Below are 93693 nucleotides of genomic sequence, written 5' to 3' on the forward strand. Positions count from 1 at the left end.
GAAAGTACCATATCGGAAATCATCGGAGCCGTGAAGAAGAGCGGTATGAATCCGAACAATATGGAAGCTCTAATGAAATTAATGATTAAGAAATAAAGGAGCGCTCGTTCTGCGAGCTCCGAAATTTTAGACTCCGCGGCAATGCGCCGCGGTTTTTTTGAGGGCACCGATCGGTGCCCTCTTCAATTTTTCGTAAAATTGCAGGGTTTATTTAGTGCTGCATAGCCTGTTCAGATTCAAAATGCTATAATATTCATCATATCAATTATGGTAAATGGGAGAGTTACACATGGATGCAATGACGAAGATGTGGTTATCGATTGCGGCGATTCTCGTAATGGGTGTATCTGTTTTTCTGGTAACCTTTGCCCGCACGAAAACGAAAGGCCTTGTGAAAGGAATTTTATCCTTGCTCGCCTTCATTATTATGCTGACCGGCTTTCTGATGGGGCTTGTATCGATAACATAGCCGTTGATTGATCAAGAGTCCAGAAAGGTACGACAGTATAACGGAGCATAGGGAAGAGGTATTTGAATGGGTATGGAAATAGGAGAGGAAGGACAAGCCCCTTTAGTCTCGGCTTTGAAAGAGCTGAGCAGCCGGCTGGGTCAGGATCAGGCTGCCTGGCTGCTGGGGGGGAGCTGCGGCTTATGGCTGCAAGGAGTTCCGCTGGAGCAGTCCCCTCGTGACATTGATGTATATTGCGACAGAATCGACGTGGAAAAGCTGCATGATCGTTTAACTTCTTTAGCGCTGGATGAGCCCGTACTGGACCAGAGCGGCAGTTACGCTTCCTTGCTCAGCCATTATCGGCTGGGTTCATTTACGATGGAGCTTGTAGGCGGTTTTGAAGTAAGGAAAGGCAGCTCCAGGTACCGTACCGAGGTGAACGGTATTTTGTCTGAACATTCAGGCCGTATTGCATTAGAGGGTTCAGCGATACGATTGATGCCTCTTGCTCATGAGCTGCTCTTTAATGTGCTGCGAGAACGGCCGGATCGTTATCATGCTATCGCTGAGGCGATCCGGCGGTCGCCGGAGCCTCATTTAAGCCTGCTGCATAAGCTGCTTGCACGGAACGAATGGGAAGCAGAAATGGTCATAAGCGTGGCGGAGCTGTTGGATGCTCCAGCAATCGCTGAAGAATGGCTGCAGGGGCCAAAGCAAGTAAAATAGGAGGAACCCGATAGTGGAGCTTAAAGTCAGATTTATGCCTCAGGACAAGTCGGTCAAAGTCCGGCCGGGGACTACCGTACTCCGGGCAGCGCGGAATGCCAGAGTTCATATCGCTACGCGCTGCGGGGGCAATGCAGGCTGTCTCATGTGCAAAGTGGAGGTTGAAGCCGAGCACAGCCAGGCCTTAAGCTCCCCGACTTCTGCGGAGCAGCGCAAACTGGGCCCGTTATTGGAGCAGGGAATTCGGCTGGCATGCCAAGCTAAAATATGTGGTTCGGCCGAGGTGCGCCTGCCGGAGGATCCGCTGAAGGCGGCTATTCGCAGGCAGCTCGAACGGCAGCAAGAGGATGATTTATGGTGAAGGAAACGAGCTTGACGTATGATATTGCAAAGGATGAAGAGCTTTGAATAAGACTACAGTTCGGTACGTAGTATGTACACTCATATTTGTCGCAGGGATATCTCTACTGTCAGGCTGCATGTATCCGGGCGGCAAGCGGCAGGAGCAGGGGGTATCCTACCGGGAAAGCGTGGAGCGAATCCAAAGCGCGATCGATGCTTTTCAGCAGGAAAAAGGGATTTTACCGATTATTACCGCGGGGGAAGAAGTGCCGAGATACGAGAAATTTCGCATCGATCTCGATAACCTGAACAAGCAAGGGTATATTGACCAAATACCGGCAACGGCCTTCGAGCAGGGGGGAAGCGCTTATTTTCTCGTCATTAATGAGGAGGTCGATCCGACGGTCAAGGTGATGGATTTAGTTACGGTGCAGAAAGTAAACGATGTTCAAAGACTTGTGGATCAGTACGGAAGATCTCATCTGGGACAGTGGCCGATATTGGGAGACGCAGAAGTGTATCCAGGTCTTCATGAGGTCGATTTGCCGAAAATCCGCGGGGAAGAGCATGCGCTTCTTAGCGTATTTTCAAGACAGCCTCTGCCCTATTTGATCGATGGAGAAGGGCGCGTATATGTCGATTATGCTTGGGATATTATGCAAGCGGTCGATAAATCCGGCATGGCGGTCGGCGAGGAGCATTCCGATCTTAGAGCCCTGTTAACGGAGCAATCCTTCTTCGTACCGGTGAAGTCCCTGCCTTATGCTTGGAAGGATGGCACGCCCGTAGCTCAAATCGAAAACTGAATTGCATAAGCGCTATAAGCCGATATTGTTATTTATGCCTTTCTATGATCCGTTCATAGGAAGGCATTTTTCATATGTCATAGGAATCAAGCAGCGAGCATACAATGGTGATATGGCGGAAGCCGTGGTGCGGCAGGTCGCAGCGGCATAGCAAAAAAAAGTAGGCTTGGACGGTATAATCCGTCATAATAGTGCATTTGCTACATATGATGTTACTAGTCCAAATGAATGTACGAGTTGTTGCAAATAGCGAAGCGGATGCTCTCAAAGCATTTTTCCTTCGGCGAATTTTGAGGAGGGGATATCATTGGTATTGGAGAAAGTGGACATTTACAAGGACATTGCCGAACGCACCGGAGGAGATATCTATCTTGGTGTGGTCGGAGCCGTCCGTACCGGAAAATCGACCTTTATTAAACGCTTCATGGAAACGGTCGTTCTGCCGAACATTTCCAGCGAAGCGGATCGGATCCGTGCAGTGGATGAACTTCCGCAAAGCGCAGCCGGCAAGACAATCATGACGACCGAGCCGAAATTCGTGCCCAATAATGCCGTGCAAATCAAAGTAGCAGAAGGGCTGGAAGTGAATGTACGGCTCGTTGATTGTGTTGGCTATGCCGTCGAAGGAGCTAAAGGCTACGAGGATGAGAATGGCCCGCGTATGATCTCTACGCCATGGTTCGAGGAGCCGATTCCTTTCCAGGAAGCAGCGGAGATCGGTACGCGCAAGGTCATTCAAGAGCATTCGACGTTAGGCGTCGTAGTGACCACTGACGGCACGATCGCGGACATTCCGCGCTATTCCTACGTTGAATCCGAAGAGCGGGTCATAGCCGAGCTGAAGGAAGTCGGCAAGCCGTTTGTTCTCGTCATTAACTCTACGCGCCCGACAAGCGAGGAAGCACAGCAGCTTCGCGGGGAACTGGCCGTCAAATATGATATTCCGGTTATTGCTTTAAGTGCCGCAACGATGACGGAGGAGGACGTAACAGGCGTCCTGCGTGAAGTGCTTTACGAATTCCCGGTACACGAAGTGAATGTGAATCTGCCTAGCTGGGTTATGGTGCTGAATGAAAACCATTGGCTGCGCAGCAATTACGAGAATTCGGTTCGCGATACGGTTAAAGATATCCGGCGCCTTCGTGACGTCGACCGGGTCGTCAGCAACTTCCTTGAATATGAATTCATTGATCGCGCCGGGCTCAGCGGCCTGAACATGGGGCAGGGCGTAGCGGAAATTGATTTATACGCGCCGGACGATCTGTATGATCAAATTCTCATGGAGGTAGTCGGCGTTGAAATCAGAGGCAAGGATCACTTGCTGCAATTGATGCAGGAGTTTACGCATGCGAAGAAGGAATATGACCGCTTCGCGGAAGCGTTGGAAATGGTCAAGACGACCGGCTACGGCATCGCTGCTCCGTCCCTTGCAGAAATGGCGCTGGATGAACCGGAACTCATCCGCCAAGGCTCCCGATTCGGGGTCCGCCTCAAAGCGACGGCTCCATCGATTCATATGATCCGGGTGGATGTGGAGTCTGAATTTGCTCCGATCATTGGCACGGAGAAGCAAAGCGAGGAATTGGTTCGTTATTTGATGCAGGACTTTGAGAATGATCCGATTAAAATTTGGGAATCCGATATTTTTGGCCGCTCCTTGCACTCCATCGTGAGGGAAGGAATTCAAGGCAAAATCGCCATGATGCCGGACAATGCCCGCTATAAACTGCAGGAGACGCTGGGCCGGATTATCAATGAAGGCTCGGGCGGATTAATCGCCATAATTTTATAGAAAAATAAACTATTCCCAACCGTGCACCAAGCTGAAAAGGCTGTGTGCGGTTTTTTATTTTAATAAAATAGTAAAAACCGATTTACATACTTGGTTTTAAGATATATATTAATTTATAAAGATTTTAAAGATACATATATCAAGGGGGAGAAACCATGAAGAAAGTCACATTTTGGCAAAAATCCTGGACGACAGCGTTAATTCTGCTGCTAGTGCTCGTCGTCAGCGCATGCGGCATCAAGAAAGAGCCCGCACCAGCGCCAGGAACAGAACCGGCATCAGCGGCTGAGCAGGGAAATGCTGTAGACGTCAGCGGGAAAGAGCTTGCAGGCAAGAAGGTAGCGCTCATCATGGAGTTCAATACAGGTACGTTCTCGCAGCAGTATGTGCAGGGCGTAACGGAGGAAGTGAAGAAGTTCGGCGGAGAACTGACCACATTCGTGGCAGAAAATGATAAAGCGAAAATGTCCTCGTTGCTCGAATCGGCGGTCAATCAAAATTTTGACATTATTTTAACCGATCACGGCGCGGCTGAGTTTTTGGAGCCAGGCATCAAGAAAGCGGTAGAGAAGGGGATTGCGGTTGTCGTATTCGATGCGCTTGTAGAAGTGCCCGGTGTGACCGTCCTATCCCAGGATGATCAAAGCATGGCGGCATTATCGCTGGAGCAGCTGAAGCAGGATTCGGGCGGCAAAGGAAATATCGTCAAGGTATGGGTTGCCGGCTTTGCGCCGATGGAGCGCCGGGACGTGGAATATAAGAAGTTTCTAGAGGAAAATCCGGAGATTAAAGAAATCGCCAGCTTTGGAACGGCATCCAATCCGGCACTCGATTCACAAACGCAAATGGAAGCTATTTTGAAGAGATATCCGAAGGGTGAAATTACGGCGGTATGGGCAGCTTGGGATGAATTTGCCAAAGGTGCGGCCAGAGCGATTCAGCTCGCCGGCCGTGACGAGATTAAAGTATACGGCATTGACTTGAGCGATGAGGATTTGCAAATCATTCAAGATCCTACCAGCCCGTGGGTCGCTTCCGCAGCCGTAGATCCGAAGGATATCGGCCGGGTGCAAGTCAGATATGCGTATCAGAAGCTGCATGGCGATGACGCGGAGGATAAGGTAGTTCTGCAGGCGGTGCTTGTTAAGCGGGATGCCTTGCCTGACGAGCAAGTATCCACGGATGACCTGTCCCAGTATGTAGAGGGCTGGGGAGGATCCAAGCAAGGCATTCAGGAGTGGATGAAAGAGTACGGCGTAGAGTAAGGAGCTAGGGCTGTAAAATGCAAAGAGCGCGCCGAGAGGCGCGCTTTTTAAGTGGGGAGTGCTGTTAAGTGGCATTAGCGGAAAAAACGACTGAACAACAATATGTGCTGGAAATGACGGGAATCACGAAGTCGTTTGCCGGTGTTCCCGCCCTTCAAAGCGTGGATTTCAGCTTAAGGAGCGGGGAGGTACATGCGCTGCTCGGGGCCAATGGGGCCGGCAAAAGCACATTGATGAAAATCCTGGCTGGAGCCTATGAGTACGATGAAGGCACGATGCTGCTCGATGGGCGTCACGTAAAGCATAAGTCGCCGGCGGATGCCAAGAAGCTCGGTATCCACTGCGTCTATCAGGAGGTCGATGCCAGCCTCGTTCCTCAGCTGACGGTCGCCGAGAACGTCATGCTGGATGCGATTGGAGCCGCGGATAGCAAGGTCTGGCTTAGCCCAAGACGCCAGGCCCAAGAGGCGGAGCAAATCCTCGCATCGCTGCAAGTGAGCATTCCAGTCAAGAAGAAGGTTGCCGACTTAAGCATCGCGGAGAAGCAGATGGTGCTGCTGGCGCGTATCGTCAGACAGGAAGCGAAGGTCATCATCTTTGACGAGCCAACGGCTCCGCTGAGCGGATCGGAGGCGGATACCTTCTTCCGTATTTTGAATGAGCTCAAGCATCGGGGGGCGGCATGCGTCTTTATTACTCACCGATTGCCTGAAGTGATGGAGCACGCTGACTATGTCACCGTCATGCGGGACGGGAAGAAGGTGCATTCGGGTACGTTAGACGCATTAAGCATGGAGGGACTTGTCGCCCAAATGCTGGGCAAGACATTTGCTGAGGAGTTTCCGAAAATTTCCACGGAGATCGGCGATATCGTTCTCAGTGTAAACGGACTGCGGCAGGGCCGGAAGGTAAAAGGTGTTGATCTGGAGGTGCGCAGCGGGCAAATCGTGGCTGTGGTCGGCTTGGTAGGAGCGGGTAAGACGGAAATCGCCAGAATGCTTGCGGGCGCGGATCGCCCGGATGGCGGGGAAATTTATATGCATGGCCGGAGAAAGCTGTTCAAACAGCCGGCAGACGCGATCCTAGGAGGCATTGTGAGTGTTCCCGAGGAGCGGCGCAAGCAGGGAATCGTTATTCAGGAGTCCGTAGAGCGAAATATCAGCTTGCCGCTGCTTGATCGCATCAGCAGCTTCAGCTTTATTTCTAGCCGTCGGGAGCGGGGCCTTGCCGAGCGAACGATTTCCGCCCTGGGCATCAAGACAGCTTCGGCGACGCAGCCAGTCAAATATTTAAGCGGTGGAAACCAGCAAAAGGTCGCCATCGGCAAGTGGCTGGAGAGGACGCGGATATATTCCTGTTCGATGAACCGACGAAGGGGGTCGATATCGGGGCTAAGAGCGATATTTTCCGCATTATAGGTCAACTGGCGGCCGCAGGCAAAGGCGTGCTGTATTTGACGAGCGAGCTGGATGAGGGGCTCGGAATCGGCGATGTAATCGCCGTATTGTACGACGGCAGCATCGCAGCCGTGATGCAGCGCAGCGAGGCTACTCTGGAGAAGATATTGTACTTTGCAAGCGGTGGACAGGAGGAAAACTTGTGAAAGATAGATTGATGAATGTGACGTTTCGGTATGGAACGATAACGGTTGTTTTGGCGGTTATTGCTTTTTTCTCGATCAGGCTCCCATACTTTTTTACCTATAGCAATCTTAGCGACATTTTAAATTCCATTGCGATTGTCACCTTCGTGGCTATTGGTGTAACACTGTCGCTGGCCGTGGATGGATTCGACTTATCCGTCGGCTCGACCGTGTCGCTGACAACGGTTGTCGCTGCATCACTGATGATTTGGTATCAGATGCCGCTTTATGTGGTCATTATATTCCCGTTGTTGATCGGGGCTCTCATCGGCCTGTTGAATGCTTTTCTGATTATCAAAATGAGAATCCCGGATTTGCTGGCGACGTTAGCCATGATGTATATCATAGCCGGAATACAGAAGACCTACGCCCAGGGTTACACGATTTACAACAATATGCAGTTCCCGGACGGCAGCAAAGCGGCGGGGAAAATGGACAAAACCTTCCTGATGCTGGGACAAGGAGAGGTGCTGGGCATTCCGATCAGCGTCATTCTGCTCCTATTCTTCGTTGTCGTTGTGCATCTATTTCTGACCAGGACGAAATATGGCCGCCAAATCTATATTACGGGGGGCAATGAGGAAGCAGCGCGCTTGTCAGGAATCAAAGTAAAAAAGGTGCGGATGTTCGCCTATATGGCGTCCGGCGTTTTTGCGGCCATCGGCGGCTTGCTTTTCGCCTCTCGGGTCGGCTCCGGTCAAATCGATGCAGGCGCCCCTCTGCTGATGGAGGCCGTTGCCGCCGCCTTCGTCGGCTTCTCCGTCTTCGGCGCGGGCAAACCGAACATTATCGGCACCTTTATCGGCTCCGTATTGATCGGAGTTCTCGTCAATGGACTGACGATGATGAACGTGCAGTATTTTGCGCATGACATCGTGAAGGGCTCGGTTTTGGTGCTTGCTTTATCTATTACTTTTTACGTGTTGAATCGATCTAGGACTTAAAAAACTTGAAATTATAGATAGGCTGTATTACTATAAGTTTGTTCCTCGCCATTGTTTATAAGGGCAAATGAACTTTTTACTGGGCAAAATTCCAGTAATAATGTAGAATAACGTATATTCTGCGGTAAAACGGAAACACAGAATATCAGAGTGATGTAATTTTTGTATGGGAGGTGAATTTTAATGAACAAATCCGATTTGGTAAATCAGGTTGCGGAAAGCACGGAGCTTTCCAAGAAAGATGCAACTAAAGCGGTTGATGCTGTATTTGAAGCTATTTCTACAGCTCTGCAAAATGGTGACAAAGTTCAATTGGTTGGTTTTGGCAACTTTGAAGTACGCGAACGTTCCGCCCGTAAAGGACGCAACCCGCAAACAGGAGAGGAAATCGAAATCCCTGCGAGCAAAATTCCTGCATTCAAACCAGGTAAAGCGCTCAAAGACGGAATTAAATAAAGATTTCTACATATCTTCTCTGATAAAAGTCCGTGGGCGATTGTTCACGGCCTTTTCTTTTAGAATGCAGAGGGAATGTAGGTCGTCAGTGTATTTATCCGATGGGAGGAATCACACAGGATGGAGCAGCACAATCAGAATGCCGGAAGCGGGGACGAGCGAAACGTAAACAACGGTGATTATTTCGTCGTCAAAGCGAAGGAGCAGGGTGTTCAGGTCATCGGGCTTACCCGCGGCAAGGACACTCGCTTCCATCATACGGAGAAGCTGGACAAGGGCGAGGTGCTTATCGCTCAATTTACCGACCATACGTCGGCGGTGAAAATTAGAGGCAAAGCTGTCGTTATGACCAAGCACGGCAGAATCGATACAGAAGAATGATTTTGATTTTGCAGGCATAGCCTGCTTTTTTTAATTGTACAATGGGGTATAGACTGTAATGGGCAGAATAAAACCAGGTCATAACCAAGGGAGAATGCCTCATGAAGCGTACCATTATTGTGCAGGCGGTATTCATTTCAATGGGCTGCGTCCTGCTGCTGGCGGCTTTATCCTGGCTTGCCGGCAGAGCAGGTGAAATTAGGCCCGTCCACGGAGCTGTATCGGAGAAGCGCGATCAGCCTGCCGAGCTGAAAAATGATAACCTTGTCGATGAGCTAATCGCTTGGGAGCTGCTTGTTCCCGTCGATAAGGTGGAGCTGAGCGGCAGCATTTTGGCCATTGATTTTAAAGTTACGGAAGGAGCAGGCGATCCCGATCGGCTCTATCAAGGACTCGCTCAGGCGATTGACCGCTCCTTTCAGAGCACGACCAACGTTCATCGGCTGCTGGTAAGGTTCATAGCGGAGGATCAGTGGCTTGGGAACAAGTATTTGCTGCTGGCTGCAGACGTCCGCCGGGGAGAGTGGCCCAATGATGCGCTGAAAGAGCTGCAAACCTGGGGAAACCGGGAATTGAACCATGAATTGAAAAGCTGGTTTAGAGTCACGGAAACGAACCTTTGGAAGACGATGATCAATAAGTAAACTGCATGCGGCCGCTGGCTTATATTTTATTGTGAAATAAGCGCTGTTCCTTGTGCGCGGCGAAATAACATATGCTATAATAGACAGGATTGTGACATCTCTTTGAATTTCAACTGAAATAAAGCAGAGATTGTCAGTATTAGCGGCTCGGAGGCAGAGGATGAAACCTTATCGCATAACTGAAATGGCACATAAGTATGTCGGATACGACATGATTACCAACCACACGGCGCTTCCGGATTATCCGGTTGCCCGTGTTCGTTTGCTTTATATGTTTTTAAACATCCGTGACAACGGCAAAATACGGGCGTATGAGACATCGGCGTTAGCAGCGTTTCTCGTTCAGCTTGGACTCGATACGCATGATATGATCGATGTGGATTCGACCTGCAAAGAGGAGCGAAGCATGCGCTCCCGTCAGCTAAAGGTTCTGGCGGGCGACTATTTTAGCAGCCTGTTCTATCAGCTGCTTGCGAAGGCGGGACAGATTGAAATGGTGTCCTCCATGAGCTCGGCAATTTGTGAAGTCAATCGGCTGAAGGTAGGCCTGTATAACAAGCTGAAGAAGCTCTTGCCTACGGAGGAGTATTTGAAGGATTGCACGCATATCAAGATGGGATTGTTCCAATCGTTCTCCCATTTGCTGGACAAGCCGCTGCAAAACCTGTGGAGATTGCTGTTGGCTGAGCTTAGCCGCTGCGAGGTCGTGCTGGGCGAAATGAAGGCGAGCAGCATGCTGCCGGAGGAACGACAGGGCTACGCCTATCTTCGCATTATGGAGACGGGAACGGTCGAGGACAAGGAAGTGCTATCGCGGCGGAAAGTCGATAAGCGCGAATGGTCTTCGCTTCTCGTGAAATATCATGTGAACGAGCAGCTTGTTCATAAGCTGCATCAGTCCGTGGAACGGGTTCAGGCACTGGTACAGGAGCTGAAGGGCGATAAGGAGCAGTCCGAGCTGACCGCCATTGTTGAACCATTTCGTGCCGCGCTGGCCATGCAGCGACGTGCAATGCAGGAAGGGTAAGGTGATTGACAATTATGAGTAATTCTACTTCTGAGCCGAAGGAACAGTTCGTCCATTCGGTATTCGAGAGCATCGCTCCAAAGTATGACAGGATGAACGATATTATCAGCTTCCGTCGGCATAAAGCCTGGCGCAAATTTACAATGGCCAAGATGAAGATGTCTCCGGAGGATACGGCGATTGACCTTTGCTGCGGTACTTGCGATTGGACGATCAGCATGGCTCAAACCAGCGGCGGACACATTACCGGCCTGGATTTCAGCGAGAACATGCTGCAGTTCGGCAGCCGCAAGGTGAATGAGCTCGGGCTGGGGGATCGGATTTCGCTCGTACAGGGAAATGCGATGGCGCTTCCTTTCGAGGACAATACTTTTCACTATGCCACAATCGGCTTCGGTCTTCGCAACGTGCCCGACCTGCATCAGGTGCTTCGCGAAATGCAGCGGGTAGTCAAGCCTGGGGGGATGGTCGTCTGTCTGGAATTGTCCAAGCCGACCTGGCAGCCGTTTAAGGGAATTTATTATTTTTATTTCAAGAAGGTACTGCCGCTGCTTGGCAAACTGTTTGCTAAACGCTATGAGCAGTATAAATGGCTTCCCGATTCGCTCTCCGCGTTCCCGGGCAGGGAGGAGCTGGCGCAAATCTTCCGTGATATCGGACTTAAGAAGGTCGAAGCGTATCCTTTAACGGGTGGAGTCGTCGCCTTACATATCGGAACGAAGGAGACGCCTTATGCTTAGAAAAGCCGTTATTTTTTTGCAGATGATCAAATTTGAACATACCGTATTTGCCCTGCCCTTTGCCTTTATGGGCTCGCTGCTCGGCTCGGTGATGATTCACCAGACGCTGCCGTCCTGGGAGCAGATCGGCTGGGTGCTGCTGGCGATGTTCGGTGCCAGAAGCGCTGCCATGGGGCTGAACCGCCTCATTGACCGGGTGAGCGATAAGAAGAACCCTCGTACAGCGAACCGGGCAATACCGGCCGGGCTGCTGAAGATCGGGGAAGTCATCGTGTTTATCATCCTATCGTTTGCTCTGCTGTTCTGGGCTGCGGCCGAGTTGGATCCCCTGGCGATGAAGCTGCTGCCGATTGCTGTCGTGATGCTCGTTCTGTACTCGTACACCAAGCGTTTTACCTGGCTCTGCCATGTCGTGCTGGGCTTGACGATAGCGCTAGCTCCGCTCGGAGGCTGGGTGGCGGTGACGGGCAAGGTGGATCTTACAGCGATGATTCTGTTTGCTACCGTGACGTTTTGGGTAGCCGGTTTCGATATCGTCTACGCTTGCCAGGACGTGGAGTTCGATAAGAAGGAAGGACTGTACTCCATCCCGGTGCGTTTCGGGGTTGCGGCCTCTTTGAAAATAGCCCAAGCCTTCCACATCATAACCGCTATCGGCTTTATCGCTCTGCTGCTGCTTAGCGATCTGGGCTGGTGGTATATCGCCGGAATGATTATCGCTTATCTCATCTTATTTTATGAGCATTATATCGTATCGCCGGGCGATCTTAGCCGCCTGCAGACCTCCTTCTTCCTGATGAATGGCGTACTTAGCATCGTGGTATTCTCGTTTACATTGATAGATTTGGTGGTGCGTCACTCTTGATGGAAAACAGCTCAGATAGACGAAGAGGGATGGTTGTAGGAATCACGGGTGCCAGCGGCTCGATCTACGGCGTGAAGCTGATCCAGTCTTTGCTGCAGCTGGGCTTCGACGTGCATCTCGTCATAACGAATGCGGGCTGGAGAGTGATCAAGGAGGAGCTGGGCTGGAAAACGTCAGATCGCGAAGCCGTGCTTCGCGAGCACTTTGCAGACTTCCCGGGGCAGTATATCTATCACCCGATTGCCGATATCGGCGCTTCGATTGCAAGCGGCTCGTATCTCATCGATAGTATGATAGTCATGCCGTGCTCCATGGGAACCCTGTCTGGAATTGCTCACGGCGCATCGAATAATCTGCTGACCCGCGCAGCGGACGTGATGCTGAAGGAAGGACGTCCGCTCGTCTTAGTTCCGCGCGAAACGCCTTTGCATGCGATCCATTTGGAGAATATGCTGAAGCTGGCCAGGCTTGGAGTACGTATCGTTCCGGCCATGCCGGCATTTTATTTCGGGCCGCAGAATATCGATGACCTGATCTCTTTCTTGGTTGGTAAAGTACTCGACAGCTTAAGAATAGAACATAACCTGTTTACCAGATGGGGGGAGCAAAGTGAAGAGCAGGGACAATGACGACGTGTTGATTGGACGAATAAAATATAGTAATGTCTGGCCGATATTTCATTATTTTAATACGGAGAGTCTGCCCGGCAGCCCTCGCCTCGTGACGGAGGTTCCCTCGCTGCTGAACCGGGGAATGCTGAGCGGCGAGCTCGACCTTGCACCGGTATCCTCATTTTCCTTCGGATTGGGCTGGGAGCAGTTCTTGCTGCTGCCGGGCTTGTCCGTAAGCTCGGACGGCCCGGTGAATTCCATTCTGTTATTTTCCCGGAAGCCGCCGGAGGAGATTGGCAGCGGAGTAATCGCCTTGACCAACACATCAGCGACCTCCGTTAATCTGCTTAAGATTATTATGGAGAAGGCCTATGGCGGGAAACCGACGTACTGGGACAGCGAACCGAATCTGGAAGCCATGATGGAGGACAGCGACGCGGCTTTGCTCATTGGCGATCATGCGATTGAAGCCTCATGGCGGGATCATGATTATATCGTGACGGATTTAGGGGAAGTCTGGAAGAGGTGGACAGGCTACGGAATGACCTTTGCGGTATGGGCCGTGCAGAAATCTTTCGCGGAGGAGAATCCTGTCTTTCTATCGCGTGTATGCTCCGCATTTGAAGATAGCAAACGCCGGAGCTTGAACGACTTAGGCCCGCTAGTGGAGCAGGCATGCCGCCTGATCGGCGGGACACCCCAATATTGGCGCCATTATTTTAACAATTTATGTTATGATTTTAACGATGAACAGCAGAATGGATTAGCATTATACTTCTCTTATGCTCGTGAGCTGGGACTTCTGGAACACGAGGTAAGAATGAATATATGGAGTGACAATACGTTGATACGGGTGAAAGAATGAAACTAATGGATATTTTCGGTACATTGAAGAAAGATATGGACTTCATCGAACGGCAGTTGTACCGGAGCATCGAAGGCGATGAGGAGCTGCTGAATGAAACCTCGCTCCATCTTTTGAAAGCGGGAGGCAAACGGCTGCGTCCGATTTTCGTGCTGCTGGGCGGCAAATTCGGCACGTATGATTTAAATCGGCTGCAGTACGTGGCTGTACCGCTTGAGCTGATTCACTCGGCATCGCTCGTTCACGACGATGTAATCGATGATGCCGGAACGCGGCGGGGCAAGCCGACGGTTAAGGCAAAATGGGACAATAAAATTGCGATGTATACGGGGGACTATATTTATGCCAAAGCTTTAATGCTGGCCACTCAGCTGCCCGATCCGGAGGTACACCAAATTTTGTCCAAGGCGCTCGTGCAAATGTCGATCGGCGAAATGGAGCAGATTCGCGATTTCTTCAATACCGATCAGTCGGTTCGCCATTATCTATTGCGGATCCGCCGCAAGACCGCCCTGTTGATCGCGATCAGCTGCCAGCTCGGAGCGGTTGTGGCGGGGGCCTCTCCTCAAATCAGCTCGCTTCTGTATCGATATGGCTACAATATCGGCATGGCTTTCCAGATCCGCGATGATCTGCTCGACCTGTGCGGTACGGAGAAGAGCATCGGCAAGCCGCCGGGAAGTGATATGCGTCAAGGAAATATTACTATTCCAGTTATTTATACGCTTGAACGCCCGGAGCTAAAGAAGTCTTTGCTTGAGGCGATCGGCGGGATACGCAGCGGGGCCGGCGCAGACCACATTTCGGAAGCGATAAATATTATCAAATCGGGCCCCGGCATAGCGCAAGCGGAGCAGTTGGCAGAGACTTTTACCGATAAGGCTTTAGCAGCTTTGGAGCAGCTTCCGGAGAGCAAGGCAAGAACTCATTTGAAGGAGATTGCTCTATTCGTGAATAAACGTTCCTACTAGGAGGAAGCTCCTTGAGAACGTGAATTTTGTGGTACCCTCGTTACCTTTTTTCTGGTAAAATACGCTGTAGTCATTGCATAAAGGATGTAATAATTAGTCGAAGTATTCATTGTGACAACATTATGGGAGGTAAACCATGGAACGGACATTTTTAATGGTTAAGCCGGATGGGGTTCAGCGTGGGTTGGTAGGAAGAATCGTTAGCCGCTTTGAAGACAAGGGACTGAAGCTGATTGCCGGCAAGCTTGTGCACGTTACGGAAGAGCAGGCTAAACGTCATTATGCCGAGCATGAAGGCAAGCCCTTCTTTGAAAGCTTGGTACGCTTCATTACGTCTGGTCCGGTGTTTGCAATGGTGTGGCAGGGGGATGATGTCATTACATTATCTCGGATGGTGATCGGCAAAACTCAGGTTACGGATGCCTTGCCAGGCACGATTCGTGGTGATTTCGCGGCTCATACGCCATTTAATCTCATTCATGGCTCGGACGGCTTGGAGAGCGCAGAACGGGAAATCGCCAACTTCTTCGAGCCTCACGAAATACTTAATTACTCCAGAAGCATAGATCCATGGATATGAGAGAGTTGACATCTGATCCGGTTCGCTTGAACCAGGATGGCGCACCTGATCCGGACTACTTAGGTTTCATCCGTAATATTAAACAGCAAACAGGGATAGATTTGGCGCAGTACAAAGAGGCTCAAATGAAACGGCGCTTAACGACGCTTCGTAATAAGAATGGGTTTTCGACCTTCTCGGCATTTCACTCGGCGATGACGACAGATAAGACGCTATTCTACGAGTTTTTGGATAAAATGACGATCAATGTGTCGGAGTTCTGGAGAAATCCGAATCGGTGGGAGACGCTGAGAGATACTGTCTTGCCCGGGCTGACGGCCGGAAAATCTCGGCTGCGGGTATGGAGCGCGGCTTGCTCGACTGGAGAAGAACCGTATACGCTGGCGATGATCCTGAACGACCATGGTCTTCTGCAGAATACATATTTGCTGGCAACCGATATCGATGATGGTGCGCTTGGGAAGGCAGCAGAGGGTTTATACTTGGAGCGCTCGCTCAAGGATGTCCCGCCCGATGTAGCGAAACGGTATTTTACGCCGGAGGGCATGATGTACCGTTTTGATAACAAGCTGAAGAAGGCGGTTACATTCAAGAAGCAAAATATGCTGCTTGATGATTTTGAAGAAGGCTTTGATCTCATCGTATGCCGCAACGTCATGATCTATTTCACGGAGGAAGCCAAGCAGCGGCTGTATCACCGATTTGCCAAGGCGCTTCGTCCAGGCGGCATATTGTTTGTTGGCAGTACGGAGCAAATATTCTCTCCCGGCATTTATGGCTTGGAGGCTTCGGAAACTTTTTTCTACCGCAAGAAAGAATGATGTATATTCGTGCGAGTCTTGCCCGATACTTGGAATATCCAATGTCGTGGAGGGTTAGTCGTGGATAAGAGAAAAGTGATCGATGCTTATCGGAGGGGCTTCCTGACGCCTCAGGAATGCGCACAAGTGCTTGGCGTGGAACGGGGCCAGTTAAACGGACTGCTTGACTTGCCGGCTGATTCGCTGCGAATTGTCGCTGCTTCAACGAATAACCGTCCGGCTTCCAGCTAGTTCGGTCATAGAAACGCAATCCAACGCACCGCAGTTACTGTTAGGACAGTAGCTGCGGTGCGTTTTTATTAAGCGGGGGAGTTCGCCGATTGCCCCGAACCCCCGCGAGGGCTTCCTTGTCAAAAGGAAAGGACGTATACTATAATTAGCAAAGATATGTTCGGATTTTAGCTCTTTACCGTTTAGAAGTTTAAAGGGGGAACGCATCATGAGCTTAAGATGCTTGACGGCAGGAGAGACGCATGGCCCTCAGCTTACAGCCATTATCGAAGGTATGCCAAGCAATCTTGTACTGGATTTCGAAGCGCTTAATTTTGAGCTTGCCCGTCGCCAGAAAGGGTACGGGAGAGGTCGGCGAATGCAGATCGAGAAGGATACGGCTCAAATTGTAGGCGGGGTACGCCATGGCTATACAACGGGGGCGCCTATCGCTCTCGTCGTAGAGAATAATGACTGGAAGCATTGGAAAAGCATTATGAACATTGAGCCGATAGAAGGCACGGACGAGGAGAAGCGGCGTGTACATCGTCCCCGTCCCGGACATGCGGATTTGAATGGCGGGTTGAAATACGGTCATAAGGATCTGCGCAACGTTCTGGAGCGTTCCAGTGCGCGCGAGACGGCGATTCGCGTAGCATGCGGAGCTGTAGCCAAGCAGCTGCTTGGACATTTCGGGATCAAAATCGCCGGCCAAGTTATCCGCATTGGAGAGATCGAAGCGCCGGCCCACAGCCTGCCGATCGATGAATTGATCCGAGTCACCGAAGCGTCGACCGTACGTGTTGCCGATCTGGAGACCGAGAAGAGGATGGAGGCTTACATTGATCGGATCAAAGCGGACGGCGATTCGATCGGCGGCGTAGTAGAATGTATCGTAGAGGGCGTCCCTGTGGGCCTCGGCAGCCATGTACAGTATGATCGCAAGCTGGATGGCAGAATCGCTCAGGCCGTTATGTCGATCAATGCTTTCAAAGGGGTTGAAATCGGCATCGGCTTTGAAGCGGGAAGACTTCCTGGGTCTCAGGTTCATGATGAAATCCTGTACACTCCCGAACGCGGGTATCACCGGGCCAGCAACCGCCTTGGCGGTTTTGAAGGCGGAATGACGAACGGAATGCCTATTGTGGTTCGTGGCGTGATGAAGCCCATTCCTACGCTGTATAAGCCGCTGCAAAGCGTGGATATCGATACGAAGGAACCGTTTACGGCGCAGGTAGAGCGTTCCGATGCATGTGCAGTTCCAGCGGCAAGCGTCGTGATGGAGCATGTTGTGGCCTGGGAAGTGGCTAAGGCGTTCCTTGAGAAGTTCGGCGGGGACTCTATGGAAGAGATCGAACGCAATGTGCAAAACTACAAAAAACAGTTGGAGAGTTATTAATGAGAACGTTAACGGTAGATTTGGGGGATCGATCATATCCCATTTATATTGGCGAGGGTTTGCTTCATAAGTCCGGGGAATATTTTCAGCAGCACCGATTGACGACGAAAAGTCCTATATTGATCGTGTCCGATGAGAATATCGCTCCGAAATATTTGCATGTGGTCGAGAGTTCGCTGCAGGCCAGCGGGTACCACACTGTCAGTTCCGTGGTTAAAGCCGGGGAGAAATCAAAGTCGCTGGACGTGTTTGAAGAGGTAATGACCGCGGCGATTGAGGGGGGGCTTGACCGCAAATCAACCGTCGTCGCTTTGGGTGGCGGAGTAGTCGGCGATTTGGCGGGCTTTGTAGCGGCGTCCTTTATGCGCGGCGTGCATTTCGTGCAGATGCCGACCACGATACTGGCACATGACAGCAGCGTTGGCGGCAAAGTGGCGGTCAATCATCGCCTCGCCAAAAATATGATCGGCGCATTCCATCAGCCTACGATGGTGCTATACGATGTAGATACGCTGCTGAGCTTGCCGGAACGCGATGTTCGCTCGGGCTTGTCCGAAATGGTCAAGCACGGCTTGATTTGGGATGAGCAATTCGCCTATTGGTGCCGAGATAACGCAGAACGATTGCTGGCGCTGGATCGGGAAGCGCTTATTTACGGATTGACGGAGGGCTGCTCCATTAAAGCCAAGGTTGTGTCCTCCGATGAAACGGAGCAGGGTCTCCGGGCGATTCTGAACTTGGGCCATACGATCGGGCATGCGCTTGAGGCCATCGGCGGATATGGCGAGTTCCTGCATGGCGAGGCGATATCGATCGGAATGGCTGCTTCGGCGCTTCTCGCCGTCAATCGAGGCAGAGATCGTTCCATTTACACGGAGACGACAGCTCTGTTAAGTAAATTCGGCTTGCCGACCACGATGCCCCGCCATCTGAACGATGATGATATCATTTCGGCGATGCTACACGATAAGAAATTCAAAGAAAATAAGATCGTCTTCGTACTGCCTGTCCGCATCGGAGAGGTAGAAATCGTATCTGATATGACATTGGATGAAGTGCGTAAAGTGATTACTCAATTGAAGGAGGAAGGGCAGCATGTATAATCGGGGGATTCGGGGAGCTACGACAGTTACCCGTAATGAGGAAAAGGAAATTTTGCAGGAAACAGCCGTTCTCCTGAAGGATATTGTCGCTCGAAACGAGATTGAGCCGGAGGACATCTGCAGCGTATGGATTACAGTAACGGCCGATTTGGATGCGACCTTTCCCGCCCGCGCAATTCGCGTGCTAAAGGGGTGGGAACTCGTTCCCTTAATGTGTTCTACTGAAATTCCGGTCAAAGGCAGCTTGCCGATGTGCATTCGCCTGCTGATTCAAGTGAACACGAACAAGAGCCAGCGCGAGATGAAGCATGTGTACTTGAATGAGGCGAAGAGCTTGCGCCCGGATTTGGCAGCGTCAGGCTCCTAGAATTTTTTAGCACCAAACGGTTGCCAATGAACGAGGAATCATGTATATTTAATACAGAATTTAGTCTTGCTAGTGTGTTATGAGCTGAGTAGAGTTGTAGATGAGCAGAGCAGAGTAGAGCTGAGTTGCAGTATTCTTGAACGAAGATACGAGAACATAAGTCATGGATTTCGAACGATTTCGGACGCCGTGTATGATGGGCTGGCCATGCGCCTGTGTACTATCATAAACTGGGGTGCCGCTTTCGTTTCTGGCTTGTTGCTTCTTGTACGATTCAAAATATCTGCGTAGCCGTACATGATTTGCGAATCTATCCAAACCTCTACCTCGGTAGAGGTTTTTTTATTTTACGACAACGAGATCACATCGCAGCTTGAGGCATCATAAATGTTGAGGAGAAGGAAGTGAAGGACATGACAACCGCGCATGTAGAAGAGGTAATCAAACTGGCTAAGCAATACAATCTAATTCCGATCGTACGTCCGCTGCTGGCTGATATGGAGACGCCAATCCGCATTTTCCGCCGGGTTGCTCAGCGGGAGCAGGCATTTTTGCTGGAGAGTGTAGAGGGAGGAATTCAGTGGGCCAGATATTCCTTCATCGGAACGGATCCTTTCATGATGGTCAAGGCGAAAAAGGGCAAGGTGGTCATTGAGCAGGCGGGCGAGCAGACGGAGCTTCCCGGCAAGCCGCTGGAGGAGCTGAAAGCAATCCTGCGGAAATACCGCAGCCCGAAGCTGCCGGAATTGCCGCCGTTTACGGGCGGGGCGATCGGATTTTTCGGTTACGATTTGCTGCAGTATTATGAGAATCTGCCGGCCCATGAAGTCGATGATATGAATTTGCAGGACATTCAGTTTATGTTCTGCGACCGGGTGATCGTGTTCGACCACGTCAAGCAGCACATTCTGCTCGTAGCCAACGTTCACGTCCAGGAGGGCGATAGCGATGAAGATATCCGCCGCACCTATGCCAATGCGCAGCAGGCGCTGGATGAAATGGCGGATTTGCTGCTGGATGAAGGGCCGGGCGAGAGACTCAACCGCAGACCGGTTCCCGTCGACATAGAATTGGGTGAGATTCAATCGAACATGACCAAGCAGCAATATCTCGATATGGTGGAGAGAGGCAAAGAATATATTCGGGCAGGCGACATTTTTCAGGTGGTGCTGTCCCAGCGCTTCCACATTGAGACGGAGGTCGATCCGCTTCATGTCTACCGCGTTCTGCGTACGATGAATCCGTCCCCCTATATGTATTATTTGAAAATGGGCGAGGAGATCATCGTCGGCACTTCCCCCGAAGCGCTCGTTAAGGTGGAAGGCGACCGCGTCGAGACGCGGCCCATCGCTGGAACGCGGCCGAGAGGAGCGACGACGGAGGAAGACTTGGCGCTAGAGGCGGATTTGCTGCAGGACGAGAAGGAGCGTGCCGAGCATGTGATGCTGGTCGATCTCGGACGGAACGATCTGGGGCGCGTATCCGAATTTGGAACGGTAAAATGCGAGAACTACATGGATATCGAGCGTTACTCCCATGTCATGCATATGGTGTCCAAGGTATCCGGCAAACTGCGGGGCGACAAGGACTTTTTCGATGCCTTCATCTCCTGCCTTCCGGCAGGCACTGTGTCAGGGGCACCGAAGCTGCGGGCGATGGAGATCATCGCCGAGCTGGAGCGCGAAGCTCGCGGCACTTATGCCGGAGCGATCGGCTACCTCGGTTTCTCCGGAAATATGGACTCCTGCATTACAATTCGGACGATCGTCTTTAAGAACGGCAAGGCCTATGTGCAGGCCGGAGGCGGAGTCGTATGGGATTCGCTGCCGGAGAATGAATATCAGGAATCGATGAATAAGGCGAAGGCGCTGCTTAAGGCAATTCGGACCGCCGAAGCGATGTTCCCGTCCGAATCGGGCGATGGAGCGGTCATTAACCAAGATTATTTGTATGAATATACCCCTTAAAGGGATGAGGAGGAAGAGTGATGAGCGGACAGCAAATGCTGCAATCGGTACTTAACCGTTTAATACAAGGTCAGAATTTAGAACGGGAAGAAGCGCGTGGCGTAATGGAAATGTTGATGAACGGTGAAATGACGCACGCCCAGATTGGCGGGCTCCTGACAGCTCTTCGTATAAAAGGTGAGACCGTCGACGAAATAGCCGGATTTGCCGAGGTGATGCGCAATCACGCGAACCGGCTGAACACGGAAACGAAACAACTGCTGGATACATGCGGTACCGGGGGCTCCGGGATTCACAAATTCAATATTTCTACGACATCGGCCATCGTCGCTTCATCGGTATCCGTACGGGTCGCCAAGCATGGCAATCGCTCGGCATCGGGCCGCGCCGGAAGCGCAGATGTGCTGGAAGCACTCGGCGTTAATATTCACCTTAGCGCAGATCAGGCGAAAAATTGCTTGGACGATATCGGCATCTGCTTCCTCTTCGCCCAGCTCTATCATCCGTCCATGAAATATGCCGCGGCTCCGCGCAAAGAGCTGGGCGTGCGCACGGTATTCAATATGCTTGGCCCGTTAACGAATCCAGCTGGAGCGGATCGCCAGGTACTGGGCATTTATGATCGGGATAAAACGGAAATTGTAGCTGAAGTATTAAGGGAGCTGGGACTGAAGCGTGCGCTGGTCGTGACGAGTCACGAGGGATTGGATGAGATCAGTATTTCTTCAGCGACGCGTATTTCGGAATTGAGAAACGGAGCCGTAACGACCTATGAACTGCATCCAACCGATCTTGGCCTTGGAACTTACCCGCTTAGCGAGATGATGGGCGGCGATCCGGCTGCGAATGCGGACATTATTCGGCGGGTGCTGCAAGGAGAGAAAGGCGCCTACCGCGATGTAGTACTGGCCAATGCAGGGGCGTGCATTTATGTCTCCGGTCTGGCGGACAGCATTCGTGAAGGAGTCGTCATCGCTGGGGAATCGATCGATTCTGGCAAAGCGTACAGCAAACTGGAGCAGCTAATTCAAACAACGGAGGCACTCAGCTATGTATCTTGATAAAATCGTGGAAACGAAGCGGCGGGAAGTCGCTGCACTGGCAGAACAATTCTCGCAAAAGGAAGCCGAGCGCCTTATTGCCGGCATGGGCCCGACCCGGGGGTTTCACCGGGCATTGACAGAAGGTCGGAAGCGGGAGCTTGGCTTAATTGCCGAAGTAAAGAAGGCATCCCCTTCCAAAGGCTTGATTCGCCCGGATTTCCATCCGGTGGAGATTGCCCGAAGCTATGAGGTGGCCGGGGCGGATTGTATTTCCGTCCTCACGGATGAAGCATATTTCCAGGGCAGCGGCGAATATTTGCAGGCCATCCGCGACGCGGTTCAGCTTCCGCTGCTGCGGAAGGATTTTATTATCGATGAACGGCAAATTTATGAGGCAAGATTGCTCGGCGCGGATGCCGTGCTGCTTATTGCGGCTATTTTGGATGATGCTCAGCTGCGGGATTATTTGCAAATCGCGGCTTCGCTCGGACTCGACTCTTTGGTGGAAGTCCATGATGATACCGAACTGGAGCGTGTACTCGGCCTAGGAACGGCGAAGCTGATCGGCATTAATAATCGCAATTTGAAGACGTTTGAGACGACGCTGCAAGTGACGGCGGATTTAGCGAAGCAGGTGCCTGCAGGAATTACGCTCATTAGCGAGAGCGGCATTCAATCGTCGAAGGATATTCAATTTTTAGCAGACTGCGGCGCTAAAGGCGTTCTCATCGGCGAGACATTCATGCGTAAACTGGATGTAGAGCAGGCTGTTCATGAGGTTATGGGAGCATATAGCAATGCAGGACAATAAATTTACGAATGAAGGGAGTCCGCTTGAAAATGAGCAGCACAGCGGTAAAAATTTGTGGACTTCAATCCGTTGAAGTGCTAAAATCTATGATACACTTACCTATAGATTACATTGGCTTTGTGTTCGCCAAGAGCAAGCGCCAGGTAAGCGGTGCTCAGGCTGCTGAATTAATTCCTATACTACAGGAATGGATCGTAGGAACCGCACCAGCAAGCGTTGGCGTGTTCGTTAATCCGACTTTACCGGAGCTTTCGCAAATTTTAGCGGAGGCTCCTCTCGATATAATACAGCTGCATGGCACGGAGACGCCTGATTTTTGCCGGGAAGTGAAGCAAGCGTTCGGGGTGAAGATTTTTAAAGCCCTGTCGGTGAAGGATGACGGATCGATTCATCATGAACGCCCGTTGGCCGGCTATGAAGGCGTGATTGACGGTTTGCTGCTGGATACGTATGACCCCCTCTATGGCGGGGGATCGGGAAAGACCTTTGCCTGGGAACGGGCGGAGCCTTACAAAGCATGGGCCAGCCAGCATCAGATTGAGTTTCTGGCCGCAGGCGGACTTCATCCCGGCAATGTGGAGGAGCTGATCAGCTGCCTTTCGCCAGATGGGGTAGACGTGTCCAGCGGCGTAGAAACGGACGGAGTAAAGGATATTACTAAGGTTACAGCATTCGTGGAGAGGGTGAAGGGGAAATGACGCAAGTACCTGACGAACAGGGGCGCTTTGGTCCCTTTGGCGGACGATACGTACCGGAAACATTAATGAACGCGCTCATTGAATTGGAGGAATCATACCGTAAATACGAGGATGATCCTGAATTTTTAGGGGACATCCGCTATTTGCTGAAGCAATATTCGGGCAGGGAAACACCGCTCTATTATGCCGAGCGTCTGACGGAGCATTTGGGCGGTGCCAAAATATATTTGAAGCGCGAAGATCTGAACCATACGGGCGCTCATAAAATCAATAACGCGATCGGGCAAGCCTTGCTGGCCAAGCGGATGGGCAAGAACAAGGTGATTGCGGAGACCGGTGCTGGACAGCATGGCGTAGCGACAGCAACGGTAGCCGCATTGCTCGGATTGGAGTGCAAGGTGTTCATGGGCGAAGAGGATACGAAGCGCCAGCAGCTTAACGTATTTCGAATGAAGCTGCTAGGAGCCGAGGTAGTGCCTGTCATGTCCGGTACGCGGACATTGAAGGATGCTTGCAACGAAGCGCTCCGCTACTGGGTGAGCAACGTTCAGGATACGTTTTACATTCTTGGATCGGCAACAGGGCCGCATCCTTATCCGATGATGGTGCGCAATTTCCAGCGGATTATCGGGGATGAGACGCGCCGGCAAATGATCGAAGCGGAAGGGCGGCTGCCCGATATGCTCGTTGCAGCGGTAGGTGGAGGCAGCAACGCTATCGGCATGTTTTATCCATTCGTCCAGGATACGTCCGTTCAATTGATCGGTGTGGAAGCAGCCGGAAGAGGGGTTGACACCGAATATCACGCGGCCACGATGACAAAGGGGACAAAAGGGGTATTCCAAGGCTCGATGAGCTATTTGCTTCAGGATGATCATGGGCAAGTGCTGCCTGCACATTCCATATCGGCAGGGCTTGACTACCCTGGTGTCGGTCCGGAGCATTCGTATTTAAAGGATATCAAGCGAGCTAAGTATGTACCGATTACGGACGCCGAAGCTTTGGACGCGCTTGGACTGCTAAGCCGCACTGAGGGTATCATTCCCGCACTCGAGTCCGCGCATGCCGTGGCTCAGGTCACGAAGCTGGCCCCCGAGATGAGCAAGGATGAAATTATCGTCATCTGCTTGTCCGGACGCGGGGATAAAGATGTCGAGTCGATCATGGCTTATACGGAAGGAGCGGAGCACTCATGAATGCAGCGGCATTAAACAGTTTGGATTTGACTTTTGAGCGGCTTCAGGCCGAGGGCAGAACAGCACTTATGCCGTTTATTACCGTCGGAGACCCGGATCCCGAGACGACCGTAGATATACTCGTGGCTCTTCAGGAAGCCGGGGCCGACATTGTGGAGCTCGGCGTTCCATATTCTGATCCGCTAGCCGATGGGCCTGTTATTCAACGCGCATCCGAGCGGGCTCTTGTACGCGAAATTACGATTGAGACTTGTCTAAATGTCGCGCGCAAGGCCAAAGAACGTGGAGTGACGATGCCATTCGTCCTTTTTACTTACTATAATCCCGCGATGCAAATTGGACTTGAGCGTTTCTTCACCATGCTGCAGGAGGCAGAAATCAGCGGACTCATCATTCCTGATTTGCCTTATGAAGAGTCGAAGGAGGTGCTTGCATTTGCGGATGCGGCCAATATCAGGCTCGTACCCCTCGTTGCGCCGACCTCGAACGACCGAATCGCCCGGATTATGTCTTCGGCCAGAGGCTTTATCTACTGCGTCTCGTCCCTTGGCGTTACCGGGGAAAGAACCTCGTTCTTCGAGGGTGTAGAGCATTTCATACGTAGCGTCAGAGCCCAAACGGATTTGCCCGTGGCGATCGGCTTCGGGATTTCAAGTAGGGAGCAGGTGCGCCGCTTCTCGGAAATTTGCGACGGCGTCGTGATCGGCAGTGCGATCGTGCGCAAAATCGAGGAATCCATTCCTCTTTTGCAAAATAAAGAAACAAAGTCACAGGGCTTATTGCAAATCCGTGATTTTGTGGCACAATTAAAATCATAGTTTTTTATTGAAGGAGGAACTTCTGATGCTTCCAAAATCCCGAATAGTCAATCTTCCTGTTTATCAGCCAGGTAAGCCTGCTGAGGAAGTCAAAAAGGAATTAGGCTTGGATGAAGTTATAAAACTGGCCTCCAACGAAAATCCATATGGCTGCTCTCCCCGTGCACGCGCGGCAATTGAAGCAGAATTTGTCAACATCACGCAATATCCTGACGGCAGCTCCGCAGAATTAACAGAGGTGCTTGCAGCCCATCTGGGCGTGAAGCGGGAACAAATCCTCTTTGGCTGCGGCTCGGATGAAGTGATCGCTTTAATCTGCCGTGCATTTTTGCTGCCTGGGGACGAAACGGTCATGGCTGATCAGACCTTTTCCGTTTACGCTACAAATTCACAGATCGAAGGAGCGACGATTATAGAAGTCCCGCTGCAGGACGGCACGCATGATCTAGAGGGAATGCTCGCTAAAGTCGGCGAGAAGACAAAGATCGTATGGATTTGCAATCCAAACAATCCGACAGGCACCATTGTTTCGGACAATGCTTTGAAATCTTTCCTTGACCGCGTTCCGGGTCATGTACTCGTTGTGCTCGATGAGGCTTACACGGAATTCGTCACCGACGGATCCTATACAAATGGCATCAGTCTGCTCGACAAATATCCAAATGTAATCGTGCTGCGCACGTTCTCCAAAATTTATGGCCTTGCTTCCTTGCGGATCGGTTATGGCGTTGGACAGCCGGAGGTTATTCAGTTAATTAACCGGGTTCGCGAACCGTTTAATACGTCCCGCTTTGGTCAAGCGGCTGCCAAGGCTTCCATCGCTGACCAAGAGTTTGTGAAGGAATGCCGGGAGAAGAATGCCGAAGGCATACAATACTTAAGCGCAGAGTTCGACCGTCTTGGCTTGGCTTATTTTCCAGCCCATGGCAACTTCATCTTGGTTAAGGTCAATAAACCCGGTGGGGAAGTGTTCCAGGATCTGATGAAGCTGGGGATTATCGTTCGTGCCGGCTTCGGAAAGTACCCGGATTTTATTCGCGTCAGCGTAGGCACCAAAGAGCAGAATATGAAGTTTATTGCGGCTTTGGAGCAGGTGCTGAAGAAAGACCAGGTACATGTCTAGTACTTGAAAGAACCCGCATTAAATCTAAATCGTAGAAATCGAGTGAAAATTTATGTCAATCAAAGTAGCAATATTTGGAGTAGGATTGATCGGCGGTTCGCTGGCGCTTTGCCTGAAAGGCAAGCCCGGCTTAACTGTCGTTGGGCATAGTCACCGTGAGGAATCTCAAAAAAGAATTATGGATCGCGGCGTCGTAGACGCCGTGACTTTATCTATGGAAGAAGCGGCGTGCGACGCCGACTTCATTTTTTTGTGCGTTCCCGTGGGTAATTTGGAGCCGTATCTGCGTATGCTAAGCGAGCTCCCGCTCAAAGAGGGATGCATCATTACGGATGTAGGCAGCACGAAGGCTTCGGTCGCCGCTTGTGCGGCGATGATGGGCCGTCCGGGGGTTCATTTCATCGGCGGGCACCCGATGGCCGGCTCGGAGCGTTCAGGGGTGGAGGCGGCTTCCTCGCTCTTATTTGAGAACGCGTATTACGTGCTTACCCCATCGGAGGATGTTCCTGAGGAATCCTACGAGCGGCTGGAGGAGCTGTTGTCGCATACGAAGGCTCAAATCGTCCGGGTCGATCCCGTGCAGCATGATGAGATTGTCGGAGCGATCAGTCATTTGCCGCATATTATTGCGGTGGCGCTCGTAAATCAAATCCGCGCCTACAATAATGCGGATGCCGATGGCTTGTATCGCATGCTGGCGGCCGGCGGCTTTCGAGACATAACGCGAATCGCTTCAAGCGATCCGCTGATCTGGCGAGATATCCTCCTGAGCAACCGGGATATTTTGCTATCCTTGCTGAAGGATTGGAATCGTGAAATCGAAGGCTTCATCGATCTGCTGGAGTCGAAAGATGGAGCAGGCATTGAGGCGGCGTTCAGCACCGCCAACCAATTCCGCAGCGAGCTTCCGGAGCGTCGCAAAGGCGCGATAACATCGTTGTACGATATTTATATCGACGTACCGGATCATCCGGGCATTATCGGTCAGATCGCGACGCAGCTCGGGGATCAGCACATTAACCTCAGCAACATGCAAATTATCGAGAGCCGGGAGGATGTTCCCGGGGTCATGCGCTTATCTTTTCGCCAGGAACCGGAAATGGAGCGGGCGAAGCAATTGCTGCTGTCTTTGAATTACAAAGTATATGTTTAAGCAGGCGGATTTGGTGCGAAGCACCTTCCGCCAAATGTAAATGAAAGCGATTTAAAAAATAGTGTTGACAGAATGAAAACGTATACAATATAATAGAACTACAGTATGGTTTCTCTCCACTCCTATCCAATAACTGTTGCTCTAAATTGAGCAGTGACCACTTTGCGAAGTGGTCTTTTTTTTTGCTTCTAAATAAATAGAAAATTTATGCAACATTTCGCTCCCCGCTTCCGTCTAGTCAGTAAATAGCGGATTTCATAGCTGTTATTTTTCAAATCAAAATTCTATGGTATAATATTCAAGGATTGTATGAATGCCTGCTAATTAAGAAATAATTTGGTTTTTAAAAATTATAGCTTAAAAACCGCAACTTTTTGGATCCTGTTCGGTAATAAAGAGGAGAGAGTCGAACGGGAAGAAGCACATGGATGGGCGAGGAGGATCGCACTCAAATGACGGATTCCCAAATGATTCGTGAAATTAAGGAAGGCAATACGGAGCTGTATTCGGAATTAATGCGAAGGTATCAGCGCAAAATATTGGCCTTCATCTACCACATGCTAAAGAGCGCTCATATGGAGCTGATGGCAGAAGATCTATGCTCGGAAACGTTCTATAAAGCATTTCGGAGTTTACACTCCTTCCGTGAAGTGGATGCATCATTCTCAACATGGTTATATACGATCGCCAGAAATACCGTGCTCAGCGAGCTGCGCAAGCAGCGCGCCGGAAGCGTCCCGTTGGAAGAAAGCGGCATTGTTCCGGTAGCGCCAAGCGAGCTTGTACCGGAGCAGGCGATATTGCGAAGCGAGAAAGTTGGAATGGTGCGTGAAGCGATTAATAACCTTCCGGAAAAGCAAAGGTCGGCGTTAATACTTCGCGAATACGACCAATTGGACTATCAAGAAATCGCGAATGTGCTAGGACAAAGTGTAAGCGCGGTGAAATCCTTGTTATTCCGTGCACGCAGCAGCGTGAAAAGTCAGCTTGAACCCTACTTTTATGAACAGATTTACGAGCCGTATGAAGGGATGAAAAGCAGATGAACTGTAGAGAGGCCCAAGAGCTGTTCGGCTTAATACCTGACTTACCGGACAATCACCCCCAGCGTAAAATGCTGGAATGGCATATTTTGGGCTGCGAATACTGTGCGGCTGAATATTCCGTATGGCAGGAAAGCATGGATATCATTCATGAATTGCCAGCGGAGGTGTCAACCGAGGAAGCCGAGCGAGTGAACCGCAAAGTCATGGATCGAATTTATGCGGAATCGCCTTGGCTCGCGCCTGGCGGTGAGCATAGCAGAGTTACCAATCGAATCAGAAGACGTGTTTCGATTTGGTCAGCCTGCTTTTTGGCAGTATTCTTGTGCAGCTTTCTCGTATTTATCATTGGCGGGTACGGTCAGAACAATGAATCGATCAAGCCGGCCACGGGGGTCATGCAGCCTGCCGTAATAGCAGCAGACAGAAGCTCCGCTTCAGAACTGCCTATATTTGATCTATCCAGCGTATCGAGAGGGATCGTAGAGCCTTTTGTAGTACAAATGGGCCCTGCATATCCTCAGTATTGGATGGTTTTATCAATGGCAGGAATGGTGCTGGCGTTCATATCCTTCAAAGGCATACGCCGGATAAGGAGATAATTGAAATAGCGAGTCAAGCGCTTCTTCACCTCTTATCCGGGGAAGAAGCGCTTGTTTTTAAAAAATAGACTACATACAATGACTGTTTAACGAAGCATAATTACGGAGGTTCAGCATGATTGTCGGATTAATTCGCCACGGGCTTACAGATTGGAATGCGGCAGGGAAAATTCAAGGACAAAGCGATATACCGCTTAACGACGAGGGACGGAAGCAAGCCGTCAAGCTGGCGGAAAGGCTTAAACACGAAAGCGATGCGCAGCCATGGGATTTTATCATTACTAGCGGCTTGTCTCGTGCCCAGGAGACGGGCTCGATTATTGCCGATATTTTGGGTATTCCGCTGTATGATCCCGATTCAAGATTGATGGAGCGGGCATTTGGTCAAATCGAAGGCTTAACCTCGGAGGAGAGGGAGACGCTGTGGGGCAAAGATTGGAACACGCTTGACCTTGGCCAGGAGAAGGATGATGACATCCGGGGGCGCGCTCTTGAATTCATGGAAGAGCTGTATGAACGCTACCCGGATAAGCGCATTCTTGTCGTGTCTCACGGGGCGCTGTTAGCCCAGCTATATATTGCCTTGTACGATAATAAATATACGGAGCGGATCGGCAACTTATCGCTTACGATCGTGGAAAGAAAGGAACAGGAGTGGGACTTGCTGCTGTACAACTGTACACGGCATTTAGAGGAAAATTTAAAGGAAACGAAATAATCCGGTTAACAGACCGGGTTATTTTTTTTGCGATTTCGGAATAAAAGCTGCAAATTTTCCCATAATGGTAGTAAAACAGCGAGGCGGTAAAATATGGACTTGGCGGATATGCTCACTTTTGCCGATATCGGACAGCTTAGCAGAATAGCGAGTCATTACCAGTGCGAATGCAATGGAAATTCCAAGCGCGACTTGATTCAGTCGATTCTTCAAACAATTGGGAGAAGAGAGTTCATTGAACAGCATGTCGAACAGTTGAGTTTGGAAGATTTACGCTTTCTGAATATGCTGCTTTTTGATGGACGACGCCAGTTCAGTTTGGAAGAGTTGATCGCTTGCGCCCAGCAGTCGCGCTTCACCCAGGACGCTAAGGAGCGCGAGAGTCCCAGGGATGTCATCACTAGATTCAGGCAGCGAGGATGGCTGTTTAACGGTTCAACGGCAAGTACGAAATACTTGTTCGAGGTTCCCGAGGACTTGAAACGGCGCTTCAAAGAGGCGCTGGAGACCCGCTTTAAATCAAGCGTAAAAAAGGCGGACTCGGAACCAACCGTCTACAGGGAGGAGTACGATTTGCTCCCGAAGGATTTAAGAGAGCTGCTGGATTATGTGTATCATCACGAAATTCCTTTGAATGCAGAGGGCATCATGTATCGCAGAAACCAAATGCAGCTCATGGAGAAGCTTCACATTGCAGAACCGCTGGTAGGAAGGGGCTGGAGGTTCGGGTATGGACGCAGGTTCAAGGATTATCCGAGCCGCCTGGCACTATTGTATGATTACGCTTATCACATGAAGTGGATTCGGGAGGAAGGCGGATTGTTGACCTTAACAGCTAACGGCAGTTCGTATCTTGCGGAGAATAAACAAGAACCGATGATACAGTTTGTTAGCTTTTGGTTAAGACTTTATAAAGGGCCTATCCCTAACTTGCTATCTCTAATGTATTGGATAGAGCGTTGTTCCGCCGAATGGGTGACGGCAGCTTCGCTGTTTGGGAGGATGGAGCTTTTGATCAAACCGTTTTTTTACGATACTCCGGAGTCGATTTTTGAAGAACGCATATTACGGATGATGCTGCATTTGGGCATGCTGCGGATTGGTGAAGATGATACTCGCGAAAGATTTGTGCAGACAACCCCTTTCGGCAAACACTGTGTTCAGCAGCTTCAGAAGCGTTGAGTTTCTTGAAAAATAGGCAGTTCCACATCATTGACAACGGCAAGTCGTACTGTTAAAATCACTCCCAATCAATGGCGGAGGAGTGGGTATTATGTTACTGGAATACCGGGGAAAAAGACCTGTAGTGGATGCTTCCGTATTTGTCGCGGAAGGTTCGAAACTGATCGGTGACGTAAACATCGGCAAGGAAAGCAGCGTTTGGTTCAATGCTGTACTAAGAGGAGATTTAGCGGAGATCGTAGTTGGGGAGAGAACCAATCTTCAAGACGGTGTTGTAGGCCACGTGAATGCCGGGCAGCCCTTAATCGTCGGGGATGACGTCTCTGTCGGCCACGCCGCGATTATCCACGGATGCCAAATAGGCAAAGGCACATTAATCGGTATGGGGGCTATCATCTTAAACGGAGCCGCTATCGGTGAATATGCTTTAATAGGAGCAGGTTCTTTAGTCACGGAAAATACAGTCATCCCCCCCTATACGCTTGCTTTGGGCTCACCGGCAAGGGTTGTCCGCGAGCTAACGGAATCCGACTTGCAGCGAATGAAGCTGACAACCGAAAGCTATGTAGTGAAAGGAAAAGAATACAGGATCTAGTTGGAGGTGCATCCTATGGATCAGATGAAGGTAACTTACGAAGTGATGCTTGGCCTTGCTGCGGAGATGGTATGGGATGAAGCTCTGCGCAAACACCGTTCCGAGCAGATTTATAGTGAAATAGATTCCGCTTTGGCCAAGGGTGACGAGGAAGCCTTTCGGGCTTTGACAGAAGAGCTGAAAGCGCTGGAGGACTTAAAGGAATGCCGCTAACGGCATTCCTTTTTTTGTAGACTGTAGATTGTACATTATATAATTTCTTAGCGGGACTGAACCATTCTGTAATCTCAAGAAAAACAACCGTTAAATTCGGTCTGCCTACTTAGAAAGTACGTCGATAGACGTTTTTCTTAATTCTTTCAATTCATGGCCTCCCTGTATATAATGTTTAAAGAATAAGGAAGGGGATAACTATGAAATTCAGTGAAATAGAGGCAGGATCATGGGAGGAATTGCGACCCTATTTAGACACATGTCTCATTCCGATTACCGGGCTTACCGGGAATGAACAGCCCTATGAAGTGACAGAGGCATTGGAAAAATTGAGAGACATGATGGATTGGATTGAGCTTCCTTTTAAAGGTAGAGTTGTTACATATCCTTCTTTTCAATATGGAAAAGAAAATATTTTGTCGCAAGTTAATGAAGTTTGTCATAATGTCAAGTTGTCCGGGTTTACCTACATTATCGTCGTTTCTGCCGAGATTGGAATCCCCCCGGAAATGATTCCGAATGCCGACTTAATCGTTGATCCAAGCCGGTTTGAAGGGTTGGAGAGCCATGAGGCTGGTGCCGCCCTGGGAAGGCAAATTCAGCAAATGTGGGAAAAGAGCTAAATTCGTCAATTGTGACAAATTATCAACATTTTATATGGTCGTTGAGCGATGGTAGCGTAAAAAGACCACGGATATTCTTGACGCTCTCAGAACCCTAATATATTATTAATATGTCTTACCAAAACATGTGATATTTATCATTGAAACGGGAGAGAGAATTGGCTTGCAAAGGGGGTTGAAGACAGTATGAGCATTCATAACGACGAGCATGAATCATCGCATAAACCGCCTACTCGTAAGGAAATGTCCCGTCGGCAGTTTCTTACATATACGTTGGGAGGCGCTACCGCTTTTATGGTAGGGGGTGCAGCGTTACCGATGGTACGTTTTGCTGTAGACCCGATTCTGCAGAAAAAAGGCGAGGGCACTTTTGTTAAGGTGGTTGAAGCCAGTAAAATAACGAATGAGCCGCAGGAGTTCACGTTCGAGCTGCAGCAGCAGGATGGCTGGTATTTAAGCACAGCTTCACTCGTTGCTTGGATTCGTAAGGATGAGAGCGGCAAAATTTATGCGCTTTCACCCATCTGTAAGCATTTAGGCTGTACAGTAGGCTGGAATAGCAATGCGAATTTCCCGAACGAGTATCATTGTCCTTGTCATGGCGCGCACTATACGAAAGAAGGCAAGCAATTGGCCGTTGCGTCGGCTCCGCTTGACGAATACAAGGTCATGCTGAAGGATGATTGGGTCTATTTGGGAGATATTATCCCGAATAGTATCGTGAAATAAGGAGGCGTAGATTCGGATGTTTAAAAATGTGTACAACTGGATTGATGAACGTCTTGATATCACGCCGATTTGGAGAGATGTGGCAGACCACGAGGTTCCGGAGCACGTTAACCCTGCGCATCATTTCTCCGCTTTCGTGTATTGCTTCGGCGGCTTGACGTTCTTTATTACTGTAATCCAGATCCTGTCGGGAATGTTCCTTACAATGTATTACGTTCCTGATATTATTAATGCTTATGCCAGTGTCGAGTATTTGCAGACTCAGGTCGCATTCGGCCAAATCGTCCGCGGTATGCACCACTGGGGAGCAAGCTTGGTTATCGTAATGATGTTCCTCCACACCCTGCGTGTATTCTTCACAGGCTCGTACAAAGCGCCGCGGGAGATGAACTGGGTTGTGGGCATGCTCATATTCTTCGTCATGATCGGACTTGGTCTGACCGGATATCTGCTGCCATGGGACAACAAAGCCTATTTCGCAACAAAAGTTACATTGGAAATTGCTAACTCTGTACCTGTTCTCGGGCCTGTCATCAAAGAACTGCTTCAAGGCGGTTCAATCGTAGGGGCTGAGACGCTTACTCGGTTCTTCGCTATTCACGTGTTCTTCCTTCCGGCCGTGCTGCTTATCCTTCTGGTAGGACACTTTATTATGATCCGCAGACAGGGTATTTCCGGTCCACTATAAAATTGAGAAGGGAGGCAATTACATGGCTAACGTAGACAAATCGAAGGAAAAAGTCGTATTTGTCGGCGATTCGCGCGTACGCAAGGGCAAAGGATTTATCACTCCTCCCGATTATACGGCATATCCAGGCAAATCGGAGGCATTTATTCCGAACTTTTTGTTAAAAGAATGGATGGTTGGCGTAGTAGTACTTGTTGGCTTCCTAGTATTAACCATTTCGGAGCCAGCGCCGCTCGGTTATCCAGCCAACCCAAGCGCGTCGGTCATCCCGATGCCGGACTGGTACTTCCTGTTCCTCTATCAGTACTTGAAGTATCCGTACGCTTCGGGAGATTGGGTAGTACTCGGAACATTGGGTATTCCTGGCGTAGCTTTTGGTGGCTTAATGCTCGCTCCATTTCTGGATCGCGGGAAGGAACGCCGCTTCTATCGCCGTCCGATCGCTTCCTCGTTGATGTTCCTGTCTCTTGCAGCGGTCGTTTACTTGACGAACGTAGCCTGGACGCACTACAAGCATGAGCTTGAAGCGTCAGGTACGCAGCCTGAGCACATTCAACGTGAAGAAGAGGCTAGGGAGAAACGGGAACAAGGCTTACCTACCTCGAATGCGGTAAGGCAGAAAGAAGTTGCCATTGTAGATAAGGACGATCCTGCCATGGAGTTCTACAAGAAGGCGACCTGTATCAACTGCCACGCAGCCGATTTGAAGGGTACAGCCGCTCCGTCATTGCGCGGGATCGGAGACAAGCACAGCAAGGATGAGATCCTAACTATTATCCATGATGGCTACAAATCGATGCCGTCAATGTATGATGCCGCAACTACTGCGGGTCTTACGGATGAGGATATCGATCACTTGGCCGAATGGCTTGCGAAACAAAAAGCTGAACAGTAAAATAGAAATGAATCAAGAACCTGATCGTAATCAACGGTCAGGTTCTTGATTTCATAAAGACAAGCGTGGCTGAGCGAACTTACACTTGGTGCATGGAAGGAGCATGAACGTTGAGGCTGTCATCGTTATGGAGCCGGGAATTTCTGGCGAGCCGGTTCATTTTATGGGTTTTGTTTATAAGTAACTTGCTAGGCACGATATATGGATACATATGGTATGGGGCACAGCTCCAGGAGACATGGAACAATTATCCGCGCTGGTTAATTCCGTTCGTACCTGATAGCCCGACAGCGAGTTTGTTTTTTACGTTGGCACTATTATTCCTTATGTTTCCGACGCCTTTGTCCAAGTATCATAGATTGCGGACTATAATTGAAGCTTTAGCCGTCGTGACCAGCGTAAAATATGGGATATGGGCTGTAAGCATTATTTTTGCGGGAGCTTATCAAGGAGAGCTGCTGGTGTGGCAGGATTGGATGCTGGTTGCTTCTCATTTAGCGATGGCGGTCGAGGCGTTATTGTTCGTGCGTCTCTTTAAATATGGAACAATGATGCTGCTTATAGCCGGAGCTTGGACTTTTCTGAATGATTTCATGGATTACTCGTTCGGCATCTATCCATGGCTGCCGCCAGCCCTATGGGATGATGTTGGCGCTGTGATGATCTTTACCGTAGCCTTAACGGGCGTCAGCATAGCCGCCGGCTGGATCGCGATGAGAGCGGCAAAAAGAATATAACCCGGTTCTAAGGCGGGACAGCTTGCCATACCATGATTGGTAAGGGGGGATGTCCGTGAGGCCGGATAAGGATAGACGGGGGCTGCTGGTGCTGTTGTCTGTACTGTTAGCGATATGCTGGACTGTGCAGCTCCCGGGCATAGCGCATGCCATAAGGACGGATTCTGCTGTACTTTCCACCAAGGAGCGAGACGAAAGATTAAGGAGCTTTGAAGCCGTGACGGAACGTTTGTATCATGCCATGCAGCAGGGGGATACAACGGCAGCTCACCGCGAAATGGATCAATTGATCCAGGCGTTGGAGGGGCTGTCCTTCAAAGGCTTGACCTCCGTAGACGGAATTCACGCTCTTGCCGAATGCATTATAGATACAAGGGAAACGATCAACCGGGTAAAGCTGTCGCCGGAGGCATGGATCGAGGCGTCAGCTCGGCTCAGGCTGGCTGTAAACAGCCTGACGCATCAACGGGATGCCCTCTGGCAGCAATACTATAAAGTGATGTCCAGCAGCCTGCAGGATATGGGCAAGGCTCGCTCGGGCGGCGACCGGTCGAAATTCAAGGCGGCGATGCAATCGCTGCAATCGCATTACGAGATGATCAGGCCGGCGGCGATCATTCAACGAGATCCTCCGGCTATCCATAAATTCAATTCCTGGTTGTCTTACGTTGAGCGGCTCGGCAGCGAGGCCTCCTGGGACGAGTCGGCGCTAAAGGGGGCGATCGATCAAGGGGCTCCTCTGCTTCAGGAGCTGTTTGGACGAAAGGGCAATGAACCTGTATTTCTGCCCTTGATCGGTTCGAAAAGCCCCTGGTATTGGAGCGCCCTGATTGGCGGCTGGATACTGCTGGCCCTGACCTACACAGCGATGCGCAAATATCAGGCCGAGCAAGCCGTTTCCTCTGTGAGCAGGCCAAGGGGAACTGGCGGGCTGTTCAAGAAGCGAGATTAAAGTGAAGGAACATGCTGCTCTCTGTTAGCCCTGCTTCTTAATAAGCGGGGCTAATCCTCTTTAAAGCCCTCTCCGTGCACGTCGTGAACATCGCTAATAATGATGAAAGCCCTAGGATCTACCGATTTGGCGATTCCCCGCAGCCGTCTTATCTCCTGTCTCGAAACGACGCAATAAGCCACATGCTTGGCTTGCTTGGAATAGGCTCCCACCGCCGGGATAAGCGTAACGCCCCGCTCCATCTCCTTTGTTATGATATCTGCAATTTCAGGCGCGAAGTCGCTGATAATGGTAAATGCTCTGGCCGAATAAGCCCCCTCCTGGATAAAGTCGATGACTTTGGAGGCGATAAAGACGGCAACTAACGTATACAAAATATTTTCTTCCCGAATATAGAACAAGGAGAGGCCGATAATGATAATGTCCAGGCTTAAGATGACCTGTCCCATGCTCCATCCATATTTGCGGCCAAGAATTCTGGCGATAATGTCCGATCCTCCAGTCGTGCCGCCAAAGCGGAAGACCAGTCCCAATCCCGCTCCGAGCGTTACGCCGGCATAGAGAGAAGCGAGGATATAATCGTTCTGGGTCGTAAATGGATTGATCCAGCCGGTACGAATCATATTTTCGAACATCCACAGAAAAAAAGACAAGGAAGCAATACCCAGACCGGTGTAAATGATCGAGCGTCCCCCTAATATTTTCCACCCTAACAGAAATAGGGGGATATTCAGCACAAGGTTGGAGATGGAGGGAGATATGCCAAAGGCATAATTGAGCAGGATCGTTACGCCGGTGACGCCGCCTTCCATCAACTGATTCGGAATAATGAAATAGAGCAGTCCAAAAGCATAAATCGCAGTACCCAGCATAATGGGAAGTACCGTGCGCAGATAGCTTGAAAGTTTAAATATTCTCATAAATATCCCTCACCTGTTTTAAAAATAAGTTCGCCAATATCTTATTTTTCCCGATATAAGTAGAAGTCAACGCATATAGTATACCTTTTTAAACGCCGATTAAAAAATGATTTGTTTTCAAAACGTCTTTACGATAACATAGGGTTAAAACCTGAGTAAAGACGGGGGAGGCCTAGGCATTGCAAGAGAAAACACTGTCAGAAATGCAGCGCGAAGTAGACGAGTACATATCGCAGTTCAAGGAAGGCTACTTCAGTCCGCTCAGTATGCTTGCCCGAATGAGTGAAGAAGTCGGCGAGCTGGCACGGGAAGTAAACCATCGATACGGTGAAAAGCCGAAGAAGCCGGATGAGGCAGACAATTCCATCGAATTGGAGCTTGGCGATATATTATTCATTACGATTTGCTTTGCTAATTCTATGGGGATCGATTTGACGGAAGCCCATAATAAGGTGATGCATAAATTCAATACCCGGGATGCAGATCGTTGGACCAAAAAGGACACCGATTAGCAGGCTTTATCATATGCTGTAGTAATAATCAGCCCATCATTGCGGGGGGACAGCATATGCAGGTTGAACAAAATTTGAAGAAAGCCTATCGCAGCATCTTCGATAATGATTTTGAAGGAGCGATTCACTGGTTTGAACAGGCGCTGGCTGAGGGGCCGGACAATGCGGACATCCATTATCGCCTGTCTATTACTTGTGCGCGCAGTGACCGACTGGAAAAGGCGATTCATCATGCTCGTTTGGCTGCGACAATAGAGCCCGCACATATGGAGTATAAATCACATTATGATCGGCTGCAGTCTAAGGAATTGACGGTCATGGCGAAAAAGCAGCTGGAGCAGTCCGGAGCTCGTCATGGCGCGTTGATAAAGTCCGCGGTTACTCTTCTGGAGCGGGCGGTTCATTTGGATCCGCTGTCCGTTATCGCACAGCTATGGCTTGCGATAGCTTACGGTGAATTGCAGCAATACTCACTTGCTTTGCAGGCCATCCAGGAGGCTTCGCAGCTTCCGCAGGATGAAGCTATTACAAAGCAGCTTCAAAAGTTAGAACAACGATTTAAATCCAAGATCAATCAATCATCATCCTAGGAAATGTGAGGTAATTATGAAATGACTGAACAAATAAGAGTAGCTGTTGCCGGTGCGGGCGGCAGAATGGGTAAGGAAGTCGTAAAGATGGTTCTGGAGGATCCCGATTTCCGGCTTGTAGCCGCCGTGAATTTATCGGATGAAGGATTGGATGCCGGTACATTGGTTGGCCTTCCCGCTTGCGGTGTGACGCTAAGCAAGGACTTGGAGCTGGCATTGGTAGAAGGCAAGCCTCAGGTGCTCGTCGACTTCACTACGCCGCAGTCGGCGTATGCGAATACCGTGACAGCGATCAAGCATGGGGTACGTCCGGTTATCGGGACGACGGGCTTCACTCCGGAGCAAATCGAGGATTTGGACAAGCAGTGCCAGGAGCGGGGAATCGGCGGCTTGATTGCTCCGAACTTCTCGATTGGAGCCATTCTAATGATGAAATTCGCAGCCCAGGCGGCTAAATATTTTCCTCACCTCGAAATAATAGAATATCATGGAGATCAAAAGCTGGATGCTCCTTCAGGAACGGCGGTAAAAACAGCGGAGTTGATCGCCATGAACCGCGAAGAATTACGTCAAGGCAATCCGAACGAGGAAGAGACGATTGATGGGGCGAGAGGCGGGTATTATAATGGCTTCCGCATTCATAGCGTCCGTCTTCCAGGAGTTTTTGCACAGCAGGAAGTAATATTCGGCGGATTCGGCCAGACGTTGAAGATTCGCCACGATTCGTATGAACGCGCAGGGTATATGCCGGGGGTCAACCTTGCGATTAAGAAAGTGCTTGAATATGAAGGCCTGATTTACGGCTTCGAACATTTTGTGGACTGATACGAGATGCTGCTGAAAAGGAGATAACGCACATGATGAACATCGCATTTATTGCTCACGATCGTAAAAAAGAGGATATCGTTAACTTGGCTATCGCTTATGAACATGTGTTTAAGGATAAAAAACTGTATTCAACAGGAACGACGGGTGCCCGTATTATGGAGAGCACTGAGCTGAAAATTCATCGCTTCCTGTCTGGTCCGCTCGGCGGAGATCAGCAGATCGGGTCGCTGATCGCCCAGAATGAGATGGATCTCGTTATTTTTCTGCGTGATCCGCTCCTGGCACAGCCGCATGAGCCGGATATTACAGCACTGCTCCGTCTTTGCGACGTGCATGGCATTCCTGTTGCTACGAATATGGCGACAGCAGAAATCCTGATTCGTGCCCTCGATCGAGGCGATTTTGCATGGCGTGAGCTTGTTGAACAGAACAAGCCGGGATTATCGCAATGAGCCTAAAGCTGGATATTCTCGTCATTGGCGCCCATGCCGACGATGCGGAGATCGGTATGTCCGGCACGATTGCCAAGCAGATTGCAGCTGGATATCAGGTAGGAATCATTGATCTGACAGAAGCCGAGCTGTCGTCTAACGGCAATGTAGAGCTCCGCAAACAGGAGGCTGCGGCCGCCTCGCAGGTGCTTGGACTGTCGTATCGGGGCAATCTGGGATTGCCGGATCGGTCTTTGCAGGCTACGCCTGAAAATATTGCCGCTGTAACAGAGGCTATAAGGTCATTATCGCCCGGTATAGTATTTGCTCCTTATTGGGAGGATCGGCATCCGGATCATGTCGCAGCGAGCAGACTCGTAGAAGAAGCCGTTTTTAATGCCAAGCTGCGGCGTTATATGCCGGAAATTCCGGCCATCCCGGTTCCCGATCTATATTTCTACTTTATCAATGACTGGAGAACGCCCGACATCCTCGTCGACGTAAGTGAGTTCTACCGGCTTAAAGAACAGGCTCTGGAATGCTACCGCTCCCAATTTGGACAGGCCGCTCCTGGGGAGGATGTGGCTCCAACGCCTTTAAACCAGGGTTATGTGGAGCGGGTTAAAGCAAGGGATGCTTTGCTTGGGCAGCGAAAGCTCATTGCTTATGCCGAAGGCTTTGCAGTCAAGTCACCCTATTTGATAGAACTATTTGGTTCCAGCAGCACATAAGTTCAGAAGGTAAGCACAAGACAATGAAGGAGGTCCCTGACTATATGGACCCATTTCTAAAAATCGGCATAACCTGTTATCCGACGCTTGGCGGCTCGGGGGTTGTGGCAACCGAGCTTGGCAAGCTGTTGGCAGAGAAAGGACATGAGGTTCACTTTATTTCACATAGCGTTCCTTTTCGGTTGGGCAGCTATCACAAGAACATTTTTTATCATGAAGTTGAAGTAAGCGATTATTATGTGTTCCGGTATCCGCCCTATGATTTGTCCCTAGCGACGAAGATGGCACAGGTAGCCAAACAGCAGAATTTGGATATTTTGCATGTGCATTATGCGGTTCCTCATGCGGTTTGCGCGTTTTTGGCCAAACAGATGGTCGGGGAAAAGCTGAAAATAGTCACGACCCTGCATGGAACAGACATTACCGTGCTCGCCCAGGATGAATCCTTGAAGGATCTTATTCGGCTGGCTATTAATGAGAGCGATGCCGTAACCTCGGTCTCCCGCGATCTTATGAGAGAGACGCGGGAAGTGCTTGATATTACGAGAGATATTGAATTGACCTATAATTTTGTAGACGAGCGAGTGTATTATCCGCGTGATACGAAGACATGCCGAAGCGAATTTGCCGCTCCCGGCGAGAAGGTGCTCATGCATATTTCTAATTTTCGGCCGGTTAAGCGGGTTAGCGATGTTGTCGACGTATTTAATATGGTAAATGCAGAGATTCCATCCCAGCTTCTGTTTGTAGGCGAAGGGCCGGATCTTCCTAAGATTCAATGGAAGGTGAAGGAATTAGGTATAGCGGATCGGGTACATTTTCTTGGCAAGCAGGATGATATCGCTCACGTTATTTCCATGGCGGACGTTCTGCTGCTGCCATCCGAGAAAGAGAGCTTTGGCCTCGTTGCTCTGGAAGCAATGGCCTGCGGTATTCCTACGATAGGTTCGCTAGCCGGCGGGATTCCTGAACTGGTCGCGCATGGCGAGACGGGCTTTCTTTCACCGATCGGTGACACGCGTCAGATGGCCGATAATACGCTTGCTTTACTTAAAGACGGTAAACTTGCGGATCAAGTAAGGGAAGCGTGCTTAACCCGGGCAAGAGGCGAATTTAGCAGCGAGCTGATAACTGCCCGATACGAGAGCATTTACTATAAGGTGCTTGGACGCAAGATGCCGTTGTTGAAGCCGCTTTGCGGATAAACTCATGCCAGGGAAAGGCGAGTATCGGCGTGAGTCGTTAGATTGAGGGGAACCTCTGGAGGTTATAGACATGCGCGTATGGAAGCAGGTAGACCCCCTGATGCAGCATCAGGGGGAAAAGGTGCTTAAAGCGCTGCTGGAATCGGGCTACAGCGCTTATTTCGTCGGGGGCTGCGTGCGGGACGAGCTGATGAACCGTCCTGTTCACGATATGGATATCGCGACTTCAGCGAAGCCTGAGACGGTTATGGAGCTTTTCGAACGGACGATTCCGACCGGGTTGCAGCATGGCACGGTTACAGTGTTGATGGGGGATTATCCTTTTGAGGTTACGACCTTTCGCAAAGAATCCCATTATGAAGACCATCGGCACCCTGCTGCAGTCGAATTTGTTGACGGAATCATCGAAGATTTGCAGCGGCGCGACTTTACCATGAATGCGATCGCTCGCAGCCTGGACGGAGAACTGACGGATCCCTTTCTTGGCTTGCCTGATATTCGCAGGGGAATAATCCGCTGCGTCGGAGAGGCGGAGGAACGGTTTGATGAGGACGCGCTCCGCATGATGCGGGCGATCCGCTTTGCGTCGGTATTCGGTTTCCGTCCCGTGAAGAGCCTATGGCGCGCTTTGCTCAAAGGAAGGGATAAGTTATCTTACGTGGCTATGGAGCGCATACGGGCTGAATTGGAACGGCTGCTGCTGGGTTCTAATCCTCTTCGGGGGTTGGAGCTGCTTCGCCGCAGCCAGCTGCTGCATTACGCCAAGAACCCTTTCAAAGAGCTTAGGGAGCAGACTCAGGAGCAAGAAGAGAGGCTCCAAGCTTTGGGCGATATGCCAGCCGAGCCCCAGGAGCTAAGATGGTCCATGCTGCTCCAAGGGTTGGGAGTTTCGGGATTGGCTGCGGAAGCCCGGATGAAGGAATGGACTTTCTCCAATCATGTCGCCCAAACGACGGCAGAAATCATGATGTTCGATGAGACGTGGCACGAGATGAGGGCCGGCATAGGCCGGGAGGATCAAGAGCGTCTTCGCCGCGGCTTTATAGAGCTTCAGCTGTTGTATGGTCAAACGATTAGTGGATTATGGCTGGAACGGCAGAGCCGCTGGCTGGACTCTAAAGGAAGCGAGGGCCAGGAAGCCAGGCTTCGCCTGAACGAAGAGGAGCGGCGTTGGCATCGAACTGTGCCTGTTCATGATTTGAAAGAGCTGGCCATTCGCGGTGGCGATGTGCTGACTGCGTTAGGTCAGAGGGGCGGGCCCTGGCTTGGCGAGCTGATGAAGCGGATTTTGCTGCTTGTAGCTGTCGGCGATGCTCCGAACGAGAAAGAATATTTGCTTGAATATGTGAAAGCTGTGGTGAAGCAAAATGGGTCATAGCCGCTTGCTCGATATGCTGCTGTCCCGCCCGGGAGAGTATGTATCCGGGGAGGAAATTAGCCGCAAATTGTCGATAAGCCGGACTGCGGTTTGGAAACAAATCAATAAGCTTCGCGAGGAGGGCTATGAATTTGAAGCGGTCTCCCGCAAGGGATACCGGCTCGTCAGCAAGCCTGAACGATTGGAATACAGCGCCTTGCTTCAGGCGATGGATACGACTTCCTTCGGGCAGCGTTTAAAGCTGCTCGACGTTACGACCTCGACCCAGGAGGAGGTTCGCCTCTTGGCGGAACAGGGGGCGAATGAGGGCACTCTGGTGATTGCCGAAGAGCAGACGATCGGCAGGGGGCGTCAGGGACGGAGATGGCATTCCCCTGCGGGCAAAGGAATATGGATGAGCCTCCTGCTGCGCCCGCAGCTGCCCTTATCGGCGGCGCCCCAGCTTACTTTGCTGAGTGCTGTGGCGGTATGCCGGGCCATTCGAGCCGTAACCGGGATAGGTGTGGGCATCAAATGGCCTAACGACCTGCTTGTCCAGGGACGTAAAGTTTGCGGAATTTTACTGGAGTCGGTAGGCGAGGATGAAATGATCCGCTATTGCATCGCCGGAATCGGCATCGATGCGAATTTAGAGACGGACGACCTGCCGTCAGAACTCGTGCCCATTGCCACTTCGCTGCAAATCGAAAGCGGCCGGAAAGTGGATCGGGCTGTGCTGATCGGTGCGGTGATGGCCGAGATGGAGAAGCTTTATGGATTATATATGGAAGAAGGCTTTGCCCCTATAGGCCATTTATGGGAGGCGCTGTCGGTAACGACAGGCCAACAGATTACAGTAAAGACAGCTCAAGGGGAAGTGAGCGGCCGGGCGATGGGTCTGGATAAGAATGGCGGACTGCTCGTCATGCAAGGGGATGACAAGCTAACCACAATTTTCTCTGGAGAAGTTCAACTTGGCGGATGTAATCCTTAAAAAACTTTGCTATACTGTCCACATGAGGTGGTATCGATGATTCGAACTGCACTCATGTGGACATTGTAATGAGGAAGTGATAACCGTCATGACCGAAAAATTATTCGGTTACGTTGGATTCTGCTCTGAGCCGAAAAGGACCGAGACAGAAGGGACGAACGAGAAAGATACTCTTCTTTGGATTCGGACCTTTTTAGCGCTGCGACGATAAAAGGGTTATTTGTCGTTTGCGCAGAATCGATGTGGCTAACCCAAGCCTAAAGGCTTGAATACCAAAGGAGATGAAGTGAATGGCTGTTAAAAATGCTCTAAACATTGTTAAAATGAAAAAGATGAAGCAGGACAAAATTCCGCTTTCGATGATTACAGCTTACGATTATCCATCCGCCCAATTGGCGGAGGAAGCAGGGATCGACCTTATCCTGGTCGGGGATTCCCTTGGAAATGTGGTGCTTGGATACGAGACGACGATTCCAGTTACGGTCGAAGATATGGTATATCATACCCGATCCGTAGCCCGGGGCGCGCAGCATACTTTTATCGTTACGGATTTACCGTTCCTGACCTATCACGGCAGCCTTGATGAGACGCTTCGCCAGGTCAGAAGGGTGATGCAGGAAGGACATGCCCATGCAGTAAAGCTGGAGGGCGGTGCTGAAATCGCGCAAACGGTTCAAGCCGTCGTGCAGGCAGGCGTTCCTGTGCTGGGCCATATTGGATTGACGCCTCAATCTGTTAATCAGATCGGAGGGTATCGCATTCAAGGAAAGGATGAACAGGATGCGAAGCGTCTGATGGCCGATGCGAAAGCCTTGGAGCAAGCCGGAGCATTTGCCATAGTTCTGGAGCTGGTGACTGAGGAGGTCGCTGACGCGATTTCCAAGGAGCTTAAGATCCCGACGATCGGCATCGGCGCCGGACGGGGATGTGACGGGCAGGTGCTTGTGTTCCATGATGTGTTGAAATATACATCTTTATATCGCGAAAAGAAATTTGTAAAAACCTATGCCGATATCGGGGAGCAAATCCGTAACGGCATTTCAGAATATGTGAACGAAGTGAAGACTCGTGCTTTCCCTGGGGAGCAGCATGTTTTTTCCGCTGATGAGAAAGTGCTGGATGGATTGTATGGGAAAGGGAAGGTGGACTCGCCGTCATGATCGTTTTAACGGAAATAAAGGATGTCAGAGAGCATTTGAGAGCGGAGCGCTTTGCTGCAGCTAAAGAGGGAAGGGAGCTGCAAATCGGCTTCGTTCCGACGATGGGATATTTGCATGAAGGACATGCCAGCCTGCTGCGGAGCGCCAGAATGGACAATGATCTTGTCGTTTTAAGTATTTTTGTGAACCCGATCCAGTTCGGGCCAAATGAAGACTTCGACCGTTACCCGCGTGACAGCGATAAGGATATGGCCCTGGCCAAACGGGAAGGCGTCGATATTGTTTTTCTGCCATCCGTTGATGAAATGTACCCGCAGCCAACGAAGACGAGGATTCTCGTATCCGAGCTAACCGACCATCTCTGCGGCGCGACGCGTCCCGGCCACTTTGACGGAGTGACGACCGTAGTCGGCAAGCTGCTGCATATTGTGGCACCTCATCGGGCTTATTTTGGACAGAAGGATGCCCAACAGGTAGCTGTTGTTACGCAAATGGTCATCGATCTGAACATGGATGTCGAGATCGTTCCATGCCCGATCGTACGCGAAGAAGACGGCCTTGCCCTCAGCTCCCGCAATGTATATTTAACGCCGGAGGAGCGCCAGGCAGCGCTTGTATTATCCCGTTCTTTGCGTCAGGCAGAGCAGATGGCAAGGGAGAGGGAGGGGGCTACGGTTGCGCACATTCTTCAGGAGCTTGTTCGGACAATCGAGTCGGAACCTGCGGCGAGTTTGGATTATGCAGAAATCCGCAGCTTTCCTTCTCTTGCATCCCTTCCCGGCTCTATGCGCGCAAAGGAAGCGGAAGGCAAGCTATTAATCGCCATAGCGGTTAAGTTTGGGACAACGCGCTTGATCGATAACGTCATTTTAACGATGGAGGGAGAGAAATAGCCATGTATAGAACGATGATGAAATCGAAAATTCACCGGGCAACGGTTACTGAGGCTAATTTGAACTATATCGGAAGCATCACGATCGATGAGGATTTGATGGAAACGGCCGATTTGCTTGAGAACGAGAAGGTGCAAATCGTGAACAACAATAATGGAGCGCGTCTGGAAACCTACGTTATTCCCGGGCCGCGCGGCAGCGGAGTGATATGCCTGAACGGGGCAGCCGCCCGGCTGGTTCAGCCTGGCGATAATGTCATCATCATCTCCTATGCGCAAATGTCTGCAGAAGAGCTGAGAAGCCACAAACCAACCGTCGTGTTTGTCGATGAGAACAATCGTCCTGTGGAGACTGCCAAGGAGGAAATTCACGCCACGGTTCGATAAGGCGGTGCCTGAAGTGCCCTCTGTTATGCAATTAATGCCTTCGGGAATGAAAAGCCCCCTCGGAACAAAAAATGAACGTAAGGCCTCGTACTGATTTCATTTTCGTTAAAGGGTGGGTTGCGGATGATGTTTCAACATGTATTTGCGGAAATGAATGAAATGTTAGATGAGATTGCCCGGCATTACCCGATCGCCCAAGGTGCTCATAAGCATGAACTTGCCCGGAAATGGCATGTTTTGAGACAAATGAGCGACAGCATGATTGAAGAATGGCTTAATTTTGAGGAGAAGATGGGGGCCCTCCGTCAAAACGGCATTTGTCTGGAAGAAAAATATGAGCTGGATTTTCCGGAAATGAGCATTGATGCTTTTGCCAAAGGTCAGGGGTATTACAAGCTGCTGATGTTTCCCCAATCTCTGGTTCAGTTTAAAGCCGTACTGGAGCAATATCCGGACAGCTTGATCGGCCGCACTTATTTGGCGATGTGCCATCTTCATCTGGAAGAAAATGAAGAGGCTGTGCATTATTTTGAAGAGGTGCTTAAGGGAGCGACGAATATGCGGCTGCGTTCCATTATTTACAATGCACTCGGCTGCATCGAGGCAAAACGGGGAGCTCGCGGCAAAGCGAAGGAGTACTTCGCCTTGGCATACCATAGCGATCCCACCTTGCCTGAGCCGTTAGCCAATTGGGAAGCCTGTCTGCAAAGCACAGGAAAGCTTCAATACGGCATTCAGCTTACTTCATTGCTGTAGGCTGAAGCCAGGTTGCAGGAGCGATGCGGGAATCCGTTATTTTGCGGCGCATCGCTTCTTTTGTATTCATCTGTATTAATTTTCAAATCGTCCATCTTCTGTTATGCTGTTAAGAGGAAAAGAGACTGGAACGAAAGGGACCATAGAACAGAAATGAAATATGCTGTACTTGACTTTGAGACAACGGGCAATCAGTCCTCCGATGAAACTATTCAAGTTGGACTTGCCATTATAGATCATAATTTGACCGTTTCCCAGGTATATCATTCGTTCATCAAGCCGACGATACCGATTCCTCCATTCATTACAGGATTAACGGGGATTACCGAGGATGACGTCAAAGATGCGCCGGACTTGGATGAAGTCATGATGGAAATGGTTCCGCTTCTGAATGATGTGGTGCTCGTTGGTCACAATGTGGCCTTCGACTTCAACTATTTGCAGAGCGCGCTGGATAAGACAGGATACCTTCCGTTTACAGGACGTATTCTGGATACGATGGATTTTTTGAAAATATTATATCCCTCTCTCAGCTCTTATCAGCTGGGACTTGTTGCCGTCGAGTTTGGAGTAGAGCATGATCGGCCCCATCAAGCCGACAGCGATGCATTGGCTACGGCTTATGTATTCTTGAAATGCCTGGATGAATTAGCCGGTCTGCCGCTGCTGACCCTGCAGCGCCTGTCTGATTTGTTTGCAGGAGAAGATAGTGATTTGGGCTGGTTCTTTGATGCGGCACTGCAGGAAAGAGAGCTGCAAGGCGAGCAGGATACGGATGGATTTGCCTATTATCGCCAATATGCTCTGCAGGTGGAGGATTGGATGGATATCGTTCCGGCCAGGGATCATATGTTTGACAATCCGCTTGCCAACGTCACCTTTGAGCAGTTTATGGAGCAGGTGAGAGAACGCCTGCGTGCCCAGCTGCCGGGATATGAGGAACGTGAAGCGCAGAACATGATGCTTGATGAAGTAATGCGAGCTTTCGACGAAGATAAGCATCTGCTTGTTGAGGCGGGCACGGGCACGGGGAAATCGCTCGGTTATTTATTGCCAGCCATCTATCACGGCGTAAAGCAAGATGAGAAGGTGATGGTCAGCACGCACACGATCAACCTGCAGGAGCAGCTTCGGGAACGGGATATCCCGCTGCTGACAGAGGCCGTTCCTTTTCCGTTCCGCGCGGCGGTATTTAAGGGAAGGCAGCATTATTTGTGTCTGCGCAAATTTGAACATAAAATAAGTAGAAGAGATTTCGCAGCCCCCAAAGAAGATGTGATGATCGCGGCACAAATGATCGTATGGCTGACGCAAACCGAGACGGGCGACGATGAGGAGCTTAATATGGGCAATCGTGGCGGAGATTTCTGGGAAACCGTGGCCAGCGATTCCGATTCATGCTTGGGCCGTTCCTGCCCGTGGTTTCGCAAATGCTACTATCATAGGGCTAAACATGAAGCCGGTGTAGCCGATGTCGTCATAACGAACCATTCGAAGCTGTTCACGGACATTCAGGCGGGGCATCAGCTCCTCCCAGGCTATGAACGACTGGTCATCGATGAAGCACATCATTTGGAGGATGTGGCAGGCAAGCATCTGGGTCTTCACATGAAATACTTTACCGTTGTGCATACATTAACCCGCTTGTTCAAGGACAGTAAAACCGGGCAGTTGCCTAATCTGAGAATGCTGCTGCAGAATACACCAAGCGAGAAATCGGCGGATTGGTGCGGCATCATCGATGGCATTTATCCGGCGCTGGTGGATGTGAAGGAGAGCTGGGACAAGCTCAGCGAAATGCTATTCTCCTTGATGCCGGAACGCAGCGATGCGGCTCCTGGCGATCCCGGACAGTTCGTTCTTCGTCTGCTTCCACATAAGAAGCCAAAGGATTGGGAGACGCTCAGTTCGCTCGAAAATCATATTTACGTCTTGCTTGGCGATGTGATCCGCAAGGGGGAACGGATGATGAATGACATCCGGGACGAGCAGGAGGATTATGGGGCTGACAGCCTGCTGACGGATATCAACGGTCTATTTAAGGATTTGGCGACAGAGCGGGAAGCGATTCGTACGTTCATGAAGCTTGACGATGAAGAAACCGTGTATTGGCTTGAAGGGAATGGAAATTATCGCAGCCGTTCCTTGCAAATTTACGCCGTACCGATCGATGTCAGCGAGCAGCTCAAAAATTATTTCTTCGATAAGAAGAAAAGCGTAGTGATGACCTCCGCTACCTTATCCGTCGATAAGTCGTTCCAGTATATGATCGATCAACTGGGACTGCAGGAAGCTAACGACAACGATCGCCTGCTTACTTCGATGCTTCCTTCGCCGTTCAACTACCGGGATCAGGCTCTCCTCGTCATTCCTCGGGATTTCCCAAGCGTGAAGGGGAGCGTGGGGGACGCCCACTTCGTAAGCATGCTGGTGCAATCGCTGGCAGATACGGCGGTAGCCACGCGCGGACGAATGCTGGTGTTGTTTACATCCTACCGCATGCTGCGCCAGGTGTATGACCCGCTGAAGGAGCAATTGTCCTCAGAGGGGATTACCGTCATCGGACAAGGAATGGACAGCGGCAGCCGCACGAAGCTGACCCGCAGATTCCAAGGGCAGGAAGCGTCCGTGCTGCTTGGAACGAGCAGCTTCTGGGAGGGCGTCGACATTCCCGGTGAAGCGCTGACAAGCCTCGCCATCGTTCGCCTGCCTTTCCAGCCGCCGAATCATCCGCTCGTCGAGGCGAAGAGCGAGCGGCTGCAGAGAGAGAAGAAGAATCCGTTTATGAAGCTGTCCGTTCCGCAGGCCGTTATCCGCTTCAAGCAGGGATTTGGCCGTCTGGTGCGCTCTTCGCAGGATCGCGGGATCGTGGTCGTGTATGATACACGCATCTTGGAATCCTACTACGGAAAGTATTTCTTATATTCGCTGCCTGGGCCGAAAATGGAACATATGCCGACCGAGCAAATGGTACCGAGAATTTCCGAATGGCTTGATGTTCATGAAGCCCAGGATGTAAGGGAGCAATAACCGTTATTCATATCGCGCCATTTTGAGGGGGAAAAAGCTATGAAATCAGAAAAAATTTCCGATGCGGTTGTACGCAGATTACCCGTTTATTTGCGTTTCCTCAATGAGCTGAGCCTACGTGAAGTGCCGACGGTATCCTCTCAGGAATTAGGTCAGAAGCTCGATCTTAATCCTGCGCAAATCCGTAAAGACCTTGCTTATTTTGGGGATTTCGGCCGTAAAGGCATCGGGTACGATGTGTCTTATCTCATTGAGAAAATACGGCAAATATTGAATCTGGATCAGCAGATCAATGTAGCTCTCGTCGGAGCTGGTAATCTAGGCCAAGCGTTGTCCAACTATAATGCTTATTTGAAGGATAATATGAAAATCGTAGCGGTGTTTGATGCAGCGCCAGCCAAAATCGGCAGCAAAATCAATAACATTACCGTCCAGCCGATCGATGAGCTCGTTGAAACGGTGAGGGCTTTGGGGATACGGATTGGAATAATTACCGTTCCCGACTTTGAAGCTCAGCGGGTAGCTGATCAGCTCGTAGCCGCCGGCATCGGAGCAATCCTTAACTTTGCGCCAACCATTTTGAAGGTTCCGCCAGAGGTGAGAATTCATGCGGCCGATTTCACGACGGATTTGCTTAGTCTAGCCTACTATTTGCAAGACGGAAAGGAACTAACTTCTAATGAGTCATAAATTGTTAATTAAGAACGGCACATTTGCCGTTCTGGAGCAGAATCAATCGATCATAAACGGCTATATGCTCATTGAGGATGATTTGATCACGTATATCGGCTCCGAGCAGCCAGAACATAGCGAGGGTGCTGAAATCCTGGATGGAAACGGATTATTGTTTCTGCCAGGCTTAATCAATACGCACGGCCATGCAGCCATGTCGCTATTGCGCGGTTACGGCGATGATATGGTGCTGCAAAAATGGCTGCAGGAGAAAATGTGGCCCATGGAAGCGAAGTTCACGGGCAGTGATGTGTATTGGGGAACAGCGCTGTCCGTGCTGGAGATGATCAAGGGGGGCACAACGACCTTCCTCGATATGTATGATCATATGAATCAGGTCGCGCAGGTGACGGAGCAATCGGGCATCCGCGGGGTGCTCATGCGCGGAGCAATCGGTCTTTGTCCGGCAGACGTACAGAAGCAGAAACTGGACGAAGCGGTTGCCTTTGCCCGGAACTGGCACGGGAAGGCCAGCGGCCGGATTACGACGATGATTTCCCCCCATGCCCCTTATACGTGCCCACCGGACTACATTGAGCAGTTCGTCCAGGCGGCGCATGATCTCGATTTGCCGATGCATACCCACATGTCGGAAACGCAGGCTGAGGTAGAGCAAAATGTAGCCGATTATGGGGCAAGACCGGTGCAGCATTTGCTTGAACTAGGGATGTTCTCCCGTCCAACCTTGCTTGCGCATGGCGTGCATTTGACGGACGACGAAATTGCTGTGCTTGCTGCCCATAAAGTAGCGATTTCTCATAACCCAGGAAGCAATTTGAAGCTGGCGAGCGGTGTGGCCAGAGTGCCCGAATTGCTAAAGGCCGGGGTAACGGTTTCGTTGGGGACTGACGGTGCAGCGAGCAATAACAACCTGGATATGTTCGAGGAAATTCGGCTTGCCGCCCTAATCCATAAAGGGGTCTCGGGTGATCCAACGGCCGTCCCGGCGCTGGAAGCGCTGCGCATGGGAACCGAATACGGTGCCCGATCCTTGTTCTTGAACAATACGGGCAAGCTTGCCGTAGGAATGAAAGCGGATTTCATTGCTCTCAATACGGAACAGGCGCATTTTGTGCCTAGAACCGATTATGTGTCCCATGTCGTATATTCCGCAGGGCCGAAAGACGTTGAGCATGTATGGGTTGACGGGAAGCAGATCGTGAAGCACGGCTCTTGCCTTACCCTGGATGAAGAACGCATTCGCCGAGAGGCTCAAGCAGCCTTTGAAGGCCTGTTGGCTAGATCGTAGATTGGCTATCCAGACCGCAGGGACTGAAAGCTGAACTTGAGTGTATCATCCGAAGCAATTTGCGATTTGAGCTTTGTTAAGAAAGGAAGAGAAGGTTGAAGAAGAGAACCAAATGGATCCTGCTCTCTATCCTCATTCTGCTGCTCGTGCTCTTCGGCCTTCATCGTTTCTATGTTTATGTTCAGCAGGATACTTGGAATGAGGAGAAGTCGGCAATACAGTCGGCTAAACAACAAACGAGCATCATTTCGGTCGACAAGACGTGGAAATCGGTCTGGGATGAAGTTTGCTGGGTCATCCAAGGGAAAAACGAGGACGGCGAAGAGCTGATGGTCTGGCTGCCGGCAAGCGGGGAAGCTCATGAGGAGCTTCTGTCCAATGGAAAGTCGGAGCAGCAAATACGGGACGTGATCAAGGAATTGCTGCCTGGCATCAGAATCGTCAGGCTCATGCCGGGCATCTATGAGGGCGAATATGTATGGCAGTTGTTTTACAAGGAGAAGGAGCATCATTATTATCAATTTTTCCGATTCAGTGACGGCTCGGTTCTGCCGGATAAATTCACGCTGCCAAACCGTTAATAGGCAAGTTTAGAACGACTGAAAAACCTCACTCTAGGGAGTGAGGTTTTTTGCCATTTCCTAAAATTTAAAATATATTCATACTTTGGCTTCGATATTAGATATACTATATGTTATACTCTTATTTGTAACTCATGATAGATTAAAGTATATCAATTCATGCAGGGCATTTATATATATTAATAATAGGAGGAGGCCGCGAATGAAATTACGTATTGGACAAACCGTCGCCATCGCAGCTGTCTCTGCCGTATTATTGTTTGGAGGCTGGTTTGCCTATAGCCAATGGGCAATTGAGGCTCCGTTCCAGAAATTGGTTAAGCAATATGAGGGCGTGAATCATGTTCAACTCAATATTACCCCTAAAGAGGTGGGTTTGAAACTTGATCTCGAAGCGGGCACGGATATGGGCGGACTCGTCCGCCATCTTGAGAAGGACGGCAAGAAACTGCTGGGCAAGCGGACATTGAAGCTGGAAGTCACAGATCATTCGACGCCGGATTTGGATCAAATTTGGAGTGAAGCGCTGTTTTCCGTTGCTCAAGCGATGGAGAATAAGCAATATACTGAAATACAAAGCACGTTGGATCAATTGGAGGAGCAGCACGATGCATTGCAGGCGACTGCGGATATGGACGATAAGAACGTCTATGTGACGTTGACCGATGGAACCGCAAGCAAATACATTATTTTGCCACGCGTTCCGCAGAAATTGGGGGTGTGGCCGAATGCGTAAATGGATGTGGGAAGCCATTGCAGGATTTGTTCCTGTACTGTTGATATTTATGGCTTTTATGGGCCTAAATGTAGTCCCCCTTATCGTCGCTCTGGTGATGGCAGGCGCCATATTTGCCGCGCTTAAAATGCGCGGAGGCATCGCGATCGGAGCTGCTCAGGAGCGGAAACGGAAAAAGGCGGGGCCCGCCAAGCTGACGTTCGAGGAAATCGGCGGCCAGGAGAGCGCGAAGCAGGAGCTGCGGGAAGCGCTCGATTTCATGGTTCGCCACGAGGAGATTAAGCAGTTCGGCATTCGGCCAATCAAAGGGATTCTGCTCACGGGTCCTCCGGGCACGGGGAAGACGCTCATGGCTAAAGCTGCCGCCCATTACACGAATTCTGTCTTTGTTGCTGCCTCCGGCAGTGAATTCGTAGAAATGTACGTCGGGGTTGGAGCGGGCCGGATCCGCGAAATGTTCAAGGAGGCTCGAACCAGGGCCGCTAAGGAGAACAAGGAGAATGCGATTATTTTCATCGATGAAATCGACGTTATCGGCGGTAAAAGAGAGGGCGGCCAGCAGCGCGAATATGACCAAACGCTGAATCAGCTGCTTACGGAAATGGACGGCATCTACTCAGCAGAGGCTCCGCGCATTTTGATCATGGCTGCGACGAACCGCAAGGAAATGCTGGACAGCGCCCTGCTTCGCCCAGGTCGATTCGATCGTCATATTCAGGTGGATATGCCGGATAAGAAGGGCCGCACGCATATTTTGGAGCTGCATGCGAAGAATAAACCGCTCCATGAGAGCGTCAGTCTGGAGAAGGTAGCCGAGGAATCCTTCGGATTCTCGGGCGCACAGCTGGAAAGCGTCATGAATGAGGCCGCGATCTATGCCATGAGAGAGGATAAGAAGGAAATCGAGCAGCGCCACTTATCGATGGCGATCGATAAGGTAATGCTCGGCGAACGAACTGACCGGGAATCGACGGAGGAAGAGAAGCGCCGTGTGGCAATACATGAGCTCGGCCATGCGATAGCCGCCGAGGTGGTGGCTCCAGGCAGCGTCAACCAGGTTGCGCTTAGTCCGCGCGGCAGGGCGCTTGGCTATGTACGACATAACCCGCAGGAAGATAAGTATTTATACACAAAAGCCTATTTAGAAGGTCAAATTATTATCGCTTTGGCCGGCGCCGCTGCTGAGGAAATATATTACGGCGAACGGAGCACCGGCTCCAGCAACGATTTTGAGCAGGCGATTAACATCGTGCATACGATGATGACTTCCGGGCTTACTTCACTTGGGATCGTCAATATGGACATGATGACTAAAGAAGTGCTTATGAAAGAGAATTCAGCGATATTAGATGAATTGGCAGCCAAATCGAAGCAGCTGCTAATGGATCATTCAGCAGTATTCGACAAATCGCTGGAAATACTTTTGCGGGAGGAGCGCCTCTCGGGAGAGCAATTTAGATGTCAATTTGGTGACAGTGTCCTTTTACCGGCATAATTCCTGTGCCGGTTATTTTTTTTACTTTTTTTCCGTGCTAAGATATTATTAGATGTTGGGTACAAAAAATTGTATTATTCGACATGAAGGGTACAATATTATGTGTAGACGATGAAAGGATGGAGCGAGAGAACCATGAACTTCAAAAGAGTAGGTGTCATTGGTGGTGGCACAATGGGTCAAGGCATCAGCGAAATGCTGGCAGCCAAGGGGCTCGATGTGCTGCTTGTAGAGGAAACACCTGAGAAACTAAACCATGCTTACGATATGATAGAAACGAGTTTGGATAAGCAGCTCGAGAAGTGGGCCATTACCAAGGCGGAGAAGAAGCTGATTTTGTCCAAAGTTCATAAAGTAACTCATTTTGCCGAACTCGGTACCTGCGACATGGTCATCGAGACCATTTCGGAGGATTTGGATGCAAAGAAAGAGGTCTTCAAGCAGCTTGATCATGTTTGTCCGAGCAACATTATCCTGGCCAGCAACACGTCAACGCTGAGCTTGACGGAAATTGCCGGTTCGACGATGTATCCTGAGCGCGTGATCGGCATGCACTTTATTTATCCCGTATCCCGCATTAATCTCGTGGAGATTATCCGCGGTCTCAAGACATCGGATTCGACCTTCGAAGAAACGAAGCGTTTCGTCGAGGAGGTCGTCGACAAGCGCGGAATCATGGTATACGAGTCGCCAGGCTTCGTAACCTCCCGTATCATTTGCGTCATGATTAACGAAGCGCTGCATGTGCTTGGCGAAGGAGTTGCTGCTGCAGAAGATATCGACAATGCCATGCGTGTAGGATATCAGTTCCAATACGGTCCGCTCGAAATGGCCGACCGTTTCGGTCTGGACTCTGTATTGGCCGCGCTCGAGCGGATGTTCCGCGAATTCGGTGATCTGAAATACCGCCCGTCCTTTGTATTGAAAAAAATGGTTCGCGCAGGCAATCTAGGTGTGAAGACTGGTGAAGGCTTTTTCAAATACGACAAGGATGGTGACCGGTTATGAAGGTTCTTGTAATTAACGCGGGAAGCTCCTCCCTGAAATATCAATTGTATGACATGACGGATGAATCCGTATTGGCCAAAGGCCTGGTAGAACGGATCGGCATGGATTCCTCGATTCTGAACCATAAGCCTACGGGCAAGGAAGAGGTAACCGAGGTCAGCGATATTCTGGAGCATACGACAGCGATTCGCAAGGTGCTTGACAAGCTGACTCACAAGGAGCATGGCGTGCTGCAATCGATTGATGAAATCGAGGCTGTGGGACACCGGGTTGTCCATGGCGGTGAAGCGTTTAAAGGTTCGGCTCTGATTACCGGAGAAGTTAAATCCGAAATCCGCCGTTTATTCGATTTGGCTCCGCTGCATAATCCAGCATGTATGATGGGGATTCAGGCTGCTGAGGCAAACCTGCCGAACGTGCCGCAAACCGTTGTGTTTGATACCGCGTTCCACCAGACGATGCCGGAAAAAGCTTATTTATATGCTATTCCTAAGGTGCTATATAAAAAGCATAAGGTTCGCCGTTACGGATTCCATGGAACCTCGCATGAGTATGTAAGCCAGGCAGCTGCTGAATTTTTGGAGCAGAAGATTGAAGATTTGAAAATCATCACCTGCCACATTGGGAATGGTGCCAGTTTGACGGCTGTTATGGACGGCGTGTCTGTAGATACCTCTATGGGTATGACTCCGCTGGAAGGGTTGATTATGGGTACGAGAAGCGGGGATTTGGATCCCGCCATAGTTCCTTTTGTGATGAACAAAGAAGAGCTTACGATTAATGAAGTAAATTCCATGCTGAACAAGCACAGCGGGTTGCTTGCGATTTCAGGATCGAGCAGCGACATGCGGGATATTACCGACGGAATGGAAGCCGGGGAACCCAATGCGACGCTTGCGTTTGAAATGTACGAATACCGCCTTCGCAAATATATCGGCGCCTATGCTGCTGCAATGAATGGTGTCGACGTCATCGTATTTACAGCAGGCGTGGGTGAAAACTCGGCCATTGTCCGGGAAAGCGTCTGTAAAAACCTGTCTTACCTCGGCGTTGAGATCGATAAAGAACTGAACAAAGTCCGCTCTGGAGACCCGCGTAGAATCTCTACGCCAAACTCCAAGGTAGAAGTGCTGGTTGTTCCAACGAATGAAGAGCTCGTTATTGCCCGTGACACATTGCGGATCGTCGAGGAAATGAAGTAATCTATATTAAGGAAGAACTCATATTAGGTGATCTTAGAGGAGAGATAGAAGTATGGCGAACAAAACGGTGATTCGTCAGGTTAACGAGCACGTCGGCGAGACGGTCGTCATCGGCAGCTGGTTAAACAACAAGCGCTCCAGCGGGAAAATTCAGTTTCTGCAGCTGCGCGATGGCACGGGGTATATCCAAGCTGTCGTCGTCAAAAGCGAAGTATCCGAGGATACGTGGAACGCGGCCAAGAGCTTGACCCAGGAATCCTCACTGTATGTAACGGGGGTCATTCGCGAGGAGCCGCGCAGCCAATCCGGCTATGAAATGACCGTGACGGAGCTCGAAATCATTCATTTGACGGAAAATTATCCGATTACTCCAAAGGAGCATGGCGTCGATTTCCTGATGGATCATCGCCATTTGTGGCTGCGTTCCTCCAAGCAGCGGGCGATCATGGTGATCCGTGCCGAAATTATTAGAGCGATTCAGCAGTTTTTCGATCAGAACCATTTTACGCTCGTTGACCCGCCGATTTTGACTCCAACATCTGCGGAAGGAACGACGAATCTGTTCCATACGAAATATTTTGATGAAGATGCTTACTTGACGCAAAGCGGTCAGCTCTATATGGAAGCGGCGGCGATGGCGCTGGGTAAAGTATATTCCTTCGGTCCGACTTTCCGCGCCGAGAAATCCAAGACCCGCCGTCACTTGATCGAATTCTGGATGATTGAGCCGGAAATGGCTTTCACCAATCATGAGGAGAGTCTTGTCATTCAGGAGCAGTTCATCACGCATGTCGTGCAATCCGTACTGACGAACTGCCGGGCCGAGCTTGAGGCAGTAGGCCGTGACATTTCCAAGCTGGAGAGCATTCAGGCTCCGTTCCCGCGGATTACTTACGATGAGGCTATTGAGTTTTTGCATACGAAAGGTTTTGATATTCCTTGGGGGGAAGATTTTGGCGCCCCTCACGAGACGGCGATTGCCGAGCAGTATGACAAACCGGTATTCATTACCCATTATCCTGCCGGCATTAAGGCCTTCTATATGAAGCCCGACCCTAATCGGCCAGAGGTTGTGCTTTGCGCGGACATGATTGCTCCGGAGGGTTATGGAGAGATTATTGGCGGCTCGCAGCGGATAGATGATCCGGAGCTGATGGAAGCCCGCTTTAAGGAGCATGAGCTCTCACCGGAAACGTACCAATGGTACCTAGACCTGCGCAAGTATGGTTCTGTGCCGCATTCCGGCTTTGGACTTGGGCTGGAGCGGACGGTCGCGTGGATTTGCGGACTGGATCATGTTCGCGAGACGATTCCGTTCCCGCGGATGCTGTACCGTCTTTATCCGTAAAAAAGGACAGTAGCCCGGAAGTCATCTGCGTTATACAATACAAGTACGGGTTCTTAAAGGATAAGAAAGGGAGAGACGTATGGCATTGACCGAAGGCTGGAAGGTGTGGGCAAAAGGAGTCGCTTACGGTATGGAGGCAGGCGTTGTGCATATGCCCTCCTCTCTGCTGACACATTACCGGAAACTCGGTTTGAGTGATACGGAAGTCATGCTTCTGCTGCAATTGCTTACGTATAAGCAGCTGGAGCACAATGATTTTCCTTCGATAGAGGAGTTGGAGCAGCGAATGGGAGGAGCGCCCGGAGAGGTCTCCTCCGTCATCCAGCGTTTGATGAAAGAGAATTGGATCAGCATCGACATGGAGCTCGATGAGCGAACGGGCATCCAATTCGAAAGCTATAACCTGACGGGGACGTACGAGCGTCTGGCTCAGTGTCTTGCTGAAGAACGCGCCGCGATGCGGCAGCGGATAAGTCAGCGCGAGCGCGAGACTGCTGCAACCCAGCAGGAGGTTAATGAGCGCAATTTATTCGTTATTTTCGAGAAGGAATTTGCGAGACCCCTGTCGCCGATGGAATGTGAGACGATTTCCGGCTGGGTAGATCAGGATGGTTATCCGGAGGAGCTTATTTTGCTGGCGTTAAAGGAAGCTGTCTTTGCCGGCAAGGTGCATTTTCGCTATATCGACCGTATTCTGCTAGAGTGGAGCCGCAATCGCGTACAGACGGTAGAGGCCGCCAAGGCATATGCCCAGAAATTCCGGAGTTTGGGCCGTTAGTCGATGACAGTTTCATAAGTTATGAAAGGAACCTCTTCTTCGAGAGTTTGGCAACTAGTAGTCACTAGCATTTCCAAATCTCCCCAAGGAGAGGTTTTTTCTTTCTCGCAATCCTTGAAATATGTTATGTTCTATATAAGTTGAACGATAGATTTTACGGTAAAAGCAGCCGTGTAAAATGTTTTTTTGAAATTGTACGATTTTACGTACAAAATTGTTGCTAGTGTGTACGTGCGAACCGACAAGGTCGGATTCCACTTGTTTTTGCCTCCTCCGTAAACCATCAGCTGAATAGCGTGGAGAACGATGGCAACGGCCATAAGGCGGATATGGGAATAAGGTTAGTTCAACTTATCTAGTTGTAGCACTAGGATATATAACATAATTCAGTTCGCGTATTCAACAGATCGGGAGGAGAATGTCATGAAAGGCTGGATCATTTACAAGAACGCATCCAATGAAGTAAAGCCCGAAACATTTGAGCTGAAGCGTTTGCTAGAAGAGGCCGAGAGACACCATATGGAAGTCCGCGTTTTTTCTCCGGAGCAATTCGAGCTCATTGTGACCCGAGATGATCGCAAAAGCGTCATGGTCGACGGTGAGGTGCTGCAATTACCGGACTTTGTACTGCCTCGCATGGGGGCAGGAACGAATTATTTCGGTCTCGCTTTGATCCGGCATTTAGAAAGGCTAGGCGTAAAAACGTTCAATTCCTCACAAAGCATTGAGACGGTCAAAGATAAAATGTATACCCTGCAAATTTTGGCGGAGCATAACTTGCCTGTTCCCAAAACGATGCTTATTCGTTCGAAGGTTGATGTGGAGCTGGTGGACAAGCATTTGGGGTTTCCCGTTGTGGTCAAGACGATTTCCGGCTCTCAGGGCTGCGGTGTGTTCCTCGCTGAGACCAAAAATAAATTTATTGATTTACTTGAAATGATCAGTGCTTATAAAGAGGACGCCACGATGATTTTGCAGGAGTTCGTCGAGACGAGCCGGGGCAAGGATCTGCGGGTGCTCACGATCGGGGGGCGAGCGGTAGCGGCCATGAAGCGCCATTCCGGCAGCGATAGCTTCAAGGCGAACTTTTCACGGGGCGGCTCGGTGGAGCCATATGAAATTACGCCGGAAATCGAATGGCTGGCATTGGAGACGGCGCGGATATTAAACCTGGATATTGCCGGGATTGATCTATTATTTGACGGCGACCACTATAAAATATGCGAGGCCAACTCTTCGCCTGGCTTTGAAGGTTTAGAATCCTGCTGTAATGTGAATATCGCAGAGGAAATCTATAATTTTCTGAGGGTTAGAATTCATCGATATGACTAACGAAGACAAGATAGTTTAGGTGCAAGATTAAGGCAAGATCCAACATAGGCGGATACAAGAAAACGGTAGAATTTGGGCGTGAACAGATGCATGACTCATGACTCTTACTAGAGCGAATACAGGAGCTGAACAAAGAGGATAGAGACGCTAGCGATCGCAAGATTGCCAGCGTCTTTGCTGTGAAATGAAGGATTTCGTGATTTATAGTAGCCTTGGTAGGCCCAAATTTAAATTTTTTAAAAATTATATGCAGGGGTGGCATCAGGTCGCTTCGTCTATATATATGGGAAGGAGGGGAGAGTCATTGAAGAAAAGGAACTCATACTAAAAATACAGCAGGGCGATCGCGGCGCGTTTCGTGAGTTGGTGAGTGAATACGGCCCATATATTTACCGGATTGCTTATTCTGTACTTCATGACACGAAGGAAGCTGAGGATGCTTCCCAGGAAATATTTTTGCAAATCTACAAATCTCTCCCCGGATATCGTTTTGAAGGCTTTAAAACCTGGATGACGCGAATTGCGATTCATAAATCGATTGATTTGAAACGGAAGCGGGATCGCCGTAAAGAGGAGCAGTGGGATCCGGCGGAAGTTTTACATATCGCACCGGCTCAGGAGGACGATGTATTGCAGAAATTGATGGATGAGGAGCGCAAGACTCGGCTTCGAACCTGGATTTTGAAGCTGCCGCCAGGGCATCGCGACATTATCACGGCTTTTTATTTGGAAGGAAAAAGCTATGACGATATTGCAGCAGAGCAGTCCATTGCCGTGAAGTCGGTAGAATCGAGATTGTACCGGGCACGATCTTGGATTCGAGAGCATTGGAAGGAGGAGGAATGGAGATGAACAATAATGTAGACAAGGTTTTTTGCTGGGACAAATACATCCGTGGGGAGCTGGACGAGCAGCAGACAAGGCATGCTGAATCATTGCTGCTGCATGATACTGACGCACTGGAAGCCTACATGAATGCACTATCAAGCCTAGAGGCTGAGCTGCCTCGGCTGCAGCAGGAGGATGCCTTCATCAAAGCGATTATGCTGAAGCTTCCCGCCCAAAGCGGCAAACGGCAAAAGAATGAGCGGGCAAAGTCGTCTCCACGCAAACGCCGTATCCGCGAGCATCCGCTGTTCAATTACGTGATAGCGGCTTCGATCACTTTGTTCCTGTTATCGTTCGGGGTGTTCGATCGCATGACCTCGGGCGCTCAGCACGTCATTCCTCCTTCATCGGAGCAGCCCTTTAGCGAGCAGATCATGAATAAAACCTCAGACTGGATCGATCAATTGAAACCATAAACTAACTTTGAAAGGATGGGATTTAATGCCGCGTTACCGAAACCGAATGCTGGCGTTCATTCTGAATTTTATTCCCGGCCTTGGCCATTTATATTGGGGCCGCAGAACAAGGGGGGTTATCTACCCGCTATTTTTCTTCGGAGGATTGCTGTTTGGCTTCTTGGCTGCAATTGCGGCCAATGAAGGCGAAATAGCGCTTGCTGCTGTCATTTGCGCTTTTGTGCTATGGTGCATCAGTATGCTGGATTTGATTATTATCCTGCTGCGAGCTCCCGATGCGGATATGTCCAGCTATCCCTACGAGCCTACGCGTAAAGGCGAGGCTGATGCAGAACGCTTCTATACGATTTTACTATCGTTTGTACCCGGCCTGGGTCACTTTCAGCTGGGTTTGATGCATCGGGGCTTGTCTTTTCTGATCAGCTTCTTCGGCTTGATCACAATTATGTTTGTCATTACCGGCCTGACAAGTCAAACCGTATTTCTTCTATTTCTCGGTCTGCTGCCGATTATATGGCTGTATTGCATGTTCGATGCGGTTCAATTGGTGCACCGCAAGCAGGCTGGAGAACTGCTGGCCGACCGCACGCTGTTTGATGAATGGGAGTCAGGACGGGTAGAGGGCAAACGCAGCAAAGTGCTCGCGACGCTGCTGTCCGCCTTTCCGGGGGCGGGGCAGATGTACCTGGGGATGCAAAAGCGCGGCCTCCAGCTCATGGTATTGTTTCTGGGCAGCTTCTATATTATAGATGTGCTGCGGCTGTCGTTATTTCTATTTATTGTACCGGTCATTTGGTTCTACAGCTTCTTTGACGGTCTGCAAGCGGCAAGCAGGTATGATCGTGTCCTCGTGGAAGATCGCCCGCTCTTTGACTGGAAAGGGAATAACCAGAACTGGATCGGATTGATTTTGCTGCTATTGGGCATTTATTACGTGACGATGAGCTTAATCATTCCGGTATTCGATCGCTTTCTTCCGGAGTTCCACATCCATCATTTCATTAACACGTATTTGCGGCCGCTGATTGTATCGCTGCTGCTCATAGGCGGCGGAGTCAAGCTGCTCTCCAGAAGCAAGCATAAAGGCAGCCACTATGAGGATTATTAAGGCCATCGAAGGCTTAGAGAGGCTCTGCATTGTAGCAGAGCTTCTTTTTCGCATCTAGACACGTTTTTTTGCTAAGATAGAAAAGGGTGAACGAGCTATAGGCCATTTTGGTTCAGTATAAAGGAGATTAACATGTTCAAAATTTTCATCGTAGAGGATGATCAGGGACTCGTCAAATTGCTGGAAGCCTATTTGCACAAGTTCGATTATAGCACCTTAGCGGTAACGGATTTCGAGAGCATTAAAACGCAGTTTCAGCAGTATGCGCCTCATTTAGTGCTGCTGGATGTCAATTTGCCGAAGTACGACGGTTATTATTGGTGTCGACAAATTCGCAATCTGTCTACATGTCCGATTATATTTCTCTCTGCCCGGGATGGAAAAATGGATCAGGTGATGGCGCTGGAAAACGGAGCAGACGACTATATAACAAAACCTTTTGATTATGATATCGTTCTAGCCAAAATCCATAGCCATCTTCGCCGGGCCTATGGTACGTATGCAGTGGTACCCGCGGATCGTCCGCTTCATGTCCATGGTCTGCGACTGGATCGGGAACGGCTTTGCTTATTATTGGATGAGGCCAAGGTAGAGCTTAGTCATACGGAAATGAAAATTATGGATGAGTTGATGACGAAGGCGGAGCAGGTTGTAAGCAGAGATCGCCTGCTGGAAAAAATATGGGATGACCAAATTTTTGTAGATGATAATACGTTGAACGTGTACGTCACACGGGTTCGAAAGAAGCTGTCTGCGTTAGGCATCGAGGACGCCCTGCAGACCGTTCGCGGGCAGGGCTACCGGCTTGCTCCTAACTGGGGAGAGCGGCTATGAGGCTGTTTTTGCGGGAGCAGCGGCCTATGATCATCATTTATTTTATTCAATTGGCTGTAGTAACCTTTGTATATTGGCTGGACGGCTACCGCAATGCTGCGGTCAGCTTGTATGCCGTGCTGCTGAGCAGCTGTCTGCTGCTCATATATCTCGTGTTCCGCTACATGACCCATCGCGCCTTTTATCGGCGAATGGAGCAGCCCGCTGCATCGATTGGCGATTTTACGGAGGTGAAGCCGGATTCCCCGTTGTCCGCCGGATTGCATCGTCTGTTGAAAACGCAGTATCGTCATTATTTGTCGGAGCTTAACATGCGGACGGAGAAAATCGAGAGCCATATTCATTTCATCAACCAGTGGGTGCATCAAATGAAGACGCCGATATCGGTCATTCATTTAGTGATCCAGCAGGAGAGCGATCCGCGCTCGATGGCCATTGCCGATGAATTGGACAGGCTGAGAAAAGGGCTGGACATGGTACTCTATACCGCCCGCCTCGATTCATTCGAGCATGATATTTACGTCGAGGAGCTTGAGCTGGAGAAGATAGCCCGCACGCTGATTTCTGAGCAAAAACGCTTGTTCATTCGTGGAAAGGTATTTCCCGTCATTCAAGTGGAGCAGAAGCTGCTTGTCGTGTCGGATGAGAAGTGGCTGACCTTCGTCCTGACTCAACTGATCACGAATGCCGTCCGCTATACGTTAAAGGAGAACGGCAAGCTGTATTTTCGGGGTTACGCGAAGAACGGGCGAGCTATTCTGGAAATCGAGGATGAAGGGATAGGCATTCCCAAGAGCGATCTGCCGCGCGTATTCGATGCTTATTTCACCGGAGAGAACGGCCGGAAATTTCAGGAATCCACGGGGATGGGCATGTACTTGGCCAAGGAAATTTGCCATAAGCTCGGTCATGAGATAGAACTTGAATCGATAGAGGGAAAAGGAACGGTCGTGCGGATTTCATTCTAGTAAGAGCAAGCTTACAGAGTTGTAAGGAAAGTGTAAGATAACGATGTGGCAGCTCGGAGCCTAAGAATCGTATACTGTTAGCATCCCAACCAGACAGGAGCCATGGACATGCCGGTGCTTGAAGTCAATGCATTATCCAAAATTTATGAAGGCAAAATATCCACCATCGCGCTCCAGGGCGTCTCCTTCCGGATGGAACGCGGGGAGTTCGTCGGCGTGATGGGGCCCTCCGGCAGCGGCAAGACGACATTGCTGAACGTAATTGCCACGATTGATGAACCGACCTCGGGAAGAGTTGCCATCGATGGGCGGGAGCTGCACCGGATGAGTGAGGAGGAGGCGGCATTGTTTCGCCGCCGGGAGCTGGGCTTTATTTTTCAGCATTTCAATCTGCTGGATACCCTTACGATTGAGGAGAACATTGTATTGCCTTTAACGCTGGATGGTACGCCAGTACGGGAAATGGAGAACAGATCCACGGCCATTGCTGGAAAGCTAGGGATTCGTGAGCTGATGAAAAAATATGCGTTCGAAGTATCCGGCGGAGAAATGCAGAAAACGGCCATTGCCCGTGCGATGATTCATCGTCCTTCTCTCATTCTTGCCGATGAGCCAACCGGGAACCTGGATTCCAAATCCTCCCGGGAAGTGATGGAGGCTTTCTCCTTTCTGAATCAGGAGGAGCAGGCAACGATTTTTATGGTTACGCATGATGCTGTAGCAGCCAGCTACTGTCATCGAGTTATTTTCATTAAGGACGGCAGGTTTTATAACGAGATTTATCGGGGCAGCAATCGGCAGGCTTTTTTCCAGAAAATCATCGATATGCTGTCGCTGCTCGGAGGGGATACGTATGACCTTTCGACAATTCGCCTTTAACCATGTACTGCGCAATAAACGAACTTATGCCGCTTATTATTTAAGCAGTTCGTTTTCTGTAATGATATTTTTTCTGTGTGCCCTGTTCCTTTTCCATCCCGATATTCAGGAGAACATAATTTATAATCAGGCGGTTGAAGCGCTGCAGGTTGCGGAAGGCACCGTTTATTTTTTTTCGTTTTTTTTCGTGATTTACTCGGTGGGCTCGTTTTTGCAATCACGTAAGCGGGAACTGGGGATTTTACGGCTCCATGGCATGACCAGAAAACAGCTCAATCGGATGCTGTTCCTGGAAAATATGGCGATTGGCGGCGCCTCCATGGTGACCGGGCTCGTTGCCGGATTCATTACCGCCAAGCTGTTCCTGATGGCCGGCGCAAATATGCTGGGCATTGATCACCTGAAGTTTCATGTATCCTGGCTTGCCGTGCTGTTGACGCTGGCGGCGTTTGCCGTGCTGTTTCTGCTTATCTCGGTATGCACATCGGTATTCATCGGTAAAAGCAAGCTGATTGAGCTGTTCCAGTCCGGCTCACGGCCGGCTGCTCTGCCGAAGAAATCGCTGGTCTTGTCTATATTGGCGATTTGCCTTATCATGCTGAGCTATTATTTGGCGGCAACCTCGACGGCCGTGACCGTTGTCGTCCGTATGGTGCCTGTGACCTTGATGACGGTGCTCGGCACGTACCTTTTGTATGCCTATTTCAGCGTGTATCTCTTGGAAGCCGTGAGAAGCCGGCGCAAGCTGTTTTGGCGGAGAACGAATATCGTGACGGTGTCGGCACTGGCTCATCGAATGAAAAAGAATGCGCAAATGCTGTTTCTCGTCACGATTATATCCACGGTAACGTTCTGTGCGATCGGCGTGTTTGCCTCCATCCATCGATTAACCTATGAGTTCAGGCAGGACTATGTTGCGGCGATCGGTTATGTATCCAAGGGGGATAATCCGCTGGAAAGTGCTCATTTGCGTGAGATTTCAGAGGAACTGGCTGCTCACGGATTATCTTATAAGCGAGTCAGTCTAGCGATTAACATAGTTGAGGTAATAGAAGAATCTGATCCAAAGGGAAAGATTCAACGCATGCCTTTGGTAGCTTACTCGGATTATGAGCGATTGATCGCTGCGGCGGGTATCCCTTTCGAGGAAGCCCCCTTGTCAGGTCAAGATGCGCTCCTTATGCTGGGTTCGCAGCGCGAGAGACCCCTGCTGAAGGAGCGGCGGTTCACATCGTACGCTGTACCGGGCACGAAGCTTGGTCTCGTAGAGAAGGGGATTACGAGTCATGTGCCGATCCCGGAATACTTAACTTTGGAGCTTGGCGGCAGCATGGAGGGGAAATTCAGCGGTCTTATCGTTAGCGATGAGTGGCTGGAGCAGATCCCGGCGGCTGTCCAGGAGGATCGGTATTTTGCGTTTTATTTGGCCGCTCCCGAGCAGGGTGAGGGCATCGGCAGCACGCTGTCCCAGAACGGAAAGGTGACCTATGAAGGGAAGGAATCTTACGCCATGACGGTAAGCGGTACGTTGTTTGCAGTGCAGACCAGCATCTACAGCACCATGCTGTTTATTGCACTGCTTGTCGGCACCGTGTTTTTTATCGCGGCGGGAAGCTTCCTATATTTCAGGCTGTATGCGGATTTGGAATATGACCGCCGGCAGTATGCCACCATGTGGAAGATTGGCGTGACGCGGAAGGAAATCAATACGATGGTCACCCGGCAAATCGGCCTGCTCTTCTTTGTGCCCATCGGCATGGCGATGCTTCACAGCCTATTCGCATTTGTAGCATTACAAAGCTATTTCAATTTCTCCATTGCGGTGGAGGCCGGCTTTATTCTTGCAAGTTTTTTTATTGTGCAGGTTGTATACTTTTATTTCATTCGCAGAAGGTATTTGCGGAACGTAAGAAAAGCTATTCTATGAAACGGCATGGAGGTATAATATGGAGAACTGGATTACGGAATTCATGGAGCAGTTCGGGTACATAGGCATTTTTCTGCTCATCGCGCTAGAGAATGTTTTCCCGCCTATTCCATCAGAGGTCATCCTGACGTTTGGCGGCTTTATGACAACATATTCAAGCCTGACTATTGTTGGCGTAATCATTGCTGCGACAATAGGTTCGGTGCTTGGGGCTGTGATTTTGTACGGGGCGGGCTATATCCTTAACGTCGATCGCCTGGAAGCGATCATCGACAAGTGGGGCAAATATCTTCGCCTTAAGAAGGAGGACATTCGCAAAGCGGATGCCTGGTTTGATAAATACGGCTACTGGACGGTTCTGTTCTGCCGCATGATTCCGCTGATCCGCAGCCTGATCTCGATTCCCGCCGGCATGGCGAAGATGAAATTCGGCCTGTTCCTGCTCTTTACTACCATCGGGACGCTGATATGGAATATTGTTCTGGTCTCCGTAGGCGCAGCGGTGGGCGGTTCCTGGGAAAAGATCGTTGAATTCATGGACGTTTATTCAAATATAGCCTATGCGCTTATCGGGGCAGGGATCATCATCTTCCTGATTTGGTTCATCCGCAGGTGGAAGAAGGCTTCTTGAAAATAGGGGAAAAACCATCTATTCTATTAAAAGAGTTTTTATGCTGGCTGGCCAATAGTAGGTGTGCCGAGCGCGCGCAGATTTAGCATCCTACCAGCACATCGAAGAAGAGGGGAAGTAAGAGCATGTTATTTTGGGATATTATCAAGGCTATTATTCTAGGCTTAGTCGAAGGGGTGACCGAATTTGCACCTGTCTCCTCGACAGGGCATATGATCATCGTGGACGACATGTGGCTCAAGACGGAGCAGATCTTGTCCTCGAAGTATGCCGCGAATACGTTCAAGGTCGTTATTCAGCTTGGCTCCATCCTGGCGGTGCTGGTCGTGTTTAAGGATCGAATCCTTAATTTGCTCGGTCTATCGCGTTTCAGCAAGCAGGTGGTTCGTGCGGATCAGCCGAGATTGAAGCTTGCACAAGTCATCGTCGGCCTGATTCCGGCCGGGATTTTGGGCGTGCTGTTCGAGGATTATATCGATGAATATTTGTTTTCGACGTCCACGGTGCTGATCGGCCTTGTCCTCGGGGCTATTCTCATGATCGCTGCCGATAAATTCGGGCCCAAGCAGCCGAAGATTCAATCGGTGGATCAAATGACCTATCGGCATGCATTAGTCGTTGGCTTGATTCAATGCTTGTCGATTTGGCCCGGGTTCTCTCGTTCAGGCTCCACGATTTCCGGAGGAGTGCTGGCTGGCATGAGCCACCGCGCAGCAGCGGATTTCACGTTCATCATGGCTGTGCCGATCATGTGCGGAGCCAGTGCGATTTCGCTTTACAAAAACTGGGAGTACATGACGCTGGACGCGCTGCCGTTCTTTATCGCCGGATTTATAAGCGCATTCGTATTTGCCCTGCTGTCAATCCGCTTCTTCTTAAAGCTGATCAACCGCATTAAGCTGATGCCATTTGCGATTTACCGAATCCTGTTGGCTATTGTCATTTGGATCGTCTTCTTTTAATACAAAACGAACTGGAGGGGGAGCTATGGAGCTGCCCCTTTTTTGAGCTCTGGGAAGATTTGCCGAGGCGCTAGCCTAGGAAGCCAGGAAGCCTGGAAAGCGTAACGCAAGCTGCCGAAAAGCTGCTGAAAAGCTGCTGAAAAGCTGCTGAAAAGCTGCTGAAAAGCTGCTGAAAAGCTGCTGCTTAGTCAGCCTGCTGTCACCGCCTAGCGCCGCAATCTGGAGATAGAAATCGGCATGAAGATGATTACATCGAACAAAGTGACGCTCAATTCTGTCAGCTGAAGCAGGTGAACGGTTAGCTGCACGGTCAAAGCAACTGTCCTCTCTTGAAGCCGAGATTGGAGCGGAAATGCAGGCGCGTTGCTGAGGGAATGATAGGAGAGCTTTATTAGGGTAAAGCATTATCCGCCGCAGCATGTATAATAGTATTTAACAGTAAGCTTTTTTCATCGAATCCATACGACTGGATATATAACTAACTGTATTTGTAGTATTTAAATGATCCAATCTATCACTAGCAATATGATTAGCTGGATTTCATGTAGTTAGAATGAGGATTAAAGGCTGATATAGGCGAAAAAGGTATATTTAGATGCATGAAATCCAGTTATTTCTTGAAATCTACCTCTTTGAATCAAAAGTAGATGTATGAAATCCAGTTACTGCTACGGTAGGGAGCGTGTTACTAAGAATAAGTTATAACAATGAGCGATATCGAATCGAATATAAAAAAATTCCGATACGATCGGCGTTTTATTAAATTTATTTTTTCATACAAAAGGATGACTTGTGAAAAAATATTCTGCTGAACAAAAATAAAAGGCTGTCTCAAGCGTAGCATTGCTACATACGAGACAGCCTTCTTCTGTAGGAATTTACAATATTACTTTAATGCCAGCCTTCGGTATTCCACCTCGAATATAAATTCAAATGCTTCCAGATGCCGTTTAGCTTCGAAGGCATTTTTGCCCCAGACGTAAATACCGTGATTGCGCAGCAATATGCCGGGGATTTCCGGCTTCAATGCGCCGGGGACGAGCTTGGCGATCGAAGGGATATCGGCATAGTTCGGCAGCACCGGAATTTCAATGGCCGCATTTTCCTCCCAGATGCCCAGCCCTTTGATCAGCTCGATGCCCTGCACGGGGACGCAGCCCTTATCGCCATACAGCTCGCTCAGCACGTTGTTGAATACGGTGTGTACGTGAAAGATCGCGCCGCAGCCCGTCATGCGATAGATTTTGGCGTGGATCAGCGTCTCGGCACTCGGCTTTAGCTTTGTCGTCTCGCAAGGCTCTCCGGCGGCATCCACGAACAGGAAATCTTCCGGCGTATGGATCGATTTATCCTTGCCGCTCGACGTTACCGCGAAATGGAACGTGTCGGGGGAGAATTCTCCAACGCGGATGGACAGGTTGCCGCTCGTACCGGGAAACCAGCCGCGTGCGGCGAATTGCTCCTTGACCGTTCGCAGCTCGTCCAGCGCGGATTGTTTCTCTTCTAGTGAAATTGCTGTGAAACTCATTTTTTTACATGTCTCCTTCACGTTGGATAAGATCACCCCGAATATCGTAGAATGTCTCGAATGTCGTATGATTGACTCCGAGCTCCTGACACTTCTCGGTCAAGCGGGCCCGGGAATAAACCCGATCCGCGAGCTTGGCGCCTTCAAAGTCTGTCAGACTGTCACCGATAAGAATGCGCTCGAAGCGGCTGGCCGGGAATTGCCTCATGACGGTCGTCTTGCACATGCCGCAGTCATTGCTGCAATGCTCGTCACAGGGAGTAGGCCACGTAATCGTAATCCCCCCGGTGCTGAAATCGGCACTGTTGCAATAAATATGCTCCCTCGGAATATCAAATGGAGCGAGCAGCGGCAGCACGAAGAAGTCAATTCCGCCGCTGGTCACGTAAAACGGGATGTCCCGATCACGCAGGTAGCTTAGAAAATCCGCGAATCCCTCTCGGATTCCGGCTTGCCCCAGTACAAACTCCGTTACCTCCTGCTTCATCGAAGAGGGGAGCAGGGAGAACATTTGCCCGACTCCCTCGCGGATGGATAGATCATGAGACAGGATCCGCTCCATAATCGGTTCATAGCCTTCAGGTTTAAAATGCTTCATAATCGCTACAATATTATCGCTTAACGTAATCGTCCCGTCGAAGTCGCAGAAAATGACGGGCTGCTTGCGGCTGTTCATTTGCGTCCTCCCCAAATTTCGATTGCGGCCTTCAATTCAGGCAGGCTGTCCGCCGCCTGCTCGAGCGGTACGCCATTTAAAGAGGCGTCGATCGCTTGCAGGAAGGCCCGGCCGCCGCTGCTTGCTCCATCCGGATGACCGTGAATTCCGCCTCCGGCATTTACAACGACATCGGTACCGAAATCGCTGAGGATTTGCGGGACGAGTCCGGGATGGATGCCGGCAGAAGGAACCGGGAAGCTGCTGCGAATCGCAAGCTCTGATGTGACCAGCTCCCGTTGAATGGCCAGGTTCTCTTCCCGCGGCATGACGACAGAACCGTAAGGAGATGGGAAGAGCACCAGGTCGGCTCCGGCGATGCGCATGAGCTTCCCGAGCAGCAGGGAAGCGGCGATGCCGTAATGCGGCGATGGATACAGCGCTCCGGCAAGTGACGGATGCGCCGCAATCGGCACGGAAATGGCCGGATCGCTGCTCAGCTCCTGCAGGACGTCGAATCCATAGGGCAGCACGCTGAACAGAAGGGCGGATGCCCCGGCATCGATAGCCCGCAGCGCCTGTTCTTTCAGCGATGATGTGCGTCCGGTCAGGTTGACCGCGTAGAGCAGCTCCTTACCTGTAATTTGCTTGGCTTCTTCCGCGGCTTCGCGGCAGACGCGAACGCGCTGCTCGATGGGCGTCAGCGGGTTCTCGAACAAAATCTCATCGTCCTTGATGAGATCGACGCCGCCTAAGGCCTGAGCCATGAACTGCTCGCGCAGTCCGTTCAGGTCGTAGCCGATGACGGATTTAAAAATGCTCATGAGCAGCGGGCGGTGAGGTACGCCGAGCAGCTCGCGAACCCCTTGAATTCCAAATTTCGGACCGGAATACGCGCTCATAAAAGCATCGGACAACTGCAGCTCGAGCAGCTTGATTCTGCCGTCCATGGAAATTTTACCGAAGACGGTTATCAGCAGGGCCGGAATGTCGGAGGTGAAGTTGATGTCCGGATAAGAAATAGACACGTCTGCGTAACGCTCGCCAGAGGTGCCGCTAGGTGAATCGTGCACTTGCACGCTTTCGACGCGGCCCAAGTGCGCTCGCATTTCATCCTGCTTGATCTGCGGGAGCTCCGTCCATGTGCCGACGGTCATGCCGACGGCGATGGACTCGGCCTTTTTGTAGAAATCTGCTTTATCATCGTAAATACGGTAGGTGGCCGTACAATAACTCATAACAATGCCTCCTTTACTGCTTCGCCCATCTCTTTGGAGCGCTCGGCGGCGCGGTGCACAGCGGCCTTGACGGTAGCGTTAAAGCTGCCTTCAGCCAGCGTTTCCAGCGCTGCTTGTGTGGAGCCGTTCGGAGATGTAATATCCGCGCGGAGCTTGGCGGGGGCCTCACCCGTCTCCTTCATCATGACAGCGGCTCCGAGTACGGTTTGCACGGTAAGCTCCCGCGCCTGTTCCGGGGTAAGGCCCCCTTCAATGCCAGCCTCTATCATCGCTTCCATCATGTAGTAGATGTATGCCGGACCGCTTCCGGATACTCCGGTCAAAATCTCCATCTGCTCCTCGGGAATGACCTGGGCCGTACCGACCGCTTCGAACATAGCAAGCACCTGCGCCGATTGCTCCTCCGTCACTTCAGCGGAGAAGGCGATGCCGGTCGCTCCAAGCCCGATTGAGCTTGAAGTGTTAGGCATCGTCCGGGCAATCGGCGCCTGGTATCCAAGCAGCGCTTGAATGGTGGCGATGGAGAGGCCCGCAATGACGGAGACGATGAGCTGATCCTTGCGGAGCAGCGAGCCGAGCGCCTTAAGCGCCTCGCCAGCATCCTTGGGCTTCATCGCTAGGACGATTACCGATGCGGAGGTGAGGCGATCCTTTTTTTCTACGTCGTCACGCCCTGTCTTGATGCCGTAGGTGCCCGCTAAATAATCAAGCCGCTCCCGATTGCTGCGGTTCAGCATGGAGATGGCCTCCGGCGGGGCTACCTTGCGGTGGATAAGACCGCGCACAATGGCTTCCGCCATGGAGCCTGCGCCATAAAAACAAATCGAAGGTTCATTATTCGTGTTGTTTGTCGTCATCGATTGGCCTCCTTAGCTCCGAATCTGTCCACTGCCCTGAATAATGTATTTGCTTGAGGTAAGCGCAGGCAGTCCCATTGGTCCCCGGGCATGCAGCTTCTGCGTGCTGATTCCGATTTCTGCCCCGAAGCCGAACTCGAATCCGTCCGTGAAGCGGGTAGAGGCGTTATGGTAAACGGCTGCCGCATCGACTTCCTGCTGGAACCGCTCCGCGTTTGCGCCATCCTCGGTCACGATGCATTCGGAATGCTTCGTACCAAAGCGATTAATGTGCAGGAGAGCCTCATCCAGGCTTTCAACGATTCTCACATTAAGAATATAATCGTTGTATTCAGTAGCGTAATCTTCTTCAGCTGCAGGCTGCGCCCAAGAGATCAGTCCGCGCGTTGCCTCGCAGCCCCGGAGCTCGACGTTAGATTCGCGCAGCTTGTCGGCGATATCCGCTAAATGAGACTGCGCGAAGCTTTTATGCACCAGCAGAGTCTCCATCGCATTGCATACCGAAGGACGTTGAACCTTGGCGTTGAGGGTAATGTCCGCCGCCATGGATGGATTCGCTGTCGCATCCAGGTACGTATGGCAGATGCCGGCGCCGGTCTCGATGACAGGCACGGTAGCGTTCTGAACCACGTTTTGGATCAATGAGCTGCCTCCGCGCGGAATAACGACATCCAGGAGGCCGTTCAGCTTGAGCATTTCGTCGACGGAAGACCGGTTTGGATCCTCGATCAGTTGAACCGCATCGCGTGGAACGGCGCTGCCTGCCAGCGAGTCATGAATAATTTCTACAATTTTGCGGTTGGAGGACAGAGCAGAGGAGCCGCCCCGCAGGACGACCGCGTTGCCGGTCTTCAGGCACAAGCCGATGGCATCGACCGTGACGTTTGGACGTGCTTCGTAAATGATGCCGATAACTCCAAGAGGAACGCGTTTCTTGACGATATGAAGGCCGTTAGGACGATCGATCGTCTCCAGCGTTTCCCCGATCGGATCCGGGAGTTCCACGATTTGGCGCAGGCCTTCCGCGATACCGGCAATACGCTCTTCCGTCAGTGCAAGCCGATCAAGCAAGGACACGGAGGTGCCGTTCTCCCGGCCGCGCTGCAAATCCTCCTTGTTCGCCTCGATAATGGCTTCGCTATGATCGATTAAAGCCTGGGCGCAATCCAGCAGTGCCTGATTCTTCTGTTCTGTGGTCAGACTGTTCAATACGTTTGCAGCTTTACCGGCAAGCTTTGCCTTTTGTCTTACTTCGCTCATTTGAATACCTCCTCAAAATGGTTAATATTTGAAGCTTGTGATTTATAACTTTAATGAAATCCATTCATCCCGGTGAATCACCTCAAGACGATGGATGCCTTCCAGCTTCTTGATGACTTCCGTGCTCGCTAATCCCATTATGTCTTGTAATTGCTCAGAATCATAGTTCACAATTCCACGCCCGAGCGTTTCTTTGTCCCGATTTACGACTTCAACGACATCTCCGGCATGAAAATATCCCTGGGCATGTCTCACACCGACGGGCAAGAGGCTGCGCCCCCCGTGAATAAGCGCTTCTTCTGCGCCCTCATCGACGGTTAGCGTACCTAGCGGCGTGGATAAAAATCCAAGCCATTGCTTTTTGCGCGGCAGGGTGGATGAGCGAGTCTCGAAATAAGTCCCCTGGCCCCGGCCCTCCAGAATCTCGCTTAACTGGCCAGGCAAATGGACTTTTCCGACGAAAACGGGCACGCCGCCCCGAGTGGCGATTTTGGCGGCATCAATTTTGGAGCGCATGCCGCCCGTTCCGACCGAGGAACCAGCTCCGCCGGCAATGGCGTAAATCTCATCCGTGATTTCGTCAACGAGCTCGATGCGTTTGGCAGCGGGGTTAATACGCGGATCCTCCGTGTACAATCCGTCCATGTCCGTCAAAATGATCAAGTGATCCGCTTTGATCAAATTCGCCACAAGCGCGGACAAGGTGTCATTATCGCCGAATTTCAGCTCGTCGACAGAGACGGTGTCATTCTCGTTGATGATCGGCAATACGTTGCGCTTGAGCAGTTCCTCTACGGCCATGCTGGCATTGCCCGTTCGTTTGCGGTTCTGGAAGTCCGAGCGGGTCAGCAGTATTTGGGCAGAGGCGACGCTGTGCAGAGACAGCGCTTCGCGATAGTTCTGCATGAGCAGCGCTTGCCCTACGGCGGCAGCGGCCTGCTTTTCATGGAGCAGCTTCGGACGCTCCGGGTAGCCGATTTCCCGGAATCCGGCAGCTACGGCTCCAGAGGTAACCAGCAGTACCTGGCAGCCGCGAGACTGAAGACTCGCTAATTCGGAAGCGAAGTAGGCGATAGCTTCCCGATTCAATCCTCCTTCCGGCGAAGTCAGCGAGCTGCTCCCTATTTTGACAACGATGCGGCGTAGCATGGAGATCACTCCTAGTAGTTATGATAAAAGAAAATAAAAAAACTTTCGCCTTTGCATGCAAAGGACGAAAGCTATACTTCCGCGGTACCACCTTTATTGATGAACATTCTCATCCGACTCAAAGCCCGGTAACAGGGGCACTGTCCGGCTTATAGGCCGGCCGCTCGGGGATAGGGTTCCGAAAGGGCGATTCGGTAAATTCTCACAGCCTAAGGAATTTACTCTCTGGACGACGCTGGTCTGACGTACTTGGTCCCGTCTTCACGTTTAGTCAAGTCATAATCGATTGGAATTACTGATAGAATACCATGCGCGCCAAGGCTTTGCAAAGCAAAAGAGTTAGAACAGCCCAAGCTTGCCGATCCGCTGTGCCGCTTCGCGCAAACGCTCCTCGCTGCTTAGCAGCCCGACTCTGACGTAGCCTTCCCCATGCTGGCCAAAGCCGATACCGGGTGCGACGGCGACCTTTGCTTCGGTCAACAGCTTTTGAGCGAATGCGGCAGAATCCCATCCATTCGGCACTGGCAGCCAGGCAAAAAAGGAGCCGCTTGGCTTCCGGGCAGCCCAGCCGATTTTGGCCAGCTCGTCGAATAAGGCGTTACGGCGGGATTCATATACGGCTACGCGTTCCGCGACGTTATCCTGGGGAGCCGTCAGGGCGACCTTGGCCGCTTCCTGGATACCGCCGAATAAGCTGACGTAAATATGATCCTGCAGCAAATTGATCAGGGAAATGATTTTTTCATTTCCAAGTGCAAAGGCGACGCGCCAGCCAGCCATGTTATAGGTCTTGGACAAAGTGTAGTATTCAACGCCTACTTCTTTGGCGCCTTCGGCCTGCAGGAAGCTGACGGGCTTCTTGCCGTCAAAGCCGATAGCTCCATAGGCGAAATCGCTCGCCACGACGATCTCGTTTTCGGCTGCAAATTTGACGGTGTCCTCATAGAAGGACAACGGCGCTGCCGCCGAGGTTGGGTTGTTCGGATAATTCAGGAACATCAGCTTCGCCCGCTTGCGATCTAGAGGCGATATTTTCGCATAATCCGGCAGGTAGGCATTCTCTTCGCGCAGCGGCATGAAAGACATTTCCGCTCCTGCAAGGGCTGCGCCTGACCAGTAGTCGGGATATCCCGGATCAGGCACGAGACAGAGATCGCCGGGATTAAGCAGGATCTGGACGATTTGCACGAGCCCGGTCTTTCCGCCGAACAAGATGGCAACCTCCTTCTCGGGATCAAGCGATACGCCATAGTCTTCAAGGTAACGCTGACATACAGCCTCTTTGAGGAAGCTGTAGCCCTGGAAAGGAGAATATTTATGGTATTGTGGATTGGCCACCGCTTGCTGTGCGGCTTTCACGATATGCTCAGGCGTAGGGCGATCCGGATTGCCCTGTCCTAGATTAATGACGTCATGGCCTTGCGAAATTTCCCGATTCACGCTTTGGACAAGCGAAGCGAAAAATTGCTTCGGCAGCTTATCCATCACGTCAGCAGCTTGAATTGGAAAAAAGGAACTTTCCTGCGATTGATTTTGTCGGCTCATATTCAACACTCCGGTCTATAAAATAACAATATTCATAATTTATCATGATTTATCCAATATGTATAGAATGGATTAAAGCCCGTCATGTTGGACATCACACCAAAAACGGTACTTGCATGGTTAAGGTCAGCCGCTTATGATGGTACTCAAGCAACTTTAACGGATGAAAGGAGAGTCGGCATGTCTCATCAACAAACGTCATGGAATATCGCCCTGATTCAATGTGACATTCAAATGGGAGATCCTGCAGCTAATCGGCAAGCGGTTGAGCGCTGGATGAAGCAGGCGGTTGACGCTGCCGTCAAGCCGGATCTGATCGTATTGCCAGAGATGTGGAATACCGGTTACGCGCTGGAGCAAATTCAGGAGCTGGCGGACGTAGAGGGGCGAGAGAGCGGGGAATGGATCTCCGAGTTTGCTCTGCACAACGGCGTTCACATCGTTGCCGGCTCGATAGCGGAGAAGCGCGGAGAAGAGGTCTACAACACGATGCGTATTTTTGAAAGCTCCGGTAAGGAGATCGCGTCGTATTCCAAAATGCATCTGTTTCGGCTCATGCAGGAGGAGAAGCATTTGTCGTCCGGTCAGTCTGTCGTTACCTTCGATTTGGAGGGACAAACCTCGGGGGCGTCCATTTGCTATGATATCCGCTTTCCAGAGCTCACCCGCACACTCGCGCTGCAGGGCGCCAAGGTGCTGTTCGTTCCCGCCGCCTGGCCCCACCCGCGTCTCCATCATTGGCGCACATTGCTTATGGCCAGGGCAATTGAGAATCAAATGTACGTCGTTGCCTGCAACCGCACCGGACAGAGCGGGAAGGATAATTTCTTCGGCCATTCGATGATCATTGATCCTTGGGGAGAGGTGCTCGCTGAGGGCGGGGAGGAAGAAGGCATCATTACGGCTCAAATCGATTTGTCATTAGTGGATGATGTGCGCTCGAGAATTCCCGTGTTCGAGGATCGGCGTTCAAGTCTGTATCGTTTATAATCCATAAATATTAAGTCAGAAAAAAGGCTGTCTCTTCGGCGTAGTCTAGCCTTAAGGGACAGCCTTTTACTATGCTTCTTCCTTCATTCGCTGCTCTATGGTTCTGCGGAACGTCTCAATAAAAGCCTCCGCCGCCTTGGACAGGTACCGTCCTTTCCGGTAGGCAATAACAAGGGTGCGGCTTGGCACCGGCTCTGCCAGCGGGACGTAAACGGGGATCAGCTCGCTGCGCTTGGCCCTGGCGATAAAACGCGGGACAAGGGTAATGCCCATCCCGGCGGCGACGAGCGACTGAACCGTCTCGATGTTGTTGCTCTCGAACACGATATCAGGCTCGAAGCCCGCAGAACGGCATAAATCGATCATGATTTTTCGGAAGCCCTGTCCCTTTTTGAGCACGATAAAGGGTTCGCCTTTAAGCTGCTCCAGGGATACGCCCCCTTTCGGACGATTGTTCGGGTCGGCCAGAACATGATTTGGCGGAATAGCCAGGTCGATTTTCTCTTCGCCTATCGCTTCATATGTTAAAGAAGGCTCCTGCAGGGGCAGAGAGAGGAGGCTTAAATCCGTTCCTCCGCCGGCCGTGAGCTTCTCCAGGTTCAGGGATGTATCTTCAAGCAGATTAACCTGAATATCCGGGTACGCTTCTTTAAATGCCGGCAGGACATAGGGCAGCAGGTGGGAGCCGGTTATCGGCATACTCCCGATGACGACGCGTCCGGCGCGAAGCTGGGAAATGTCGTCCATCTCCTGACGAAGCTGCTCGACCGCATCCATGATTTTACGGGCATGCTTAATGAAGCTGGCACCCGCGTGCGTAAGCTCGACCGTACTCGTATTGCGCTGAAACAATTTTACGCCGAGCTCCTGCTCAAGCTTGGATAATTGCTGGCTAAGCGAGGGTTGTGCGATGTGGAGCTTGTCGGCCGCTCTGGAAAAGTTGCGTTCCTCAGCAATTTTCAATGTGTATAGGAGCTGCCTTAATTCCATGGGATCACCTTTTTCTTGAATTGGGTGTTGCGATTAATGTCATAACTTCTATAAGTATAGCCTATCATTTTTAAATAAAATATAGGACTTATTGATGCTTCCAGTAGGCATACTGCTCTAAAATTTTATTATTATGTAAGTTGGTTGTATAATTATAGTAAATGGGAATTGGAGGTTGCCGTTCTATGAAAATATGGAAAGAGGTTCAGGGCTGGGGACTATCTATAATAATCGGCTTTATAATCAGCATGTTCATCGGCATATTTATAATACAACCATATAAGGTGAACGGTCATTCCATGGAGCCGACACTGGACGATAAACAGCGAATTTACGCCTGGAAAATATCGCAGGCTTTGGAAAAGCTGCCGAGCTACAAAGATATCGTCATTATCGATAGCCGCGTTGATCGCAGCCGTTCGTTCTGGGATAGCGTTAATGAGCATCCTTTGATCCGCATCCTGTCCGGAAACAAGAAGGAAGACTTCTTCTACGTCAAACGCGTTATCGGCCTGCCTGGCGACATCATTGAAATCAAAGACGGCCAAGTGTACAGGAACGGCGCCAAGCTGGAAGAGCCTTATATTAAAGAGCAGATGTACGCAGAGCAAAGTCAGGTATGGGAAATCCCCGACAATCATATTTTTGTGATGGGAGACAACCGGAATAACAGCAAGGACAGCCGGATGATCGGGCCGGTGCCGCTGGATCACATTATGGGGGTTGAGGGCTTCAACAAATAGCAGCAGCTATTCTCAGGCCGCTGCTGTTCTACAAGGGACTGAAGAAGAGACTTTCGATGGAACGAAGCATTCGTGGCACGAAGGTCTCTTTTATTTATGCCGCATTACACTCTCTATAGTCAAATCCTATAACTATTATAGAAATTATATCTTGGAACAATGACTAGAGAGGTGATATAGTAGTGACAACATACGAAGCGTGGATAAAGGCATGTCATGCATTTTTACGCTTTGTTACATGTTCGAATCCTTCAGTGGGGTGAATACGATGAGTAATACTAAAAAGACAATGTATGAGAAAATTTGGGACAATCACGTGATTCATGCGGAAGAAGGGAAGCCGAGCATCATTTACATCGATTTGCATTTGGTGCATGAGGTAACCTCTCCGCAAGCGTTTGAGGGACTACGCCTCAGCGGACGCAAAGTGCGCCGTCCGGAGCTTACATTTGCGACGATGGATCATAACGTACCGACGAAAGACCGTTTCAACATTAAAGACCCGATTTCCAAGCAGCAGATCGATACGCTAACGCAGAACTGCCGCGATTTCGGCGTTACACTCTACGATCTGGATACGATCGATCAGGGTGTTGTACACGTTATGGGTCCGGAACTGGGCTTGACTCATCCAGGCAAAACGATCGTCTGCGGCGACAGCCATACGTCTACGCATGGCGCATTCGGCGCGCTTGCATTCGGGATCGGTACGAGCGAGGTTGAGCACGTCATGGCTACCCAGTGCTTGCAGCAAGCCAAGGCGAAGACTTTGGAAGTACGTTTTGTCGGCAAACGCAAACCAGGAGTAACTGCCAAAGATATGATTCTTGGCGTCATCGCCCAGTACGGCACGGATTTTGCAACGGGATATGTTATCGAATATACCGGTGAAGCGATTCGCGAGCTGACGATGGAAGAAAGAATGACCGTATGTAATATGTCTATTGAAGCTGGAGCCAGAGCGGGCTTGATTGCGCCGGATGAGACGACTTTTGAATATCTGCGCGGCCGCCAGCATGTTCCGCAAGGCGAAGCGTATGATCGCGCTGTAGCGGAGTGGAAGAATCTGACTACCGACGAAGGCGCGGAATATGACCGTGTCGTGGAATTCGACGTTGACGCGTTGATTCCGCAAGTTACGTGGGGAACGAGCCCAGGTATGGGCACGAATATCAATGCAACTGTTCCGAATCCGAACGACTTTGCATCGGATAATGAACGGAAGGCTGCCGAGAAGGCGCTTGAATATATGGGACTTACCCCGGGTACACCGATGACGGACATTGAGATCGATTACGTTTTTATCGGCTCGTGTACGAATGGACGCATCGAGGATCTTCGCGCCGCGGCGGAAATCGCGAAAGGCTATAAAGTTTCTGACAAAGTAACGGCAATCGTCGTTCCGGGTTCAGGTCGCGTTAAGCTGCAGGCTGAGAAGGAAGGCCTGGACAAAGTATTTACCGAGGCTGGCTTTGAATGGCGCGATGCGGGCTGCAGTATGTGTCTTGCCATGAACCCCGACGTTCTGGAGCCGGGCCAGCGCTGTGCCTCCACCTCCAACCGGAACTTCGAAGGACGTCAAGGCCGCGGCGGCAGAACGCACCTCGTTTCTCCGGCAATGGCAGCGGCTGCGGCGATTAGAGGCCGTTTCGTGGATGTCCGTGAATGGAATGTGAAGAGCGAAGTCGTTAGCTAACGAAGGCGAAAGAGGGGAGAACTTAATCATGGAAGCTTTTAACAAACTTACAGGTGTCGTCGGTCCCGTGGATCGCGTAAACGTAGATACGGACGCTATTATTCCCAAACAATTTCTAAAGCGGATCGAGCGTACTGGATTCGGGCAATTTTTGTTCTATGAATGGCGTTTTGATACGGAAGGCAATGTAAACCCGGAATTCGAGCTGAATAAACAGCGCTATGAAGGTGCTTCAATTATGATTTCCCGCGTCAACTTCGGCTGCGGCTCCTCCCGGGAGCATGCGCCTTGGGCGATTCTGGATTACGGCTTCCGCTGCGTAATCGCACCGTCCTTCGCGGATATTTTCTACAACAACTGCTTTAAGAATGGTATTCTGCCGATCAAGCTCTCCGAAGAGCAGGTAGAGGACTTGTTCCAGCGTACTGCTAAGCATGAGGGCTATCAATTGACGGTTGATTTGGAGAACAAAACGATTACAGATCAATACGGCTTGAATATATCGTTTGATCTGGATGAGCACCGTCGCCAGTTCCTGCTTCAAGGCCTGGACGACATCGGACTTACATTGCAGCATGAGGATCTGATCTCGGCTTATGAAGCGAAGAGAGCAAGCAGCTCATTAGCATAATGTCAGCCAAACTTTAAGGACGGCTCCAAAGTCTATCCCATTAGACTCTGGAGCTGTCTTTTTTGTCTGCAGTAATATATCATTCTATTTCTCAAAAATAGATTAAAGTCTATGATCAGGGCGAATTTTCTGGTAGTATGGGATTAATTAGAAGATGGAATGAAATCGTGTATATTGTATGTCACTTTTTGTTGTCGATTGAACGGTAAGACCATCATAGCCAGTGGGCGGAAAAAAAGGATTGGTAGGGGATACGATGAAGAAGTTAGGTTTTCTGTTGATGCTGGTTGTTTTGCTGTGGACTTTGCCGGGAATGGGGCAGGCATCTGCCGCCAGTAATTCGATCTTCCTGGATGGCCAGGAATTGACACAGCCAGCCAATGCACAAGCGGGCCTGGTTAACGGCAGCGTAATGGTTCCTATTCGCGTCATTTCGGAAGGACTCGGCTATGAGGTCGGATGGGAGAAGCAGACCGGAACGGTAGCGATCAAGCAAGCAAGCAGATCGCTGCAGCTTTTCATAGACAACCCCAATGCAGTAGTTGACGGCAGCGACGTTACGCTATCTGCACCGCCTATGCTGCAGGGAGATACGACGCTCGTTCCTCTGCGCTTCATAGGAGAGCAGATGGGGCTTAAGGTTAGCTGGGATAACGAGACAAAGTCAGCTCACTTGTACAGTACAAGCGAGGGCTCGGATAGCGGGGTAGTCAATGGCGGAGCCAGCACGCCTCCGGCAAATGAAGGAGAAGCTGTTCCGGAGCAGCCCGTGAAGCAGCCGGAAGCTAGCGGCGGCAGCGTATCCGGAACGTCGGAAGCGAATAATCAAAATATGGATCTCGCGACGATCAACGGACTCAGCTTCAGCGATAACCGTCTTATGATTTCCGCCGACCGTATATTAGAGCCAAATGCATTCAAGATGATTGGCCCGGAGCGTGTCGTTATTGACGTGCCGAATGCAAAATTTGCCGATGGATTCAAGGAGGGCTTGCCCCTGGATGCGACGAATCATGGACAGCTAGCGGTTGAGGGCTATCCCGAAGTGTCGCAAATCCGTTATTCGTTGTTCAGCAATGATCCATCTACGATAAGAATCGTCATCGATCTGAATGAGAGCAGAGAATTCGTCATTTCGAATGAGAACGGCTTTACCTTTGTCGATTTGACTTTGGAGCCTGTCGATCCTTATATACCGCTAAGACCTGACGGCAAAAGCCTGATCGTCATCGACGCTGGCCACGGCGGAAAAGATCCTGGAGCAACGGGAATATCGGGTGTGCTTGAGAAGGATGTCAACCTGGCGATTGCTTTGAGAGTGGATGAGCTGCTCAAGCAGGAGCCGGATATCATTACAGTGATGACGAGAAGTGAAGATACATACCCTACGCTGGACGAGCGGGTAAAGATTGCGAATGATTTGCAAGCCGACATATTTATTTCCATTCATGCCAATAGCGGTTCTGCGACGGCGTCCGGAACAGAGACGCTGTATACCCGAGACGTCAGCATCTCTCTCGCGGATGCGGTACACAAGTATGTGATCGAAGCTGCAGGATTGAATGATCGCAAGGTGAAGCATCAGAACTTGAAGGTGACGCGTGAAACGACGATGCCCGCAATACTTCTAGAAACTGGATTCCTAAGCAATCCGTTAGATGAGGCCGTGTTGAAAGATTCTGTCGTACAGGATAGAATTGCAGCAGGCATCGTTGCAGGAATCAAAGAATATTTGGGCCTTCAGTAAAAGATCAGGAATATGGGTAAAGAATATAGAAGAGAGGGGGTATCGATTTGAAAAAATTAAGCATAGTCGGAGCGGCTCTTGTGCTCATGGCTGCCTTGGCCGGGTGTGGACAAAAGCCGCAGGCGGCTCCAGAGGTAACGCCGGAATCGCCTCCTGCTGCAGTGACAGATCCGAATGGTTCCCAAGGGGCGGGACAAAATGATGTAGAAGCGACGGAGCCGGAAATGAAAACTGCTCAAATCGAGCTGTATTATACCGATGATGATCTGATGGAGCTGACGAAGGTTCAGCGTGAAATCAAGTTCCAGGAGGATCAGGAGAAATACTCCGAAGCTTTTAAGCAGCTGCAGGTAGCGGAGAGCGGGTTGTTTTCCCTATGGGAGAAGGTTATCCTGAACACGGCATCTCTCGCGGATGGCGTTCTCCATATCGATATTCAACTGCCTGATGAAGCGCGGCTTGGATCGGGCGCCGAGGTGTTGGCGATCAATTCGCTTAAAGCAACGATGTTCCAGTTTGAGGAAGTGCAGAAGCTTGAGCTTACGGTTGACGGAGAGCAAGTGGAAAGCCTGATGGGTCATGTAGAGCTAGAGCATCCAATGACTCGTTAAGATTGGACAAAGTCTTACCTAAAATGACTATTCCTAAAGCTCAAGGCTTCGGGAATAGTCATTTTTTCGTCTCGATTTCGGCAGGGACCATTGTCGGAAAAAAGGAAAGATTACGCAACTTTTAAGTATGCCGGGCGTCTAATATGTCGTCTGGTGATGTCGAGGAAAGCGAATAAATCATCGGTCATCACGAGGCAAAATTTCAGGATGGTAGGGGTGACGGATGAAAAAAATTGGGTTTTTGGTTTTTATGCTTGTTTTTATTTTTGCTTTTCCGGCGATGGGACAAGCTGCCGGAGGCAGCACAAGTATTTATCTGGACGGAGAAGCACTGAATTTGCCCAAGAATGGACAGGTTCAGAACGTGAAAGGCAATGTGATGATTCCGATTCGTGTCGTCATGGAGGAGCTGGGTTTTGACGTCGACTGGGAGAAAGGGACGCGCACGGTAACTATAAAGCAAGCTGATACAACGATTAAATTGTTCGTCAATCAAACAAGCGCAACTGTAAATGACAAGAAAGTCGTCATGAGCATCGCTCCGATGCTAAAAGAGGATACGACGCTCGTGCCGCTAAGATTCGTCAGTGAACAGATGGGACTTACCGTAGGCTGGGATAATGCAACGAAGACGGTATATTTAATTACCCCCGATAATGGCAGTGGAAACGGAACGGGCGGAAATACCGGTTCAGGCAACGGGAATGCGGGTAACGGCTCGACTAGCCCTACGCCGATCCCAGAACAAAATCTGGCTTCCGTCAAAGGAATCAGCTTTGATGCCAATCGCCTGATCATTGCGGTAGATAAAAATGTAGCGCCCGACGTATTTAAACTGACGGATCCAAATCGGATCGTCATCGATATCCCGAATTCAAGGTTCGATGATTCATTCTCGAATAATCATTCGCTGGACGCCTATCAGACCGGTTATATGGATATCAATGATTATCCAGATGTAAGCAAAATTCGTTATTCGCAGTTCAGCGACCAGCCGTCGACGATTCGGGTCGTCATGGATCTAGCGGGCGCAAGAAACTATTCCTTGCTGAATGCGAACGACGGCTATGTCATCATCGATTTAAATGTGGATCAGAGCTATCCGTCTGGCAATGGCAAGCCGTTGGTCGTCATTGATGCGGGCCACGGAGGAACGGATCCGGGCGCCATCAGTGTGACGAAGAAGAAAGAGAAGGATTTCAATCTTTCCATTGCCAAGAAGGTTGAAAACTTATTAAAAAAGGAAACGGAATTAGACTATGTACTTACTCGCAGTACGGATGTTTTTGTGACGCTGAAAGATCGGGCGAAGCTTGCTAATAATATGAATGCAGATCTGTTCGTCTCATTGCATGCGAATAGCGGCTCGGCTACGGCCAGCGGCGTAGAGACGTATTATACACGCGATGAAAGCATTCCTTTTGCTAAAACGATGCATAAGTATCTCGTGGAATCCTCCGGTTTGCCGGATCGCAAGGTGCGTGCGAAAAGCTTGCATGTCACCCGGGAAACGACCATGCCGGCGGTACTTTTGGAATTTGGCTATTTAAGCAATAAAGGCGATGAGGCCTTGCTGTTTACGGAGAACTTTCAGAACAGCGTCGCCCAAGGAGTTGTTGATGGAATCAAGGATTATCTTGGCCTGAAATAACCAGCGGTTCATAAAAATGAGTGTTCAGGAAGTCGATTTAACGGCTTCTTGAACGATCTCTAGAGGAGGAAGAAGTAACCATGAACAAACAAATATGGATATCCGGCATGCTGGTGCTTCTGCTCACGGTGACCGCTGGATGCGGTCAAAAGCCAGAAGCAAGGCCCGGAGAGGGAGACCTCGGCGGTTCTAGCCATGGGGCAAACAATGAAATCGGCCAGATGATACAGGAGCCGCCGAATGATCCTGTTGCTCACGGTGCAGGCAATGCAGAAGGGAACTCCCCGGAAGAGCCCCAAGTCAAGAAGCAGGTTATCCAAGCTTATTTCACGGATGTGCAAATGGACGATTTAATTGCGAGGGAGATAGAAATTTCGTATAGCAAGGAAGAAGAAAAATATGCTCGAACTTTAGAGGCGCTTCAGCATAACGGAGCTTCGGAACTGTTGTCCCTGTGGGAGAAAGTGAACTTCAAGGGAGCAAAGCTGGAGGGCGGCATGCTGACTGTTGATCTATCGCTGCCGGATGAGGCCCGGCTTGGGGCTGGAGGCGAGGCTCTTGCCGTAGAATCGTTAACGAAGGCGTTATTTCAGTTCGATGAAGTGAAATCGATAGAGATTCTGGTTGACGGCCAGCAAGTGGAAAGTTTGATGGGCCATGTCGAATTAGAGTATCCTTTTCTAAGAAAATAGCAACTTTTTGGAGGAAATTACACCTCGCCGTCGAACATGGTTAAGAGATCATTTTTGAAGGAGAGAATTTAATGTCATCATTTAAACGCAGCTATAGACGAAATACCCAAAAAGCGGTTTCGGCCATGCTCGCAGCCACAATCTGTTTAAGCGGCAGCGCTGCTGTCTTCGCGGACGAGTCGGCAGGATCGACAGGCGGCGATGCGGGGAATAAAACGAGCAATACATCGAATACGGCATTTACCTTGTTTAGTGACGTTCAGAACGGTTTTTGGGCGGAGAAGTATATTTATAAACTGGCTGCTCAGGGCATCATTGTCGGGGATGCAGGCAAGTTCCGTCCAAGCGACAGCGTAACGCAGCAGGAGGCCATCACCATGGCGATCCGCTTCATGAATTTGAGCGGGGAACTTGGCAGCGGAGAGACGGCTCCCGACGATCTGCAAATCAGCGGATATGCCAAGCCTTATGTTGAGCTGGCTATAAAGAAGAAGCTGATCGATAAGGACGAAGAACTCGCAGCGATAAAAGCCAAGGAGTCTTGGGGACAGAAGAAAGCGTCCCGCGAGTGGGTAGCTAAAATTTTGATCCGGGCTCTGGATAAAGATGAAGAAGCTAAAGCGCTCGGAGCAGAGGCAACCGGTTTCGCGGATCACGACAAAATTTCCGCTTCTGCACGAGGCTACGTCAGATTGGCGGCTCAACTAGACATTACAAAGGGGATTGAAGGGAATAAATTCGATCCGCAAGGCAATGTGACCCGAGCGCAAATCGCAACCTTCTTTGGAAAAGGCGGAGAACATTTAAACGCCAATTATTCGAACGTGTACGAAGGAATCGTAACCGAATTAACTGACAATAAGCTGACCTTATACGTCGATAATCAATTGAAGAGCTTCATTCTGGATAACCGCAGCGTATATTACAATAAGGATTCGCAGCTAAAGATTGCAAAGAGTGATTTGAAGCCTTATACGAAAGTAATGGCCATCGATAAAGTCGGATCGGCGGCGTATGTCGAGGTGATCGATGAGAAGCAGCAGCTCGAGAGCACGGAAGGCACTCTGCTGCGCATTCTGGGCGGCAATCGGATATTGATGCTCGTGAATAATGATTCTGTGGAGTATACGTTCGACAGCACAACATCATTCCTGGATCAGAACGGGAATAAGATAGCTCCCGACAGCCTGACGCCGGAAAGCACGATTATTGTACAGCGGGAAACGTATACGTCTGCCAAGAAGCCGGTGCTTGTTCAGGTGAAGTCGGCTTTGGTCAGCAAATCGGGTACAGGTACGATCGATGCTGTGGATGTGACGGGCAAGAAAGTATCGATCCGCGATGCAGCTGGCAATGTCGAAACATTTGCAGTCGACGACACAACGATTTTGCTGTTTCAAAGTCAGAAGCTGAACAATCTAAGTGAATTGAGAGAGAACTCCTCTGTTAAGTATACGGTAAAAAATAGTGTGCTGGATTCGCTTGAGGTTACGCAAAGCGTGGAGCGCACGGTAATGGGAACGCTGTTAGGCCTTGATCAAAATGGACGCCTTCTGACTTACAGCAATGCTAGTGGTTATCCTGAAGTGAAGCTGTTGGCCGAGAAGCCGGACATCATCGTTGGCGGGATAAATGATGCAACTTTCGATGACCTCATTGCTGATCTGAACGGCGGAGATAAGGTCGAGCTGACGCTGGACGCTGAGGAGCGGGTGACGAAGATCGTGGTGCAGGGCCGTCAATCCGAGCAATTGACCGCAGCTACTGTCGTTAACTATGACAGCAAGTCGAAGACGCTGACCGTCATGGATGCGAATACGAAGCCGCATGTCTTTGTATTAGACGATAAGACCAAAGTGGAATATAACTCCACGCAGCCGACCTTGGAGGGCATGGGATCCGTCTTGAACAAGGATCGGAAAATCAATGTGACTTATATCGGCAGCCGCGCGCTTAGCGTGCAAATGATTTATAAATATGAAGGAACCTTCGTATCCGTAAATACATCCGAGAAGAAGCTTACGCTGCTTACTCCAGGAGGCAAAACGGTAACCTTGCCTTACCAGGGATCGGCTCCTACCATTGAATTGTATGGCAAAGGCGGAGCGACGCTTAGCGATGTTAAGGTCGGCGATCCGGTCGTCGCCATGCTGAGTGCCAATCAGGATGCGGTGCAGACGCTCGCATTAAAGTCTTCCGCCCAATTTGTAATCAGCTCGGTGGATACTTCCTATAGCCGCATTAGAGCGGTTAATGCCAATAATGGACTTACGGAGAGCTTCTATGTTGATCAGGCCGTACTGACGGACGAAAACGGGAATCCGATCAAGGTGTCCAATATCCAAAACGGCCAAACCGTTAACGTTGCATTTAATGGACACAAGGCGGTTTCATTGCAAGTGGTGAGGCTGACGCTTGGCAGCATACAGAATATTGACGCATCTACCTTGAGCGTAAAAACATTCACCGGCGCGCTTGAATCCTTCCCGCTGTCGAACAACGTCAAGGTAGTTCGCGGCACGTCCGTAACGACGGGTGCAGGCGGCTTGACGACAGCGGATCATGTGGAAGTGCGCAAGGACAGCGATGGTACGCTCATCGTTAAGGTTCTGACATCGCTGGAGCGGAAATTCTCCCGCTATGATGCAGCGTCAAGAGAGCTCGTTGTCAAAAGAGCCTCGATCGCGGATGATAAATATCGCTTTTTTGTAAATACAGATACGTATATTCACCAAGGTGACACGACAATATCCGTGCAATCTCTGAAGGATGATGATAAAATTGTTTTGTATTTCAATGGCGATAGACTCGTTGAAATCGAAAAACAATAATCATATTCGTGAGAATTAACCGTCTTGATGCGGGATCATTCCCGGATCAAGACGGTTTTCTTCGTGAAGAAAGGTTAGGTGGAGACATGAATGCCGCGGGTGTCCGTCATATTCTGGACTGTATCGGCGCTATGTTTCCGGATGCGCACTGTGAGCTCCGCCACAGCAATGCGTTTGAATTGACGATTGCCGTGCTGCTGTCGGCACAGTGTACCGACGCAACCGTAAACAAGGTGACGGATGATTTATTTCAGAAATATAAGACGCCGGAGGATTACCTCTCGGTTCCGTTAGAAGAGCTGGAGCAGGATATCCGGCGCATCGGATTATTTCGGAGTAAAGCCAAGCATATTCAGAATTTATGTCGGATTCTCATCGAACAGTATGACGGAGAAGTTCCTCGTGAGCATGCCCAGCTAGTAACGCTGCCGGGCGTGGGGCGCAAGACGGCAAATGTGGTGATGTCGAATGCTTTTGATGTACCGGCCATCGCCGTGGATACTCATGTGGAACGGGTCAGCAAACGGCTTGGGCTGGCGGGCTGGAACGACTCTGTTCTTGAAGTCGAGAAGAAGCTGATGAAGCGGGTTCCTAAAGAAGAGTGGACGATCACACATCATCGGCTCATCTTTTTCGGAAGATATCATTGCAAGGCCCAAAATCCGCAGTGTGAGGTCTGCCCGCTGCTGGATGTATGCCGGGAAGGCAAGAAACGTATGAAAAAGTCGCAGGTCAGAAAAGATAGAGAGAAGTGACTTACAAACCTAGTTAGAAGAGGATGAGACTCCATGAAATGTATTTCTGTGTACACCGACAGTTTTGAACTATTCTCGGATATGTTTGAACAAGTGATCGAAATTGATTTGCAAGAGAATGATGAGCGGGAGCTCGAAGGCATTACCATCAGCGACTCTGGCGAGGTGCCGAGCCATTACCTGGAGCGAATGGCGTCCAAACCCGAGGTGGTCGTGATGAAGGATAAGGAGAAGGGGATTACGATTCTCCAGCATGGTAAAGTGTTTGAAATTTTGATTCCGTCTGAGGCCGATTTGCTCGAAACGCCTTCGATGTAGCCGTCGCGATCAGCACCGCACGTCTAGAACATCGCCGTCTTGCGAAGTGAAAACTCGCAGGGCGGTTTTTTTGCTCTTGCTACAGAAATAATACGAGGTATGATAGGGGAAAGCAGGCGAATAGAATAAGTGTTGATTAAAAGGGAGAAATCCTTATTTTTTAATCAAAAACGAAGATAATCGTAACCTGGCATCGAAGAATGTGCTCTGTACCGTGTTTTTCTTTAAATAAGCGGGAAGTTCTTTAATTTTTACTGGAAAATCACTAATTATGAGACTTCCCTGTCGGATGCCACTCATGTAAAATGGATGTATTTCCTAAGACATGGATGATGTAGGAGAATGAGATTACAAAATGAATACAGCTTCTTACTTCGCCTGAATTTTGCAAACATAAATAAGGAGAGTACATATTTATGGAAACGTTGACAATTGGTCGGGATCAGCGGCTTCATGATCGTCTTGACCAGTTTTTGGATGTATATGAGACAGGTAAAGACCTAAGGGCGCACGGGGAGATTCGGGATTTAAAGAAGAAGCTAGAAGCTCAGGAATTAACGTTATCGTTCTGCGGACATTTCTCTGCGGGAAAGTCAAGTTTGATCAACAGGCTGTGCGGCAAGCAGGTGCTGCCGTCAGGTCCCATACCCACCACGGCTAATGTTGCTGCTATACGCAATGGCGAACCGCGTGCTGTGCTCACGCGAGCGGAAGGTGCGGGATCGGCTTTTGAAGGCGTAGAGGAATCGGAAGCAGCACACTCCGAGCAAATTGAGCTTAATCTCAATCAGTTGGACGACTATTGCCGGGATGGAAATACATATTCGATGATCTCCCTGTGGGATGATGTTCCTATCTTAGGCCGGCATGGCGTGCTGCTGGATACGCCTGGCGTCGACTCCAATGATGCTGGCCATGCGCTGGCCACCAATTCAGCGCTGCATTTGGCCGATGTCGTATTCTATGTAATGGATTATAATCACGTGCTGTCGGAAAGCAATCTATCGTTTGCCAAACGGCTGGCGGATTGGGGAAAGCCTCTCTATCTCGTCGTGAATCAGATCGATAAGCACCGAAGCAACGAGCTGTCATTCGAGAAGTACCGAACCTCTGTGGAGGATGCTTTTGAGCTGTGGGGGATCGTACCGGCAGGCGTGTTCTATATTTCCTTGAAGGAGCTGTCTCATCCGCTAAACATGCTAAGCGAGCTTGAGGAGACGATTAACGCTCTCTTTGACATTCGGCAAAGCCTGCTGGAGTTTAGCATCGGCTGCTCGCTCTTTCATGGGGCGGAGCAATATTTAAAGCGGCTGGATGATGCGGACGAGGAGGAGCGGGAACGGCTGCTGGAGGAAATCGGCGGCGAGGAAGCGGTGCAAAGCTTGCAAAATGAATTGTCGTCCTTGGAGCTGGAGTTGAAAGAAAAGGATGGCTTCATCGATCGATTGCGCGCTGGCTTTATGAAGGAGGTGGATGCACTCCTCGCTAATGCGCATGTCATGACGCCTGCGCTTCGGGAGGCGGCCGCGCTGTATTTGGAGAGCCGGAAGCCGGGCTTCAAGACCGGACTTCTGTTCCATGGAGCCAAGACCGAGCGTGAGAAGGAACGGAGAAGAGATCAATTTCTCAGCGAGCTGCAGGAGCAGACACTGGCCCAGGTCGATTGGCATGTGCGCGACCTGCTGCGCCGTCTCGGGCAGGGGGAGGCGCTATGGAGCGCGGAGTGGGAAAGCCGGCTCGAGTCCGAGCTTCCGCAGGCGGAGGAGGAGTGGATCGCCGGCCCAGCCCGCGAGGGCGCGCTGCTTTCCGGCGAGTACACGCTTCGCTACGCCGCCGACGTGGCGGCCGGGATTACCGGCCGCTACCGCCGCGCAGCCCTCGCCCTGGCGGATGGGCTGCTCGCGGAGCTGGCGCCGCGCCTGATGGCGGCGCGGCAAGAGCTGGCCGCGCAGCACGAGGCGCTACTGGCGCGCTCCGGCGCGGCCGCGCGGCTGCAAGCGCTGCGCGCTGCCGCTAAGGAGCGAGCTGCGCGCATACACGCGCTGCTCGGCGCGCGCCCGTCCCTCCCTCCCGGCATCCTGCCGGAGGTGAGGGACGTTGCGCCGGGGGCGCTGGCTGCGCCTGCTACGGCGCAGCGCCCGGCAC

The 93693-nt window shown here is 50.5% G+C and carries 96 protein-coding genes and 1 pseudogene (1 of these 97 cut by a window edge); 88 read left to right on the forward strand and 9 right to left on the reverse strand.

Annotated elements, in window-relative coordinates; translation table 11 throughout:
* The 44 genes and pseudogenes from ACE3MQ_RS09475 to ACE3MQ_RS09690 all read left to right on the forward strand — a co-directional run.
* Nucleotides 1–96, forward strand: the 3' portion of a protein-coding gene (locus ACE3MQ_RS09475; protein WP_379392364.1) for a stage VI sporulation protein F. 177 nt of this gene lie to the left of the window's left edge; the window shows 96 of its 273 coding nt (coding positions 178–273); the start codon falls outside the window, past its left edge; it ends in the stop codon at nucleotides 94–96.
* A 193-nt stretch (nucleotides 97–289) separates the two neighbouring features.
* Nucleotides 290–469, forward strand: a complete 180-nt coding sequence (locus ACE3MQ_RS09480) for a DUF2768 family protein (RefSeq protein WP_379392365.1) — start codon at nucleotides 290–292, stop codon at nucleotides 467–469.
* A 66-nt stretch (nucleotides 470–535) separates the two neighbouring features.
* Nucleotides 536–1177 (forward strand): nucleotidyltransferase family protein, encoded by a 642-nt coding sequence (locus ACE3MQ_RS09485; RefSeq protein WP_379392366.1) that lies wholly within the window; start codon nucleotides 536–538, stop codon nucleotides 1175–1177.
* A gap of 13 nt (nucleotides 1178–1190) precedes the next feature.
* The gene (locus ACE3MQ_RS09490; protein WP_379392367.1) at nucleotides 1191–1538 is read left to right on the forward strand and encodes a 2Fe-2S iron-sulfur cluster-binding protein; all 348 of its coding nucleotides are present in this window, start codon (nucleotides 1191–1193) and stop codon (nucleotides 1536–1538) included.
* Nucleotides 1539–1581: 43 nt separating this feature from the next.
* Nucleotides 1582–2325 (forward strand): hypothetical protein, encoded by a 744-nt coding sequence (locus ACE3MQ_RS09495; RefSeq protein ID WP_379392368.1) that lies wholly within the window; start codon nucleotides 1582–1584, stop codon nucleotides 2323–2325.
* A gap of 313 nt (nucleotides 2326–2638) precedes the next feature.
* Nucleotides 2639–4117 carry a stage IV sporulation protein A gene (spoIVA, locus tag ACE3MQ_RS09500; protein WP_125085187.1) on the forward strand — a complete coding sequence of 493 codons (1479 nt, stop codon included), beginning with the start codon at nucleotides 2639–2641 and terminating at the stop codon, nucleotides 4115–4117.
* Nucleotides 4118–4272: 155 nt separating this feature from the next.
* Nucleotides 4273–5382, forward strand: coding sequence for a sugar ABC transporter substrate-binding protein (locus ACE3MQ_RS09505; protein WP_379392369.1), 1110 nt, complete (start codon nucleotides 4273–4275; stop codon nucleotides 5380–5382).
* A 113-nt stretch (nucleotides 5383–5495) separates the two neighbouring features.
* Nucleotides 5496–6985 (forward strand): annotated as a pseudogene (locus ACE3MQ_RS09510) (sugar ABC transporter ATP-binding protein).
* 11 nt (nucleotides 6986–6996) lie between these two features.
* Entirely contained in the window at nucleotides 6997–7968 is a 972-nt protein-coding gene (locus ACE3MQ_RS09515) for an ABC transporter permease (protein ID WP_379392474.1), read from the forward strand.
* Nucleotides 7969–8151: 183 nt separating this feature from the next.
* Nucleotides 8152–8424 carry an HU family DNA-binding protein gene (locus ACE3MQ_RS09520; protein WP_110932485.1) on the forward strand — a complete coding sequence of 91 codons (273 nt, stop codon included), beginning with the start codon at nucleotides 8152–8154 and terminating at the stop codon, nucleotides 8422–8424.
* Nucleotides 8425–8544: 120 nt separating this feature from the next.
* Entirely contained in the window at nucleotides 8545–8805 is a 261-nt protein-coding gene (mtrB, locus tag ACE3MQ_RS09525) for a trp RNA-binding attenuation protein MtrB (protein ID WP_379392370.1), read from the forward strand.
* A gap of 101 nt (nucleotides 8806–8906) precedes the next feature.
* Nucleotides 8907–9449, forward strand: a complete 543-nt coding sequence (locus tag ACE3MQ_RS09530; protein WP_379392371.1) for a hypothetical protein — start codon at nucleotides 8907–8909, stop codon at nucleotides 9447–9449.
* A gap of 160 nt (nucleotides 9450–9609) precedes the next feature.
* Nucleotides 9610–10476 (forward strand): heptaprenyl diphosphate synthase component 1, encoded by an 867-nt coding sequence (locus tag ACE3MQ_RS09535; protein ID WP_379392372.1) that lies wholly within the window; start codon nucleotides 9610–9612, stop codon nucleotides 10474–10476.
* Between the two features lie 14 nt (nucleotides 10477–10490).
* The gene (locus tag ACE3MQ_RS09540; protein WP_379392373.1) at nucleotides 10491–11216 is read left to right on the forward strand and encodes a demethylmenaquinone methyltransferase; all 726 of its coding nucleotides are present in this window, start codon (nucleotides 10491–10493) and stop codon (nucleotides 11214–11216) included.
* Entirely contained in the window at nucleotides 11209–12081 is an 873-nt protein-coding gene (locus ACE3MQ_RS09545) for a UbiA-like polyprenyltransferase (protein ID WP_379392374.1), read from the forward strand. Before ACE3MQ_RS09540 ends, ACE3MQ_RS09545 begins: the two co-directional genes overlap by 8 nt.
* Nucleotides 12081–12710, forward strand: coding sequence for a UbiX family flavin prenyltransferase (locus ACE3MQ_RS09550; RefSeq protein ID WP_379392475.1), 630 nt, complete (start codon nucleotides 12081–12083; stop codon nucleotides 12708–12710). The genes ACE3MQ_RS09545 and ACE3MQ_RS09550 overlap by 1 nt, the downstream gene beginning before the upstream one ends.
* On the forward strand, nucleotides 12691–13557 hold the full coding sequence (locus ACE3MQ_RS09555; protein WP_379392375.1) for a menaquinone biosynthetic enzyme MqnA/MqnD family protein: 867 nt from the start codon (nucleotides 12691–12693) through the stop codon (nucleotides 13555–13557). The genes ACE3MQ_RS09550 and ACE3MQ_RS09555 overlap by 20 nt, the downstream gene beginning before the upstream one ends.
* Entirely contained in the window at nucleotides 13554–14528 is a 975-nt protein-coding gene (locus ACE3MQ_RS09560) for a polyprenyl synthetase family protein (protein WP_379392376.1), read from the forward strand. The genes ACE3MQ_RS09555 and ACE3MQ_RS09560 overlap by 4 nt, the downstream gene beginning before the upstream one ends.
* A 136-nt stretch (nucleotides 14529–14664) precedes the next feature.
* On the forward strand, nucleotides 14665–15108 hold the full coding sequence (gene ndk, locus ACE3MQ_RS09565) for a nucleoside-diphosphate kinase (protein WP_379392377.1): 444 nt from the start codon (nucleotides 14665–14667) through the stop codon (nucleotides 15106–15108).
* Nucleotides 15099–15929 (forward strand): CheR family methyltransferase, encoded by an 831-nt coding sequence (locus tag ACE3MQ_RS09570; protein ID WP_379392378.1) that lies wholly within the window; start codon nucleotides 15099–15101, stop codon nucleotides 15927–15929. Before ndk ends, ACE3MQ_RS09570 begins: the two co-directional genes overlap by 10 nt.
* Before the next feature lie 60 nt (nucleotides 15930–15989).
* Nucleotides 15990–16160, forward strand: coding sequence for a hypothetical protein (locus ACE3MQ_RS09575; RefSeq protein ID WP_379392379.1), 171 nt, complete (start codon nucleotides 15990–15992; stop codon nucleotides 16158–16160).
* Nucleotides 16161–16368: 208 nt separating this feature from the next.
* Nucleotides 16369–17538: a chorismate synthase gene (gene aroC, locus ACE3MQ_RS09580; RefSeq protein WP_379392380.1), complete on the forward strand. Its 1170-nt coding sequence runs from the start codon at nucleotides 16369–16371 to the stop codon at nucleotides 17536–17538.
* Nucleotides 17538–18641: a 3-dehydroquinate synthase gene (gene aroB, locus ACE3MQ_RS09585; protein ID WP_379392381.1), complete on the forward strand. Its 1104-nt coding sequence runs from the start codon at nucleotides 17538–17540 to the stop codon at nucleotides 18639–18641. The genes aroC and aroB overlap by 1 nt, the downstream gene beginning before the upstream one ends.
* Nucleotides 18634–19008, forward strand: a complete 375-nt coding sequence (gene aroH, locus ACE3MQ_RS09590) for a chorismate mutase (protein WP_379392382.1) — start codon at nucleotides 18634–18636, stop codon at nucleotides 19006–19008. The genes aroB and aroH overlap by 8 nt, the downstream gene beginning before the upstream one ends.
* 413 nt (nucleotides 19009–19421) lie before the next feature.
* Complete coding sequence (trpE, locus tag ACE3MQ_RS09595; protein ID WP_379392383.1) at nucleotides 19422–20975, forward strand: anthranilate synthase component I; 1554 nt, start codon at nucleotides 19422–19424, stop codon at nucleotides 20973–20975.
* Between the two features lie 20 nt (nucleotides 20976–20995).
* Nucleotides 20996–22036, forward strand: a complete 1041-nt coding sequence (trpD, locus tag ACE3MQ_RS09600; protein ID WP_379392384.1) for an anthranilate phosphoribosyltransferase — start codon at nucleotides 20996–20998, stop codon at nucleotides 22034–22036.
* Nucleotides 22026–22829, forward strand: coding sequence for an indole-3-glycerol phosphate synthase TrpC (gene trpC / locus ACE3MQ_RS09605; protein WP_379392385.1), 804 nt, complete (start codon nucleotides 22026–22028; stop codon nucleotides 22827–22829). The genes trpD and trpC overlap by 11 nt, the downstream gene beginning before the upstream one ends.
* 29 nt (nucleotides 22830–22858) lie before the next feature.
* A complete protein-coding gene (locus tag ACE3MQ_RS09610; protein WP_379392386.1) occupies nucleotides 22859–23527 on the forward strand; it encodes a phosphoribosylanthranilate isomerase in 669 nt (222 codons plus the stop codon).
* Entirely contained in the window at nucleotides 23524–24723 is a 1200-nt protein-coding gene (gene trpB, locus ACE3MQ_RS09615; protein ID WP_379392387.1) for a tryptophan synthase subunit beta, read from the forward strand. Before ACE3MQ_RS09610 ends, trpB begins: the two co-directional genes overlap by 4 nt.
* Nucleotides 24720–25541: a tryptophan synthase subunit alpha gene (gene trpA, locus ACE3MQ_RS09620; protein ID WP_379392388.1), complete on the forward strand. Its 822-nt coding sequence runs from the start codon at nucleotides 24720–24722 to the stop codon at nucleotides 25539–25541. Before trpB ends, trpA begins: the two co-directional genes overlap by 4 nt.
* A gap of 25 nt (nucleotides 25542–25566) precedes the next feature.
* Nucleotides 25567–26664 (forward strand): histidinol-phosphate transaminase, encoded by a 1098-nt coding sequence (hisC, locus tag ACE3MQ_RS09625; RefSeq protein ID WP_379392389.1) that lies wholly within the window; start codon nucleotides 25567–25569, stop codon nucleotides 26662–26664.
* A 52-nt stretch (nucleotides 26665–26716) separates the two neighbouring features.
* Nucleotides 26717–27817 carry a prephenate dehydrogenase gene (locus ACE3MQ_RS09630; RefSeq protein ID WP_379392390.1) on the forward strand — a complete coding sequence of 367 codons (1101 nt, stop codon included), beginning with the start codon at nucleotides 26717–26719 and terminating at the stop codon, nucleotides 27815–27817.
* A 452-nt stretch (nucleotides 27818–28269) separates the two neighbouring features.
* Nucleotides 28270–28863: an RNA polymerase sigma factor gene (locus tag ACE3MQ_RS09635; protein WP_379392391.1), complete on the forward strand. Its 594-nt coding sequence runs from the start codon at nucleotides 28270–28272 to the stop codon at nucleotides 28861–28863.
* Entirely contained in the window at nucleotides 28860–29462 is a 603-nt protein-coding gene (locus tag ACE3MQ_RS09640; RefSeq protein ID WP_379392392.1) for an anti-sigma factor, read from the forward strand. Before ACE3MQ_RS09635 ends, ACE3MQ_RS09640 begins: the two co-directional genes overlap by 4 nt.
* A 115-nt stretch (nucleotides 29463–29577) precedes the next feature.
* A complete protein-coding gene (locus ACE3MQ_RS09645) occupies nucleotides 29578–30180 on the forward strand; it encodes a histidine phosphatase family protein (RefSeq protein ID WP_379392393.1) in 603 nt (200 codons plus the stop codon).
* A gap of 93 nt (nucleotides 30181–30273) precedes the next feature.
* A complete protein-coding gene (locus ACE3MQ_RS09650) occupies nucleotides 30274–31362 on the forward strand; it encodes a hypothetical protein (protein WP_379392394.1) in 1089 nt (362 codons plus the stop codon).
* A gap of 91 nt (nucleotides 31363–31453) precedes the next feature.
* Complete coding sequence (locus ACE3MQ_RS09655; RefSeq protein WP_379392395.1) at nucleotides 31454–31957, forward strand: gamma carbonic anhydrase family protein; 504 nt, start codon at nucleotides 31454–31456, stop codon at nucleotides 31955–31957.
* 15 nt (nucleotides 31958–31972) lie between these two features.
* Nucleotides 31973–32170, forward strand: a complete 198-nt coding sequence (locus tag ACE3MQ_RS09660) for an IDEAL domain-containing protein (RefSeq protein WP_155610109.1) — start codon at nucleotides 31973–31975, stop codon at nucleotides 32168–32170.
* 200 nt (nucleotides 32171–32370) lie between these two features.
* On the forward strand, nucleotides 32371–32793 hold the full coding sequence (locus ACE3MQ_RS09665; RefSeq protein ID WP_379392396.1) for a DUF2487 family protein: 423 nt from the start codon (nucleotides 32371–32373) through the stop codon (nucleotides 32791–32793).
* Between the two features lie 186 nt (nucleotides 32794–32979).
* On the forward strand, nucleotides 32980–33522 hold the full coding sequence (locus ACE3MQ_RS09670; protein WP_379392397.1) for a Rieske 2Fe-2S domain-containing protein: 543 nt from the start codon (nucleotides 32980–32982) through the stop codon (nucleotides 33520–33522).
* Between the two features lie 16 nt (nucleotides 33523–33538).
* A complete protein-coding gene (qcrB, locus tag ACE3MQ_RS09675; RefSeq protein ID WP_009226991.1) occupies nucleotides 33539–34210 on the forward strand; it encodes a menaquinol-cytochrome c reductase cytochrome b subunit in 672 nt (223 codons plus the stop codon).
* Between the two features lie 22 nt (nucleotides 34211–34232).
* The gene (locus ACE3MQ_RS09680) at nucleotides 34233–35105 is read left to right on the forward strand and encodes a menaquinol-cytochrome c reductase cytochrome b/c subunit (protein WP_379392398.1); all 873 of its coding nucleotides are present in this window, start codon (nucleotides 34233–34235) and stop codon (nucleotides 35103–35105) included.
* 110 nt (nucleotides 35106–35215) lie between these two features.
* Nucleotides 35216–35842 (forward strand): DUF1405 domain-containing protein, encoded by a 627-nt coding sequence (locus ACE3MQ_RS09685; RefSeq protein ID WP_379392399.1) that lies wholly within the window; start codon nucleotides 35216–35218, stop codon nucleotides 35840–35842.
* Between the two features lie 49 nt (nucleotides 35843–35891).
* Nucleotides 35892–36794 (forward strand): sporulation protein YpjB, encoded by a 903-nt coding sequence (locus ACE3MQ_RS09690; protein WP_379392400.1) that lies wholly within the window; start codon nucleotides 35892–35894, stop codon nucleotides 36792–36794.
* Between the two features lie 50 nt (nucleotides 36795–36844).
* Here ACE3MQ_RS09690 and ACE3MQ_RS09695 read toward each other — a convergent pair whose 3' ends face one another.
* Nucleotides 36845–37714 carry a YitT family protein gene (locus ACE3MQ_RS09695; RefSeq protein ID WP_379392401.1) on the reverse strand — a complete coding sequence of 290 codons (870 nt, stop codon included), beginning with the start codon at nucleotides 37712–37714 and terminating at the stop codon, nucleotides 36845–36847.
* 203 nt (nucleotides 37715–37917) lie between these two features.
* Between ACE3MQ_RS09695 and ACE3MQ_RS09700 the strand changes: the two genes are divergently transcribed.
* The 32 genes from ACE3MQ_RS09700 (at nucleotide 37918) to ACE3MQ_RS09855 (ending at nucleotide 69661) form a co-directional block, all read left to right on the forward strand.
* Entirely contained in the window at nucleotides 37918–38226 is a 309-nt protein-coding gene (locus ACE3MQ_RS09700; protein ID WP_379392476.1) for a nucleotide pyrophosphohydrolase, read from the forward strand.
* 56 nt (nucleotides 38227–38282) lie between these two features.
* A complete protein-coding gene (locus ACE3MQ_RS09705) occupies nucleotides 38283–38816 on the forward strand; it encodes a tetratricopeptide repeat protein (RefSeq protein WP_379392402.1) in 534 nt (177 codons plus the stop codon).
* A gap of 21 nt (nucleotides 38817–38837) precedes the next feature.
* On the forward strand, nucleotides 38838–39641 hold the full coding sequence (dapB, locus tag ACE3MQ_RS09710) for a 4-hydroxy-tetrahydrodipicolinate reductase (protein WP_379392403.1): 804 nt from the start codon (nucleotides 38838–38840) through the stop codon (nucleotides 39639–39641).
* A gap of 32 nt (nucleotides 39642–39673) precedes the next feature.
* Complete coding sequence (locus ACE3MQ_RS09715) at nucleotides 39674–40096, forward strand: methylglyoxal synthase (RefSeq protein ID WP_379392404.1); 423 nt, start codon at nucleotides 39674–39676, stop codon at nucleotides 40094–40096.
* A complete protein-coding gene (gene bshB1 / locus ACE3MQ_RS09720) occupies nucleotides 40093–40806 on the forward strand; it encodes a bacillithiol biosynthesis deacetylase BshB1 (RefSeq protein ID WP_379392405.1) in 714 nt (237 codons plus the stop codon). Before ACE3MQ_RS09715 ends, bshB1 begins: the two co-directional genes overlap by 4 nt.
* A 44-nt stretch (nucleotides 40807–40850) precedes the next feature.
* Nucleotides 40851–42011, forward strand: coding sequence for an N-acetyl-alpha-D-glucosaminyl L-malate synthase BshA (bshA, locus tag ACE3MQ_RS09725; protein WP_379392406.1), 1161 nt, complete (start codon nucleotides 40851–40853; stop codon nucleotides 42009–42011).
* 70 nt (nucleotides 42012–42081) lie between these two features.
* A complete protein-coding gene (locus ACE3MQ_RS09730; RefSeq protein WP_379392407.1) occupies nucleotides 42082–43389 on the forward strand; it encodes a CCA tRNA nucleotidyltransferase in 1308 nt (435 codons plus the stop codon).
* A complete protein-coding gene (locus ACE3MQ_RS09735; protein WP_379392408.1) occupies nucleotides 43379–44362 on the forward strand; it encodes a biotin--[acetyl-CoA-carboxylase] ligase in 984 nt (327 codons plus the stop codon). Before ACE3MQ_RS09730 ends, ACE3MQ_RS09735 begins: the two co-directional genes overlap by 11 nt.
* Nucleotides 44363–44652: 290 nt before the next feature.
* Entirely contained in the window at nucleotides 44653–45522 is an 870-nt protein-coding gene (gene panB / locus ACE3MQ_RS09740; RefSeq protein WP_379392409.1) for a 3-methyl-2-oxobutanoate hydroxymethyltransferase, read from the forward strand.
* Nucleotides 45519–46415 carry a pantoate--beta-alanine ligase gene (panC, locus tag ACE3MQ_RS09745; protein ID WP_379392410.1) on the forward strand — a complete coding sequence of 299 codons (897 nt, stop codon included), beginning with the start codon at nucleotides 45519–45521 and terminating at the stop codon, nucleotides 46413–46415. Before panB ends, panC begins: the two co-directional genes overlap by 4 nt.
* 2 nt (nucleotides 46416–46417) lie before the next feature.
* Complete coding sequence (gene panD, locus ACE3MQ_RS09750) at nucleotides 46418–46801, forward strand: aspartate 1-decarboxylase (protein WP_379392411.1); 384 nt, start codon at nucleotides 46418–46420, stop codon at nucleotides 46799–46801.
* A 123-nt stretch (nucleotides 46802–46924) separates the two neighbouring features.
* Complete coding sequence (locus ACE3MQ_RS09755) at nucleotides 46925–47557, forward strand: tetratricopeptide repeat protein (RefSeq protein WP_379392412.1); 633 nt, start codon at nucleotides 46925–46927, stop codon at nucleotides 47555–47557.
* A 153-nt stretch (nucleotides 47558–47710) separates the two neighbouring features.
* Nucleotides 47711–50587 carry an ATP-dependent DNA helicase DinG gene (gene dinG / locus ACE3MQ_RS09760; RefSeq protein WP_379392413.1) on the forward strand — a complete coding sequence of 959 codons (2877 nt, stop codon included), beginning with the start codon at nucleotides 47711–47713 and terminating at the stop codon, nucleotides 50585–50587.
* Nucleotides 50588–50626: 39 nt separating this feature from the next.
* The gene (locus tag ACE3MQ_RS09765) at nucleotides 50627–51277 is read left to right on the forward strand and encodes a redox-sensing transcriptional repressor Rex (RefSeq protein WP_379392414.1); all 651 of its coding nucleotides are present in this window, start codon (nucleotides 50627–50629) and stop codon (nucleotides 51275–51277) included.
* Nucleotides 51267–52568 carry an amidohydrolase gene (locus ACE3MQ_RS09770; RefSeq protein WP_379392415.1) on the forward strand — a complete coding sequence of 434 codons (1302 nt, stop codon included), beginning with the start codon at nucleotides 51267–51269 and terminating at the stop codon, nucleotides 52566–52568. The genes ACE3MQ_RS09765 and ACE3MQ_RS09770 overlap by 11 nt, the downstream gene beginning before the upstream one ends.
* 95 nt (nucleotides 52569–52663) lie before the next feature.
* Nucleotides 52664–53149, forward strand: a complete 486-nt coding sequence (locus tag ACE3MQ_RS09775) for a cell wall elongation regulator TseB-like domain-containing protein (RefSeq protein WP_379392416.1) — start codon at nucleotides 52664–52666, stop codon at nucleotides 53147–53149.
* Nucleotides 53150–53351: 202 nt separating this feature from the next.
* Nucleotides 53352–53885, forward strand: a complete 534-nt coding sequence (locus ACE3MQ_RS09780; RefSeq protein ID WP_379392417.1) for a hypothetical protein — start codon at nucleotides 53352–53354, stop codon at nucleotides 53883–53885.
* Complete coding sequence (locus tag ACE3MQ_RS09785; RefSeq protein ID WP_379392418.1) at nucleotides 53878–55380, forward strand: AAA family ATPase; 1503 nt, start codon at nucleotides 53878–53880, stop codon at nucleotides 55378–55380. The genes ACE3MQ_RS09780 and ACE3MQ_RS09785 overlap by 8 nt, the downstream gene beginning before the upstream one ends.
* 135 nt (nucleotides 55381–55515) lie before the next feature.
* A complete protein-coding gene (locus ACE3MQ_RS09790; RefSeq protein WP_379392419.1) occupies nucleotides 55516–56388 on the forward strand; it encodes a 3-hydroxyacyl-CoA dehydrogenase family protein in 873 nt (290 codons plus the stop codon).
* Nucleotides 56385–57590, forward strand: a complete 1206-nt coding sequence (locus ACE3MQ_RS09795; protein ID WP_379392420.1) for an acetate/propionate family kinase — start codon at nucleotides 56385–56387, stop codon at nucleotides 57588–57590. Before ACE3MQ_RS09790 ends, ACE3MQ_RS09795 begins: the two co-directional genes overlap by 4 nt.
* A 52-nt stretch (nucleotides 57591–57642) precedes the next feature.
* A complete protein-coding gene (asnS, locus tag ACE3MQ_RS09800; protein WP_379392421.1) occupies nucleotides 57643–58938 on the forward strand; it encodes an asparagine--tRNA ligase in 1296 nt (431 codons plus the stop codon).
* A 79-nt stretch (nucleotides 58939–59017) separates the two neighbouring features.
* Complete coding sequence (locus ACE3MQ_RS09805; RefSeq protein ID WP_379392422.1) at nucleotides 59018–59716, forward strand: DnaD domain protein; 699 nt, start codon at nucleotides 59018–59020, stop codon at nucleotides 59714–59716.
* Nucleotides 59717–60139: 423 nt separating this feature from the next.
* Nucleotides 60140–61048, forward strand: a complete 909-nt coding sequence (locus ACE3MQ_RS09810; RefSeq protein ID WP_379392423.1) for an ATP-grasp domain-containing protein — start codon at nucleotides 60140–60142, stop codon at nucleotides 61046–61048.
* A gap of 255 nt (nucleotides 61049–61303) precedes the next feature.
* Entirely contained in the window at nucleotides 61304–61900 is a 597-nt protein-coding gene (locus ACE3MQ_RS09815; protein WP_379392424.1) for an RNA polymerase sigma factor, read from the forward strand.
* On the forward strand, nucleotides 61897–62352 hold the full coding sequence (locus tag ACE3MQ_RS09820; protein ID WP_379392425.1) for a hypothetical protein: 456 nt from the start codon (nucleotides 61897–61899) through the stop codon (nucleotides 62350–62352). The genes ACE3MQ_RS09815 and ACE3MQ_RS09820 overlap by 4 nt, the downstream gene beginning before the upstream one ends.
* Before the next feature lie 25 nt (nucleotides 62353–62377).
* On the forward strand, nucleotides 62378–63460 hold the full coding sequence (locus ACE3MQ_RS09825; RefSeq protein WP_379392426.1) for a hypothetical protein: 1083 nt from the start codon (nucleotides 62378–62380) through the stop codon (nucleotides 63458–63460).
* 132 nt (nucleotides 63461–63592) lie between these two features.
* Nucleotides 63593–64294 carry a response regulator transcription factor gene (locus ACE3MQ_RS09830; protein WP_379392427.1) on the forward strand — a complete coding sequence of 234 codons (702 nt, stop codon included), beginning with the start codon at nucleotides 63593–63595 and terminating at the stop codon, nucleotides 64292–64294.
* A complete protein-coding gene (locus ACE3MQ_RS09835; protein ID WP_379392428.1) occupies nucleotides 64291–65262 on the forward strand; it encodes a HAMP domain-containing histidine kinase in 972 nt (323 codons plus the stop codon). Before ACE3MQ_RS09830 ends, ACE3MQ_RS09835 begins: the two co-directional genes overlap by 4 nt.
* A 108-nt stretch (nucleotides 65263–65370) precedes the next feature.
* Entirely contained in the window at nucleotides 65371–66141 is a 771-nt protein-coding gene (locus ACE3MQ_RS09840) for an ABC transporter ATP-binding protein (protein WP_379392429.1), read from the forward strand.
* Entirely contained in the window at nucleotides 66116–68068 is a 1953-nt protein-coding gene (locus tag ACE3MQ_RS09845; RefSeq protein ID WP_379392430.1) for an FtsX-like permease family protein, read from the forward strand. The genes ACE3MQ_RS09840 and ACE3MQ_RS09845 overlap by 26 nt, the downstream gene beginning before the upstream one ends.
* A gap of 19 nt (nucleotides 68069–68087) precedes the next feature.
* Nucleotides 68088–68699, forward strand: a complete 612-nt coding sequence (locus tag ACE3MQ_RS09850; RefSeq protein WP_379392431.1) for a DedA family protein — start codon at nucleotides 68088–68090, stop codon at nucleotides 68697–68699.
* A gap of 125 nt (nucleotides 68700–68824) precedes the next feature.
* On the forward strand, nucleotides 68825–69661 hold the full coding sequence (locus tag ACE3MQ_RS09855; RefSeq protein WP_379392432.1) for an undecaprenyl-diphosphate phosphatase: 837 nt from the start codon (nucleotides 68825–68827) through the stop codon (nucleotides 69659–69661).
* An 886-nt stretch (nucleotides 69662–70547) separates the two neighbouring features.
* On the opposite strand, the gene mtnB is transcribed toward ACE3MQ_RS09855, so the two are convergent.
* The 7 genes from mtnB to ACE3MQ_RS09890 form a co-directional block, all read right to left on the reverse strand.
* Nucleotides 70548–71189 carry a methylthioribulose 1-phosphate dehydratase gene (gene mtnB / locus ACE3MQ_RS09860; protein ID WP_379392433.1) on the reverse strand — a complete coding sequence of 214 codons (642 nt, stop codon included), beginning with the start codon at nucleotides 71187–71189 and terminating at the stop codon, nucleotides 70548–70550.
* 4 nt (nucleotides 71190–71193) lie between these two features.
* Entirely contained in the window at nucleotides 71194–71865 is a 672-nt protein-coding gene (locus ACE3MQ_RS09865; protein ID WP_379392434.1) for a 2-hydroxy-3-keto-5-methylthiopentenyl-1-phosphate phosphatase, read from the reverse strand.
* Entirely contained in the window at nucleotides 71862–73082 is a 1221-nt protein-coding gene (locus ACE3MQ_RS09870) for a 2,3-diketo-5-methylthiopentyl-1-phosphate enolase (RefSeq protein ID WP_379392435.1), read from the reverse strand. Before ACE3MQ_RS09870 ends, ACE3MQ_RS09865 begins: the two co-directional genes overlap by 4 nt.
* Complete coding sequence (gene proC, locus ACE3MQ_RS09875) at nucleotides 73079–73939, reverse strand: pyrroline-5-carboxylate reductase (protein WP_379392436.1); 861 nt, start codon at nucleotides 73937–73939, stop codon at nucleotides 73079–73081. The genes ACE3MQ_RS09870 and proC overlap by 4 nt, the downstream gene beginning before the upstream one ends.
* A 12-nt stretch (nucleotides 73940–73951) precedes the next feature.
* Nucleotides 73952–75199, reverse strand: coding sequence for a glutamate-5-semialdehyde dehydrogenase (locus tag ACE3MQ_RS09880; RefSeq protein ID WP_379392437.1), 1248 nt, complete (start codon nucleotides 75197–75199; stop codon nucleotides 73952–73954).
* Between the two features lie 42 nt (nucleotides 75200–75241).
* On the reverse strand, nucleotides 75242–76348 hold the full coding sequence (proB, locus tag ACE3MQ_RS09885; protein WP_379392438.1) for a glutamate 5-kinase: 1107 nt from the start codon (nucleotides 76346–76348) through the stop codon (nucleotides 75242–75244).
* A gap of 339 nt (nucleotides 76349–76687) precedes the next feature.
* Nucleotides 76688–77893: a pyridoxal phosphate-dependent aminotransferase gene (locus tag ACE3MQ_RS09890; RefSeq protein ID WP_379392439.1), complete on the reverse strand. Its 1206-nt coding sequence runs from the start codon at nucleotides 77891–77893 to the stop codon at nucleotides 76688–76690.
* A 180-nt stretch (nucleotides 77894–78073) separates the two neighbouring features.
* On the opposite strand from ACE3MQ_RS09890, the gene ACE3MQ_RS09895 reads away from it, so the two are divergent.
* On the forward strand, nucleotides 78074–78883 hold the full coding sequence (locus ACE3MQ_RS09895; RefSeq protein WP_379392440.1) for a carbon-nitrogen family hydrolase: 810 nt from the start codon (nucleotides 78074–78076) through the stop codon (nucleotides 78881–78883).
* A gap of 69 nt (nucleotides 78884–78952) precedes the next feature.
* Here the strand turns inward: ACE3MQ_RS09895 and ACE3MQ_RS09900 are convergent, their stop codons facing one another.
* Entirely contained in the window at nucleotides 78953–79873 is a 921-nt protein-coding gene (locus ACE3MQ_RS09900; protein ID WP_379392441.1) for a LysR family transcriptional regulator, read from the reverse strand.
* Between the two features lie 185 nt (nucleotides 79874–80058).
* Between ACE3MQ_RS09900 and lepB the strand changes: the two genes are divergently transcribed.
* From lepB to ACE3MQ_RS09955, 11 genes are all read left to right on the forward strand, one after another.
* Entirely contained in the window at nucleotides 80059–80616 is a 558-nt protein-coding gene (gene lepB, locus ACE3MQ_RS09905; protein WP_379392442.1) for a signal peptidase I, read from the forward strand.
* A 268-nt stretch (nucleotides 80617–80884) separates the two neighbouring features.
* On the forward strand, nucleotides 80885–82312 hold the full coding sequence (gene leuC, locus ACE3MQ_RS09910; protein WP_379392443.1) for a 3-isopropylmalate dehydratase large subunit: 1428 nt from the start codon (nucleotides 80885–80887) through the stop codon (nucleotides 82310–82312).
* Between the two features lie 28 nt (nucleotides 82313–82340).
* A complete protein-coding gene (gene leuD, locus ACE3MQ_RS09915) occupies nucleotides 82341–82943 on the forward strand; it encodes a 3-isopropylmalate dehydratase small subunit (protein WP_379392444.1) in 603 nt (200 codons plus the stop codon).
* Between the two features lie 256 nt (nucleotides 82944–83199).
* Nucleotides 83200–84690 carry an N-acetylmuramoyl-L-alanine amidase gene (locus tag ACE3MQ_RS09920; protein WP_379392445.1) on the forward strand — a complete coding sequence of 497 codons (1491 nt, stop codon included), beginning with the start codon at nucleotides 83200–83202 and terminating at the stop codon, nucleotides 84688–84690.
* Nucleotides 84691–84737: 47 nt separating this feature from the next.
* Nucleotides 84738–85301, forward strand: coding sequence for a GerMN domain-containing protein (locus ACE3MQ_RS09925; RefSeq protein WP_379392446.1), 564 nt, complete (start codon nucleotides 84738–84740; stop codon nucleotides 85299–85301).
* Between the two features lie 223 nt (nucleotides 85302–85524).
* Complete coding sequence (locus ACE3MQ_RS09930) at nucleotides 85525–86952, forward strand: N-acetylmuramoyl-L-alanine amidase (protein WP_379392447.1); 1428 nt, start codon at nucleotides 85525–85527, stop codon at nucleotides 86950–86952.
* Between the two features lie 80 nt (nucleotides 86953–87032).
* On the forward strand, nucleotides 87033–87644 hold the full coding sequence (locus ACE3MQ_RS09935) for a GerMN domain-containing protein (RefSeq protein ID WP_379392448.1): 612 nt from the start codon (nucleotides 87033–87035) through the stop codon (nucleotides 87642–87644).
* A gap of 71 nt (nucleotides 87645–87715) precedes the next feature.
* Nucleotides 87716–90475: an S-layer homology domain-containing protein gene (locus ACE3MQ_RS09940; protein ID WP_379392449.1), complete on the forward strand. Its 2760-nt coding sequence runs from the start codon at nucleotides 87716–87718 to the stop codon at nucleotides 90473–90475.
* An 86-nt stretch (nucleotides 90476–90561) separates the two neighbouring features.
* On the forward strand, nucleotides 90562–91230 hold the full coding sequence (gene nth, locus ACE3MQ_RS09945; protein ID WP_379392450.1) for an endonuclease III: 669 nt from the start codon (nucleotides 90562–90564) through the stop codon (nucleotides 91228–91230).
* 33 nt (nucleotides 91231–91263) lie between these two features.
* Nucleotides 91264–91548, forward strand: a complete 285-nt coding sequence (locus tag ACE3MQ_RS09950; RefSeq protein ID WP_379392451.1) for an NAD/NADP transhydrogenase alpha subunit — start codon at nucleotides 91264–91266, stop codon at nucleotides 91546–91548.
* Between the two features lie 416 nt (nucleotides 91549–91964).
* A partial coding sequence (locus ACE3MQ_RS09955; RefSeq protein WP_379392452.1) for a dynamin family protein occupies nucleotides 91965–93693 on the forward strand: 1729 nt, incomplete at its 3' end.

The organism is Paenibacillus lentus (genome assembly GCF_042714055.1).
Classification (GTDB): Bacteria; Bacillota; Bacilli; order Paenibacillales; family Paenibacillaceae; genus Fontibacillus; species Fontibacillus lentus_A.

Coding starts and splice junctions, on each gene's coding strand:
- ACE3MQ_RS09700 (WP_379392476.1), top strand. CDS start 37,918: ATGCAGCGCGAAGTAGACGAGTACATATCGCAGTTCAAGGAAGGCTAC.
- ACE3MQ_RS09845 (WP_379392430.1), top strand. CDS start 66,116: ATGACCTTTCGACAATTCGCCTTTAACCATGTACTGCGCAATAAACGA.
- trpE (WP_379392383.1), top strand. CDS start 19,422: ATGACAACCGCGCATGTAGAAGAGGTAATCAAACTGGCTAAGCAATAC.
- ACE3MQ_RS09890 (WP_379392439.1), bottom strand. CDS start 77,893: ATGAGCCGACAAAATCAATCGCAGGAAAGTTCCTTTTTTCCAATTCAA.
- ACE3MQ_RS09545 (WP_379392374.1), top strand. CDS start 11,209: ATGCTTAGAAAAGCCGTTATTTTTTTGCAGATGATCAAATTTGAACAT.
- proB (WP_379392438.1), bottom strand. CDS start 76,348: ATGCTACGCCGCATCGTTGTCAAAATAGGGAGCAGCTCGCTGACTTCG.
- trpB (WP_379392387.1), top strand. CDS start 23,524: ATGACGCAAGTACCTGACGAACAGGGGCGCTTTGGTCCCTTTGGCGGA.
- panD (WP_379392411.1), top strand. CDS start 46,418: ATGTATAGAACGATGATGAAATCGAAAATTCACCGGGCAACGGTTACT.
- mtnB (WP_379392433.1), bottom strand. CDS start 71,189: ATGAGTTTCACAGCAATTTCACTAGAAGAGAAACAATCCGCGCTGGAC.
- ACE3MQ_RS09900 (WP_379392441.1), bottom strand. CDS start 79,873: ATGGAATTAAGGCAGCTCCTATACACATTGAAAATTGCTGAGGAACGC.
- ACE3MQ_RS09550 (WP_379392475.1), top strand. CDS start 12,081: ATGGAAAACAGCTCAGATAGACGAAGAGGGATGGTTGTAGGAATCACG.
- ACE3MQ_RS09665 (WP_379392396.1), top strand. CDS start 32,371: ATGAAATTCAGTGAAATAGAGGCAGGATCATGGGAGGAATTGCGACCC.
- ACE3MQ_RS09880 (WP_379392437.1), bottom strand. CDS start 75,199: ATGAGCGAAGTAAGACAAAAGGCAAAGCTTGCCGGTAAAGCTGCAAAC.
- aroH (WP_379392382.1), top strand. CDS start 18,634: ATGTATAATCGGGGGATTCGGGGAGCTACGACAGTTACCCGTAATGAG.
- ACE3MQ_RS09480 (WP_379392365.1), top strand. CDS start 290: ATGGATGCAATGACGAAGATGTGGTTATCGATTGCGGCGATTCTCGTA.
- ACE3MQ_RS09805 (WP_379392422.1), top strand. CDS start 59,018: ATGGCATTGACCGAAGGCTGGAAGGTGTGGGCAAAAGGAGTCGCTTAC.
- ACE3MQ_RS09765 (WP_379392414.1), top strand. CDS start 50,627: ATGAAATCAGAAAAAATTTCCGATGCGGTTGTACGCAGATTACCCGTT.
- ACE3MQ_RS09530 (WP_379392371.1), top strand. CDS start 8,907: ATGAAGCGTACCATTATTGTGCAGGCGGTATTCATTTCAATGGGCTGC.
- ACE3MQ_RS09780 (WP_379392417.1), top strand. CDS start 53,352: ATGAAATTACGTATTGGACAAACCGTCGCCATCGCAGCTGTCTCTGCC.
- proC (WP_379392436.1), bottom strand. CDS start 73,939: ATGACGACAAACAACACGAATAATGAACCTTCGATTTGTTTTTATGGC.
- bshA (WP_379392406.1), top strand. CDS start 40,851: ATGGACCCATTTCTAAAAATCGGCATAACCTGTTATCCGACGCTTGGC.
- aroB (WP_379392381.1), top strand. CDS start 17,538: ATGAGAACGTTAACGGTAGATTTGGGGGATCGATCATATCCCATTTAT.
- dapB (WP_379392403.1), top strand. CDS start 38,838: ATGACTGAACAAATAAGAGTAGCTGTTGCCGGTGCGGGCGGCAGAATG.
- bshB1 (WP_379392405.1), top strand. CDS start 40,093: ATGAGCCTAAAGCTGGATATTCTCGTCATTGGCGCCCATGCCGACGAT.
- leuD (WP_379392444.1), top strand. CDS start 82,341: ATGGAAGCTTTTAACAAACTTACAGGTGTCGTCGGTCCCGTGGATCGC.
- ACE3MQ_RS09485 (WP_379392366.1), top strand. CDS start 536: ATGGGTATGGAAATAGGAGAGGAAGGACAAGCCCCTTTAGTCTCGGCT.
- ACE3MQ_RS09795 (WP_379392420.1), top strand. CDS start 56,385: ATGAAGGTTCTTGTAATTAACGCGGGAAGCTCCTCCCTGAAATATCAA.
- ACE3MQ_RS09540 (WP_379392373.1), top strand. CDS start 10,491: ATGAGTAATTCTACTTCTGAGCCGAAGGAACAGTTCGTCCATTCGGTA.
- ACE3MQ_RS09655 (WP_379392395.1), top strand. CDS start 31,454: ATGTTACTGGAATACCGGGGAAAAAGACCTGTAGTGGATGCTTCCGTA.
- ACE3MQ_RS09790 (WP_379392419.1), top strand. CDS start 55,516: ATGAACTTCAAAAGAGTAGGTGTCATTGGTGGTGGCACAATGGGTCAA.
- ACE3MQ_RS09650 (WP_379392394.1), top strand. CDS start 30,274: ATGGACTTGGCGGATATGCTCACTTTTGCCGATATCGGACAGCTTAGC.
- ACE3MQ_RS09645 (WP_379392393.1), top strand. CDS start 29,578: ATGATTGTCGGATTAATTCGCCACGGGCTTACAGATTGGAATGCGGCA.
- ACE3MQ_RS09715 (WP_379392404.1), top strand. CDS start 39,674: ATGATGAACATCGCATTTATTGCTCACGATCGTAAAAAAGAGGATATC.
- lepB (WP_379392442.1), top strand. CDS start 80,059: ATGAAAATATGGAAAGAGGTTCAGGGCTGGGGACTATCTATAATAATC.
- ACE3MQ_RS09535 (WP_379392372.1), top strand. CDS start 9,610: ATGAAACCTTATCGCATAACTGAAATGGCACATAAGTATGTCGGATAC.
- ACE3MQ_RS09730 (WP_379392407.1), top strand. CDS start 42,082: ATGCGCGTATGGAAGCAGGTAGACCCCCTGATGCAGCATCAGGGGGAA.
- ACE3MQ_RS09785 (WP_379392418.1), top strand. CDS start 53,878: ATGCGTAAATGGATGTGGGAAGCCATTGCAGGATTTGTTCCTGTACTG.
- ACE3MQ_RS09870 (WP_379392435.1), bottom strand. CDS start 73,082: ATGAGTTATTGTACGGCCACCTACCGTATTTACGATGATAAAGCAGAT.
- qcrB (WP_009226991.1), top strand. CDS start 33,539: ATGTTTAAAAATGTGTACAACTGGATTGATGAACGTCTTGATATCACG.
- ACE3MQ_RS09825 (WP_379392426.1), top strand. CDS start 62,378: ATGCCGCGTTACCGAAACCGAATGCTGGCGTTCATTCTGAATTTTATT.
- mtrB (WP_379392370.1), top strand. CDS start 8,545: ATGGAGCAGCACAATCAGAATGCCGGAAGCGGGGACGAGCGAAACGTA.
- ACE3MQ_RS09705 (WP_379392402.1), top strand. CDS start 38,283: ATGCAGGTTGAACAAAATTTGAAGAAAGCCTATCGCAGCATCTTCGAT.
- ACE3MQ_RS09640 (WP_379392392.1), top strand. CDS start 28,860: ATGAACTGTAGAGAGGCCCAAGAGCTGTTCGGCTTAATACCTGACTTA.
- ACE3MQ_RS09835 (WP_379392428.1), top strand. CDS start 64,291: ATGAGGCTGTTTTTGCGGGAGCAGCGGCCTATGATCATCATTTATTTT.
- trpD (WP_379392384.1), top strand. CDS start 20,996: ATGAGCGGACAGCAAATGCTGCAATCGGTACTTAACCGTTTAATACAA.
- ACE3MQ_RS09630 (WP_379392390.1), top strand. CDS start 26,717: ATGTCAATCAAAGTAGCAATATTTGGAGTAGGATTGATCGGCGGTTCG.
- hisC (WP_379392389.1), top strand. CDS start 25,567: ATGCTTCCAAAATCCCGAATAGTCAATCTTCCTGTTTATCAGCCAGGT.
- ACE3MQ_RS09670 (WP_379392397.1), top strand. CDS start 32,980: ATGAGCATTCATAACGACGAGCATGAATCATCGCATAAACCGCCTACT.
- ACE3MQ_RS09940 (WP_379392449.1), top strand. CDS start 87,716: ATGTCATCATTTAAACGCAGCTATAGACGAAATACCCAAAAAGCGGTT.
- panC (WP_379392410.1), top strand. CDS start 45,519: ATGATCGTTTTAACGGAAATAAAGGATGTCAGAGAGCATTTGAGAGCG.
- ACE3MQ_RS09895 (WP_379392440.1), top strand. CDS start 78,074: ATGTCTCATCAACAAACGTCATGGAATATCGCCCTGATTCAATGTGAC.
- ACE3MQ_RS09735 (WP_379392408.1), top strand. CDS start 43,379: ATGGGTCATAGCCGCTTGCTCGATATGCTGCTGTCCCGCCCGGGAGAG.
- trpC (WP_379392385.1), top strand. CDS start 22,026: ATGTATCTTGATAAAATCGTGGAAACGAAGCGGCGGGAAGTCGCTGCA.
- ACE3MQ_RS09920 (WP_379392445.1), top strand. CDS start 83,200: ATGAAGAAGTTAGGTTTTCTGTTGATGCTGGTTGTTTTGCTGTGGACT.
- ACE3MQ_RS09950 (WP_379392451.1), top strand. CDS start 91,264: ATGAAATGTATTTCTGTGTACACCGACAGTTTTGAACTATTCTCGGAT.
- ACE3MQ_RS09635 (WP_379392391.1), top strand. CDS start 28,270: ATGACGGATTCCCAAATGATTCGTGAAATTAAGGAAGGCAATACGGAG.
- ACE3MQ_RS09855 (WP_379392432.1), top strand. CDS start 68,825: ATGTTATTTTGGGATATTATCAAGGCTATTATTCTAGGCTTAGTCGAA.
- ACE3MQ_RS09755 (WP_379392412.1), top strand. CDS start 46,925: ATGATGTTTCAACATGTATTTGCGGAAATGAATGAAATGTTAGATGAG.
- ACE3MQ_RS09520 (WP_110932485.1), top strand. CDS start 8,152: ATGAACAAATCCGATTTGGTAAATCAGGTTGCGGAAAGCACGGAGCTT.
- ACE3MQ_RS09810 (WP_379392423.1), top strand. CDS start 60,140: ATGAAAGGCTGGATCATTTACAAGAACGCATCCAATGAAGTAAAGCCC.
- ACE3MQ_RS09695 (WP_379392401.1), bottom strand. CDS start 37,714: ATGAGAATATTTAAACTTTCAAGCTATCTGCGCACGGTACTTCCCATT.
- dinG (WP_379392413.1), top strand. CDS start 47,711: ATGAAATATGCTGTACTTGACTTTGAGACAACGGGCAATCAGTCCTCC.
- ACE3MQ_RS09680 (WP_379392398.1), top strand. CDS start 34,233: ATGGCTAACGTAGACAAATCGAAGGAAAAAGTCGTATTTGTCGGCGAT.
- ACE3MQ_RS09770 (WP_379392415.1), top strand. CDS start 51,267: ATGAGTCATAAATTGTTAATTAAGAACGGCACATTTGCCGTTCTGGAG.
- ACE3MQ_RS09610 (WP_379392386.1), top strand. CDS start 22,859: ATGAGCAGCACAGCGGTAAAAATTTGTGGACTTCAATCCGTTGAAGTG.
- ACE3MQ_RS09690 (WP_379392400.1), top strand. CDS start 35,892: ATGTCCGTGAGGCCGGATAAGGATAGACGGGGGCTGCTGGTGCTGTTG.
- trpA (WP_379392388.1), top strand. CDS start 24,720: ATGAATGCAGCGGCATTAAACAGTTTGGATTTGACTTTTGAGCGGCTT.
- leuC (WP_379392443.1), top strand. CDS start 80,885: ATGAGTAATACTAAAAAGACAATGTATGAGAAAATTTGGGACAATCAC.
- asnS (WP_379392421.1), top strand. CDS start 57,643: ATGGCGAACAAAACGGTGATTCGTCAGGTTAACGAGCACGTCGGCGAG.
- ACE3MQ_RS09850 (WP_379392431.1), top strand. CDS start 68,088: ATGGAGAACTGGATTACGGAATTCATGGAGCAGTTCGGGTACATAGGC.
- ACE3MQ_RS09820 (WP_379392425.1), top strand. CDS start 61,897: ATGAACAATAATGTAGACAAGGTTTTTTGCTGGGACAAATACATCCGT.
- ACE3MQ_RS09560 (WP_379392376.1), top strand. CDS start 13,554: ATGAAACTAATGGATATTTTCGGTACATTGAAGAAAGATATGGACTTC.
- panB (WP_379392409.1), top strand. CDS start 44,653: ATGGCTGTTAAAAATGCTCTAAACATTGTTAAAATGAAAAAGATGAAG.
- aroC (WP_379392380.1), top strand. CDS start 16,369: ATGAGCTTAAGATGCTTGACGGCAGGAGAGACGCATGGCCCTCAGCTT.
- ACE3MQ_RS09505 (WP_379392369.1), top strand. CDS start 4,273: ATGAAGAAAGTCACATTTTGGCAAAAATCCTGGACGACAGCGTTAATT.
- ACE3MQ_RS09570 (WP_379392378.1), top strand. CDS start 15,099: ATGGATATGAGAGAGTTGACATCTGATCCGGTTCGCTTGAACCAGGAT.
- ACE3MQ_RS09515 (WP_379392474.1), top strand. CDS start 6,997: ATGAATGTGACGTTTCGGTATGGAACGATAACGGTTGTTTTGGCGGTT.
- nth (WP_379392450.1), top strand. CDS start 90,562: ATGAATGCCGCGGGTGTCCGTCATATTCTGGACTGTATCGGCGCTATG.
- ACE3MQ_RS09660 (WP_155610109.1), top strand. CDS start 31,973: ATGGATCAGATGAAGGTAACTTACGAAGTGATGCTTGGCCTTGCTGCG.
- ACE3MQ_RS09930 (WP_379392447.1), top strand. CDS start 85,525: ATGAAAAAAATTGGGTTTTTGGTTTTTATGCTTGTTTTTATTTTTGCT.
- ACE3MQ_RS09865 (WP_379392434.1), bottom strand. CDS start 71,865: ATGAACAGCCGCAAGCAGCCCGTCATTTTCTGCGACTTCGACGGGACG.
- ACE3MQ_RS09935 (WP_379392448.1), top strand. CDS start 87,033: ATGAACAAACAAATATGGATATCCGGCATGCTGGTGCTTCTGCTCACG.
- ACE3MQ_RS09840 (WP_379392429.1), top strand. CDS start 65,371: ATGCCGGTGCTTGAAGTCAATGCATTATCCAAAATTTATGAAGGCAAA.
- ndk (WP_379392377.1), top strand. CDS start 14,665: ATGGAACGGACATTTTTAATGGTTAAGCCGGATGGGGTTCAGCGTGGG.
- ACE3MQ_RS09830 (WP_379392427.1), top strand. CDS start 63,593: ATGTTCAAAATTTTCATCGTAGAGGATGATCAGGGACTCGTCAAATTG.